The sequence below is a fragment of the Rhizorhabdus argentea genome (assembly GCF_037861105.1).
Lineage (GTDB): Bacteria > Pseudomonadota > Alphaproteobacteria > Sphingomonadales > Sphingomonadaceae > Rhizorhabdus > Rhizorhabdus argentea.
On record NZ_JBANFK010000004.1, the window covers coordinates 56244 to 167190 of the forward strand.

The following is a 110947-nucleotide window of genomic DNA, read 5'->3' on the forward strand; positions in this document are numbered from 1 at the left end:
GTCAGCCTCGTGCCGTGGACCTTCTGGTCGGTGAGTCGCTTCAGGTAGCGGGCGAGCCGCGGTCCGGTCGTGAAGGCGCGGTCGCTCTCGATGGTGCTGTCGGTCTCGCGCAGCCGCCGCGCCATTTCGCGCAGCAGGCGGATCGCTACCTTGGGGTGGCGTTCTATGAAGCCTTCGAAGGCGGTGCGCGACAGGCGGAAGAAGCGGCCCGCCCACATCGCCGTCGCCGAAGCAGTGCGGGGCTGTCCGTCGAGCACCGCGATTTCACCGATCACGGTCCCAGCTTCGGCATAATCCAGGATGATCTCGCGGCCGTTTGGCGTGACCATCGAAATCCGCACCACGCCGTCGAGCACGATCACCAGCGAGGTGCCCTCGTCGCCCTGGCGCAATATCTCGTCATTGGCGCGGGTCACGTGGACGCTGCCCACGCCGAGCAGATCGGCGAGCTGGGCGTCATCGCATTCGGCGAACACGCTGCCCGGGGGCAGGTGCGCGGCAAGCTCGGCTGGCGTCATCGAATGTCCCCCCGGTCGGATCCCCATCCGCCGGCGCGCATAAAGTGCCTACTTTCACGGCTGTTGGCAAGCAATGGGCTCAGGCCGGGGATCGGGGTTGCCAATCCGGCGCCGCGAGCTCGAAGCCGGCGAAGTCGAACCCCGGCGCCACGATGCAGCTCAGCAGCGCCCAGCCATCTTGTGTCTCGGCGGCCTGCCACCAGCCGGCTGGCACCAGCGCCTGCGGCCGCTCGCCCGTCGCGACGTCGGAGCCGACCCGGATCGTCTCGATCGGCCCCGCTTCGCCGGACGCGATGCGCAGCTCGATCGCAGCGCCGGCGTGGAACAGCCACAGTTCGGCCGCGTCGACCCGGTGCCAGTGCGAACGCTGGCCCGCTTCGAGCAGGAAATAGATGGCGGTGGCATGGCCGCGCCCCTCGCCGCCGGCCGTCTCGCGCCATGTTTCGCGATACCAGCCACCCTCGGGATGGCGAGCGAGGCCAAGCGTCGCGATCAGCGCCTGCGGATCCATCAGAACAGACCGCCGCCGACGATCAGCCGGACGATCCCGACCACCAGCACGAAGCTGTTGAGCCGCCGTCCGCTGTTGTGCTCGGACACCATGCCCAAGCCGGCACCCATCAACGCCAGCGGCACCACCGCCCAGTTAATCCAGCCGAGGAACGGAAAGAAGCCGAGGATCGCGCCGCCGAGCGCGATGAAGCCGATGATCAGCGAGACGAGATTGAACATGGCGTCGAGCATCGCCGATGACGGTCAGGATTGCAACGGCTGTACTGCTAATATAATACAGTGCCAAGATCGTCGCGGAGGAAGACAGGATGCGCAAGGCCATGACGGTGCTGACGGTGCTGGCGGTGCCGATGCTGCTCCTGGCTGGCTGCGAACCGAAAGTCGGCAAGGACGCCGAGGGTTCGACCAGGTCCGACACCAAGGGCGACGTCGCGATTTCGCAGCCAGACGCGGCGCAGGGCGTGTCGATCGCGATCCCCGGTCTCGACGGCCGAATGAAGATCCCGGGGCTGTCGCTGAGCGGCGACGACATGGATATAGACGGGATAAAGCCTTACCCGGGAACGAAGCTGAACAGCCTCAACGTCACGGCGCGCGAGAGCGCCGGCGGCGGGGTCGTCGAGATGCGCTTCACCAGCCCCGCGGCGCCCGATGTCGTTGCCGCTTATTATGTCAAAGCGGCGCGCGCGAGCGGATTTACCGGAGTCGGCGTCGCCAGCGCGGGCGGCAAGGCGACGCTGACTGCGACGAAGCCGGGCGGCGATGCCGTGACGATCGAGATGGCACCGGGCGGGCGCGGCACCGCCGGGCGAATCCTTGTAAAGGGCTAACCACCCTGCCTCTCGGCGTCTGGCGCGACAGCATGGCAACCCGCCACTGGCGCCCAATCGCCCTTGGGGCTAAAGGGCCGCCATGCCCCCGCTTTTTCTCGTCATGCTCGGCGGCGCCATCGGCGCAGGCTTTCGCTACCATATCGGCACGGTCGCGCTCAGGAATCTGGGCCCCGGCTTCCCGTTCGGCACCTGGCTGGTCAACCTGCTGGGCGGATTGCTGATGGGCGTGCTCGCCGGGGTGATCGCGCGCACGCCGATCGAGGGTGAGCCGCTGCGGCTGTTCCTCGGCGTCGGCGTGCTCGGCGGTTTCACCACCTTTTCGGCGTTCAGCCTGGAGACTTTCGACATGCTGTCGCGCGGCGAATATGTCATGGCGAGCGCCTATGCGGTGTCGTCGGTCGCGGGATCGGTGCTGATGCTGTTCTTCGGCCTCGGTCTCGGGCGGGCGCTGGCATGAGCGAATCTCCGGCCACCGGCGCCACCCAGGCCGAGATGCGCCAGTTCGTCGTCGCCGACGATGACGACGGCATCCGGCTCGACCGCTGGTTCAAGCGGCACATGCCCGACACCAGCTTCAACATCGTGTCGCGCTGGGCACGCACCGGCCAGCTGCGCGTCAACGGCAAGCGCGCCGCGCCCGGCGACCGGCTCGAGGCTGGGCAGATGATCCGCCTGCCCCCGCCCGAAGTGGCGGCAGCCGCCACCACCGCCGCCAAGGCGCCGCGCCCCCGAACGCCGCGCGAGCCGCTGTCGGCCGAGGAGACCGAGCTGGTCCGCAGCTTCGTGATCCATCAGGACCGCCAGGCAATCGTCATCAACAAGCCTCCGGGCCTTGCCACACAGGGCGGCACCAAGACCGAACATCATGTCGACCGGCTGCTCGACGGGCTTCAGTTCGAGGCGGAAAATCGCCCCAAGCTGGTCCACCGGCTCGACAAGGACACGTCCGGCGTGCTGCTGCTCGCGCGCACCTCGCGTGCGGCGGCGCATTTCGCCAAGGCGTTCAGCAGCCGCACCGCGCGCAAGGTCTATTGGGCGATCGTCACCGGCGTGCCCTCGATCACCGACGGTATGGTCGAGCTGCCGATCGGCAAGCAGCCCGGCACCGGCGGCGAGAAGATGCATGTCGACGAGAAGGAAGGCAGTCCCGCGCGGACCCGCTATCGGGTGATCGAGCGTGCCGGCAACCGCGCCTGCTGGGTCGAACTGCAGCCCTATACGGGGCGCACCCACCAGCTGCGCGTCCACATGGCCGCGATCGGCCATCCGATCGTCGGCGACGGCAAATATGGCGGGGCAGAAGCGTTCCTGTCGGGCACGATCAGCCGCAAGATGCACCTCCATGCACGAAGGCTGAAAGTCGATCATCCCGATGGTGGGGTCGTCGACGTCGTTGCCGAGCTTCCCGAGCATTTCGCGGAGACAATGCGCAATCTCGGCTTCGAAGAGAGCAAGGGCAACGCCTTGCCGGTCGACGACGTCAAATTCTCCGAAACACCCGAAGGCAAGCGGCGCGCGGTCGCCCACAAGGCCAAGGACGCCCGCAAGGCCCGGCGCGGCGAGCGGCGCGGTCGGAACCGCGAGTGAGCGCAGGCACTGCCAACCGGCTGGCTATCTTCGATTGCGACGGTACGCTGGTCGACAGCCAGGCGAATATCTGTCGCGCGATGATCGACGCCTTCGGCGCCGAGCAGCTGGACCCGCCAGCCCATGGAGCGATCCGGCGGGTTGTCGGCCTGAGCCTGACCGAGGCGATGCGCGCACTGCTGCCGGAGGGCGAGCCAGCGCTCCATGCCCGGCTCGGCGACACGTACAAGCGTGTTTTCCAGTCGCTGCGCGGCGCCGGCCAGGTCGATGAGCCGCTGTTTCCCGGCATCGTCGAGCTGCTCCAGGCCCTCGAGGCCGATGGCTGGCTGCTTGCCGTCGCCACCGGCAAATCGGATCGCGGCCTTCGGCACTGCCTCGATATCCATGGCATAGCGGACATGTTCGTGTCGTTGCAGACCGCCGACCGGCATCCCTCGAAGCCGCACCCGTCGATGATCGTCGAGGCGATGGCCGATGCCGGTGCGCTGCCGCAAACAAGTGCGATGATCGGGGATACCAGCTTCGACATCGGCATGGCAGTCGCCGCCGGCTGCACGGCGGTCGGCGTCTCCTGGGGCTATCACATGACTGCGGAGCTGTTCGAGGAGGGCGCGCATTTTGTCGCGGACAGTCCCGGCCAGCTTCCTGACATCCTCCGACGGGCGATGGTGGCGAAAGCGTGAAGCGTTTCTACAAGACAGTGTCGGTCGAGCCGGTTGCCGGCGGCGGCGCGATCCGGCTCGACGGTCGAGCCGTCAAGACCCCGGCCCGCCTCGAACTCGTGCTGCCCACTCCTGCGCTCGCGGGCGCGGTCGCCGCCGAATGGGAGGCGCAGGGCGAGACGATCGATCCGCGATCGATGCCGCTCACCGGCCTCGCCAACGCTGCGATCGACCAGATCGCGCCCGATCCCGCCGCCTTCGCGCAGATGCTCGCCGTCTATGCCGAGACGGACCTGCTCTGCTATCGGGCGGAGAGCCCGGCCGAACTGGTGGGGCATCAGGCCGAACGCTGGGACCCGCTGATCGACTGGGCGCAGCAGCGCTACGATATCGAGCTCGAGATCGTCCATGGGATCATCCACTGCGCCCAGCCCGATGAAACCGTTGCCCGATTAAGCGCGGCGATCCGTGGCTATGGACATTTCCAGCTGGCTGGGCTGCAGCAGCTGATCACCATATCGGGTTCGCTGGTGATTGCGCTGGCGCTGGCCGAGGGCGAGATCGATGGCCGCGCGGCGTTCGACGCTGCGCACCTCGACGAGCTGTGGCAGGTCGAGCAATGGGGCGAGGATGAACTCGCCACGCAGGCGCGCGAGGCACGCTCCGCCGATTTCAGGGCGGCGGCGCGATTTCTGGGGCTATTGGTGTAACGTCGCCCGGGTCGACTCTGCCTCAGCTCTGAATTCCGCCTCGGGGCAAGAACCAGCGCGCGATGATCAGCCCAGCTACGGACAAGCCGATGAAATCGCTCAGGAACAGATAGGTCCAGTAGCCGAAGCCGAAATGGTTGAAGATCGGCTGGCCGATTTCGGTGTAGAGCGTGCCGGCCAAGGCGAACAATATGGCCACCTGCGCCCGGCTGAAGAAGTCCGTCACCCGCGACCCGATCGCCCCCAAAGCGAGCGCGATGATCAGGCCGGTGACGATCGCGAGCAGGAAGCCGGTCAGCAGCGCCCCCGAGTCCACCACTGGAAAGCCGGAGGTGTTGAAATGCACCATCGCGATCGGCCCGCGCGCATAGAGCAGGTCGCCGGCGGCGGTGCCGGTGGCGGGAACGAGATAGGTGCCGGTGCCGCTGGTCGTCAGCGTCTCCGCCAGCGCCTGCTGGAGCGCTGCCGATTGCGGCTCGCCGAGACGCCGGAAGGCCAGCAGGCTCAGCGGCGTTCCCCAGAACAGGAACCCCACCAGGTAGAGCGCGATTCCGGCAACGACGCCGCCGATCAAGGTCTTGGCCATCAACGGCCCTCCTCTCCGTACCAAATCAGGCGGACGCTAGGCCGAACTTCGTTGCACGCAAGTTATGGTGCGGTGGGGCGTTGCGTGGACCGGTCCGCATTCGCAAAGAGGCCCGCTGAAGCGGGCGGGTCAGCCTGCCGGCGTCGTCAGCTTGCGGATAAAGCCGATCAGACCGGTCTGGCGGCTGCGCTTGAGGCGTTCCGCTTCCAGGATGTCCTTCACCTCGGCGAAGCAGCGCTCGATGTCGTCGTTGATCAGGACATAGTCGTAGCCGTCCCAATGGCTGATCTCGGCGGCGGCGCGCTGCATTCGGCCGGTGATCACCTCCTCGCTGTCGGTCGCGCGGCGGCGCAGCCGATCCTCGAGTTCTTCCATCGACGGTGGCAGGATGAACACGCGGACCACGTCGCCGCCGCAGGTCTGGTAGAGTTGCTGCGCGCCCTGCCAGTCGATGTCGAACAGCACGTCCAGCCCGGCCGCGAGCATCTCTTCGATCGGCTGCCTGGGGCTGCCATAGCGGTGGTTGAAGACATGTGCCCATTCGAGGAACTCGTGGTTCGATGCCATCTCGCGGAAATGCTCGAGGTCGACGAAATGATAATCGACACCCTCGATCTCGCCGGGGCGCATCGGGCGCGTCGTCGCCGATACCGACATCTTCAGGTGGTCGTCGGATGCGAGCAGCCGGCGGGCGATGGTGGATTTGCCCGCCCCGGAAGGCGAAGAGAGAACGAACAGCACGCCACGGCGCTTGAGCGAAAGATGGGCCATGGCGGCACTTGCATCGGACAGGGCGTCCGCGTCAATGCGCGATCGTATCGCCCCCGGCGGCTCATTCGTGCGAAGAGCTGCTCCCGGCGCCCCGGTCTGCCTTGCGGCGGTCCATCGCCTTCTTCGCGACCCAGGCACCGCCGATCAGTAGGCCGATCGGTCCCGCACGGCGGATCAGGCCGGCGCCGGCAGCACCGAGCACTGCGCCCTTGAGACCGCCCCGGCCATCGCGGCGGTCGATCTCGCGGCCGACCAGGGCACCCAATATCTTGCCGATCATGTCAAACTCTCCTGTCGGATGTGACGGAAAAAGCGCGTGGCGCCGGGCGAAGTTCCCCGGAGTCACCGCCCGACCATATGCTCCGGCCGTACGATCCGATCGAAGGTCGCTTCGTCGACGAGACCCAGCGCCAGGCCCGATTCCTTCAGGGTCAGGCCCTGTGCATGCGCATGTTTGGCGATCTTGGCAGCATTGTCATAGCCGATCTCGGGTGCCAGCGCCGTCACCAGCATCAGCGATCGGCCGACCAGATCCGCGATCCGCTGCCGGTCGGGTTCGAGGCCGGCCAGCGCGCGCAGCGTGAAGCTCTCCATGCCGGTCGACAGCAAGGCGATCGAGCGGAGCACCGCCGCGCCGATCAGCGGCTTGAACACGTTGAGCTCGAGGTGGCCCTGGAGCCCGCCGATCGTCACCGCCTGGTGGTTGCCGATCACCTGCGCGGCTACCATCGTCAGCATTTCGGCCTGGGTGGGATTGACCTTGCCCGGCATGATCGAGCTGCCGGGCTCGTTCTCGGGCAGGATCAGCTCGCCGATACCCGCGCGCGGACCCGAGCCCAGCAGGCGGATGTCGTTGGCAATCTTGCCCAGCGCTACGGCGAGCGTCCCCAGCGTGGCGGACAGGTGGACGAGCGCATCGTTGGAGGCGAGCGCCTCGAACTTGTTCGGCGCGGTGACGAAGGGCAGGCCGGTCAGCCGGGCGATTTCGGCGGCGATCTCCTCTGCGAAGCCGGGGGCTGTGTTCAGCCCGGTGCCGACCGCCGTGCCGCCTTGCGCGAGCTTCATCATCCCGCCGGCGACCGCGCCTTCTAGTCGCTTGCGACAGGCGATCAGCTGGGCGGCATAGCCCGAGAACTCCTGGCCGAGCGTCAGCGGCGTCGCGTCCTGCAAATGGGTGCGGCCGATCTTGACGATGTCGTCCCATGCCGCGGTCTTGCCGAGCAGATCCGCGAGCATCGCGTCGAGTGCAGGATAGAGACGCTGATGGACGGCAAGCGCGGCCGCGACATGTAGCGCGGTCGGGAAGCTGTCGTTCGACGACTGGCCCATGTTGACATGATCGTTGGGATGGACCGGGCTCTTGCCGCCGCGGGCGCCGGCCAGCAGCTCGTTGGCGCGGCCGGCAATCACCTCGTTGACGTTCATGTTCGACTGGGTGCCCGAGCCGGTCTGCCAGATCACCAGCGGGAACTGGTCGTCGAGCTTGCCGGCGACGATTTCGCCAGCCGCCCGCTCGATCGCGTCGGCGAGCCTGGAGTCGAGGCCGTGCCGGCGATTTACGCTCGCCGCCGCCTGCTTCACGATCGCCAACGCATGGACGATCCCGACCGGCATCCGCTCCTCCGGGCCGAACGGGAAATTCTCGACCGAACGCTGGGTCTGCGCGCCCCAATAGGCGGAGGCGGGGACCTCGATCTGTCCAAAGCTGTCGGTCTCGGTGCGGGTGTCGGGCATGACGCGATCCTTTCGGCAGGTGCGCCGAAGATGGGACGGCAGGGCGACATCGCCAACCCTCTCATTCTCCCGACAGAAGGAGGTCTGAAGTGAGCCGGGTAGTCCGACCACGTCGCCCCAGCGCAGGCTGGGGCCCATGTCTCTCATATCAGGAGATGGCATCTGAGAAGGAGACAGACATGGATGCCAGCCTTCGCTGGCATGACGACTAGTGTTTAGACAAGCACGAACACCGGCAAGGCGAGCATTAGGAAGATCAGAAAGGCCGCGATAGGCAGGCCAATTGCCAAACTCATTTTCTTGAACATTGCTGCCATCGGACTGAGCAACCAGCCGATCAGAAGCAACGGCGCGCCCGCGAAGAGGCTGGCCAGATACCAGTATTTTAATGCCTCACCGAATCTACCGTTCGGCCAATGGGCAAAACCATAGCCGAGCGGCGTGAGCCACCAACTCAGCGCCAAAGGAACGAAGACCAGTCCCTCGACAAGCCAGAGAGCTGCGAAACGGCCCACATCCCAATTTTCAGGGTTGGGGCGCGTGGCTACTTCTTTCGGGTGAAGTCGATCGACACCACGTTCGACCCGTCCTCGATCGGCGCCGCGGGTTCGGCCGGAGCGTCGTTTCCGGCCGAGCTGTGGCCGGTGTCCTCGCCGTCATCGTCGATCTGCGCCTGGAATTGCAGCGCGAAATTGACCGCGGGATCGACGAACCCTGTCACCGCCGCGAAGGGGATGATCAACTTGGCCGGCACCTGGTTGAACGACAGGCCAACCTCGAAGCCGTCGGGTTTCACCTTCAGGTCCCAGTAGCGATTCTGGATGACGATGGTCATCTCGTCAGGGAATCGCTCGACGAGGTGCTTCGGGATGTCGACCCCTGCGCCCTGCGTCTTGAAGGTGATGTAGAAATGATGTTCGCCGGGCAGGCCGCCGGCGCTTTCGACCTCGCCCAGCACGCGGCCGACCACGGCGCGGAGTGCCTCCTGGACGATCTCGTCATAGGGAATCAGGCTGTCGGGCGCTTGGTCGCTCATGGCGCTGTGGTGAACGCTGAGTCCGGCCCGGTCAAGTCGGCGTTGCAGCGTCGCGCAACCTCGCTATAGCGGCGCCGTCCGGTGTGGAGGATTTGCCACACCGGCTTCGAGCCAGCTTCAGGGGTGGGCCATGCGGACCGCATCGATCACGCGCAAGACCAGCGAGACCGATATTTCGGTCGAGATGAATCTCGACGGCAGCGGCGCCTATACGGTGTCCACCGGCATTGGATTCCTCGACCATATGCTCGAGCAGCTGTCGCGCCATTCGCTGATCGACCTGACGGTGAAGATCGCCGGCGACCTCCATATCGACCAGCACCACACCACCGAGGACAGCGGCATCGCGATCGGCGAGGCGCTGGCCAAGGCGCTCGCCGACAAGCGCGGCATCACGCGCTACGGCCACGCCTATGCGCCGATGGACGAGACGCTGACCCGGGTCGCACTGGACATTTCGGGACGCCCCTATCTGGTGTGGAAGGTGGCGCTGTCGGGTCCGAAGCTCGGCGAATGGGACACCGAACTGATCGAGCACTGGTTCCACAGCTTCGCGCAGGCGGCCGGAATCACGCTCCATGTCGAGAATATCTATGGCGCGAACATGCACCATATCGTCGAGAGCTGCTTCAAGGGCCTCGCTCGCGCGCTGCGAGTCGCGACCGAGATCGATCCGCGCAAGGCGGACGCGATTCCCTCGACCAAGGGAACGCTCGGTAGCGCATGACCGGCATGCGCTCCGAGACAATCGCGCTCATCGATTATGGCGCCGGTAATCTGAGGTCGGTCGATAACGCGCTGCGGGCGGCGGGGGGCAATCCCACCGTTACCGCCGATCCCGATCTCGTCGCCTCGGCCGATCGTATCGTGCTGCCCGGCGTTGGCGCCTTTGCGTCCTGCATGGCCGGGCTGGCCGCCATCTCCGGCATGGTCGAGGCGATGGACCGTGCGGTGCATGGCCGCGGCGCACCGTTCCTCGGCGTCTGCGTGGGCATGCAGCTGCTGGCCGATGCCGGGCACGAACATGGTCGCACGCCGGGACTCGGCTGGATTGGCGGCGATGTGCGGATGATGACGCCCGGCGCAGCCTACAAGGTGCCGCACATGGGCTGGAACGATGTCGTGCCGACTCGCGATGACGCGCTGCTCGTGCCCGGCGAGGCCTATTATCTGCACAGCTTCGTGTTCGATGTGACCGACCCCGCCGACCGGTTGGCCACCAGCGATCATGGCGGCGCGATCACCGCGGCGGTCGGCCGCGGTAACGTCCTCGGCGTGCAGTTCCATCCCGAGAAGAGCCAGGCCTATGGGCTGCGGTTCCTTGGGCGGTTCCTGGAGTGGCGGCCGTGACTCTATCATCCGTCATCCCGGCGGAGGCCGGGATCTCGGGCGTCTCTTGCGGCGACCTCGTCTCCTCATCTCCTGAGATCCCGGCCTCCGCCGGGATGACGGAACAAGAGGTTTTATAGTGTGACCATCACCGTTTTCCCCGCGATCGATCTCAAGGGCGGCCAGGTCGTCCGTCTCGCCGAGGGCGATATGGCGCGTGCGACCGTCTATGGCGACGATCCCGCCGATCAGGCGCGGCGCTTCGCCGAGGCGGGCGCCGACTGGCTCCATGTCGTCGATCTCGACGGGGCGTTCGCCGGCAAGGCGGTGAATGCCGGCGCGGTCGAGGCGATCCTCAAGGCGTTTCCCGGCAAGGTGCAGCTGGGCGGCGGCATCCGCGATCGCGCCGGCATCGATCGCTGGCTCGGCCTCGGCGTCGAGCGGGTGATCATCGGCACCGCGGCGCTCGAAAATCCCGACCTGGTGAAGGCCGCCGCTAGGGACCTGCCCGGCCGCATCGTCGTCGGCGTTGATGCGCGCGACGGCTTCGTCGCCACCCATGGCTGGGCGGATATCTCTACGGTGAGCATCACCGACCTCGCCGACCGATTCGCCGATGCCGGCGTTGCGGCGCTGCTGTTCACCGATGTCGGCCGCGACGGGCTGCTGAAGGGCTGCAATGTCGAGGCGACGGTGGCGCTGGCGCGGCATGCGACGATTCCGGTGATCGCTAGCGGCGGGGTCGCCGACATCGGCGACATCCATGCGCTCGCCAAGCATGACGGCGACGGCATTGAAGGCGTGATCACCGGCCGGGCGCTCTATGACGGGCGGCTCGATCTCGCCGAGGCGCTGGCGGTGGCGCGCGCATGACCGTTCGGGTCCGCGTCATTCCCTGTCTCGATGTGGCGGGCGGACGCGTGGTCAAGGGCGTCAACTTCGTCGACCTCGCCGATGCCGGCGATCCGGTCGAGCAGGCCAAGGTCTATGACGCCGCCGGCGCGGACGAGCTTTGTTTCCTCGATATCACCGCCAGTCATGAGGGGCGCGGCACCATCCTCGACGTCGTCGCGCGCACCGCCTCGGTCTGCTTCATGCCGCTGACCGTCGGCGGCGGGGTGCGCACGCCGGAGGATGCGCGCGCGCTGCTGCTCGCGGGCGCCGACAAGGTCGCGGTGAACTCGGCCGCAGTGGCGCGGCCCGAGCTCTGCGCCGACATGGCCAACCGCTTCGGCGCGCAGTGCGTGGTCGGCGCAGTCGATGCGCGCAATGTCGGCCCCGGCAAGTGGGAAATCTACACCCATGGCGGCCGCAAGCCGACCGGGATCGATGCCGTGGCGCACGCCAGGCGGCTGGCCGAACTCGGCGCGGGCGAGATATTGCTGACCTCGATGGACCGCGACGGCACCCGCGATGGCTATGATCTCGCGCTGACTCGCGCGGTTGCCGATGCGGTGTCGGTGCCGGTGATCGCCAGCGGCGGCGTCGGCAATCTCGACCACCTCGTCGACGGCGTGGTGCGCGGCGGCGCCAGTGCGGTGCTGGCGGCGTCGATCTTCCACTTCGGCCAGCACAGCGTCGCCGAGGCGCATGCGGCGCTCAAGGCGGCGGGGCTCCCGGTCCGGGCGTAAGCTTGGCCTCCACCACCTCTGCGAATGTGAGGTGGGCGTGGGTCGCCGATCCTACTTCATCAGCACCAGTTCCTCGGCCATCGATGGATGCAGCGCGACGGTGTCGTCGAACTGCGCCTTGGTGAGCTTGGCCTTCACCGCGATCGCCGCCGCCTGCAGGATTTCTGGCGCGTCGGGGCTGATCATGTGGATGCCCAGCACGACATCGTTCTCCGGATGCACCACCAGCTTGTAGAGCGCGCGTTCGTTGCGGCCGGCCAGCACGTTGCGCATCGGCCGGAAGTCCGACGTGTAGATCTTCGGGTCGCCATATTGCTCGCGCGCCTGACGCTCGGTGAGGCCGACGCCCGCCATCGGCGGGTTGCTGAACACCGCGCTCGGGATCATCCGATAGTCCACGCGGTGTGGCTTGTTGCCGAACAACGTGTCGGCGAAGGCCTGGCCTTCGCGGATCGCGACCGGGGTCAGCTGGACACGGTTGGTGACATCGCCGATCGCATAGATCGACGGCACGCTCGAGCGGTTATCCTCGTCGACCACGATCGCGCCCTTGTCGTCGATCTCGACGCCGGCGACCTCGAGCCCCAGGCCATCGATCTTGGGGCTGCGGCCGATCGCGAACAGCAGCAGATCGGTGTCGCACCTCTCATGGTCCTTGAAGTGGACGCAGAGCGAGCCGTCATCCTTCTTCTCGATCTTCTCGAACGAGGCGTTGAAGATGAACTCGATGCCCTTGTGGGTCGAAATCTGGAACAACCGGTCGCGAATCTGCTCGTCATAGCCGCGCAGGATCTGGTCCGAGCGGTTGACCACCGTCACCTTCGAGCCGAGCGCGTGGAAGATGCCGGCGAACTCGTTGGCGATATAGCCCGCGCCGGCAATCACCACTCGCTTGGGCAGTTCGTCGATATAGAAGACCTCGTTGGAGCTGATGCCGTGCTCGGCACCCGGCACCTTCGGCACCACCGGCCATGCCCCGGTGGCGACCAGGATGAACTTCGCCGTGATCTTTCGCCCGCTCGCGAGGGTGATTTCGTTGGCGCCGGACACCGTGGCGCGCTCATGGAAGATCTCGACCGCATTGTTCGTCAGGGTGTTCGTATAAAGCCCCTCGATCCGGTCGACATCGGCATTGACGTTGTCGCGCAGTGTCTTCCAGTCGAAGCGGATATCGCCCAGCTGCCAGCCATAGCGTGCGGCGTCCTGCAGGTCCTCGGCGAAGTGCGATCCATAGACGAGCATCTTCTTGGGCACGCAGCCACGGATCACGCAGGTGCCGCCGATACGGTGTTCCTCGGCCACGGCCACCCGTGCACCATGGGCCGCCGCAACACGCGAGGCGCGCACGCCCCCCGAACCGGCGCCGATGACGAACAGGTCATAGTCATATTCGGCCATCCGGGATCATCCTTTGCGAAACTGTTGTGCGCGATATGGCAAGGGCGGCGGCCCTTCGCAAACCGATCGTGGTGATCAGTGTGATCGAGCCACCGCTCGGTTCGACGCCTGCGCACCGGCGGCGGCATCGACGCGGATCCTTGCCTGCGGCTGCGCCGCGCCCCTATCTGGCGGTCTCAGTCAGGGAGAGGCCGCATGCCAGCGCAGATCACACTCGACCACTTCGTGATCAAATCGAGCGATTATGACGTGTCGGACGATTTCTACCGGCGCGTTCTCGGCGTCGAGGTGATCGTCCCGATCCCGGCCTTCCGCTTCTATCGGCTGGGTGCGGTGCAGATCAACGTTCATGGCCCCGACACGCCGATTGATCCGCATCTCCTCGCCACCATCCCCGTGGCGGCTGGCAACAGCGACATGGCGTTCGAGTGGCATGGCCCGGTGGAGGACGCGCTCGCCCATCTCGAGGCTTGCGGGGTCGAGAGCCATAGCGGGATCGTCGACACCTTTGGCCGACGCGGCCGGGCGAAGAGCGTCTATTTCCGCGATCCCGACGGTTCGCTGCTCGAGTTCATCACCTATCCCGAGGGCGACAACGACCTCCCGATGAGCCTGCCTCGGCAGCCGGACGGGGCGTAACGGACGCAGCGCGCGCGAACGCCTATCCCAGCGCCCGGCCGATCAGCGCCCTGGTCGAGGCGTCGAAGCGTGCTGTGCCCTCGCTCTCGATCGAGCGGGCGATTTCCTTGCCGAGCTCGACCCCGAACTGATCGAACGGGTTGATTTCCATCAGCACCGCGTTGGCAAAGGTGCGGTGCTCGTAGAAGGCGAGCAGCGCGCCGAGCCGCGCCGGATCGATGCGGTCGAGCAGGATCGTCGTCGACGGCCGGTCCCCGGCATAGGCGCGCGCCGGATCGTCATTGGGCTTGCCCGCCATCAGCGCCGCTCCCTGCGCGAAGCAGTTGATCAGCAGCGCACGATGATGCCCGTCGTCGAGGACATGATCGGGTTCGATCGCGGCGACGAACTCGACCGGCACCAGCCTCGTGCCCTGGTGGAGTAGCTGGAACACCGCGTGCTGCGCATCGGTGCCCACCCCGCCCCAGGTGATCGCCGCCGTCGGCCCGTCCACCGCCGAGCCGTCGGCCTTCACGCTCTTGCCGTTCGATTCCATTTCGAGCTGCTGGAGATAAGAAGGTAGCAGCCGCAGCCGCTCGTCATAGGCGAATATGGCGCGGGTCTCGGCATTGCGGATGCGCGAATAATATTGATCGACGAAGGCGGCGAGCAGCGGGAGGTTGCGCTCGGGCGGCGACAGGCGGAAATGGCGGTCCATCGCCGCCGCGCCCTCGAGCAGATTCTCGAAAGCGTCCCAGCCGAGGCCGAGCGCCGCCGGAAAGCCGATCGACGACCATAAGGAATAGCGTCCTCCGACGCTTTCCGAGAAGGGCAGGATCCGGGTTTCGTCGACGCCCCACTCTACGGCCTTTTCGGGCGCAGCGGTCAGCGCGACGACGCGCGAATAGGGATCCTCGACATTGGCCTCCTCCATCCAGCCGAGCACGCTGCGCGCGTTCATCATCGTCTCGGTGGTGGTGAAGGTCTTCGACGCGACGACCAGCAGCGTCGCGTCGGGATCGAAGCGCTTGAACACCTCGTCGAGCGCCGCCCCGTCGACGTTGGAGACCACTGCCACCTCATAGCGGTCGGCGTCGCGGCCGAGTGCGTCGACCAGCATGTGGGGGCCCAGCGCCGATCCGCCGATCCCGACATGGAGGATATGGCGGATCGGCCCGAGCACCTCGGCCTCGATCGCGTCGATCATCGCCCGCATCCGCGCCTGGAAGCCGTGGGCGCGCGCGACGCTGTCGGGTGCACCCTGGCCGCGCTCAGCAGGATGCTCGGCGGCGCGGCCTTCGGTGACGTTGACGGGCTCGCCCGCGAACAGCGCGTTGCGCTTGCCGGCGAAGTCGCAGGCTTCCGCCAGCGCGACGAAGCGCTCGATCAGCGGCGCAGAAAGGTGCGTCTTGGAGAAATCGAACAGGATGCCCGACTCGTCGATCGCTAGCCGCGAGAGTCGGTCAGGTTCGGCGGTGAAGAGCTCTGAAAGCGTCGCGCGGGGGAGCCCGGCGATCGCGCTCCAGGCAGCTTTTGCATCGGTCATGTACGATCTCCGTGGTGCAAAATGCGATAAATGGCAGATTTTGGTCTTAAGGGGGCGTCTTGGTTACCAGTTATTCATGATTTCAGGCCATGCCTTTCGGCGAAAGAGCAGCCTAATGCTACCACCAAGATGCCGAGAGGGTGCCGCAAGCGAGGTCGAACTGGGGGACCACGATGCAGGACGACATATTACGCTTGGCTTATGAGGTCTCGCGGATCACCGAAGAGAAGGTCGATCGCATCGACCGCGTCATGAAGCAGACCGGCATGCTGGCCATCAATGCCCGGCTCGAAGCGGCCCGGGCAGGCGAAGCCGGCCGCGCCTTTTCGGTCGTCGCCCAGGAGCTCGGCGCACTCGCCGCCTCGATCTCGGGGATTGGCGGCGAACTGCGTTCGGCGATCGCCTCCAACATCGCCTCGCTGCGCACGGCCGGCAGCCAGATGCTCGTCGATTTCAAGGGGACGAGGCACACCGATCTGGCGCGTTCGGCGGTCGAGATCATCGACCGAAATCTCTATGAGCGCTCCTGCGACGTGCGTTGGTGGGCCACCGACAGTTCGGTCACCGATGTGCTCGAAGCGCCCTCGAGCGCCAATGCCGACCATGCCACAGAGCGGCTTGCGACGATCCTGCGCTCCTATACCGTCTATCTCGATCTCTGGATCGCCGACAGCCACGGCCGCGTGATCGCCACCGGCCGCCCCGATCGCTACCCTGGGGCCATCGGCCAGAATGTCGCCAGGGAAGACTGGTTCCGCGCCGCAATGGACACCCAGAGCGGTGACGACTTCCGGGTCTGCGATATCTCGGTCAACCCCACTTTGGGCGGCGCCCAGGTCGCGACCTACTCGACCGCAGTGCGCGCCGGCGGCCGCACCCGCGGTAATCCGATCGGCGCGCTCGGCATCTTCTTCGACTGGGCGCCGCAGGCCTCGGCGATCCTCGAAGGCATCGGCCTGTCGCCGGCCGAGCGCGCGACATCGCGGCTGATGCTGCTCGATTCCGGTCACCGGATCATCGCATCGTCGGACGGCCAGGGGATCTGCACCGATCGTTACCCGCTGCAAACCGACAAGCGCGACAGCGGCTATTATCAGCGCGACGGCAAGCTGATCGCCTTTGCGCTGACCCCGGGCTACGAAACCTATCGCGGGCTCGGCTGGCTGGGCTGCATCGAAAGCCAGATGCTCGAGGAATAGGGGATCATCCGGGCTTTCGGGCGATGTCGCAGGCTCAACTGGCGCTAAGCTCGCCTTATCGCTAAAGCGGCGGCCATGCGCCCTCCCAGAACCCCAGGCGGCCGGCCTCCCGGCCGATCGACCACCGGCAAGCCGACCGGCATCAACACGCCCGGCAAGACCACGCCGCCGCCCAAGCTCGGTCGCCGCCAGGCGCGCGGGCTGGCACGCCCGGTCAAGCCATCGGTCCCGCACCCCGCCCGCGCCGATGCGCGGCCGGGCCAGGAGCCGCAGCGCATCGCCAAGCTGCTCGCGCGGGCCGGCGTCGCCTCCCGTCGCGAGATCGAGCGGATGATCGAGGATCGCCGCGTTGCGATCGACGGTGTGGCGATCGAGACCCCGGCGACGCTGCTGAAATCGCTGAAGGGCGTCACCGTCGACGGAAAGCCGGTCGCAGCGCCCGAGCCGACGCGGCTGTTCCTCTATTACAAGCCGCAGGGGTTGCTCACCACCGAACGGGACCCGGCCGGCCGGCCGACGATCTACGACAAGCTGCCCAAGGATTTGCCCCGGGTGATGCCGGTGGGGCGACTCGATCTGAATACCGAGGGGCTGCTGCTGCTGACGACCGACGGCGAGTTCAAGCGCCAGCTCGAACTGCCGAGCACCGGGGTCACCCGCGTCTACCGCGCGCGCTCCTATGGCAATGTTACCCAGGCCCAGCTCGAGGAACTGATCGAAGGCGTCGAGATCGAAGGCGTCCGCTACGGCTCGATCGATGCGAATATCGAGCGGCGCACTGGCGCCAATGTCTGGATCGAGATGAAGCTCAGCGAGGGCAAGAACCGCGAAGTGCGGCGGGTGCTCGAACATCTCGGGCTCCAGGTTTCGCGGCTGATCCGCATCGCCTATGGCGCATTCGAGCTGGGCGACCTCCAGCCCGGCGAGGTCGGCGAGATATTGCAGCACCAACTGGTCGCTTTCCGCAAGACGCTCAAGTCAGTGCGCGGACCGAAGAAGCCGAGCTCGGCCGAGTGAAGCCGGTTCGTCCTCTCCTCGCCGTCATGCTGAACTTGTTTCAGCATCCACCGTGCGTCCCGGGAGCGCTCCCGAGTGGAAAAGTGGATCCTGAAACGAGTTCAGGATGACGACAAGGCAAAAGCGGTGCGCATAATCGCCGGCATCTGGCGCGGCCGCACGTTGATCGCACCTGCCGGAGACGCCACCCGCCCCACCGCCGATCGCACCCGCGAGGCGCTGTTCTCGATGCTGACCAGCCGGCTCGGCAGCTTCGAAGGCCTGAAAGTCGCCGATGTCTGTGCGGGTACTGGCGCGCTTGGCCTCGAGGCGCTGTCGCGCGGGGCGGCGCACTGTACTTTCGTGGAGCGCGAACGCGGCGCGATCGAGGCGCTGCGCGCGAACATCGCCAAGCTCGGCGCCGCGGCCGAGGTCCGGGCGATCGCGGCGGAGGGTTTCGGCAGCGGCCCGTTCGATCTGGTGCTGATCGACCCGCCTTATGGCACAGGGCTGGGGCAGAAGATCCTACCGAACATCGGTTTGGCGCCAGGTGGCTGGGCCAGCATCGAGACCGCGAAGAACGAGGCGATCGAAGTGCCGGGCTTCACCGTCGAGGCGGAGCGCGTCCATGGCAAGGCGCGGATAACGCTGCTGACGCGCGAGCGCTGAACCTCAGCTGCGGCGCAACACTACCGAGAGATTGTTCGCGGGCATGTCAACGACGCTGTCGAGCACCAGCCCTTGCCCGGAGGCCAACGCGACGACGGTTTCCAGATCGCGCAGCCCCCAGCGCGGATCGCGCGCCTTGAGGCTGGCATCGAATGCCTCGTTGCTCGGCGCCGTCGGCATCCCTGCGCGACGATAAGGGCCATAAAGATACAGCGGCGCCCCCGGTGCCAGCAGCCGGGCGGCACCCGCCATCAAGCCGACCGTCGCTTCCCATGGGCTGATATGGATCATGTTGATGCATAGCATCGCATCGGCGGCCGTGATCGGCCATTCTGGCGCTGCGGCGTCGAGCAGCAGCGGCGGGCGCACATTGCCAAGCTTTGCCGCCTCCGCCCAGGCGCGGATCGAGCCGAGCGCGGCCGGATCGGGATCGCTCGGCCGCCAAATCAGGTCAGGCAGCGCACGGGCGAAGTGGATGGCATGCTCGCCGGTGCCGCTCGCGACCTCCAGCACGGTGCCGCTTGCCGGCAGGATGCTGCGCAAAAGCTCGAGGATCGGCTCGCGATTGCGTTCTGTGGCGGGGGCGTGGCGGCGGGTTTCGATCATTGCTCAACCCTGTACGTCATTCCGGCGAGAGCTGGAACCTCACTTGCTCTCGTCAGAGGAACCAACGGAAGTGAGATCCCAGCTTTCGCTGGGATGACGCGAGAGGGGAGCTTCACTCCGCCGCCTCGGGTAGCTCGGTGTCCTTCCACACCAGCACCGGCTTCCGCGCCGCCGCCGTCTCGTCGAGCCGCCGCCGCGGTGCCAGCGCCGGCGCGGCCTTCAGCGCGGCGTCGCCGGCGCGGGCGCGTTCCGCCACCGAGCGCAACGCGCCGATGAACTGGTCGAGCGTCGCCTTGCCCTCGGTTTCGGTGGGCTCGATCAGCATCGCGCCATGGACCACGAGCGGGAAATACATCGTCATCGGGTGGAAGCCCTCGTCGATCAGGCCCTTGGCGATGTCGAGCGTGGTGAAGCCCGCCGCAAGCCCTGCGTCGCTGAACAGCGCCTCGTGCATGCACGGGCCGCTGGCGGCGAACGGCGCGTCGAGTACGTCCTCCAGGCTGCGCAGCACATAATTGGCATTGAGCACAGCATCCTCTGCGACCTGGCGCAGGCCGTCGGCGCCGTGGCTGAGGATATAGGAGAGCGCCCGGGTGAACATGCCCATCTGGCCGTGGAAGGCGGCCATGCGCCCGAAGCTCGACGCATGATGCTCGCCGGCAGTCTCCTCCTCGACGAGAACATAGCGATCACCCTGCCGGTCGACGAACGGCAGCGGCGCGAACGGCGCCAGTGCGGCCGAGAACACCACTGGGCCCGAGCCCGGCCCGCCGCCACCGTGCGGGGTCGAGAAGGTCTTGTGGAGGTTGATGTGCATCGCATCGATGCCGAGGTCGCCCGGCCGCACCCGCCCGACGATCGCGTTGAAATTGGCGCCGTCGCAATAGACCAGGCCGCCGGCGGCGTGGACCGCGTCCGAAATAGCCTTCATGTCGCGCTCGAACAGGCCGCAGGTGTTGGGGTTGGTAATCATCACGCCGGCGACGTCGGGTCCAAGCCGGGCCTTGAGCGCATCGAGGTCGACGCGGCCCTCGGCGGTCGCCGGGATATTCTCGACCCGATAGTTGCAGAAGGCCGCCGTCGCGGGATTGGTGCCGTGCGCCGATTCGGGGACGAGGATCACCGAGCGGGCGTCGCCGCGCGCTTCCTGCGCGGCGCGGATCGCCAGCAGCCCGCACAGCTCGCCATGCGCGCCGGCCTTCGGCGCCATCGCGACGGCGGCCATGCCGGTCAGCGTCTTCAGCCATTCGGCCAGTTCATGGATCACCGCCAGCGCGCCCTGCACCGTGTCGACCGGCGCGAGCGGGTGGATGTCGGCGAAGCCGGGCATCCGCGCGACCTTCTCGTTGAGGCGCGGATTATGCTTCATCGTGCAGCTGCCGAGCGGGAACAGGCCGAGGTCGATGGCGTAATTCTGGCGGCTGAGCCTGGTATAATGGCGCACCGCCTCGGGCTCGGGCAGGCCGGGCAGGCCGATCGGCCGGTTGCGCTCCAGCCCGCCGAGCCGGCTCGCGACCTTCGGCGGCTCGGGCAGGTCGACGCCGGTGCGGGCGTAATTGTCCTGCTCGAAGATCAGCTTTTCCTCAAGCATCAGCGCGCGGTTGCCGGTGAAGGTCGGCGGCGCTGAAGCCGATGCGGTATTTTCAGGGCGCGTGACGCGGCCTTCGCTGTTCATGCTCATGCCGCCAACTCCGCTTCGAGGGCCTGGGCCAGATTTTCGACATCTTCCACGCTGCTGGTCTCGGTCACCGCGACGACGAGGCCGTTCGCGAGTGCCGGCGCGTCGGGGTAGAGCCGGCCGAGCGAGACGCCGCCCAATATCCCTCTGTCGGCGAGCGCGCGAACCACCGGGCGCGACTCCGTTGGCAGCTTGAGCGTGAACTCGTTGAAGAAGGCGCCGTTGACCAGCTCGACGCCGGGCAGCTTCGCCAGCCGGTCGGCGGCCGCAACTGCGCTGGCATGGTTCAGCGCGGCGAGGTTGCGCAGCCCGGTCTCGCCGAGCAGCGTCATGTGCGCCGAGAAGGCCAGTGCGCACAGCCCGGCATTGGTGCAGATGTTGGAGGTGGCCTTTTCGCGGCGGATATGCTGCTCGCGGGTCGACAGGGTCAGCACGAATCCGCGCTGTCCGTCGGCATCCTGGGTGACGCCGGCGAGGCGCCCCGGCATCTGGCGGACATATTTCTCCGCGCAGGCGAACAGGCCGACATAAGGGCCGCCGAAGTTGAGCCCGACGCCGATCGACTGGCCTTCGCCGACGACGATGTCTGCGCCCATCTCGCCGGGCGAGCGGATCGCGCCGAGCGACACCGGCTCGGTCACCACCGCGATCAGCAGCGCGCCCTTTTCATGGGCCCGTGCCGCCAGTTCGGAGAGGTCGGCGACATGGCCGAGAATGTTCGGGTTCTGGACGACGACGCAGCTGGTGTCGCTGTCGATCGCGTCGAGCAGGCGCGCCATATCGTCGCCGGGCGCGCCGGCGGTCAGTTCGGGCAGCGCGAGGTCGAGGCTGTCGCCGGTGAAGCGCGCCATCGTCCTGGCCAGCGAGACATAATGCGGATGCAGCCCGGCCGAGAGGATCGCCTTGCCCCGCCGGGTGACGCGCCGGGCCATGGTGATCGCCTCCCAGCAGGCGGTCGAGCCGTCGTACATCGACGCATTGGCCACGTCGCAGCCGAGCAGGCGGGCGACCTGGGTCTGGAACTCGAACAGCGCCTGCAGCGTCCCCTGCGCGATCTCCGGCTGATAGGGGGTATAGCTGGTCAGGAACTCGCCGCGCTGGATCAGGTGATCGACGCTGGCGGGAATGTGATGCCGGTAGGCGCCGCAGCCGAGGAAGAAAGGCGCGTCGCCGGCCGAGAGGTTCTGCTTCGCAAGTCGCGACATATGTCGTTCGACCGCGAGTTCGGACGCGTGCGGGGCAAGGCCCGCGATCGGTCCGGCCAGTCGCGCCGCGGCGGGGACGTCAACGAACAGTTCGTCGATCGACGAGGCGCCGATTGTGGCGAGCATCGCGCTGCGATCGGCGTCAGTGAGGGGAAGGTAGCGCATCGACCAAATCTCCCCCCTCCCTTTCAAGGGAGGGGCAGGGGGTGGGGTGGCGAAACCGAGGGCTCGATGCCCTCGGTGTAGCTTTTGCGAAGAAGTCGGAAGGCTCGCTACGCTCGCCACCCACCCCTACACCCCTCCCTTGAAAGGGAGGGCGAAAGAATATCAGAGGCTCTCGCAGAAGGCCTTGTACCCGGCTGCGTCCATCAGGCCCTCCAGCTCGGACGGGTCGGCCAGCGTGAGCTTGAAGAACCAGCCGCCGGTTTCGGGTGCGCTGTTGACTAATGCGGGCTCCTCTTCGAGCGCGGCGTTGATCTCGCTCACCGTGCCGGTCACCGGCGCGAACACGTCCGACGCGGCCTTGACCGATTCGACAACCGCCGCCTCGCCGCCCTTGGCGACGTTGGCGCCGAGTGCCGGCAGCTCGACGAAGACGATGTCGCCCAGTTGCGCCTGCGCATAGTCGGTGATTCCGACGGTCGCGGTGCCATCCTTGACCGAAATCCATTCATGCTCGTCGGTGTAGAAGGTCGTCATGGGTCTCAGCTCCCTTGGCGGACATAATGATGTGGAACGAAAGGCATCGGCGCGACTACGGCATCGAGCCGCTTGCCGCGCACTTCGATCTGGAGCGGGCGGTCCAGCACCGCGCTGTCGGCGGCGACATAGCCCATCGCGATGGGCACCTGCAGCGATGGGCTGAACCCGCCCGACGTGACGGTGCCGACCTCGACATCCCCATCGAAGATCGACGCACCCTCGCGAGCGGGCAGGCGGCCGGTCAGGACCATGCCGATCCGCTTGCGTGGCGGGCCCTCGGCGAGATGGCGGCAGACGACGGTCGCACCCGGGAAGCCGCCTTCGGCGCGGCGGCGCTTCGGCACCGCGAAGCCAAGGCCCGCCATCGCCGGATCGGTGGTGGTGTCCAGATCATGGCCGTAGAGCGGAAGCCCGGCCTCGAGCCGCAGCGAATCGCGGGCGCCGAGGCCGATCGGTTTGACCTCGGGTTGCGCGGCGATCAGCGACGCGATCGTTGCGGCATCGTCGGCCGGGATCGAAATCTCGAAACCGTCCTCCCCGGTATAGCCGGACCGGCTGATCCAGACGGGCACCTCGGCGATTTCGAAGGCGCCGGCGGTCATGAACACCAGCGCCTCGACATCGGGACAGAGCCGCGCCAGCGCATCCACCGCCTTCGGCCCCTGAAGGGCCAGCAGCGCATGGTCGTCGAGATGGTTGAGGATCAGTTCCTCGGGCAGATATTCGTGGAGATGGGCGATGTCGTCGGCCTTGGTGGCGCCGTTGACGACGAGATAGAAGTCGCCGGCGCGGCGCGTCACCATCAGATCGTCGAGAATGCCGCCCTTTTCGTCGAGCAGCAGCGAATACCGCGTCCGGTCCACGCCAAGATTGACGATATCCCCGGGCAGCAGCTTTTCAAGCGCGACATCGGCACCGTCGCCGCTGATCAACAGCTGGCCCATGTGCGACACGTCGAACAGGCCGGCTGATTCGCGGGTCCACAGGTGCTCAGCGATGATGCCGTCATACTGGATCGGCATCTGATAGCCGGCGAACGGCACCATCCTGGCGTCGCGAGCGCGATGCCAATGGTCGAGCGGCAGGGTCTGGATGATCTCTTCGGGCTCTTCGTCGCTCACACTCTTGCCTCCGTGACGGTCAATGACGCCGGGCGCAATCCACCCGCCGGTCATTGCCCCCTCTGTCACGGAACCTGAGAGCATTCGCACGAGCCGTCCACATCGTGGCGACGGCCGGGCTTACCCCTTCGGTGGGATGGTCGGCGACATCTGGTTTCCCAGAGGCCAGCCATCCGCTTTCCAGAGTGTCGATCCTGTCCACGCGGTCCGTTGACCTGAGAGATTCCGGGGCGGTTGCTCCTTCGGCGGCCTCGGGATCGCTCCCGCGGCACTCTCCCGCGTGGTCAGCACCGGTTGCCCGGCGACGACCCGCACGGCTTGGCGTGGCCGTCCGCTCAAGTCAACGGTGGATGTAGCGGTGCAGCGAAACGGTACGACTGATGAATCGCCCGGCACGACGCGGGCCGTCTGGACCACTAGCTTCGTCATCCCAGCGAAAGCTGGGATCCCAGTTTCTTCATTCGGCACGCTTCAAAGGCAAGGAGATCCCAACTTTCGCTGGGATGACCATTGGACGCCGAGAGAGTCACCGCGAGGCGTTGTATGCCAGCTGGCTCTCCGAGAGCTGGAAGCCGACGAGCAGCTCGAAATTGGCGTTGTTGACTGCCTCGCGCACGGCGGGCTCGTTCATAGGGTCGAGCGCCGCGTCGGCGTCGCCGGCCTTGCGCTTGCGGTTGATCCGCTGGAGGATCTCGGGCGGCAGCGTCGCCGCCGAGCGGGAGACCATCGCGGTCGCCGAAGCATGGGCGCTGCCGCGCAGCTGGCCTTCCGGGAAGCTGATCGTGACTTCGCCGACTTGCTTCGATTCGAGCTGCGTGCCGGCGCGCAGCACCGTCGCGAACCAGGGCAGGGTGATGGTGCGGGAGGGCCCGGCAGTCGCGCGGCGGGCCTGGACGTCAAAGCTGGCGGTCACCTGGATCTGCGCGCCATTGCCGCCTTCGTTGCAGCTGGCCCGGAGATTGGCGATATTGGCGCTGACGTCAATCGCGTTGACGCTGCGATCGGCTGGCGGATCAAACAGGGTGATGTCGCCCGTATAGGTCGCAATCGCGGCCGCCGGGCAGGCCGAGCGCGCGATCTTGAAGCCGCCACGTTCGTCGAACTCCGCATCCGTCTTACAGCCCGCAAGCGTCAGCGCGGCGAGGAGGATCGCGGTCGTTTTCGAAAACTGCACTACGGGGCATCCTTCATCATGGTCCGGAGTGGTGCGCACGCCCGGTAGGTCTCGCGATCATAGGAACCGGCTTTCGCACAGGCAAGCAATCGCTTAAGGGCGGCGCATGACGACCACCGACCGGCCACCCCTCGATCTGCTGATCGCAGCGCCGCGCGGCTTCTGCGCCGGGGTGGACCGGGCGATCCGCATCGTCGAGCTGACGATCGAAAAATATGGCGCGCCGGTCTATGTGCGTCACGAGATCGTCCACAACAAATATGTCGTCGACGACCTGAAGGCAAAGGGAGCGATCTTCGTCGAGGAGCTCGACGAGGTGCCGGATGACGCGCCGGTGGTGTTCTCTGCGCATGGCGTGCCGAAGGCCGTCCCGGCAAGGGCGAGCGAGCGGGGCCTGAACTTCCTCGACGCCACCTGTCCGCTGGTTTCCAAGGTGCACCGCCAAGCCGAGCGGCTGGTCAAGAACGGCCACCATATCTTCTTCATCGGCCATAAGGGCCACCCGGAGGTGATCGGCACCTTCGGTCAGGTACCCGACGGCGTGATGACCCTCGTGGAGACCGCCGAGGATGCGGCAACCGTCACGCCGCCTGCCGGCCAGCCCCTCGCCTTTCTGAGCCAGACCACGCTCTCGGTCGATGACACGATCGAGATCATCGGGGTACTGCGGGAGCGTTTTCCCCAGATCGCGGCGCCGCTTTCAGAGGACATCTGCTATGCGACCTCGAACCGCCAGGCGGCGGTGAAGGCGATCGCGGCCAAGTGCGACGCCATGCTGGTGATCGGCGCGCCCAACAGCTCGAATTCGATGAGGCTGGTCGAGGTCGCGACCCGCAACGGCGTCAAGGCGCGGCTGATCCAGCGCGCCGCGGAGATCGACTTCAGCTGGCTTGAGGGCGTCCGCACCCTCGGCATCACCGCAGGAGCTTCGGCGCCGGAGATTCTCGTGCGGGAACTCGTCGACACGCTGGCGACCCGCTTCACTATCCATGAGCGCGAGGTGGAATCGGTGACCGAGGATATGTTGTTCAAGCTCCCCAGGACGTTGGTTGCCTGATGGCGGTCTATACTCAGGTCTCCAGCGAGGAGATGAGCGCCTTCCTCCACCGTTACGACCATGGCGCGCTGATATCGGCCAAGGGCATCGCCGAGGGCGTCGAGAACAGCAACTACCTGATCGAGACGACCGTCGGCCGCTACATCCTGACGCTCTACGAGAAGCGGGTGAATGTCGACGACCTGCCCTTCTTCGGGGCGTTGACCGATCACCTCGCCGCCAAGGGGCTCAACATCCCGCGGATGTTGCGCGACCGGCGCGGCGAGCAGCTCCAGACGCTGGCAGGCCGCCCCGCCTGCCTGATCGAGTTCCTGAGCGGCGTGTCGGTTACCCATCCCACGCCGGCGCAGGCACGGGCGGCGGGCCGCGCGCTGGGCGACATGCACCGCGCGCTCGCGGATTTCCGGCAGACGCGACCGAACAGCCTCGATCTCGCCGGGTGGCAGGCGCTGGCTGCCCGCTGCGGCGCCGATCTCGATCGCGTCCACGACGGCCTTGGCGCACGAGTGACGCGCGAACTGTCCTGGCTCGACGCTCACTGGCCGCGGCACCTGCCGACGTCGGTGGTCCATGCCGATCTCTTTCCCGACAACGTCCTGATGCTGGGCGACGAGGTGAGCGGCGTCATCGATTTCTACTTCGCCTGCACCGACATCCGCGCGTGGGATGTCGCGGTCACCCATGCCGCCTGGTGTTTCGAGAATGACGGCACCGGCTATCACGCCGATCTCGGCCGTGCGCTGATCGCGGGATATGACAAGCAGTTCGGCCTGTCGACCGAAGAGCGGCTCGCTTTCCCGGCGCTGGCGCGCGGCGCCTGTCTGCGTTTCCTGCTGACCCGCGCCTGGGACTGGCTCAACACCCCCGCCGACGCGATGGTGACGCGCAAGGACCCGCTGGCTTTCCTGCGTCGCCTGGATTTCTATGCAGAAGCCGATCCGGAAACGCTGGTGACCGTTTGACCGAGCATCCCCTCGAACTTCCGCTGGTCGAGATCGCGACCGACGGCGCGTGCAAGGGCAATCCCGGGCCGGGCGGCTGGGGTGCGCTGATGCGCTTCGGCGGCACCGAGAAGGAGTTGTCCGGTAGCGAGAACCCGTCGACCAACAACCGCATGGAGCTGATGGCGGCGATCCGCGCGCTCGAGGCGCTCAAGAAGCCGTGCCGCGTGAAGTTGTCGACCGACAGCCGCTATGTGATGGACGGCCTCACCAAGTGGATACATGGCTGGCGCAAGAATGGCTGGAAGACCGCCGACCGCAAGCCGGTGAAGAATGCCGAGCTGTGGCAGCGGCTGCTCGATGCTGCGGCTCCGCACAAGATCGAGTGGTTGTGGGTGAAAGGTCATGCCGGTCATCCCGACAATGAGCGCGCCGACAAGCTGGCGAGCGACGCGGCGCTGCGGTTTTAGCGGCAGCGCATCCGCCCTCGACTCCGGCTCAGCCCCTCGTCCCGCGCATGAAATCGGGTTCGACGATATTGTCGATCGCCTGTGCGATCGGCGCCGGCACGGCCCCGACTTCCTGGTGAAGCAGCGTAGCGAGTGCGCGCGACTGGGCGAGCAGTTCGTCCAGCACCGCCGGCTCGCATTCATGGCGCAGGCACTGGCGGCTGATCGCGGTCAGCAGGCGCGAGAGGCTGAAGCTGCCGAAGCTGTCGAGCAGGGTGCGTAACGCCTCGGCCTCGGCCGCGGCGAGCTCCCAGGCCCTGGCGCGAACCGCGGCGGCGATGCGCTGCGGTCGATCGCCGATGTCGAACAGCAGCATCTTGATGAGTATTGCGATGTCCTCATGGCCACCCTGCTCGATCAGCAGGTTGAGGCGCCCGCGGTCGAACTGGTCGCCGCCGGTTTGGGCCTGCGCGCGCTTGCTCCGGCGCATCTTCCCGATCATGTCGAGCAACTGGCCCGAGACGATCGGCTTGGGTAGAAAGCTGTCGACGCCGGCCTCGAAATAGACGCGCCGCCGCTCCGGCAGCGAATCGGCGCTGATCGCCAGAATCGGCGTGTTGCAGGCGGGGGCGTCGAGCGCGCGGATGGCGCGGGTGGCGGCCAGGCCGTCGAGCTCCGGCATCTGCATGTCCATCAGGACCAGGTCGAACGGCTGGGCGGCGATGGCCCCGAGCGCCTTGCGGCCGTCCTCCACAGCGACGATATGATGGCCTTCGCGACTCAGCAGCCCGGCCATCAGGCGGCGGTTGATCGGGTTGTCCTCAGCCAGCAGGATATGCATCGGGCCGGCTGGCACATTTTCCGGGACCGCATCGCCGTCGGCTTTTTTGAACGGCAGTTCCACCGAGAAGGTCGTGCCCCGGCCGGTATCGCTCGACACCGCGATCGAGCCGCCCATCGCCTCGGCCAGCTGCTGGCTGATGGCGAGGCCGAGGCCGGTGCCGCCCTGTAGCCGCAACCGCGCCGCATCGACCTGTTCGCCGCGCGAGAAGATCCGGCCGAGCGCGTCATGGCCGATGCCGCGGCCGCTATCACGCACGATGATCATCCAATAGTCGCCCTGCTCCCCCGAGCGGGTGGGGGACAGGGCGACCGAGACGCTGCCATTTTCGGTGAACTTGATCGCGTTGCCCACCAGGTTCGACAGCAATTGCTGCAACCGCGCCGAATCGCCGCGCACCATCACCGGCTCGCCGTCGAGGCCGTGGGCATCGAGCGCCAGCCCCTTGGTCGCCGCGGTGCCATTGTACAGGTTGATCGTCGTGCGAATCGCCGCCTTCAGGTCGAAATTGATGCTCTCGATGACGACCCGACCGGATTCCACGCGGGAGTAGTCGATCATGTCGTCGACCACGCTCATCACCGTGCAGCCGGCCTCGCTCAGCCCTTGAAGCAGCGCGCGCCGCTGTTCGCCGGGCGGATCGCGCCGCAGCGAATCGATCAATGTGAGCAGCCCGTTCATCGGCGTCCGGATCTCGTGGCTCATCACCGCGAGCAGCTCGGCCTTGGCCCGCTCCGCCGCGCGCGCCTGGTCGCGCGCGGCGATCAACGCGCGCTCTGCTTCGACTTCCGCGGTGATCTCGCGGATGATGCCGAACAGCCTGTTCGGGCCATCGCGCTGCCCGGCGACTTCGACGTGGATGAGCTTGCCATCGGGACGAACGAGGCGGAACCGCGTCGGCGGCAACTCCCCGGTCCGGACCGCTTCTGCGACTGCCAGGTCGGCCCTCCCAAGCTCATCGGGGTGGTACAGGTTGCGCATGAATTCATAGGTCAGGGGGGCATCGTTCGGGAGGCCGAGGATCCGGTACAGCCGGGGGGACCAGACATGCCGGTTGGCCCCGTAGTCGGCCTGCCAGATGCCGAGCCCCGCAAGCGACTCCGCGAGGGCCAGCAGACGATCGGCCTCGGCTCTGTCATCCAACGGAATCGGCTCGCCCCCTTTTTGCCGAGCGGTTAACCTCCCGCCCAGGCTGATCTTTTAGGGCCAGATCGGGCCTGAGGGAAAGCGATAGATGTAAACTTTGGTTAACTGTGGACCTGGCCGGTCGGCGAACGCAGGTTCATGCATCGGGCCGCGTCGCCACATAGACGGCGCAGGCGACCAGCGCCGACGCTACGATGACCGCCAGCCACCATATCGGCCGCACCGTGAACAGCATCACCGCATAGCCGCCGGCCATGCTCGTGATCGCGACGATCTTCGCCTTGCGCGGGATGGCGCCCCGCTCGCGCCAGCGGCGAATCGAGGCGCCGAACCAGCGATGATCGAGCAGCCACGCTTCGAAGCGGGGGCTAGAATGGCTGAAACAGCCGGCCGCCAGGATTAGAAAGATCGTCGTGGGCATCACCGGCAGCAGCAACCCGATGAAGCCGAGCGCGACCATCGCCCATCCCAGCGCGAACCAGCCCCAACGCTTGACGGGGCCATGCATGCCTCGACCGCCCCGCCCTAGAACCGGTCGTTCGGCACGAACGGCTTCGGCCGGCGTTGCTGTTGCTGCGAAGCCATCGCTATGGCCCCTAAAGCGCGCCGTGGCAGTGCTTGTACTTGCGGCCCGATCCGCACGGGCAGGGCGAGTTGCGACCGAGATTGGCGGCGACTTCCGGCGGGATCAGGAAATCGTCGCCGGCGACGCCCAATGCGGCCTGCGGTGCGCGCGCGGTGATCAGGCCCAGCATGCCGGCGTCGCGATCGGCCGAATCATCGTCGCCGGTGAACGGATCGAGGTGGCTGGTGATGAAGTCAGGCATTGGCGGCAGTTCGGCAAAATCCTGCGGCGCCGACTCGAAGCGCACCGTTGCGAGGATGCGGGTCACTTCCTCGCGGATGGCGAACAGCATTCGCTCGAACAGCGCGAAAGCTTCCGACTTATACTCGTTGATCGGCGTCTTCTGCGCATAGGCGCGCAGGTGGATCACCTGACGCAGCGCGTCGAGCGTCGCGAGATGCTCCTTCCAGTGATGGTCGAGGGTCTGCAGCAGCACGCTCTTCTCGACGCCATGCCAGTTCTGCTCGTCGATCAGTTCGCGCTGGGCAGCGATCACCGCGTCGGCCTCGGCCAGCACCCGCTCGGCGAGCTTTTCGGGATCGATGCCGTCCTCGGCCACCCATTCGTCGAACGGCGGCTCGATGCCCAGCGTCTCGGCGGCACGCACCTTCAGCAACTCCACGTTCCACTGTTCGGGATAGGAGTGGGGCGGGCAGGCTTCACCGACGATCACGTTGGCTGTATCGGCGCGCATGTCGGATACGACCTCGTCGACCGTGTCGGCATCCATGATGTCGGCGCGCTGCTCGTAGATCACCTTGCGCTGGTCGTTCATCACGTCGTCATATTCGACGACCTGTTTGCGGATGTCGTAGTTGCGCGCCTCGACCTTCTTCTGCGCCGTCTCGATCGCCTTGGATATCCAGGGCGAAACGATCGCCTCGCCATCGGCGAGGTTCTTGTTCATCATCCGTGCGAACATCGTCTGCGGGCCGAAGATGCGCAGCAGGTCGTCGTCGAGCGACAAGTAGAAGCGGCTGAGGCCGGGATCGCCCTGGCGGCCCGAACGGCCGCGCAGCTGGTTATCGATGCGGCGGCTCTCATGGCGCTCGGTGCCGAGCACGAACAGGCCGCCGGCGGCGAGCACGGCTTCCTTCTCGGCGATGATCTCCCCCTTGATGCGCTCCGCCGCGGCATCGAATTCGGGCGTGCCGATCTCGAGGTCGGGATGCTCGTCCAGCATGCGGAACTCGGGGTTGCCGCCGAGCTGGATGTCGGTGCCGCGGCCGGCCATGTTGGTGGCGATGGTGATCGCCCGCAGCCGCCCCGCCTGCGCCACGATATGCGCTTCCTGCTCGTGATAGCGCGCGTTCAGCACCTTGTGCTCGACGCCCTCGCGGGTCAGGAACTCGGATAGCAGCTCGGATTTCTCGATCGACACAGTGCCGACCAGCACCGGCTGGCCGCGCTCCTTGGCCTCGCGGATCGTCTGGGTGATCGCGGCGAACTTGTCCTGCATGTTCTTGTAGAACTCGTCGTCCTGATCGATCCGCTTGACCGGCAGGTTGGTCGGGATGGTGACGACGTTCATCTTGTAGATCTGGTAGAATTCCGGCGCTTCGGTCGCCGCCGTGCCGGTCATGCCGCCGAGCTTGGGGTACATGCGAAAATAATTCTGGAAGGTGATCGAGGCGAGCGTCTGGTTCTCGGGCTCGATCTGGACACCCTCCTTGGCCTCGACCGCCTGATGCAGGCCGTCCGACCAGCGCCGCCCGTCCATCATCCGGCCGGTGAACTCGTCGATGATGACGACCTTGCCGTCCTTGACGATATAATCGATGTCGGCCTTGAACACGATGTTCGCCTTCATCGCCTGGTTCAGGTGATGGACGACCTGGGTGTTCTCGAAATCATAGAGGTTGGCGCCCTCGAGCAGCCCGGCATCCTCGAGCAGCCGCTCGATCCGCTCGGTGCCGTCCTCGGTCAGCACCACCGAGCGCGCCTTTTCGTCGAGTTCGTAGTCAACCGGCATGACCTGCTGCACGATCGCGTTGACCTGCTTGTACAGCTCGGACTTGTCGTCGGTCGGGCCGGAGATGATCAGCGGCGTACGCGCTTCGTCGATCAGCACCGAATCGACTTCGTCCACCACGGCGAACTTGAACGGGCGCTGCACCATCGAGCTACGCTCGTACTTCATGTTGTCGCGCAGATAGTCGAAGCCGAACTCGTTGTTGGTGCCGTAGGTGATGTCGCAGGCATAGGCATCGCGGCGCTGATGATCGCTCAGGTTCGGGACGATCACGCCGACGGTCAGGCCCAGGAAGCGATAGACCCGGCCCATCCACTCGGCGTCGCGACTGGCGAGATAGTCGTTGACGGTGACGACATGCACGCCCTCGCCGGGCAGGGCGTTGAGATAAACCGCGAGCGTTGCGACCAGTGTCTTGCCTTCGCCGGTCCGCATCTCGGCGATCTCGCCGCGATGCAGGACGATGCCGCCGATCATCTGGACGTCATAGTGCCGCTGGCCGAGCACGCGCCGGGCGGCTTCGCGGACCGTCGCGAAGGCCTCCGGAAGCAGCGAATCGAGCGCCTGGCCTTCGTCGAGGCGCTTGCGAAAGACCGTGGTCTGGCCCGCCAGTTCCTCGTCGCTCATTGCCTCCAGCGTCGGCTCGAAGCTCGCAATGCGCTGGATGATCGGGCGCAACGACTTCACATAGCGGTCGTTCGACGACCCGAAGATGGCTTTGGCGAGGCCGCCGAGCATGGGCATTCCTTGAAACATGGGCGCGCGGGCGGCGTTTCGGCCACCTCGCGATCGTGCGGGTGCAGATAGGTGTCGGGGCCGACTACGTCAATTCGCCGCCCTAACGATGATGTGCCATACACGTTCCAGGTCAGGAACGGCTTTCGTCCGATATTTCAAAGTTTGACCCTCCTCCCTATAGAAGCCGCACTTCCGGAGTATCCCATGACCGAAATTTCGCCGCTTGCCCCCGCCGCCTTTCCCGCGCTGCCCCCGATCGCCGGCGTGCGCGCGGCCGTGACGCGAGCGGGGTACAAGGCGTGGGAGCGGGCCGACCTGACCTATATCGCCCTGGCCGAGGACAGCGTCGTCGCCGGCGTCACGACCAAGAGCAAATGTCCGTCGCCCGAGGTCGAATGGTGCCGTGCCGCGTTGCCGCTGGGCCGGGCGCGGGCGCTCGTGGTGAATGCCGGCAACTCGAACGCCTTCACCGGCAGTCGTGGCCGGGCGGCGGTCGAGGCGATCACCGCGCGGGTCGCGGGCGCGATCGGCTGCAAACCTTCGGACGTCTATGTCGCCTCGACCGGGGTGATCGGTGTGCCGCTGCCGATCGACAAGGCCGAGGCTGGAATCGACGCGGTACTGACTGCGCCGGAGGCAAGGTGGAAACAGGCCGCCGAAGCGATCATGACCACCGACACCTTTGCCAAGGCCGCGACCGCATCGGCGATGATCGGCGGCACGCGGGTCGATCTGGTGGGGATCATCAAGGGTTCGGGGATGATCGCGCCGGATATGGCGACGATGCTCGGCTTCGTCTTCACCGATGCCGCGATCGCGGCGCCGCTGCTTCAGGCGATGCTCGACCAGGCGAATGGCCGGAGCTTCTCCTGCATCACCGTCGATGGCGACACTTCCACCAGCGATACTGTGCTCGCTTTCGCGACCGGTGCGGCGGGGAACGCCCCGCTGGAGTCGATCGAGGATGCCGGCGCCGATGCCTTCCAGGCGGCGCTCACCGATGTCTGCCTCCAGCTCGCGCATCTGGTGGTGCGCGACGGCGAGGGCGCGTCGAAGTTCATCGCCATCACCGTCGAAGGCGCCGAGAGCGACGCCAGCGCGCACCGCATCGCCCTATCGATCGCCAACTCGCCGCTGGTGAAGACAGCGATCGCCGGCGAGGACGCCAATTGGGGCCGCGTGGTGATGGCTGTCGGCAAGGCGGGCGAGCCGGCCGAGCGCGACAAGCTGTCGATCCGCTTCGGCGCCACCCAGGTGGCGAGTGGAGGGCTGGCAGTCGAAGGTTATGACGAGGCGCCGGTCGCGGCGCACCTCAAGGGCCGCGAAATCGATATCGGCGTGGACCTCGGCATCGGCCATGGCCGCGCAACGGTTTGGACATGCGACCTCACCCATGGCTATATCTCGATTAACGCGGACTATCGGAGCTGAGTGCATCAGCTCCATATCCACGTCATTCCAGCGAAGGCTGGAATCTCTCTTCTTCCGTGTCTCGGGACGAAGGCAGGGAGATCCCAGCTTTCGCTGGGATGACGATAGGGCACAGACGGAGTCGACATGTCGCTGATCATCTGGGGCCGCCTCAACTCGCACAACGTCAAGAAGGTGGCGTGGGCGGCCGACGAGATCGGCATGCGGCATGTCCGCCACGATATCGGCGGCAGCTTCGGCTATACCGACGCCTATCTGGCGATGAACCCGAACCGGCTGGTGCCGACGATCGAGGATGACGGCTTCGTGCTGTGGGAATCGAACGCGATCCTGCGCTATCTTGCGAGCAAATATGCCTCGGAGCTCTGGCCGTCCCACCTGGAGGAGCGCGCATCTGCGGACCGCTGGATGGACTGGCAGTTCGGCTATGCCGATGCGCAGCGCGCCGCTTTCCTGAACATGGTCCGCTACGCACCCGCCGACCGCGATCCGGCGGCGATTGCCGCGTCGGCCAGGAAGTGCGGGGAGATGATGACGATCCTCGACGCGGCACTGGCGCAAAAGCCCTGGCTGACCGGCGACGATTTCGGAATCGGCGACATCCCGATGGGGGTCTATGCCCACACCTGGTATGCGATCGACATCGAGCGGCCCGACTGTCCGCATGTCGCAGACTGGTATGCGCGGCTGAAGGCGCGGCCCGGCTATGCGGCCAACGTCATGATCCCGCTGAGCTGATGCACAGCCTCTACCAGCCCGTCCTCGATCTGATGCGGACGGTGGCGCGCGACATCATGATGCCGCGCTTCCGCAAGCTGTCGACCGATGACTATGCGGAGAAGACGCCCGGCGATTTCGTGACGATCGTCGATCGCGAATCGGAAGCGCTGCTGAGCGAGGCGCTTGCGCGGCTGCTGCCGGGCGCGCGGATCATCGGGGAGGAGGCTGTTGCCGCCGATCCCTCGATTGTCGACCAGGTCGGCGAGGGCATCGCGTGGATCATCGACCCGCTCGACGGCACCAACAATTTCACCGAGGGCAAGCCGCCCTTCGCGATCATGATTGGGCTGGCGATCGACGGCGCGCGCGAAGCGGGATGGATTCTCGATCCGATCGGGGGGCGGGTCTGCCATGCGGTGCGCGGCGGCGGCTGCTTCATCGACGGCGTCGCGGTCCGGGCGCGCCGCTCGGACGGTGCCCTGCCGAAAGCGGCCATCGCCACCTATTTCATGCCGGAAGACCGTCAGGCGGACGTTCGTCGCCGTGCCGAGGGCCGGATCGAGATCGTCGACATCCCGCGCTGCGCCGGCGAGCAATATCCCCGGCTGATCCTGGGCCAGAACGACATCGCGCTGTTCGAGCGCACCCAGGTCTGGGATCATGCGCCAGGCGCGCTGATGCTGGAGGAAGCCGGCGGCAGGATCGCGCGCAACGATGGCACGGACTACCGGCTCGACGTGCCGGGGCGAGGCGCGATCGCTGCGAGCACGCCTGAAATGTGGGCTCTGGCGAAGGCCGTGCTGTTCGATTGAGGCCTTGTTGGCCCTCTCCCGCAAGCGGGAGAGGGGTAGCGGAGCTTACAGTTCGCTTTCGAGCCAGCCCTTGAGCTGGCTCTTGGGCGCAGCGCCGACCTTCGTCGCGGCCGGCTGGCCGTTCTTGAACAGGATCATCGTCGGGATGCCGCGCACGCCGTACTTGCCGGGGGCATCGGGATTTTCGTCGATGTTGATCTTGGCGATGGTGACCTTCTCGCCCAGTTCGTCCGAGATTTCTTCGAGAGCGGGGCCGATCATCTTGCACGGGCCGCACCATTCCGCCCAGAAATCGACGAGCACGGGGCCTTCCGCGGAGATGACGTCGCTATGGAAGGACGAATCGGTGATGGCTTTTGTCGGCATGGAAAGCTCCTTGAGGTTGATCAGGATGTAGGGCGGCTGGGGGTTGGGCTCAACGGCCTGTCCCCTGCTTTTGCTCCTCGGGCCTAAAGCCCGGCTTGTGCACCTGCAGCAGGGCTTCGGGCAGCTGGATGAGGGTCGGGCCGGCCGTGTACAGCAGCGCCGCCTCCACCGGCCGGCCAGGAAAGATCACGCCCAGCGCCGCCGCATAGGCTGCCATCTGGCGGATATGGTGCAGCGGGGCTGTGGCCAGATCGGCGGGTGCGCGGCGGCCGGTCTTGAAGTCGATGACGAGGATGCGGTCCTCGGCCACCAGCAGCCGGTCGACCGTGCCGGCAATGACTTCGCCATCGACCACCGCGGCGATCGGCGCTTCGGCCAGCGCTTCGGGAGAGAAGATCGCCGCGAAACGCGGGTCGGCGATCACCCGGCAGGCGTCGCTAGCGAGCTGGCGGGCATAGCCAGGGTCGTCGACGCCCGCCGAGCCCAGCAGCCAGCGTTCCGCTACGGCGCCCCGATCTGGCGGTGCGATCCCCGGTAGCCGCTCGAACAGGGCATGGAGCAGCGTGCCGCGCCGTGCCGCCTCGCGCAGCGCCGCCGATGGTGGGGGATCGGCGATGTCGTCGGTGCCGATCGAGGATGGCGCCAGCGGCCGGGGCGGACGCGCCTCAATCGGAGCGGGCGTCCGCAGCCAGACCGGTTCGGCCAGCCGCGGCGCTTCGCTGCGCGAGCGGGCGGCGGCGGCCGTGCCCGGCTTCACCATGCCGTGATAATGGCGCGCGCTGGTCCACAGCCCGTCGTCGACGGGATCGCAGCCGAGGCCGGCCATCGCCTGGTCGACCGCCTGATACCAGCTGGCGGCGGGCGGCACTCCTTTCGCGCGGATGCCGAGCGCGCCGCCGATCACCAGATGCTCCTGGGCGCGCGTCAGGGCGACATAGAGCAGCCGCCAATGCTCCTGCCGTTCCCGAACCCTGAGCTGTTCGGCATCTTCGCGCAGCGCCTCGACCATCTCGTGCCGGCGCGGGCGCAGGATCGGCACCGGCAGCGATCCCTCGTCCAGCGCCCAGTCGAGCCGCCGCTCGGGGCTGAGATCCGGATCGGCAGTGGCGTCGGCCAGGATGACGAGCGGGGCTTCGAGTCCCTTGGAGCCATGCACCGTCATCACCCGCACGGCATCGAGCGGGGCGGAAGGGTCACGGATGATCTCGACGTCGCCACGGTCGAACCAGTCGAGGAAGCGCTGCAGGCTGGCGGTGGCGGTGCCCTCGAACTGGAGCGCGGCGCCGAGCAGTTCCTCGATCGGATCGCGCGCCTCGGCGCCCAAGCGGCGCAGCAGCTTGCGTCGGCCGTCGAGCGGCCCGGTGAGCAGATGCTCGAGGAAGCGATAGGGCGTGGTGAAGTCGGCGCGGCCAAGGATGTCGTCGAGAGCCGCGATGGTATCGCCATCGCCCGATGCGCGCACCGTATCGATCAGCGCGCGCCTGCGGCGGAAGGCGACGCGGTAGAGCTGCTCCTGATCCCAGCCGAACAGCGGCGACACCAGCAGGGCGGCGAGGCTCAGATCATCCTCGCGCTGAACGGCGAAGCGCATCGCCGCGAGCAGATCCTTGACGCCGAGGGGCGCGGTCAGCCGCAGCCGGTCGACGCCGGCGACCGGCACCTTCTCGGCATGGAGCCGCGCGACGATCAGCGAGGCGAGGTCCGCGCGGCGGCGCACCAGGATCAGGATATCCTCGGGCCGGATCGGCCGCTTCTTGCTCGCGAGCCACAGCCGGTCGTCGATCCACTGCTTCACCTGCTTGGCGAGACGGGTGGCATAGGCGCGGGTCGCGCTGTCGGCGAACCCCTCCTCGCCTTCGTCGTCGATCGCCTCGTCATGCGCTAACGGTCGCCACAGCGTGACGCGGCCGGGGATGTGGTGATGCGCGGCATGGCGCTCGGCCGGGGTGAACAGGCCCATCGTCTCATGGCCCAGATCGGTGACGAGCTGGTCGACCAATTCGAGCACCGCGGGCGCGGAGCGGAAGCTCCGGTCGAGCGACAGGTCGAGAAATTCGCGCTCGGCGTGGAGCGCCTTCAAGGCGAACTGGAGCCGGGCCCGCTCGAACTCGCGGGGGTCGGTGCCCTGGAAGCCGAAGATCGCCTGCTTGAAGTCACCGACGGTGAAGATGGTGCGCAGCGCCTGCCCGCGCGCGCCCGCCCCGGCAAAGAACTCCTCCGCGAGCCGGTCGACGATCGCCCACTGCGCGGCATTGGTGTCCTGCGCCTCGTCGACAAGGATGTGGTCGGTGGTCTGGTCGAGCTTGAAGCGCACCCAGTCGCCCATGCCGGGCGTGTCGAGCAGGCGCACGGCGGCGCGGATCAGGTCGTCGAAGTCGACGAGGCCAGCGGTGCGCTTCGCGTGGGCATAGGCGGCGGCATAGGCCTGGCCGGCGCGCAGGCCCGCGGCGATCGTCGCGGCGAGCGCGGCGCGGATGCGCAGCGACAGCAGGGCGCCGACCTGTTCGGCGAGCCTGCCGCAATGATCCACATACAGCGGCTCGGCGTCGATCAGCTTCTGCGAATATTTGCGTGGCTCCCCCGATTTGGTCAGCGCGACGCCGATAAGCTCGTCGAGCATAGCGGCGCGCGCCTTGGGCGCGGCGGCGAGGAATGCGGCGACGATATCGGCATGGTCGAGCCCGCTCTTGGTGCCCCAGGCGCCGTTCGCGGTGGCGATCGCCTGCAGGCAATCGAGATCGAGTTCGGCGCAGCCCTTCTCGATCGCCTCCTCGACATCGCCGAGCGGCGCGCCGAGTGCGTGGCGTAGCCGCGGCTCGATCGTCTCGCGCGTGCCGAGCCCGGCCAGCGCGTCGGGCGCGCGGGCGCAATCGAGCAGATAGGCTTCGACCCCGGCCTCGCCGAGGCGGAGGCTCAGCGCCTGGACGTCGCGGATCAGCGGCAGATCGCCGCCTCGGGTGGCAACCTCGAGCATGTCGGCGAGGGTGCGGCGCGCCAACGCCGCCTCCTCGCGCCCTTCGATCGGCCGGAAGCCGGGGGTGAGCCCGGCCTCGGCCGGGAAGCCGGCGAGCAGTGTCTGACAGAAGGCGTGGATTGTCTGGATGCGCAGGCCGCCGCCGGGCGCGTCGAGCACGCGCGCGAACAATCGGCGCGCGCGCCTGAGGGCCTCCACGTCGCTGTCCTCACCCAGCCGCGTCAGATCCTGCGCCAGCTTGCGGTCATCCTTCAGGCCGGCCCAATGGGCGAGGCGCCGGTGGATGCGCTCGGCCATTTCGGCGGCGCCGGCCTTGGTGAAGGTCAGGCACAGGATCGATTCGGGCGCAGCGCCGCCGAGCAGCAGCCGCAGCACTCGCGCGGTCAGCACATGGGTCTTGCCGGTGCCCGCCGACGCCGACAACCAGACGAGCTCGCGGGGATTGGAGGCGTCGCGCTGCTGCGGCTGGAGCGGATCGAGCGGTTTCAGGCGCGCGCTCATGCTGCCGCTCCTTCGCCTTGGCCTGCATCGGCGTCGCGGCCATACCATTCGTCGAGCCGCATCAGCTGGTCATAATCGGCATAGGGCGCATATTCGGGTGCGATCTTGGCGGTGAAGGGATCGCTGCCGGTCAGCCACCGCTCGACCGCCTGCCGCAATATCGCTTCGGCATGGGCGATGAAATTCTCAGGGGGAATGCCGTTCTTGCCACCGGCTGGGCTGCGGATCTGGCCGAAGGCATCCTTGTCCTTGGCGAGCGACCAATATTCGAAGGTCAGCGGATCGCCCTGCACATCGTCGAAGCCGCCGCGCGCGGCGATCAGCCCGAGCAGGCCGAGCTGCATCGCATAGCCGGCCTGGACTTGCGCGGCGCTGGGCGGCTTGCCGGTCTTGTAGTCGACGATCGCAAGCGTGCCGTCGGCGAGGCGGTCGATCCGATCCACCTTGCCCTTCAGGGTGATGCCGGCAAGCTTGGTTTCGCCATCGATCTCGGCCGCGACCGGCTTGCGGCCGGCGAGCGCAGCCTCGTCCATCTGCGCCGCAACCCAGCGCAGCGCTTCCATCAGCCGCGGTTCCCACAGCGCCCGCATCACCGGGTGGGCGGCCATGTCGGCGAGCATCGCCTCGGCACGCGGCAGCAGCTTGGCGGGATCGCAGCCGTCCTGCTTCATCCAGGCTTCGAACACCGCATGGACCGCGGTGCCGCGCCAGGCCGGGGTGGGATCGGCGTCGACCGCGTCGAGCGGGCGCAGCCTGAGCATCGCATCGGCATAGAAGGCGAAGGGATCGGCCTGCAGCCGATCAAGCTTGGTGACGGCGATGACGGTCGGGCGGTCCGCGACCGGCGGCGTCGGGGCGGGGCGTTTGTACCAGAGCCGGTCGGCCGGGCGGTCGAGCGCCGCCGCCCAGTTCGGCAGGCGATGCTCGCGGGTCATCCCGCCGGTCATCGCTTCGAGCCGCAGCCAGAAGCGCGAGGCTATGGTGGGCGCGCGGGCATCGCGCCGCGCGCGGGTGACGATCACCTCGGGCGCGCCGAGCGCCATTGCGAAGTCGTGCGCCGACAGACCGATCCGCCGCTCCAGGCCGCTCAGGCCCAGCTCGGCGCGGATGCGCGGGGCGAGCCAGGGGTCCGGGCTCGGCAGCGTCGGCCATATGCCTTCGTTGAGCCCGCCGAGGACCATCAGGTCGGCATGCTGGAGCCGCGCTTCGAGCAGGCCCCAGATCGACAGCCGCGGATGCCCCCCCTGCGGCGGGCGTACCGCGATGGCGTCCATCATGAGCCGTAACGTCGGCGCGAGGCTGGCGGGTTCGAAGCCGGCCGGGCCGAGCGGGGCCGCGGCCTCGAGATCGGCAATGAGATCGGCAGCGGCGCGGCCGTCGGGGCCGGACCAGCCGGCGTCGCCGGAGAGGGTGGTGACGGCTTCGCGGACGGCGGCGAGTAAAGCCGCGAAAGCCCGTTCGTCCCGAGCGAAGTCGAGGGACGCTTGCCTGGTGGCGTGTGTCTCGACTTCGCTCGACACGAACGGAAACGAGAACGCCGCTTCCAGCGGCTCCAGCAGCGCCTTGGCCTCGCTCCACCAACTTTGCGCCGGCGCCCGCACGCGTGCCGAATATCGGTCGCCATCAGCAAGAAATCGCGCGATCCCCGTCAGGCCACCGGGCGGGCGCGGACCACGCAGCGCCATGTCGAGCTTGCGCACTCCGTCCAGCCAAGCACCGCGAGTGTCGCCGCGTTTCACCAGGGGATGCTTGAGCAGGGCGAGCAGCGGCACCGGCGCAAAGCCCTCGGCCGCAGCCTCGGCAATCGCCAGCAGCAGCGTTCCGGCCGGGGTCAGCGATAGCGGCGTGCCGGCGCTGTCGTCGGCGACGATCCCCCAGCGCGCCAGATGCGCCGCGACCCGCCGCGCCAGCACACGATCGGGGGTGACGAGTGCCGCTGTCCGGCCAGGGACCTCGATCGCCTCGCGCAGCGCCAGCGCTATCGTCTGGGCTTCCTCTGACGGGTTGGCGAGCTCGATCGCGCGCACGCCGGTCAGCCGCCGCTCGGCGGGCGGCAGCCTATGCCATTTGTCGGTAAAGGCGGCGGGGGCCATCGCGTTAGCGATCGCTTTCGCCCGGATTGCGCGCGCGTCGCGCCCGCCGCCCCAGCGCCAGGTTTCGACCTCGTCGAGGCCGACATCCATCTGGTCGAGCAGCAGCTTCAGCGCATATTGCGGATGGCTTTCGATCGGCCGCGGCGGACGCGATCCATCATCGCCGCTCTTATGGGGGCCGAGCGCGTCCCATTCCTCGCGCGGCGAGATTGTGTCGACGCCGGGCAGCACCACCATGCCCTGCGGCAGCCGCGCGACGACGCCGAGCAGCCTGGCCACGGCGGGGGTCGTGCTGCTGATGCCGGCGGCGATCACCGGGCCGGGCGGCGGGGTCGCGCGCCAGTTGCGGGCGACGCGGTCGAGCAGGCGGTTGCGGCGCTCGGCAAGGTCGATCCGGCCACGCGCCTGCAGCTCCTGGGGCCAGCGCGTCAGGATCGCATCGAGCATGTCGAGCGAGCGCTGCCAATGCTCGGACAGGTCGGGCAGATCTGCGAGATCGCGCAGCTTCGATGGCGGCACCTGTTCGATCAGCAGTTGGTCGAGGGTGCGGCCGAGCTCGCCCGCCAGCCGGATCGCCTCGCCGCCGTCGATCGGATCGCCGGCCGCGGCGCGCGCTTCGCTGGTCAGCCGCGCGAGGATCATCTGCCGTTCGAGCGGATCGATCGCCGGCGGGACGGGGTCGGCGTCCTCCGTGCCGAGCGGATCGAGCAGGCCGCCGAGCCGTTCGTCGAACTCGGGATCGCCGATGGCGACCAGCCGTGGCAGCAGCAGCCCGCCCTCGGCCCGGCGCACGAAGGCATCGCTGATCGCACGGGCGGCGCGGTTGTTCGGCACCAGGATCGCAGCGCGGGCGAGGCCAAGCGGATCCGGGCCATAGCGCGCGATCAGCCCACCCGCGAGCGCGTCTGCGAAGGCGCGATGCGCGGGGATGGTGAAGACGGTGGGGGTAGTCATCGGCTCGGCCAGTCTACCCGATCGTCGGTGCAGCGAAAGGGGCAGCGTGGCGCCATGACATAAACCTCATGCCAGCGCAGGCTGGCATCTCGGGCGGCTCCAGCCGGTACGTCGTCTCGCGATCTACTGAGATGCCAGCCTGCGCTGGCATGACGAGGAAGTAGAAGGATCAGCCGAAACCCAGCATCGCCTCGGTCTTGCCGATCGCGGGCGGGGTGCCGACGTCGAACCACAGGCCCTGGTGCGACACGCCGTAAGCCCGGCCGGCGGCGATGGCGCGGTCCCACAGCAGGTTGAAGGAGAAGGGGCCCTCCGGCAGGTCGGCGAACAGCCGCTTCGAGACGAGCTGCACTCCGGTGAACACGAAGGGCGCCACCCTGGCGGCGCGCCGTCGGCTGATGCGACCGGCCGGGTCCATGTGGAAATCGCCGAGCCCGCTATGGCAGTTGGCCCGCGCCAGCGGCACCAGCAGCAGCAGCGCATCCATCTCCGCGTCGTCCCAGCGGTCGGCGAGCAGCCGGATCGCATCGACCGGGCCGTCGATCCACAGATTGTCGCTGTTGGCGATGAGGAAGCGTTCGTCGGCGATCAGCGGCAGCGCCTTGGCCACGCCGCCGCCGGTTTCCAGCAGCAGGCCGCGCTCGTCGGAAACCTGGATGTCCAGGTCGCCCGCCTTCCGCCTGAGGTGCGCTTCGAGCGCATCGGCGAGATAGTGGACATTGACCACGACCCGGGGAATCCCGGCGCTGCGCAGCCGATCGAGGACATGGTCGAGCAGCGGCTTGCCGGCGACCTCGACGAGCGGCTTGGGCCGCGTCGCCGTGAGTGGGCGCATTCGCTTGCCGAGCCCCGCGGCGAGCACCATCGCGGTGCCGATCGGCGGCTGGACCGGATTGGGACGCAAAGACATCGGCTTGGCGAAGCTCACGCCGCGAACCCTTCCCAGTGCGCCGCCCGCGCCGACGGCGGGACATGGACGTCGAACCAGGCCTTGACCGGCGCGAGCGCGGGATGCGCCAGGTCACGCTCCAGATAGGCCCAGACACGCGGCTGGAAAGCAAGGTAGCGCGGCTTGCCGTCGCGCTTCCACAACCGCGTGAAAATGCCGAGGATCTTGGCGTTGCGCTGGGCACCGAGCAGCGCATAGGCCGCGTCGTCGAAGGAGCGGCGGGCGGCATAGCGCGCGATCATCGCTGCCTCAAGCGCGGGCGAAACGTCGCGGCGCGCATCCTGGAGCAGCGACACGAGGTCGTAGGCGGCGTGGCCGGCGAGCGCGTCCTGGAAATCGAGCAGGCCGAGGCTGCCATCGCTGAGCAGCATGATATTCTCGGCATGATAATCGCGCAGCACGGTGATCGACCGGTCGGCGGCGATCGGCGCGAGCGCGGCGTCCCAGGCGACTCGATAAGCGTCCGCGTCGCCATCGAGCCCGACGGCGGGCATATACCATTCGGGGAACAGCCCCGCCTCGCGCTGGTACACCGTCATGTCATAGGGCGGCAGATCACCGGGGCCGGCGGCGTGTAGATCGGCTAGCAGATCGATCGCCTGCGCGTAGATCGGCGTCTCCGCGGCGGGATCGCCCTCGATCACCTCCTTCATCCGGGCGTCGCCGAAATCCTCGAGCAGGATCAGCCCCCGGCCGAGATCCTCGGCGAGGATGCGTGGCGCGCGAAATCCGATCCGGTCGAGGTGGCGTGCCACGGCGAGAAACGGGCGGCTGTCCTCATGTTCGGGCGGTGCGTCCATCAGCACCGCGCTCTGCCCGTCGCGTTCGACGCGGAAATAGCGGCGGAAGCTGGCGTCGCCGGCCAGCGGCAGGATCGCAGCGCCATGCCAGCCGGCATCGTCGAGGAAGGCGGGGGCATGCGGGGGCGGAATCATCGGGGCGGCCATCGGCCTTCCCATGCCGCCGGCACGTGCCAAGTCAAGCGGCGTGCATCCTCGCCGCCAGGACCTTCGGCGCGTTCGAAGTGCAGGCGCAAGGCTTCGGGCCACAGCCTCGCGCCCATCCGTTCGGGCCACTCGATCAGCAGCGCGCTGTCGGCAAGAGCCTCGTCGAGGCCGAGTTCCTCAATCTCCCCGGCGTCGTCGATGCGGTAGAGATCGACATGCCACAGCGGCAGGATGAGATCGGGTGGGGCATAGGGAATGACGATCGGGAAGCTGGGGCTGGGCACTTCGCCCGCGAAGCCGAGCGCCTGGAGCAGCCCGCGGGCGAAGGTCGTCTTGCCGGTGCCGAGATCGCCATTGAGCGCGACCACGTCGCCCACCCGCAGCACAGCGGCCAGCGCAGCGCCGGCGGCGACGGTTTCTGCAGGGCCGGTCAGGCGCATGAGCTAGTCCGTCATCCCGGCGGAGGCCGGGATCTCCATCGTGGTTCGCGACATCAACTCCGTCCTGGACGACCGAAACCCCGGCCTGCGCCGGAGTGACGGGCAGAGGGAAGCTCGAGACATCCTATAGGACCATCTCGCCGTGGCGGCGCGGCAGGTGGATGGTCACGGTCGTCCCGCGGCCCGGCTCGCTCTCGAGCGCGATCGAGCCGCCATGCGCCTCGACCAGCTGGCGGGTGAGCGGCAGGCCGATGCCGATCAGCTGCGTGCCCTCCTCGTTATTCGCGTCGATGCGAGGATAGCTGTCGAACACCTTGGCTCGCTGGGCGGCATCCATGCCGTGACCGGTGTCGGAAACCGTCCAGATGATCATGTCATCGTCGCCATGGACCCGGATCGTGACGCGGCCGTTGGGCGGCGTATAGCTGATCGCATTGTTGAGCAGGTGATCCGCGATCTGGCGCAGGCGGCGCGGATCGCCGCGCATCAGGCCGAGCTCGGGTTCGATATCGACCAGCAGCGACACCGGCTTCGCCTTGGCGGCGCTGCTCGCCGATGTGACCGCTTCGTTCAGCAGCACGCCGACATCGACATGCTCCTCCGAGAGCGGGAGATTGCCGGAAGCGCCCTGGGTGAGATCCAGCACGTCCTCGACCAGCGATCCGAGCCGGCCGACCGACGACAGGATCGCTTTGACATATTCGCCTGCCACCGGCGGCAAGTCGCCCGCATAACCGGCGTCCAGAAGCTCGGCGAAACCGGCGATCGAGGTCAGCGGCACGCGCAGCTCGTAGCTCATATTGGCGACGAAGGCGGTCTTGAGCTTGTCGGCTTCCTCGAGCGCATCGGCGCGGCCGCGCAGCGCCTCCTCGATCCCGCGTGAAGCCGTGATGTCGAGCAGCGTGAACAGCGCGTTGCCATCCGGCAGCGGCACCACCGCGAAATCGAAATAGCGGCCGTCGGCGAGCGCCATCCGCCCGGTGCGGGCCTGGCGGTCTACGGTGGCGATGCGGACGAGGTCACGCAGCAGCTGCGCGCGTGACGGCTCCGCGAGCTTGGCCGCTACCAGCTCGACCATCGCGTCGACGCGCAGATTTTGCGCGAGATCGGCTTCGGACAGGCCCCAGATGTCGCGGAAGCTCTGATTCCAGATGTGCAACCGCCCATCCGACGCGAACACGCCAATCGCCTCGAACAGATTGTCGAAGGTCGCGGTACGCACGCGCAGCAGCGTGTCGCGGGCGCTCGATAGCTGGACCTGCTCGGTGCGATCCTCGAAGAACAGCAGCAGCCCGCCATTGGGCAGCGGCTGCGCGACGACGCGCAGATGCTGGCCGCCGGGCAGCATCCACGTCTCCTCGATCGCGTCGACGGCATTGAACCAGCCGCGCCGCTCGGTCTTCCAGCCGGGAAAGTCGCGCGCTTCGGGTAGCCGCTGGGTCTCGCGCATCCGTTCGAGCACGCGATCGAACTCTGGGCGGTCGGCGAGCCATTCCGGGCTCAGCGAGAAAAACTGCAGGAAGGGTTGGTTGTAGAAGAGCAGGCTGCGATCGGGGGCGAACTGGGCGACGCCCGCCGACAGCCGGTCGAACAGCTCGCGCTGAGCCTCCTGGAAGCGGCCGAGCTCGCCGCGGGTCTGCTCGAGATCCTGGATGTCGAAGGCATAGCCGGCGACGCCATGCTCGCCCATCGGCACGTCCACGATCCGCATCGTCCGCCGCTGACCGGAGAGCGTGACCGGCACGACATGGGTCTTGACGCGGCCGCTGTCGCGTGCGGCGAGCGCAGTCGCGCGCGGCGCGCGGCCCTCTGCGGCATCGATCAGCTCTATGCCGCGGGTGACGACTTCCTCGGCACTGGCGCCCTCGACTGCCGCGACATAGGCCGAGTTGACCAGCGCCAGCTTGAGGTCGGGCCCGCGGTGCCACATCGGGAAAGGTGCCGCCTCGATCAGCGCCAGGCAGCTGTCGAGCGCATCGCTGATCGCCGTGGCTTCGGCCGAGAGGCGGGTGATGGCGCCTTCGCTCTCGCTGTTGTCGAACAGCCAGACGATCACGCCATCGCCGATCGGCGGCGTCGCCGGCCGACCGCGCGCGAGCAGCACCCGATCTGTGCCGGCGAGGTGCAGCGCTCGTTCGAATGGCCGCCCGGCCTGGATTGCCGCGGCGACGTCGGCGGCAAGCCCTTCCGCATCGACCACAGAGATGCCGCCGCCACCGATCTCCGGGCTACCCGCCAAGTCGTTGACGGTAGCGGGCTGCCGGGCGAGGCCGAGCCAATGGGCCAACCGGGCATCGCCGGCGACGCGGCCGTCGAGCGCAATCCTGAAAGGCACCGCCGGGGCGCTGGCGAGGAGGGCCGCCTGACGCTCGATTTCGCGGGCGCGCGCCTTGGCGACAGCGTCACGCCGCAGCCCCATGAGGATTGCTGCGACCGCGGCCGCGACCCACAGCGCGACGATGATCGCGAGCATCAGTGCGGCGACCGGGTCGAGCTGGATCATCTGCTGCATGGCGACGCTTCTAAGGTCGGCATTGGCGTGCTGCAATGGTAACGGATGCAGCCGAAACATTGCCACCGTCGTCCCCGCGTCCGCGGGAATGACGGTGGTGTGGATCATGGCTTAATAGCGGTAATGGTCCGGCTTGAACGGGCCTTCGGTGCTGACGCCGATATAGCCGGCCTGCTTGGGGGTGAGCTTCGTCAGCTTGACGCCGAGCTTCTCGAGGTGGAGCGCAGCCACCTTTTCGTCGAGATGCTTGGGCAGCACGTAAACCTGGTTGCTGTAGCTCTCCCCGCGGGTCCACAGCTCGATCTGGGCGAGCGTCTGGTTGGTGAAGCTCGCCGACATCACGAACGACGGGTGGCCCGTCGCGCAGCCCAGGTTCACCAGTCGCCCCTTGGCGAGGATGATGATCTGCTTGCCGTCGGGGAAGGTCACCAGGTCGGTGCCGGGCTTGACCTCGTTCCAGCTATAGTTGCTGAGCGCAGCTATCTGGATCTCGCTGTCGAAATGGCCGATGTTGCAGACGATCGACATCGGCTTCATCGCCGCCATGTGCTCGGCAGTGATCACGTCGGCATTGCCGGTGGCGGTGACGAAGATGTCGGCGCGGGTCACGGCCTCTTCCATCGTCACGACCTCGAAGCCCTCCATCGCCGCTTGCAGCGCGCAGATCGGATCGACTTCGGTGACCATCACGCGGGCGCCGCCGTTGCGCAGCGACTGGGCAGATCCCTTGCCGACATCGCCGAAGCCGGCGACGCAGGCGACCTTGCCGGCCAGCATCACGTCGGTGGCGCGGCGGATCGCGTCGACCAGCGACTCCTTGCAGCCATAGAGATTGTCGAACTTCGACTTGGTGACGCTGTCGTTGACGTTGATCGCGGGGAAGGGCAGCTCGCCTTTTTTGGCGATCTCATACAAGCGGTGGACGCCGGTGGTGGTCTCTTCGGACACGCCCTTCAGATTCTTGACGGTCTCGGTCAGATAGCCGGGGCGGCGGGCGATGAACGCCTTGAGCGCTCGGTGGAATTCGACTTCCTCGTCATTTTCCGGCTCGCCCAGCGTCGCGCCGGCTTCCAGCTTGGCGCCCCACAGCGCGAACATGGTGGCGTCACCGCCGTCGTCGAGGATGATGTTGGCGGTCTCGTCGCCCCAATCGAAGATCGAACCGACATAGTCCCAATAGTCGGCCAGGCTCTCGCCCTTGATCGCGAACACCGGCACACCCGTCGCGGCGATCGCGGCCGCGGCGTGGTCCTGGGTCGAGAAGATGTTGCAGGTCGCCCAGCGCACCTGCGCGCCGAGCGCCGTCAGCGTCTCGATCAGCACCGCGGTCTGGATCGTCATGTGCAGCGAACCGGTGATACGCGCGCCCTTCAGCGGCTGCGACGGGCCGAACTCGGCGCGCAGCGCCATCAGGCCGGGCATCTCGGTTTCGGCGATGTTGATCTCCGCGCGGCCGAATTCGGCGAGGCTCAGATCGGCGATGACATAGTCGTTGAATTCAGTCGCAACGGCGGTGGCCACCTTGCTTCTCCTTGGGGCTGGGGCAGCCGGAGTCACCGGCGGCGATGCCCGCGGCCTTAGCGGCAGGGGGGCTGGAATGCAAATATAAAGATATCTTTATATCCGATATCTCCCGAGGTGGATTACACCGCTTTGCGAGAAAACATCGTCATCCCGGCCCTTCGACTGCCTGCAAGGCAGGCGCTCAGGATGTGTGTCGCGCCGGCCTCATGAGATCCCAGCTTCCGCCGGGATGACGAAAACGGGGCGGGAGAGCCTTGGTCTAGCGCCCCAGCTCGGCCATCGTCTCGTGGCCGCAGATCCCGCCGGGCAGCACCGGGCTCAGCCCCTGGTGGGCAGCGATCATCTCGAGGCCTTCGCCGGAGTTGGCCATCAGCGCGCCTTCTGCCGCAACGCTGCGCGCGCCCTCGCATGTGTCGGCATTGGTGCGGCCCGCGCCATAGGCATTGGCGAGCGAGGTGACGAAGCGGTCATAGGCGGTCTGGCCATAGACCGGCCCGGCTGTACCGATGAAGAAGGCCTTGAGCCGGTCGTTGGCGGCGGCGATCGCCACCCGGTTGCCGCGCACGAAAGCGTTGTAATCCGTCGAGATGTCGACGCCCGCTGCCTGGCAGCGCAGCGTTTCGACCATCAGGAAGGTCTGGAGGTCGCGGACATGCGCGGCGCTGACATGCTCCGCTGACCAGCAGCCGGCCGTGGCCGGCGACACCGCGGCCAGCGCGGCGATTGCCGTGCACAAGATATTTCGCATAGGAGAACGCCTCGCCTTGGCACTGGCCGCCCCCATCGAGCCGCCACCGCCTCAGCAAAGTGCGCGATATTCATTCCTTGAAGGTTAATAGCCTTGGTGAAAGGCAAGAAGAACGCATTGTGAATCAATACGTTACCGGAACGAAGCGCTGGATGTGGACCTTTCTACGCCTGGCCGCTGGTGGAGGCGAGCAGGCGCGGGTCGATGCCTGCGCTGCGCATCGCCAGCTCCCATCGGCGAGGCGCGTCGTTCTCGAACAACAGCTCGTCGTCTCCCGGAGTCGCCAGCCAGCCATGGCGCCGCATCTCCTGGTCAAGCTGACCCTCCCCCCAGCCGGCATAGCCGAGCGCGACCAGCCAGCGCTTCGGCCCCCGTCCCTCGCTGATCGCGCGCAGGACGTCGAGCGTGGAGGTCAGACCCCAGCGCTCGTCGACGCGGAGGGTGTCGCCGCCCGCCCAGTCGGTGCTGTGGAGGACGAAGCCGCGTTGCGGCTCGACCGGTCCGCCGATATGGATCGCACAATCGGGCGCGGCGCCGGGTGGAATGTCGAGCTGGGCGAGCAGCTTGTGCAGGGTGATGCCTGGCAGCAGATGGCCAACGCCGACGCCCAGCGCGCCCTGCTCGTCATGGGCGCACATCGCTATCACCGCCCTGGCGAAACGCGGATCGCTGATGCCCGGCATGGCGAGCAGATATTGTCCGCTGAGAGAGGCTGGCGCATCCATCGCCAACTTTTATAGTCCCGTCGATGACGACGCAATCGGGGGAACACAGGGGCGCGCCAAACCGAGCCGTCATGACGGTGGTGATCCCGGCCTATGGGGTTGGCCCGATGCTCGGGGACGCGCTCGATTCGGTGATTGCGCAGGACCGCGCCGATTGGCAGGCGATCGTGGTCGACGATGGCGACGTGCGGGTGGCGGAGCATATCGCGCGCTATCTCGCCGATCCGAGGATCCGCTTCCTCCAGACCGAAAATGGCGGGCTGCCGACGGCGCGCAACCGCGCGATCGCCGCGGCGGACACGCCCTATGTCGCGCTGCTCGACGGCGACGATGTGCTTGAGCCCGATTTCGTCTCGTCGATGATCGCGGCGATCGAGGTCTCGCCGCGGATCGGCTTTGCGACAGGCGACGCCGTCTTCTTCGGCGCGGACCGGGCGGGCGAGCGTTTCTCGGCCTATTGTCCGCAGATCGCGCCCGCCACGCTGGAACGGGTCATCCGTCGCGAGTTCAACGTGTTCGGCCTGACCGCGATGCGCCGCGAGGCGATACTCGGCATCGGCGGCTTCGATGCCGGCCTCAAATCCTCCGAGGATCTCGACGCCTGGATCCGGCTGCTCGCGGCCGGCTGGGATCTAGCCCATGTGCCCCGCCCGCTCGCCCGCTACCGTCGGCGCGCGGGGCAGATGTCTGGCAATACCACGGTCATGCTGCGCACTGCCCATGCGGTAATGGACAAGGCGCGGAAACATCTCGCCGGGCGGCCGGAAGCGGCTGCGGCGGACGAGATGTGCGCGCGGATCGAGAAGGACATGGCGATCGAGGATGCCTTCCAGCGCGTCGCCGCAGGCAAGGTGCGCGCCGGCGTCGCCGACCTGATCCGCCTCGGCGTCGGTACCCGCAGCCCGCGCTGGCGCAAGGCGCTTTGGCTGATGCGGATGGCGCCCTTTCTGGCGCCCTGGTTGATGCGGCTGCGCGAGCGCGTATAGCTCGCATGGATGAGCGGTTGGTGGAATTAATCCAAAAACTGCAACATGATGCGATTACCCGCACCTGGGAAAGACACGAGGACCACATATGACGATCACCGTCGGAGACCGAATTCCCACCGCCAGCTTCAGGAAGATGACCGCCGAAGGGCCTGTCGAGATCACCGGTGATGCGCTGTTCGGCGGGCGTACGGTGGTGCTGTTCTCGGTGCCGGGCGCCTTCACGCCGACCTGCTCGGCGCGCCATCTGCCGGGCTTCATCGACAAGGCCGAGGCCATATTGGCCAAGGGTGTCGACGAGATCGTCTGCACCGCGGTCAACGATGTCTTCGTGATGGATGCGTGGGGCAAGGCTGCCGGTGCGGGAAGCAAGGTGGCGATGCTGGCCGACGGCAATGGCGAGTTCGTCAAGGCGCTGGGCCTGACCATGGATGGAACCGCCGCCGGCATGGGCCTGCGCGGGCAGAGATTCTCGATGATCGTCAGGGACGGCGTCGTCACGACCCTTAATGTGGAGGCCCCGCGCGACTATGACGTGAGCAGCGCCGAGCATATGCTGGGGCAGCTCTGATCCCTCTGCCGCACGGAAGGACACCTGTTGCCATCTGCCCAGAGCCTGGCCATCGTCGAACAGCTCGATGCGATTTACCACCAATCGGTTTCCTGCCTTCGCGCGGCGCTGAATCTGTACATCCGGAGCGGCGCGCGGCCCGATCCGGCGCTGCGCGGTAATGGCGCCTTCGCCTATCCTGAGATAAGGCTGCGCTATGACGGCCTGCGGGACCCAGGCCCGCTCGGCCGCGCTTACGGGCGGCTCCAAGCGGCCGGCGATTATGCGATCGCCGTCACCCAGCCCTCGTTGTTCGCTCACTATCTCGCTCAGCAGATCGACCTGCTGATCGACGATTATGGCGTCAGCGTCGAGGCCGGCATCAGCACCACCGAGATACCCTATAACTATGTGCTCGATGCCGGCGACGATCTCGACCTGACCGGTGCCTCGCCGGTCGAGCTGGCGCGGATCTTTCCTTCGACCGAGCTCGCGCAGATCGGCGACGAACTCGCCGACGGCCTGTGGGTCCATGACGGCGACAGCCCGCGCCCGCTCGCGCTGTTCGATGCTCCGCGGGTCGATTTCAGCCTCGCCAGGCTCCGCCATTACACCGGCACGCCGCCAAGCCACGTTCAGGACTATATCCTGTTCACCAACTATCACCGCTATGTCGACGAGTTCGTCCACTGGGCGATCGACCAGCTCGATGGCGACAGCCGCTATACTCTGCTGAGCGGCGCGGGCGGCGTCGAGATTCGCTCCGGCGACCCGGATCCCCGCGCGGCCATCGCCGACAGCGCGTGGCGGCGGCACCAGATGCCGGCCTATCATCTGGTCGCGCCCGATCGGTCGGGGATCACCCTGGTCAACATCGGCGTCGGCCCTTCCAACGCGAAGACGATCACCGATCATCTTGCGGTGATGCGGCCGGCGGCCTGGCTGATGATCGGCCATTGCGGCGGGCTGCGCCCCAGCCAGCGCATCGGAGACTATGTGCTGGCCCATGCCTATTTGCGTGACGACCATGTCCTCGACAGCGTGTTGCCGCCCGAAATCCCGATTCCCGCCATCGCGGAGGTGCAGCAGGCGCTGACCCATGCCGCCGAGATCGTCTCCGGAGAGAGCCGCGAGCAGCTCAAGCTCAGGATGCGAACCGGTACGGTGGTGACCTCGGACGATCGTAACTGGGAACTGCGCTACACCGCCTCGGCGCTGCGCTTCAGCCAGAGCCGGGCGGTGGCGATCGATATGGAATCGGCGACTCTTGCGGCGCAGGGCTATCGCTTCCGCGTTCCCTACGGGACACTGCTATGCGTTTCCGACAAGCCGATCCATGGCGAGATCAAGCTGCCGGGCCAGGCCAACCGCTTCTACGAACGCGCCATTGCCGAGCATCTCCAGATCGGCATAGCGGCCGTCGACCAGCTGCGCGGCGAGGGCGCGCGCCTGCACAGCCGCAAATTGCGCGCGTTCAACGAGCCGCCTTTCCGGTGAAGTCCCGCTAGACCGCCTCGTCTAAATCCTCGGCGCTCGTCACGCGATCGCGGCCGTCGAGCTTGGACCGATACAGCGCCCGGTCGGCCCGTGCGAGGAGGGCGGCGAGCGAGATGTCTCCGGGACGCAGGCCGGTGACGCCGAAGCTCGCGGTCATGGTGATCCTGGCGGGGCCGTCGACCGGCATCGCGGCAATGTCGCGGCGGATCCGCTCGACGACGTCCAGGGCGTTCTGGGCGCGGGTGTTGACGAGCAGCAGCGCGAACTCCTCGCCGCCGATCCGGCCGATCACGTCGCCGCGGCGGATGAGGCGCTCGAGCCTGGTCGCAAAATGACGCAGCGCGCGATCACCGGTATTATGGCCGTGGCGGTCGTTGATCGCCTTGAAGCTGTCGATGTCGGCGACCACCACCGCGAGAGGCTGGCGCTGGCGCTGGGCGTTGCGGATCGCCCGTTCGGCCGCATCCTCGAACCCGCGACGATTGTAGATGCCGGTCAGTATGTCCGAGGTGGCCAGCTGCCGCATATTCTCCGCCAGGTCCGCCGCCACCAGGAACACCGCGAAGATGCCGACGCCGATGAAGGCCAGAGGATAGAGCAGCATCAGCAGGGTGCGGACGAACATCAGGCCTCCGCCATGTGCGGTGGCGCCTTCGCCAAGCGCGACCCCACCGGCTGCGAAGTCTATCGCGGCGAACAGGACCAGCATCATCGCGACTGAACGCTCGGGCGGCGGAGCCGCCTTCAACGAGCGCGCGACATTGGCGGCGCTGATCACCAGCATCGCCCCGCCGAAGAACAGCCACGTCGCCTCGCACACGCCGCGGTGCTGAACGGTGAACGTCATCCCGGAGATCAGCATCGCTGCTGCGCATGCGGCGAGCAGCAGCAGCGGCAGATTCGCGCGCTCGCGCGCCCGTGCGATGAAGCCGACCGCGATCAGCGCATTCGAGAGGCAGCTCAGGCCGGCAACGAGCGCGAACAGCAGCGCGTCATGGTCGGCATAGAGGCGCATCAGCAGGTTCGAGAACAATTCGCCGGTGGCGACGGAAAATGCGATAGCCCAGATCAAGGCATGGCGCGGCCTGCCGAAGCTGTGCCACGCGATCAGCATCACCGCCGCGAGCATCGCGGCAATGAAGGTCAACGCAATGATGTGGACCATCGCTGCCGTCATCGGATCCCAAACACAACAAAGCCGGACGGCAAAGGCAAAACATACCTTCGACGGTCGACGCTATTCGATGTCGATGGATTGCCGCACTGCGGCAGGCAGTTACAAAAGGCAATAGTCATGGCGAGTGCTATGTACCGTTTTCGGTCGTTTGCGCCATTTTGGAGTCATCGAACGATGATTTTAGTGTTTCGCTACTGCAGCAGGCAGCCGTTTCTTGGCCGGTTCGAGTCCTTTGCCTCCGGGGCTGGGCCGCGGCCGAATCATTGCAGCCGCGGCCTCTTGCTTACCAGCCGCAGCGCTGTCCCTTGTTCTGCGCATTGAGCCATCCGATCAGAGGTTTGAAATAGGCAATCATTGCCGAGCCGTCGATCTGACGGCTGCCGGTGAACGCCTCGAGCGCGTCGGGCCAGGGCTTCGATGCGCCCATGGCCAGCATCGCGTTGAGTTTTTTGCCTACCTGCTTGTCGCCGTAGAAGGAACAGCGGTGCAGCGGCCCCTTCCAGCCGGCCTGGTCGCATGCCGCCTTGTAGAATTGGAACTGCAGGAGGCGGGCGAGGAAGTAACGCGCATAGGGAGTGTTGCCCGGGATATGATATTTGGCGCCTGGATCGAACGCGTCGGCATCGCGCGCCACGGGCGGCGTGATCCCCTGATATTGCAGGCGCAGATCGGTCCACGCCTTTTCATAATTCGCCGGCTGGATGGCGCCGCTGAACACGCCCCAACGCCATTTGTCCATCAGCAGCCCGAACGGAAGAAACGCCACCTTGTCCATCGCCTGGCGCAGCAGCAGGCCGATGTCCTTGTCGGTGCCGGGTACCTTGGCAGGATCGAGCAGCCCGATCTTGACCAGATAATCTGGCGTTATCGACAGCGCGACAAAGTCCCCGATCGCTTCGTGAAAGCCGTCATTGGCGCCATTGAGATAGAGATAGGGCTGTTTGTTGTAGGCGCGCTGATAATAATTGTGACCGAGTTCGTGGTGGATGGTGACGAAATCGTCGGATACCACCTTGGTGCACATCTTGATCCGCAGATCGTCCTTGTTGTCGATATCCCAGGCCGAGGCGTGGCAGACGACTTCGCGGTCGCGCGGCTTGGTGATCTGCGAGCGCTTCCAGAAGGTGTCGGGCAGCGGCGCAAAACCCAGCGACGAATAGAAGCCCTCGCCCGCCTGAACCATCTTCACCGGATCATATTTCTTCGCGATCAGCAGATCGCCGATGTCATATCCTATGTCGCCGGCGCCCTTGGGGGCGACGACATCATAGATGTTGCCCCATTCCTGCGCCCACATATTGCCGAGCAGGTCTGCGCGAATCGGTCCGGTCTTCGCCTGGACGGCATCTCCATATTTCGCGTTGAGCCGGGCGCGGGTGTAGCAGTGGAGCGCGTCGTACAGCGGTTTCACCTGGACCCACAGCCTGTCCATCATCTTCGCGAAGTCGTCCGCCGGCATGTCGTAGCCCGCGCGCCACATCGCGCCCAGATCCTTGTAACCGAGCTCGACCGCACCCTTGTTGGCGATCTCGACCAGTTGGACATAGTCGCCCTTCATCGGCCGGCCGACATTGTCGTGCCAGCTGACCCACATCTCCTTGAGTTCCGCAGGGTTGCGGTTCGTGCCCATCTCGGCCTCGATATCCGAACCGTTGATTTGCTGGCCGCGCAGCGTGCCCCGGCCCTTGCCATAGGCGGACTGGAGCCGCGTCGCGATGTCGTTGAGCTCGCGGGCCGCGCCGGGCGCGTCGGGCGCGGGCAGGGTGATGCCCTGCTTCAGCATGTCGAGCTTGCGGCGCGTATCGTAGCTCAGCCGCTGGACTCCATCGAACCGCGCCGCACCCTTGGCGAGGCGCACCTGCATCTCGGTCAGGTCTGCGCCCACCTTCGCGTTCACCGCATCGGTATCGTCGGTGATATAGGTGGCGTTGATCCAGGAGACCTGCGCCGAGAAGATGCTGTAGTCGCCAAGCTCCTTTTCGGCAGCCGCAACGAAAGCGTCGGCCTCGGCCGCGGTGGCCGGAGCAGCAAGCGGCGGGGCCTGTTGCGAACTCTGGGCGGAGGCAGGGGCGGTCGCCAGCAAGATGGCGAGGGCAAGCGCGGACGACACCGCCTTGATTGCAGATTTCATCGAAAGGTTCCTTGGCGAAGCTGTTGCGCTGACAGCATTGTCACCAGGGAGCTCGTGTGGGTCAAGCGTGTGCTATACGGATAATACGCTAGCGAAACCAGTCCACCATGGCGTCGCCGAACTGCGGCAGCGTTACCACGCTCATATGATTGCCCGGCACCTCGACCAACGCGGCATTAGGCAGCGCATCGGCCAGCGCCCGTGCCGAGCCATTGTCGTGGTCCTCGGCGCCGGTCAGGACGAGGATCGGCAGCTCGAACTCGGTCAGTGCCGCGCGCGGGATCGCAGGAAAATGGTCGAGCAGCAGGAGCAGCGCCCGGGAATCGCCGCCTGTGGTCTTGAGGAAGGCTTCGGCCATCCATTCGGATGAGAATTTCTGGTGAGTGCCGACGCCTTCGAGCACGCTGCGGAAGAACTCCACCCGGCTGCCGAGATCGAGCAGCCCCTCGAGCCCCATGCCCGCAAGCATCGCCTTGCCGGGCCGGGCGCCGCGCAGCAGCATCCGCGCGGTGGTGCGCGCGCCGAGCGAGTAGCCGCCGAGATCATAGCCGCCGGGCGCGAGCCCCAGCTGTTCGATCAGCGCCAGATTATCGTTGGCAAGGATGTCATGGCGGTAGCCGCCGCCGTCGTGTGGCTTCGCGCTTTCGCCATGCGCGCGCAGATCCGGCATGATCACCCGCCGCCCCTGCGCGGCCAGTTTGGCGGCATGGCCATAGCGTATCCAGTTGGTGGCGGCGTTCGAGAACAGCCCGTGGATCAGGATGAGCGGCCGCGCATCGGCCGCCCCCATCTCGTGCCATGCCATCGCCGCGCCGTCGGCGCCCGCGAAGCTGTGGGTGGTGGTCTTGGTGGGGGAGTTTGCCAACGGCTTCATCCAGCGGTCCACGATCGCCGCATTGTCCCCGGTGCGGTAGCGCGGCAGATCGCGCGTGTCGATCCACGCATCGAGCAGCGCCTCCGCGCCGCTATGATGTGAAGCCGCGGATAAGCCGTGCCCCATGCGCTCAGTGGCAATGAGACCGCGACGCTGCCGATCAGCGCCGTTTGAATAGACGGAAGTTTTGCGGATGCCTATGTCACTTTCCCGTCACCCCAGCCTTTGCTGGAATGACGGGAGAAGGTTGAGGTGCGGCGGCAAGCCGGAAGATTCACCCCTTCTTCAGGTGACGCCGACCGAGCAGTTCGGCGATCTGCACCGCGTTGAGCGCGGCGCCCTTGCGCAGGTTGTCGGAGACGCACCACAGCACCAGGCCATTCTCCACCGTCGGGTCCTCGCGGACGCGGCTGACGAAGGTGGCGAAGTCGCCGACGCACTCGACCGGGGTGACGTATCCGCCGTCCTCCCGCTTGTCGACGAGCATCACGCCGGGCGCCTCGCGCAGGATCTTCTGCGCGTCCTGTGCCGACAACTCGTTTTCGAACTCGATGTTGATCGCTTCCGAATGGCCGACGAACACGGGCACGCGGACGCAGGTGGCGACGACCTTGACCTTGGGGTCCATGATCTTCTTGGTCTCGACGACCATCTTCCACTCTTCCTTGGTGAAACCGTCGTCGAGGAAGCTGTCGATGTGCGGGATCACGTTGAACGCGATCTGCTTGGTGAACTTCTTCGGCGTCGCGGGATCACCGACGAAGATGTTGCGGCTCTGCTCGAACAGCTCGTCCATGCCTTCCTTGCCGGCGCCCGACACCGACTGGTAGGTCGACACGACAACGCGCTTGATCTTCGCGGCGTCGTGCAGCGGCTTGAGCGCCACCACCATCTGCGCGGTCGAGCAGTTCGGATTGGCGATGATGTTGCGCGCCTTGTAGCCGTCGATCGCCTCCGGGTTCACCTCGGGCACGATCAGCGGTACGTCCGGGTCCATCCGGTAGAGCGAGCTGTTGTCGATCACGGTGCAGCCTGCTGCGGCCGCCTTGGGCGCATAGATCTTGGTGGCGGTCGAGCCGATTGCGAACAGCGCGATATCCCAGCCGGTAAAATCGAAATGCTCGATATTCTGGACCTTGAGCATCTGGCCGGTCTCGCCGAATTCGATCTGATCGCCCTGCGACCGCGCCGAGGCGACCGCGGCGATCTCGTCGATCGGAAACTCGCGCTCGGCCAGGATGTTCAACATTTCGCGGCCCACATTGCCGGTGGCACCCGCGACGACGACACGATAGCCCATGGTCTTGCTTTCCTTGTATATGTGTCATCCCAGCGAAAGCTGGGATCTCAGGAGCCTCATGAGACCCCAGCTTTCGCTGGGGTGACGTTCATTTCTCTGTTCGATGGACAAACAAACGGCCGGTCTCCCTGGGGAGCCGGCCGTCTGCGAGGTTTGGGTTGGTTGCCTGGTCGATCAGGCTTCCTGGGCCTCGGCGGCCGGTTTATTGTCGCGGCGCTCCGCAATTCGCGCCGATTTACCGGTGCGGCCACGCAGATAATAGAGCTTCGCACGCCGTACGACGCCCTTGCGGACGACTTCGATCGAATCGACGTTCGGCGAATAGAGCGGGAACACGCGCTCGACGCCCTCGCCAAAGGAAATCTTGCGCACGGTGAACGAGCTGCCCATGCCCCTGTTCGAGCGCGCGATGCACACGCCCTCGTAATTCTGGACGCGGGTGCGCTCGCCTTCGACGACCTTCACGCCGACGCGGAGCGTATCACCGGGACGGAAATCGGGAATCGACTTCGATTCCTTGAACTTGGCAATCTGCTCGGCTTCGAGCGTCTGGATGAGGTTCATGGCTCATCGCTCCTTCTTCTGTTGCCGCGCGCCAGAGGGAGACTTGACCCGAGCACCCTCATGGCGCTCCCAAAGGTCCGGCCTCCTTAGCCTTGTATCGGTCTCGGCCATGGATTTTCGCCATGCCTCGATCCTCGCATGATCCCCAGATCGCAGCACCTCGGGGATCGTGCGCCCTTCCCACTCAGCAGGTCGGGTATAATGCGGATATTCGAGCAGCCCCGTTTCGAAGCTCTCGTCATCCCCGCTATCGGGGGCGCCCATTACGCCGGGAAGCAGCCGAATGCAAGCATCGAGCAGCACCATCGCGCCCATCTCGCCGCCCGACAATATATAGTCGCCGATAGAGACCGGCTCGATGGCGCGCGCCTCGAACAGCCGCTCGTCGATTCCCTCGAACCGGCCGCAGAGAATCGTGACGCCGGGGCCGGCCGCGATCTCGCGGACGCGCGCCTGAGTCAGCGGCGCGCCGCGCGGCGTCATCGCCAGCACCGGCGCCTGTGGCTGGCGCACGAGCGCATCATCGACGGCGCGCGCGAGGATGTCCGCCCGCATCACCATCCCCGCGCCGCCGCCCGCCGGCGTGTCGTCGACCGAGCGGTGCCTGTCGGTGGTGAAGTCGCGGATCTGCACAGGATCGCACGCCCATTTCCCCTCGGCGAGGGCGCGGCCAGCGAGCGAGATGCTGAGCGGTCCGGGGAACATCTCGGGGTAGAGGGTTAGGATGGTGGCGGCGAAAGTCATGCGGGCAAGGTCCAGTTCTCGACCTGCAGGCCGTGAATGTCGGCGAAATCCCTTACGTTCGCTGTCACGAGCGTAAGGCCGAGCGCCAGAGCATGCGCTGCGATGAGGCGATCGTAACGCGCTCTTTTGAAAGGCAGGCCGGCGTAGATATCGGCAGCAGCGCGGTCGAAAGCCAAAGGTGGCACAACTCCGAACAGTTTTGCCGCTGCTCGACGCTTCACTTCGTCTGGGGAAGGGATGCCACGGATCACCTCGGCGTAGCTGATCATCGAGGTGACAACACTACCTTGGTCGCATTGTCCAAGACGCGCCGCGCACGGCCCGGTCGCGTCTGCGAGGACGTAGATGCAGATATCGGAGTCGAGCAGAAAGTGAGGGTCAGCCACGTGGCAGCAGCTTTCCCTCCCAATCGAGTTCTCGCTCTTCGAACGCGCGTTCTTCAGGTGAGAAAGGTTTGAAATCGGGGATCGATCCTGCGATCCCGGTCAAATCGATCTTGCGGGGCTTCTCGTCCACCGGCCGCAGCGTGAACTCACCGTGTTCCTCGCGTACGATCATCTCGGTGCCTTCCTTCAAGCCAAGTGCCTTCGGCAAGCGCAGCGCCACCGAATTGCCCGATTTGAAAATCTTGGCGCGATATTCCTCGCTCATCACTGCCCCCGTATATACAGGATGTATATACAATACACGGCCTGGCTACAAGACGCGTCGCGCCACGATATCCGTGCAGACCGCCAGCAACGCGCCAGCCACGAGCAGCATCGCCAGCATCACGCCCCAGCCGCCGATCATCAAGGCGTCGCGCGTCATCAGCAGCGCGCCGAACAGGATCGCGGGCGGTAGCACCACCTGCGCCGTGGCGGCGGCGAAGCGGACTTGGAGCGGCAGGCCCCGCTTGCGGGTACGGACGACGCCATAGGCGATGATCGTCAAATAGACTGCGGCGATGGTCAGGAAGATCGTGGTGGCATTCATTCGACGAACTCCGGGTCGATCAGCAGGCGATCGGGCTCGATCGTCACGGCTTTGGCCACCGGCACCATGAAGCGCTTGCCATCGGGCTTCTCGATTTCGAGCACGTCACCCGCGCCGAAATCGTCGATCAGTACGGCCGTCCCGACCGGCTCGCCATCGGCAAGGCAGGGCAGGCCGATCAGATCGATATGATAATATTCGCCCTCGCCGAGCGGCGGCAGCGCCGAGCGCGGCACGCAGAGTTCGGTACCCCGCAGCGCCTCGGCGGCGTTGCGATCGGTGATCTCCGCGAAGCGCGCAACGGCGCCCGCCCCGGCCGGACGGAGTGAGGTGAGCGTGAAGGTTCGTCCGCCACCCGAGAGCTTCGGATAGGCCTTGAGATCCTCGCTGAGGAGCTTGAGACGCACCTCGCCTGAGATGCCGTGCGCGCCGATGATGGCGGCGACGGTGATCGCGCGGTCGCTCACGCCAGCTTCCTTTCTACCGTCGTTTCGGCGGAGGCCGGAATCTCAATAGAGCTCGCGACGTCCGTTCCGTCCCTGACGATCGAGGCCCCGGCCTCCGCCGGGGTGACGGATGGAGGCCGGCGTCACCCATTCCAACCCCTCCCTGGGAAGGGAGGGGCTAAAACAATCAAGCCTCTGCAGGCGCTTCGTCGGCAGGAGCCTCCTCGGCGGCAGCTTCCTCGACGACCGGTGCCGGAGCAGCAGCGGCCTCGGCAGCGGCGTCGAGCTTCGCCTGGCGCTCTTCGGCGCGCTCCTTGGCCTTGTCGCCGGGAACGCCCTTGTTCGGGTTGCTGCGGGCGGCGCGTTCCTTGACGCCGGCGGCATCGAAGAAGCGGGCGACGCGATCGGTGGGCTGCGCGCCGACCGACAGCCAATGCTTGGCACGCTCGGTGTCGAGCACGACGCGGTTGGCGTCATCCTTGGCGAGCAGCGGGTTGTACGACCCGATCTTCTCGATGAAGGCGCCATCGCGCGGGCTGCGCGAATTGGCGACGACGATGCGATAATAAGGGCGCTTCTTGGCGCCGCCACGGGCGAGACGGATCGATACGGACATTAGGAACTTCCTTTCTGGTATTCGGTCTAAGTGCTTATTTCTTCTTCATGAAATTCTGGAAACCGGGGGGCAGGCCCTGGGGATTGCCGGGCAGCCCGGGAAGACCGCCGCCGCCCGCCATCGGGGGCATGCCGCCGCCACCGCCGAGCAGGCCGCCCAGGCCGCCGCCCCCGCCGCCGCCGAGCAGCGCGCCGAGGCCCTTGAGGCCGCCCATCTTCTTCATCTTCTTCATCATCGTCGACATCTCCTGGTGCATCTTCAGGAGCTTGTTGACGTCCTGCACGGTGGTGCCGGAGCCCTTGGCGACGCGGATCTTGCGCTTGGCGTTGAGCAGTTCCGGTCTCGTGCGTTCCTTGGGCGTCATCGATCCGATGATCGCGTCCATCCGCACCAGCACCTTGTCGTCGGCCGCGCCGGAGGCCATCGCCTGCTTGACCTGCTTGATGCCGGGCAGCATCGCGGCGAGGCCCGAAAGCCCCCCCATACGCGACATCTGGCGCAGCTGGTTGCGCAGGTCGTTCATGTCGAACAGGCCCTTGGCCATCCGGGCGGCCATCGCCTCGGCCTCTTCGACCTTGATGGTCTCGGCGGCGCGCTCGACCAGGCTGACCACATCGCCCATGCCGAGGATGCGGCCGGCGACGCGGCTCGGCTGGAACAGCTCGATGCCGTCGAGCTTCTCGCCGGTGCCGACGAATTTGATCGGCTTGCCGGTGACGGCGCGCATCGACAGCGCGGCGCCGCCGCGCGCGTCGCCGTCCATCCGGGTCAGGACCACGCCGGTCAACGGTACCTGCTCGGAGAAGCTGCGGGCGACGTTGACCGCGTCCTGGCCGGTCAGCGCGTCAACGACGAGCAGGATTTCCTCAGGGTCGGCAACGCCGGCGACCGCCTTCATTTCCTCCATCAGCGCCTGGTCGACATGGAGCCGGCCGGCGGTGTCGAGGATCAGGACGTCATAGCCCTGGAGCTTGGCCGACTGGAGCGCGCGCCGCGCGATATCGACAGGCTGCTGGCCCTGGACGATCGGCAAGGTGGTGACCGCGGTCTGGGTGCCGAGGATCGCGAGCTGCTCCTGCGCGGCCGGGCGATTGACGTCGAGCGACGCCATCATGACCTTCTTGCGGCCCTTTTCGGTAAGCCGCTTCGCGATCTTCGCAGTCGTCGTCGTCTTGCCCGAGCCCTGCAGGCCGACCATCATGATGATCGCCGGGGGGCTGACGTCGACGTTGAGGTCCGACGCTTCCGAACCCAGCATCTCGACCAGCGCATCATGGACGATCTTGACGACCTGCTGGCCCGGCGTGACCGAGCGCAGTACATTCTGGCCGACCGCCTGTTCGGTGACCTTGTCGACGAACTCGCGGACCACGGGAAGCGCGACATCGGCCTCGAGCAGCGCGATGCGGACCTCGCGCATCGCCTCGCGCACATCCGATTCGGAAAGCGCGCCGCGACCGCGCAAGCGGTCGAAGACCCCTCCCAGCCGTTCGCTCAGACTTTCGAACATCGGTTCACTCCTCTGCGCCGAAGCGCCGAAATTGCTGCCTTACAGGTGCAAAACGCAAACAACGCCGGCGGGCGAAACCTCGCCGGCCAGCGTGCATCCGTGGACGCGTCCAATGCTTTGCTGTCTGTAAGACGGGCGGGCTTTAGCGGGACGGGGCTAAGAAAGCAAGGTTTGCCGCCACCCATCCACTAACGTCATGCCAGCGTAGGCTGGCATCTCGGTCGGGGTTCGCAACGTTCGACACCGTCCCCGACGGCTGAGACCCAGCCTGCGCTGGGGTGACGAAGGAAGAGCGGGTTCGTCGATCAAAAAGAAAGGCCCGGAGCTTGCGCCCCGGGCCTCCCGTTCCGCTCGGATGGGTCGACTCCGTTCGCTTACGCCGCGAACTGGTTCATCGTGTTGTGGGCGCCGCCGGCCTTGAGGGCGGCTTCACCGGCGAAATATTCCTTGTGATCGTCGCCGATGTCGGAGCCCGACATGTTCTGGTGCTTCACGCAAGCGATGCCCTGGCGGATTTCCTGACGCTGTACGCCCTGGACGTAGCCGAGCATGCCGGCCTCGCCGAAATATTCCTTGGCGAGGTTGTCGGTCGACAGCGCTGCGGTGTGGTAGGTCGGCAGGGTGATCAGGTGGTGGAAGATGCCGGCGCGCTTCGCCGCGTCGCGCTGGAAGGTGCGGATCCGCTCATCGGCTTCGATGCCGAGATCCGTGCCGTCATAGTCGACGCTCATCAGCTTGGCGCGATCATAGGCCGACACGTCCTTGCCGGCTTCGACCCAGGCGTCGAACACCTGCTGGCGGAAGTTGAGCGTCCAGTTGAACGAAGGCGAGTTGTTGTAGACCAGCTTGGCGTTCGGGATGACCTCGCGGATCTTGTCCACCATCGAGGCGATCTGCTCGATGTGCGGCTTCTCGGTCTCGATCCACAGCAGATCGGCGCCATGCTGGAGCGAGGTGATGCAATCGAGCACGCAACGGTCGGCACCCGTGCCTTCGCGGAACTGATAGAGATTCGACGGCAGGCGCTTCGGCTTCATCAGCTTGCCGCCGCGGTTGATCACCACGTCGCCGTTGATGCTGTTGAGGTCGGTGACCTCCTCGCAGTCGAGGAAGGCGTTATACTGGTCGCCGAGATCGCCCGGCTCCTTGCTGTAGGCGATCTGCTTGGTGAGCCCGGCGCCCAGCGAGTCGGTGCGGGTGACGATGATGCCATCCTCGACGCCGAGTTCGAGGAAGGCGTAGCGGCAGGCGCGGACCTTGGCGAGGAAGTCCTCGTGCGGCACGGTGACCTTGCCGTCCTGATGGCCGCACTGCTTCTCGTCGGACACCTGATTCTCGATCTGCAGCGCGCAGGCGCCGGCCTCGATCATCTTCTTGGCGAGCAGATAGGTCGCCTCGGCGTTGCCGAAGCCGGCATCGATATCGGCGATGATCGGCACGACATGCGTCTCGTAATTCTCGACGGCGTGGAGCAGGCGCTGCTCCTCGACCTGGTTGCCGGTCTCGCGGGCCTTGTCGATCTCGCGGAACATCATGCCGAGCTCGCGGGCATCGGCCTGGCGCAAGAAGGTGTAGAGCTCCTCGATCAGCGCCGGAACGCTGGTCTTCTCATGCATCGACTGGTCGGGCAGCGGCCCGAAATCGGAACGCAGAGCGGCGACCATCCAGCCCGAGAGATACAGATAGCGGCGCTTGGTGGTGCCGAAATGCTTCTTGATCGAGATCATCTTCTGCTGGCCGATGAAGCCATGCCAGCAACCCAGCGACTGGGTATAATTTGCGGGATCGGCGTCATAGGCAGCCATGTCGCGGCGCATGATCGCGGCGGTGTAGCGCGCGATGTCGAGCCCGGTCTGGAAGCGGTTCTGCAGCCGCATGCGAGCGACCGACTCGGCGTCGATGCCGTCCCAGGTGCCGTTATAGCTGCGGATCAGCTGCTGTGTCTGACTGATCTGGTCTTGGTAGGTCATCGCGGTTCCCTCATGCGTTTGTTGTAAGCGTCAGACACCTGAAACCCGGCAATGTCAGCAGCTGGGTGCCCAAAAATGAGGTGGTCGCGTCAGGGCGTTCTCCGCTGTGAATGAAAACTTGTAAACATCTTACACCGCACTTGGCGGAGACTTCTGCGTTGCCGCGCGTTCGAACGGACCTTCAACGCAGGAGAATTTCCATGGCCGATCTTTCGCGCATCCAGGAGCATATGGAGGTCATTGGCGCCGATGGCGTGCACGTCGGCACCGTCGACCATGTCGACGGTGCCCGGATCAAGCTCACCAAGGCGGACAGCGGCCAGGGCGGCCATCGCGGTCATAATCATTATGTCCCGGGTGGCCTGGTCGCCGAGGTCGAGGGAGGCAGGGTTCGGCTGACCGCCAATGCCGATGTCGCCGTCATGTTCGAGGAGGAAGCCTGAACGTGCGCGGCGATCGCCCTTCGGGAGCCCGGCGGCTATCACGTTAAACTATTGTCAATCTCGCCCGACTAGGCTGCGTCTTCGCTAGAAACCGGAGACGACATGGAAGGCAGGACGAGCAAGGAGGGCACGCAAGCGAGCCCGCCGGGGGATCGTCGCGACCTGCTGGCCGCCGGGGTGAGCGTCGCTGCGACCTTGCTCGTGATCGCCTCCGGCTGGTCGGTCGTCGCATCGGTCTATCGTTCGCTGCGTGGCGGCCTGTCGGTTTCCGACAACATCCTGGTATCGGTGTTGCTGCTCAATGTCGCGCTGACCGTGCTAGGCTGGCGGCGTTACCGCGTGCTCAAGCACGAAGTCGCGTTGCGCCGTGCCGCGGAGGCGCACGCTAGCGAGCTTGCCACCAGCGATCCGCTCACTGGCCTGCTCAACCGGCGCGCGCTGAGTGAAAGCGGCGCACGGATGATGGAGGCCACGCTGAAGCGCGAGCGGTCCGTGGCGATGCTGATGGTCGACCTCGATCATTTCAAGGCGATCAACGACCTGCACGGCCATATGGCCGGCGACCAGCTGCTGCGCGCGGCTGCCGAGGCGATGACGGCGCCGCTTCCGCCGCACGCCATCGCCGCGCGGTTGGGCGGCGATGAGTTCGCCTGCGCCTTTCCATTCGATCCGAGCCTGCCTGCGACCGTCGATAGCATTGCCGACGCGATCCTCGCCCGCATGGCCGAACCGTTCATGGTCGGCGGCGTCGAGGCGCGGATCGGAGCGTCCGTGGGCATAGCCCGCACCGAGGCCGGCTGCCGCACCATCGATACGCTGATGCGGCGATCGGATATCGCGCTCTACGCGGCCAAGCGCAGCGGACGGAACCGCCGCGCCTGGTTCGATGCCAGCATGGAACGCGAGCTCGAGCTGCGAAACCAGATCGAGCTCGGGCTGCGCGCCGGCATTCCAACCGGCCAGATCGTGCCGTGGTTCGAGCAACAGGTCGATCTCGCCACCGGCGCGCTGATAGGATTCGAGCTGCTCGCCCGCTGGGAGCATCCCGAACATGGGCTGATCGAGCCATCGGTTTTCATCCCCATCGCCGAGGAGTCAGGGCTGATCGGCGAACTCTCGATGTCGTTGATCCGCAGCGCGCTCGAGGAGGCGCGACATTGGCACCCGACCCTCTTGCTCGGGGTCAATATCAGCCCGGCGCAGATGCGCGATCCCTGGCTTGCACAGAAGATCGTCAAGCTGCTCATCGAGATGAACTTTCCCGCCGAGCGGCTCGAAATCGAGATCACCGAGGCGGCGCTGCTGGAAAATCTGGGCTTCGCCAGTTCGATCATCGGCAGCCTCAAGAACCAGGGCATCCGGGTCGCGCTCGACGATTTCGGAACCGGCTATTCCAGCCTCACCCACCTGCGTGCCTTGCCGCTCGATCGGATCAAGATCGATCGCAGCTTCGTGACGCGGATGGCCCGAGACGCCGAGGCGGCGGCGCTGGTGCGGATGATCGTCTCGCTGGCAGACAGTCTGGGCATCGCCGCAATGGCCGAGGGCATCGAAACCGGCGAGATCCACATGATGCTGATCGGCCTGGGCTGCACCACCGGCCAGGGCTGGCACTTCGGCCGCGCCATCCCGGCCCGCGCCACTCGCGCCCTGCTCGCCGAGCGCGGACTTCTGATCGCGGCAAGCCCCAGCGCGGTTGCCGGTGAAGTGGTGTCAATGCGTCAGGGTCGCAAGCGGCTGGCATCTTGAGTCTCGCCTTATGGACTTGCCCTCCGCTAATCCCTAAATCGCGCGGCGATGATGGTCCGCTTTCACAAGATGCATGGTCTCGGCAATGATTTCGTCGTGATCGATGCGCGCGAGCGTCCGGTGGAGATCACCGAGGCGCGCGCGCGCGCGCTCGCCGACCGGCGGACCGGGGTTGGTTGCGACCAGCTGATCCTGCTCGAGCCGTCGACGATAGCCGATGCGCGGATGCGGATTTTTAACGCCGATGGCGGCGAGGTCGAGGCGTGCGGCAATGCCACACGCTGTGTGGTCAGCTTGCTTGGCGGCAGCGCGACCCTCGAGACGCTCGGCGGCCTGCTCGGTGGCCGCAGCGAGGGCGAGACGGTGTCGGTCGAGCTGGAGGCGCCGCGGTTCGACTGGGACGCTATCCCATTGGCCTATGCTATGGATACGCGGGCGATGCCGGTCGCCTGGGAGGATCTGACCGCGCCGATGGCGGCCAATGTCGGCAATCCGCACGTGATCTTCTTGGTTCCCGAATGCGATGCGGTCGAGCTCGGCCGGCTCGGCCCGCTGATCGAAACCGACCCGTTGTTCCCGGCGAGGGTCAACGTCAATGTGGCGACGGTCGACGACCGGACGAACATCCGCCTGCGGGTGTGGGAGCGCGGCGTCGGTCTCACCGACGCGTGCGGCACCGGCGCCTGCGCGACGGCGGTGTCGGCGATCCGCGCGGGTCTCGTCGATGCGCCGGTGAAGGTGACGCTGCCCGGCGGGCCGCTGGTGATCGACTGGACGCCCGGCGGCAGGATCACCATGTCAGGCCCGGCCACCCATGTGTTCACCGCGGAAGTCGAGTTGAGCGCCTTCGGATGAGCGGCCCCGAGCTGATCACGCTGGGCTGCCGGCTCAACATAGCCGAGAGCGAGACGATGCGGGCGCTGGCGGCCGACGCCGACGACCTGATCATCGTCAACAGCTGTGCGGTGACGGCGGAGGCGGTCAAGCAGGCGCGCAAGGCGATCCGCCAGGCGGCACGGCGCCGGCCCGAGGCGCGGATCGTCGTCACCGGCTGCGCCGCCCAGATCGAGCCGGCCAGCTTCGCGGCGATGCCCGAAGTGGCGCGGGTGATCGGCAATGCCGACAAGGGCCGCGCCGACCTGTTCGGCTTCGAACGCGCGGATGCCGCCGATATCCATGTTTCCGACATCATGGCGCTGCGCGAGACCACGCCGCACATGGCATCCGCCTTCACCGGCCATGCCCGGGCCTTCGTCGAGGTCCAGAATGGCTGCGACCATCGCTGCACCTTCTGCGTGATTCCCTACGGCCGCGGCAACAGCCGCTCGGTGCCGGCCGGCATCGTCGTCGATCGGATCAGGGTGCTGGTCGAGCAGGGCCACGAAGAAGTGGTGCTGACCGGCGTCGACCTCACCAGCTACGGCCCCGACCTGCCCGGTGCGCCGACGCTGGGGATGCTGGTCGAGCGGATCCTGGCGCATGTGCCGGATCTCCGTCGGCTGCGCCTCTCGTCGCTCGACTCGATCGAGATCGACGACCGGCTGTTCGCGCTGGTGACCGGCGAGGCGCGGATCATGCCGCACCTGCATCTCTCGCTGCAGGCCGGCGACGACATGATCCTCAAGCGGATGAAGCGCCGGCACAGTCGCGCGCAGGCGGTCGCGATGGTCGAGCGGCTGAAGGCGGCGCGACCCGACATCGCCATCGGTGCCGACCTGATTGCCGGCTTCCCCACCGAAGACGATGCGATGGCGGCGAATACCGCGGCGCTGATCGACGATTGCGACATCGTGTTCGGCCATATCTTCCCCTATTCGCCGCGCAGCGGGACGCCGGCCGCACGGATGCCCCAGCTCGATCGCGCGACGATCCGGCGCAGGGCGGCCCGCTTGCGCGAACGGGCGCAGGCGCGCCAGGCGGCTTGGCTCACCACCCTGGTCGGCAGTGAGCAGGCGGTGCTGGCCGAGCGCGGCGGCGCCGGTCACGCGGCCAATTTCGCGCGGGTGCGTTTCGAAGGCGAGGTGCCCGAACCGGGGCGCATCGTCTCCACCATCATCACCGGCATCGATGCCGATGGCCTCAAGGGAAGATCCGCAGGCATGGCCGCATGAGCGACAAGCGCTGGCACGAGAAACTGTTGGGCGGCTTCCTCAAGACCTCCGACCGCCTGGGCGAGAACCTGACCGGCCTGTTCGGCAAGGCCGCGCTGGACGCAGCCACGCTCGACGAAATCGAGGAGGCGCTGATCGCCTCGGACCTGGGCCCGGTCACCTCCCGCCGCATCCGCGACCGGCTCGCCGGCGAGATGTTCGAGAAGGGGCTGGACGAGCGCGCCCTGCGCGAGATCGTCGCGCAGGAGATCGAGAAGGTGCTGGCGCCGGTCGCGAGGCCACTGGAGATCGAAGCATTCCCGCGGCCGCAGGTGATCCTGGTCATCGGCGTCAACGGATCCGGCAAGACCACCACGATCGCCAAGCTTGCCCACTGGCTCAAGGAACAGGACTATGCGGTGATGCTGGTCGCGGGGGACACCTTCCGCGCCGCCGCGATCGGCCAGCTCAAGGTCTGGGCCGAGCGGGTCGACGTGCCGATCATCACCGGCAGCGAGGGCGGCGATGCCGCCGGCCTCGTGTTCGAGGGCGTCAAGCAGGGTACCGAGAAGGGCATCGACGTGCTGATCGTCGACACCGCCGGTCGCCTGCAGAACAAGACTGGCCTGATGGACGAGCTTGCCAAGATCAGGCGGGTGCTAGGGCGATTGAACCCAGCGGCGCCGCACGACGTTCTGCTCGTACTCGATGCGACCACCGGCCAGAACGGGCTGAGCCAGATCGAGATATTCAAGGAGACGGCGGGCGTGACCGGCCTGATCATGACCAAGCTCGACGGCACTGCGCGCGGCGGCGTGCTGGTCGCTGCCGCGGAGCGCTATGGCATGCCGGTCCACGCGATCGGGCTGGGCGAAGGGGTTGACGATCTCAAGCCGTTCGACCCGGCGGAAGTGGCGCGCGCGATCGCGGGCCTGGAGAGGATCGGCAAGTGATGGGCGACATGGCTTTGAATAAATCCGAACCCGGCGCGGGCATGCGGCTGGCGATCGACCTGGGGCCGCTGCTCGTCTATCTGCTGGCCTTTTGGCTCAGCAAGGACGTCATGGCGTCGACCGGTGTCTTCATGGGCGCCACGCTGATCGCAGTAGTCGCCTCCTGGGCAATCTACCGCAAGGTATCGGCGTTGCTGCTGTTCTCGGGCGTGATGGTATTGGGGTTCGGCGGGCTTACCCTGTGGCTGCACGATCCGAAATTCATCCAGATGAAGCCCACCGCTTATTATCTGCTGGTTGCCGCCATCCTGGCGTTCGGGCTGTTCACCGGACGGCCGACCATCAAGACGGTGCTCGGCCACGCCTATCCCGGCCTTACCGACCTCGGCTGGAGCAAGCTCACCCGGAACTGGGCGCTGTTCTTCGTCGCGATGGCGATCGCCAATGAAGTGGTCTGGCGCTCGACCAGCATGTCCTTCTGGCTCGGCTATAAATTATGGGGCGCGATGCCCGCCACGCTGTTGTTCGCGCTCGCCAATGTGCCAATGCTGATGAAGCATGGCCTCAACGCCGAAAAGGCCGAGGACGTCGCGCTGCCGCCGCAGGGCTAAGCATCTTCCTCTGATCGAGGATTTTAGCGCGCAATTTTACCTGTCTGTCATCGCTCTGTCACGCCCGGCTTACCTCGCATTTACTATCGTGACCTAGATCGGCCCGCGAGGAGCCGATGATGATCCATGCCACTGCGATGAGACCAAGCCCTTTGCAGGATGGGGTCCTTTGCGATGCCCTGGAGACCGAGGCGATTGCGGCGAGCGCCGGCCTGCGAGAGGTGATCGCGCTGTTCCGGGCGAGGCCCGAACTGGAAGCTTTGCCGGTGGTCGATGCGGAAGGCCGGCCCATCGGGGCCGTGCTCGAACGCGATATCCGCAAGCTGCTGCTCAACCCGTTCGGCCATGCTCTCCTGCAGAATGACACGCTATATTGTCGGATGGACGAGTTCGTCAGCATGGTGCCCATGGCGGAGATCGACGCGGGCCTTGCGCATTTCTTCCTGCTGATCTCGGAAGGCAACGGTCATGATGCTCTGATCGTCACCGACGGCGGACGCTTCAAGGGCGCGGTCGGCGGGCGCAAGCTGCTGCGCATGGCAGCTGATCGAGAGGCGATGACCGCGGCGCAGCAGCAGGCGCGGCTGCACATGATCGCCGGTGCATCGGCGGCAATGCGGGCCGAAGCGTCGCTGCTGTCGCATGAGATCGCCGGCGCCTCGGACAAGCTGCAATGCGCCGCACGCGACATGAGCGGGCGGGCCGGCGATGCGGGCGACAAGGGCCTTTCGGTGATGGCCGCGGCGGCGCAGGCGGCCGACAATGTCGGGGAGATCGCCGCGCAGGGCCATCATCTCGCACGCGAACTCGATGCGCTTGGCGGCGAGGTCGCGGAGGCGCGCACCTCGACGGCGCGGGTCGGCCAGTTGATAGAGGATGGCGGCCAGCGCGCCCGGCAGCTCAGTGACGCCGCCAGCGAGATCGGAGAGGTGGTCGGCGCGATCGACCGCATCGCGCGAAGGATCAACCTGCTCGCGCTCAACGCGACGATCGAAGCGGCGCGCGCCGGCGATGCCGGCCGCGGCTTCGCGATCGTTGCCGCCGAGGTCAAGGCGCTTGCCCGACAAACTTCCACCGCGGCGCAGCAGGTCGCCGATCGGATCATGAGCGTGCGCAACGGCGTCGGCAGCGTTGCCGCTGGCCAGGTGGGAATCGAGTCGGCGGTGGCGGCGCTTGTCGGTCTTGCCTCGACTATCGACGAAGCGGTGATGCGCAACGCCGCTGCCACGCAGCTGATCAGCGCTGGCGTTCGCGACGCGGCTGCGGCCAACGACCATATCCGCCTGCAGGCCGCTGATATAAGCGCGACGGCCAACAACGTGGCGACCGGCTCGGAGGCGGTGATCGGCATCGCCCGCTCGCTGACTACGGGCGCGGATCGCCTCCAGCAGCGGCTCGACCGGTTTCTGGAGGAGATCGGGCGGGCTTGAAGCCTTCGCTGCGAAGCGCGACGGCGAGATTACGCCGCCATCTGATCACCGCGCCGCACGGCGTCGCCCTCGACATTCTGCGAGACGAAATCCCAATTGATCAGCTGCCCCAGCACGGCTTCGGCAAATTTCGGCCGCTCGTTGCGATAGTCGATATAATAAGCGTGCTCCCACACATCGAGCGTCAGCAATGGCTTGATGCCGTCCTGGCCGAGCGGGGTGTCGCCGTCGTGGAGTGAGGTTATCTTCAGCGCATCGCCGGCCAGCACCAGCCACGCCCAGCCGCTGCCGAAATGGCCGGCCGCCTCGTCCGCCAGCTTCTCGATCATGGTCTCGTGCGACCCGAAGCTGGCATCGATCAGTTTGGCCAGGGTAGCCGATGGCCTGGTTGCGCCGGCGGGCGCGAGGCATTGCCAGAAGAAGTCGTGGTTCCAGATCTGGCCCGCATTATTGGCCAGCGACTTGTCCCCGCTGCCCTTGGCGAGCGCGATCACCTCGACCAGCGACTTTCCGCGGAGGCCCTTCTCGTCGATCCAGCCATTGACCTTGTCGACATAGGCCTTGTGGTGCTTGCCATGATGATAGTCGAAGCTCTCGGCGGACAGCAGCGGTTCGAGCGCCGTCTTGTCGAACGGCAGCGGGGGAAGCGTGAACGCCATATTGAAACTCCTCGGTCGTGATGGGGATGGAGCCACAACGGGCGCCGGGCCGCGCAGGTCCCGGCCTTCGAGAAATTTCGTCGGATTTCCGGGCCGCAGCACCGATCTTTATCATAACATGTGACAAACGAACTCGGGATTCCTACAGTACGCGCCGAAGCGATCCGCAGGCCAAGGGAGCGGACGCAACCGCAGGGGAACGCCATGGACAAGTTTTTCGCTAATCTACATCTGGTGCTCGTCGCCGGACTCGTCGCCGCAGTCGCTCTGATCGCCTATATCCACCCCGACCAGACGCTGCTCGTTAACTATGTGCTGCGCTGGCTGCACGTCTTCTTCGGCATCACCTGGATCGGCCTGCTCTACTATTTCAACTTCGTGCAGATCCCGACGATGCCGTCGGTACCGGCCGAACTGAAGCCCGGTGTCTCCAAATATATCGCGCCCAAGGCACTGTTCTTCTTCCGCTGGGGCGCGGCGTTCACGGTGCTGACCGGCCTCTCGGTTGCATATGTCACCGGCTATCTGGTCGAAGCGCTGACGCTACAGCCCGACTATCGGCTGATCGGCATCGGCATGTGGCTGGCGCTGATCATGGCGTTCAACGTCTGGTTCCTGATCTGGCCGGCGCAGAAGAAGGCACTCGGCCTGGTCGAGGCCGATGCCGACACCAAGGCGAAGGCAGCGAAGACCGCGATGATCTTCTCGCGCACCAACACGCTGCTGTCGATCCCGATGCTCTATGCGATGACCAACGCCAATCTCGGCTGATCGTCCGCGCAGCATTGCAGGAAGAAGGGCCGGGGGTGCGAACCTCCGGCCCTTTCTCTTGACGTCATCGCGGCGGCGGCCGGGATCTCGATCGTGGAGACGGAGTTCAGGTCGCGAACGGGTTGCAGTCTGGAACCTCTACCGAGATCTCGACCGCCGCCGCATCCAGATCCGCTTCGCCCAGCGCGCCGCCTGACTCAGCGGCCCGGGAAGGCTGTCGAGCGGACCCGGCGGGGAGATGTCGGTGCGCGACGGGCGCTGGTGGCCGAGCTGCGGCCGGGCCAGCCAGGTGGTCAGGTCGGGGCGACTGGCCCGGAACCAGCTATAGGCGCCGTCGACATGCATCGGACCGCCCTCGGCGCTGCCGGGCGAGCGTTTCAGCATCGCCTCGAGATAGGACACAAGTCCTTCTATCGCGCTACGGCCGAAACCGATGAGGTGAGTGGTCCTTAGCGGCATGGCGCAATCGGCGAGCAGCAAGGGCGTCGCCAGCGGATCGGCGCCGCCCAGCCCCTCGGGCAAGTGGTAGCCGCCATAGAATATATCGCACCCCAGCTGATCGAGCATGTCGAGTGCGGGAGGCAGCAGCGCCTCGAGGCCGGCAGCGAAGTCGCAGTCGTCCTCTGCGATCAGGATCGCGTGGCAGCCGAGATCCCGCGCTTCGCGCAGCATGGCGAGATGGCTCTGGAAGCAGCCCCGCGCACCGGCATTGGGGAAGCCGCCGGCATCGCGCGGCCGGATCGCCTCGAACAACCTGACTCGCGGATCCTGCAGCGAGGTACCGATCCGCTCGAGTTCGCCGGCCATCTCGCGGCGCCGATCGGCGCGATCGGGCAGGTTGAGGATATAGAGCCGGTCGAAGCTGGCGAAGAGCCGGTCGGCGGCGGTCATCCGGACCGGTCGAGCAGGTCGTGGCGGCGCAACGCGTGGCGCAGCTGATCATAGCTGAGCTTGAGCGCGAGCGCGGTCGCGCGCTGGTTGAAGCGGCAGCGCTTGAGGGCCGCCTCGAGCAGCGCCTTCTCGTGCATCAGCACCGCCGCGCGGAAGTCGTCACAGTCGTGCAGCGCTGCGGGAGCCGGGCCGGCTGGGGGGGCAGCAGCAGGCACTGCGACGCCGGTTTCTGGCGCCCGCTCGCCGCGATCTGTCCTGGCCGGCCGCCACGGGCTGTCGAACGGATCGAACTGGATCGCATCGACGGGATGTTCGGAATCGTCCCAGCGATATACCGCGCGCTCGACGACGTTGCGAAGCTCGCGGACATTGCCCGGCCAGTCAAAGTCGGCCAGCGCCTGGGCGGCGGCGGGGCCGAAGCCCGGCCAGTGCGGCCAGCCGAGTTCCGACGCCATCCGTCGGCCGAAATGATCGGCGAGCACCGGCACGTCGCCCTCGCGGGCGCGTAGCGGCGGCAGGGTCACCACCTCGAACGACAGCCGGTCGAGCAGGTCGGCGCGGAAGCGGCCCTTGTCGACGAGTTCGGGCAGATGCTCGTTGGTCGCCGCCACGATGCGCACGTCGACCCGGATCGGCCGCGAGGATCCGATGCGCGTCACCTCGCCATATTCAGTCGCGCGCAGCAGCCGTTCTTGCGCGCCCATCGACAGCGTCGCCAGCTCGTCGAGGAACAGCGTGCCGCCATCGGCCTCTTCGAAGCGGCCCTGCCGCGCCTTGGTCGCGCCGGTGAAGGCGCCCGACTCATGGCCGAACAGTTCGGCCTCGATCAGGGTTTCGGGAAGCGCGGCGCAGTTCATCGTCACCAGCGGCCCCGCCCAGCGCGGCGACAGCCGGTGCAGGCGTTCGGCGACCAGCTCCTTGCCGGTACCCCGCTCGCCGACCACCAGCACCGGCCGGTTGAGCCCGGCGGCGCGGCTCGCCCGCTCGACCGAATCGAGAAAGGCATAGGACTGGCCGATGAATTGCGCTTCGCGTTCCACGGCCGAGAGTTGGCAAAACTTCCCAAGACTTGGCAATGACAAAATCGCGCAGCAGGGTGCGCGCATGCCGGAAATCCAGCTATTTCGCCGTTTTTGGAATTGGCACGGTCCCTGCAACACGACTGCCTGCAACACGACTGGCAACGCCGCCCCGCCATACCGAGCGTAACCAAGGAGCTTGAAATGGGAATCTTCTCCCGCACCCGAGACATCATCGCCGCCAATGTCACCGACATGCTCGACAAGGCCGAGGACCCCGCGAAGATGATCCGCATGATCATCCTCGAGATGGAAGAGACGCTCGTGGAGGTCCGCGCCTCGGCGGCTCGTAACATCGCCGACCAGAAGGAATTGCGCCGGCAGATCGGCAAGCTCGATACCGTCCAGGCCAACTGGCTGGAAAAGGCCGAGCTCGCACTGTCGAAGGACCGCGAGGATCTCGCCAAGGCGGCGTTGACCGAAAAGCAGAAGGCCGCAGACCTGGCCGACCAGCTGAACGATGAAGTCGCCCTGCTCGACGAATCGCTCAAGGCGTCGGAAGGCGACATCGCCAAGCTGCAGGGCAAGTTGCGCGAGGCGCGGGCGCGCCAGAACAGCATCGTCACCCGCCTGGAATCGGCGAACAACCGCGCCAAGATGCGCGAGATCTATGCCGGCCCGAAGATCGACGACGCATTCTCGCGCTTCGAACTGCTCGAGCGCCGGGTCGACTATGCCGAGGGCCGCGCCGATGCGGCCGGGATGGGCGCTGCGCCCAAGACCCTCGACGAGGAAATCGCCGAGCTGCGGTCGAGCGACAAGGTCGACGCCGAACTCGCCGCGCTGAAGGCGAAGGCTGCAGGCAAGGGGGTATGATCCGATGGACAGCGATATCATCATCGCGCCGCTCGTCGTCGGAATCCTGTTCATCGGCTTGCCCTGGCTGATCCTTCATTATGTGACCCAGTGGAAGAAGAATGGCGGCCTGACGGTCGAGGACGAGCGCCTGCTCGACAACATGCACGACATGGCGCGTCGACTCGACGAGCGGCTGGGCACGCTGGAGCGGATCCTGGACAGCCAGGATCCGAACTGGCGGCCCAGACAGGCCACCGAGCGCAGCCATGATGACGACTGGCGCCGCGACAACTGATCGCTGGCCGCCGCAGACAGACAGGAAGGGAAGTTCGCAATGTCCGCTCGCCGTACCAAATTCTACCTCGACAAGCGCAACAGCAAATGGCTGGGCGTCTGCTCTGGGCTCGCCGACTATACCGGCTTGGACGTAACGCTGATCAGGGTCGGGACGGTTATCCTCACCTTCATGACCTTCCCATGGGTGCTCGTCGGCTATCTGGTGGTCAACTGGCTGGCCAACGACAAGCCCCGCGAATTCTACGACAGCAGCCGCGAGGACACCAAGTTCTGGCAGACGGTGCGGGCCCGGCCCGGCGCCTCGGTCCGCGATGTCCGCGCCCGCTTCCGCGACATCGACCGCCGCATCGCCGATATCGAGACGCATGTGACCAGCCATAATTCGGCGCTGGCCCGCGAGATCGACGCCCTGCGCTGAGCGGGGCACGACTCGCCCTCTCATGTCATTGATCGAAGCAACGATGCCGTTCGTCGAAAGGCCGGCCTACATCGGTGTAAATAATGATCGCCTCCAGCTTTGGGAATCGCACGCCATGTCCGCCGAAACTCTCTTCCCCTTCGCGGTGCTCATTTTGGTCCTGCTGGCGATTCTGGCCAGCGTTGCCAAGAAGTGGCTGGCAATGAAGGAAAAGCAGATCGGCGCGATGTCTGCCGACACCGCCGAGAAGGCCGCGCAATATGCGGCCAAGACCGAGCGGCTCGAACAGCGGGTTGCGGTGCTCGAACGTATCCTGACCGATCGCTCGACTGTGTTGGCCGACGAGATCGACCGGCTGCGCGACCAACCGATCAACTGACCTCCTGTTTCGGAGAGCCGAGATGAACCCGTTCGAAATGGTTGTGCTGATCGTCGCGATAACCGCGATCGCCAGTATCTACCGCGCCAGATATGGCATGATCCGCCGCGACAAGGGCGAAGATTTCGTCCGCCCCGACAGCGGCGACAATGATCGCCTCCGTGAGGAACTGCGCATGCTCAAGGAGCGGGTCGCGGTGCTTGAGCGGATCGCCACCGAAAACGACCGCGGCCTGACGCTCGATCGCGAGATCGAAGCGCTCCGCCACCGCGACTGAAAAGGAAGAGGAGCAGGACCATGCAGGACCCGATCTTCTGGTTGACGATCAGCGGCGCAGGCTTGGTCGGCCTCGTCATCCTCGCCTGGACCGCACTGAGCGGCTGGCGCGGCTGGCTCGACCTGCAGCGATTGAAGCTCGAAGGCCGTCAACATGCCCCGACGCCGGGCGCGCCATCGCCGGCAGGCCGAATCGAACTGGCCGATCTGAAGGAACGCGTCCGCAAGCTTGAGGCGATCGCAGCGGGCGTGGATTTGTAAATGTCGTGGCAAACGCCCGAGATTCCGGCGGAGGCCCGAATCTCGGCTGAGGTTCGCGACCTCAACTTCGTCCTCGGCGATCCAGACCCCGGCCTCCGCCGGGGTGACGGGGAAGAGAAAATGCATTAGGCGCTCGCGCCATGACTGAGCCTGCGCGTTTCTCGGATATCGTCGACGAATATGAGTTCCTCGACAAGGACGATCGCTACCGCCTGCTGATCGATCTCGGCAAGGCGCTGGAGCCGATGCCCGATGCGCTCAAGACAGATGCGACGCTGGTGCGCGGTTGTTCGGCGGCGGTGTGGGTTTATCCGACCGTCCGCGAAGACGGCACGCTGCATTTCCTGGCCGATAGCAATGCCGCGATCACCAAGGGGATCATCGCGCTGGTGCTGCTGACCGTGCAGGACAAGCCCGCCGCCGAAATCCGCAGCGCCGATGTCGCCGCCGCGCTCGAGCCATTCGACTTGCGCAACCAGCTCAGTTCAAACCGAACCCAGGGGATCCCCAACATGATCGCGCTGATCAAGTCGACGGCGGAGCGCTACGCATGAACCGCAGGGTAGCAGTCGCGCTGATGGCGGCGGCCGTGGCGATGCAGGCCTGCGCGGCTGAGCCGGCACCCGCGCCCGCACAGGCCTTCGAAACCGGCAAGCTCACTATCGCCGGCCAAGCCTTCGCGCCGGCGGAGGTCCTCGATGCGCGCGCGCTGCCGGACATCAACAAGAAGGTCGGCATCCTGCTGACGCTGACGCCGCCCGCGGCCCAGCGGCTGGGCGAGATCACGGCGGCGCTGGTCGGCAAGCCGATGCTGGTCGCGCTGGACGGCAAGGCACTCGGCGGCGAGCTGATCCGCAAACCGCTGACCGACGGCACCATCGAGATCCCCGGCCGCTGGAACCTCACCGACGCCGAGGTGATCGCGCGGCGAATCTCCGGCAAGGACCCGCTGCCTGACGATCTGGGCGGGGAGTAAAACGCACCCTTTTTGCTCGACCGGCGTTGTTCACGTTCCATGCAGCACGCCCCACTAGAGCAGCTCGATACCGTCGATTCCGGCCCCGGCATCAGCCGCATCCGGCGCGGCAGCGGGTGGCGGTTCATTGGTCCCGACGGCTCGACAGTCCGCGATGTCGAGACGCGCATGCGGATATTGTCGCTGGGCATCCCGCCGGCGTGGCGCAAGGTGTGGATCAACCCTGATCCGCTGGCGCCGGTTCAGGCGACCGGGTTCGATGCGGCGGGGCGCAAGCAATATCGCTATCACGGCACATGGCGAGAGCAGCGCGACGAGGAGAAATTCGCCGGGCTGCCGGCCTTTGCCGCGCACCTGCCGCGGCTGCGCAGGGTGGTGCGCAAGGCGCTCGAGAGCGACGACCCGTGGGAACGCGCCCGCGCCGCGGCGGTACGGCTGCTCGACGGCTTCGCGATCCGGGTAGGTTCGGCCGATTCGGCGGCGCGCGGCAGCTACGGTGCGACGACGCTGCTCAATCGCCATGCCCGGATCACGGGCGACGAGATCCAGCTGAGCTTCTACGGCAAGCACGGCATCCGCGCCGAACTATCGGGCCGCGACGCGGCGCTCGCCGCGGCGCTTGCCGAACTGAAGAGCGGGGGCGCGGGGCAGCTGTTCTCGATGCGCTCCGGCCTGCGCGTGCGGGCTGCCGATATCAACGAATGGATCTGCGAACTGACCGAGGGCACCGGCACCGCCAAGACCTTCCGGACCTGGCGCGCCTGCGCGGTCGCGGCCGGGATGCTGTCGCGGGGCCGACGGACGTCGGTGAAGACGATGCTCGACGAGGTGGCGCGCCAGCTCGGCAATACCCCAGCGGTGTGCCGCAAATCCTATGTCGCGCCGGCGTTCATCGAGATGGCCAAAGCCGGGCGCTGGATCGAAACGGTGCCGCGCGAGCCGCGGGCGCTGCGCCCCAACGAGCGCGCAAGCCTCGCCGTGCTGACTGGCCAGCTGTGAGCGGCAGGCTCAGTGCACCTGGGCGACATTGTCGATAGCGAGTTCCAGCTCGCCGAGTGTGCACGGCTTGTGCAGCACGGTGTCCTTCACGCCGACGGGCACGATATGCGCCAGCCCACTGAAGTAGATCACCGGCAGATCAGGCTGTGTGCGGCGCGCCATCGCGGCGAGTTCTTGTCCGTCTGGTCCGCCCGGCATGTGAATGTCCGTGACCAGCAGGTCGATGCCGCCGTCGCCGATCGCCTGGGCGGCCCGGTGTCCGCCGGCCGCCTCGATCACGTCATGGCCCAGATCACGTAGCAGATCGGCCGTCACGGCGAGCACCAGGCCGTCGTCGTCCACACACAAGATCCGCAATGATAGTCTCCTTTCCGGGACCGCATAGATGACCCTTTATCCCCGGACCGCCTCAGGGATCTTACTGACAGTCATGTCACAGATTTAGGTGGGCAGAAAGACTGAGACTGCAAACTCGTCAACGCGGTCGGCGTTCCTCGGCGCGGCGCAGGATTTCGAACGCGGCCTGCACCGCCTGGAAACGCACCGCCGCCGCGGCGTCGTTCGGCTTCACGTCCGGGTGGTTGGCCTTGGCGAGCCGGCGCCACGATGCCTTGATATCATCGAAGCTGGCATCGACCTCCAGCTCCAGCGTTTCGAACGCGCGCAGTTCGTCGCGGCTCCAGCGGCCGTCGCCCGGACCGGCCCAGCTATAATGGGCTTGTTCGGCATAGCCGGCCGAGGTGCGCCGCTCGTCCGATTCCCGTTGGGCGGCTTCCTCGGCGGACAGGCCGGCGAAATAGTCCCAGTTGCGGTTATATTCGGCGGCATGTTCCTCGCAGAAATACCAGCGCTCGGGGCTGTTCGGCGATTTCGGGGCGGGGCGGTCGCCGGGCTTGTCGCAGTGATGCCGGTCGCACAGCCGCACCTTGGTCGCGCCGCGCTCACCGCCATAGCCACGCCAGCGGGGAAAGCCCCAGTCATTCGAACGAGAGGAAGAACGCGCCATAGCCGGCCGTTGTAACCAATTTGGACTGAACCGGCCATGGCCGATTCGCAGGTCCTGCGGAAACGCGACCGGAAAATTATTTCGGTATCCGTAACGCGACATTTACCGCACCTGGGCTAGGTCGATTCGGGTGAGCGGCGGCTGTCATGCCGATCACGGGTCCGGTTGTGTTCGGGGTATGTTGCGTATGGCTTATGGAACTCTGCAGGAGGCTGCGCGTCCGCGCGCGGCCGAGATGATTGGCGCGCTGCTCGGTGACGAAGGCGGCAGGAGCCACCCCTATATAGCGTGTAATATCTTCGCCCGGGGCCGCGAGGCCGCGCGCGATCTGGCCGATGCGGTGCACTTCATCGCCGATCTTCACGGCCGCCATCCCGGCATGATCGACCTCGCCCGCGAGAAGCCGACGAGCGAGGGCGTCCGCGCCTGGCTCGATGCCGCGGCCGAAGGATTCGCCGCCGAGCGGGCCTATCTGATGCGCACCGTGGTCGCGGCCGGGCCGATCCCCAGCACGCCGGGCCATGCCGAATGCGAGGCAGCGGTCGCGGGGCAGCGCCACGCGCTGGAAATGCTCGGCCGCTCCGATCGCAATGGCTGCGCCCTGGGTGCGGCGCTGGCGCTGGTGCTCGACTGGCGCGCCGCACGCGGCGTGATCGACGCGGCCGCCCAGCGCTTCGGCGTCACCCTGACCCCGCCGGCGCTTCCCTCGGCGCGCCAGACCCTGGCGATTATCGAAGATGCCGGTTCCCCGGCTGTCGAGCGCGCGATCCTGTTCGGCGCGCAGCAGCTGCTGGTCCAGCAGCGCGGGCTGTGGGACCTGCTCGAGGCGAGGGCGGAGGCGCGCGTCGGGCTGTGATTCCCTGACCTGCTCCCTTCTAGAAAGGGAGGGCGGCTGCCCATGCAGATGTTCGAAGAGAAGCGGGAACTCTCCTCCGGGATGTCGTCTTCCCGGACTTGATCCGGGACCCCGCTTTCTCTTTCGTCGGCCGTTTGCGCGCAGGCCAAAGGCAGCGGGATCGCGGATCAAGTCCGCGATGACGAGATTTAAGCCCAGAGCCGAATGCGATCGCCCTCCTTCTAAGGAGAGGGAGGATTTCATGGTCTTGCCCGCCGCGCCGCAGCATATTATCGCCCGACGCAGGACCAAACGGGAGACAGCGGCGTGCGCTTCGACGGGACCAGCAACTATATCGCGACCGCCGACCTCAAGGTGGCGGTCAACGCGGCGGTCACGCTGCGGCGGCCGCTGCTGGTGAAGGGCGAGCCCGGCACCGGCAAGACCGTGCTCGCGCACGAGATCGCCGCCGCGGCCGGCGCGCCGCTGATCCAGTGGCACATCAAGTCGACCACCAAGGCGCACCAGGGCCTCTACGAATATGACGCGGTCGCCCGGCTGCGTGACGGCCAGCTCGGCGACGAGCGGGTCCACGACATCAGGAACTACATCAAGCGCGGCAAGCTGTGGGACGCCTTCACCGCGCCCGAGCTGCCGGTGCTGCTGATCGACGAGATCGACAAGGCCGACATCGAGTTCCCGAACGACCTCCTCCAGGAGCTCGATCGCATGTCGTTCGACGTGTACGAGACCGGCGAGACGATCGCGGCCAAGGAGCGGCCGATCGTCGTCATCACCAGCAACAACGAGAAGGAGCTGCCCGACGCCTTCCTGCGCCGCTGCTTCTTCCACTATATCAAATTCCCCGAGCGCGAGACGATGCAGGCGATCGTCGACGTCCACTTCCCCGGCATCCAGAAGATGCTGGTGAGCAAGGCAATGGACATCTTCTACGAGATCCGCGAGGTCCCCGGGCTGAAGAAGAAGCCGTCGACCAGCGAGTTGCTCGACTGGCTCAAGCTGCTGCTGGCCGAGGACATGCCGCTCGAGGTGCTGCAGTCGCGCGACCCGAGAAAGGCGATTCCCCCGCTGCACGGCGCGCTGCTCAAGAACGAGCAGGACATCATGCTGTTCGAACGGCTGGCGTTTCTGGCGCGCCGTCAGGGGAACTGAGGGCGCGCGCCCTTCTGAAACCTTGCAGGGCAGACGTCCCGCAGGTGCCATCGCACCCACGCTATTCCACTCCACTCCGTCATTCCCGCGAAAAGCGGGAATCCACGGAAAGGGTGCGCTCCAAGGACCATGTTCCGCCGTCCATGGATTCCCGCCTTCGCGGGAATGACGGTGGGGTAGGAGGGGTCATCCCACCTGCTCCACGCTCAGCGTTCCCGCCGGGAGCGGCCCGATCGCCTCGCGCGCCGGCGTCGATCCGTCGAGCCACCCCGCCCAGGCGGCGCGCGGCAGCAGCGCGACCTGGCGGCTGTGATAGGGGGCGATATCGGGGCCGGGCTCGCAGGTCAGCATCGTGAAGGCCTCGCCGACGCCGGGGTCGCGCTTCCATAGCCCTGCGATGCAGAGCAAGGGCTCGCCTTTCCAGCGGAACAACCATTTGTCCTTGCGCTTCCGGGTCGGATCGGCGGGCGCGGTGAACTCGTAGAAGCCGTCGGCCGGGATCAGGCAGCGGCCCTGCGAAGCGCTGTTGCGGAACTCGCGGCCCTCGCCGCGATAATTATAGACGGGCTTGCCCGAAGGCCCCGGCCAGCTCCAGCGGCGCGTGATCAGCTCGGCCTGGGGAGGCGCGCCCGCCGCGGCGCGGACGATGATGCTCGGATCGGTGATCCGCACGCTGTCGAGCGGCTGGAGATTGGGTCGGGACTCGGGAAAGCCGAGCGTGATCGCCGCCTGTTGCATGGCGACGACCAGCAGGTCGAGGTCGAACTTGCGGGAATATTCGTTGCACATCGGGCGAGGGTGGCGAAGCCATCGCGGCGATGCAAGCGGGCCAGCCCATGGCGATTCCGCGCCTAGATGCGACTCATTCGCAGCTTTTTCCGGGTGCATGGGGTTGTCTGCTCGTTTTTTTGTTTTTTCGTCGCGGCGCGGATTTCGGGGCGGGTGCGAGGCGCCGGCACGGCTCGGCTGTGCGGCGGGGCCGGCCGCTAAGGGTGGCCGAATGGCAGGCGGGAGAGGGCTGCACGGGCGCTCGCTTCGTCAAGGATCGATCAGGCTAGCAATCCGGCCTCGGACATGCAAGAACATATAGGCAACACCGCCGCAAGCGCGACGCGCCCGGCGGTTCTTGGTGGGGAGGGCATCATGGGGCTTTTTGATCGGCTGACCGGCGGCAGGAAGAAGCGCGCCCTTGCGGGCGGGCTGTTGCTCCGCGTGCAGGAACCCTATCTGCGGTTTCACAACGAGCTGATCTGCGATGTCGCCGCGCCCGAATATGGCGTCGCCTTCGAGGATGCGTGGATGCGGTTCATCCGCTGCCGGCTGGATACGCCATTGGCGCTCAACGATCTGCCCGCCGGGGATCTCGACATGCTCGGGCGCGTGGCCGCGCGCCAATCCGCCGCGGTTCGGGAGAGTTTCGACGAGATCAGGGCGGCGATGGAGCTGGTGCTGTGCAACTGGCCCTATCGCGGCCTGGTGCGGGATTGCGCCAAACATTGTCTCGGGAGGCTGCGCCGCTGGGACGAGCTCGGCGATCCGGTGTCGGATGACGAGCCGCTGTACCGCACCTTGCTGTTCTTCGACATCGACATGGCCTGCAGCGACATATGCGGAGAGCTGGGAAAGATCGCCGCATAGTGAAGCGGAGAAGCTGCGCCGACATTGCCGTCGAGCAGTCGCTAAGTCCCTGCCTTTTCGTCGTCCCAGCGGAGGCTGGGATCCCGATTCTTCTGTTCGTCGCTCGGCCGTTCACGTGGCTCGTGAAGGCAGCGGGATCCCGCATCACGTGCGGGATGACGAGGTGAGAGGAGAAAAGGGCTCCTCATCTCTCCCGCTCGCCCGCTGCAAGCTTGCCTCGCAGAGAGAATGCTGCACCGCACACTAAAAAACAGTGCCGAGCTGCGCATCACGGAACAATGGGGTTCACGATCAGGTTCTTCGGCGGGCTGGAGTTCAACGTGAAGAATCCTTTTCTGTCGGTGCTGAAGGCGCAGCGATTTTCCCGACGGGGGGGCCCGCTGTCTGCCGCGCTCGCCCTTCAACAGATGTTGCTGCCGGCGTCCAAGCCTAAGCGGAAGCGCGCGGCGGCCAAGCCCAGGCCGGTCGGCGGGGCTCGATCGCCCGGCGCAGGTGCGCCGGGTCGGCCCGCTCGGCCCGCGCCCGGCACATTCATTGCAGGCCGATATCAAAGCGATCACGGAACGATCGCCTATAAACTCTACACGCCCAGCGGGTCCGCGCATCGCCGGATGCCGCTCGTCGTGATGCTGCATGGCTGCACGCAGTCGGCAGCGGATTTCGCAGCCGGAACCGGAATGAATGCGCTCGCCGATGAATTGGGATTTCTCGTTCTCTACCCCGAACAGTCCGCTTCGAAGAACCTGAATCGCTGCTGGAACTGGCATCAGCCCAGGAATCAAAAGCGGGGCGGCGGCGAGCCCGCCGCGATCGCCGCGCTCACGCTTCATGCGATCGCCGCCTGCCGCGCCAATCCAAGGCGCGTCTACATCGCCGGCATTTCGGCTGGCGGCACGACCGCCGCCATCACCGGGGCGGCCTATCCGGAAATCTATGCGGCCGTCGGCGTTCATTCGGGGGTGGCAAGCGGGAATGTCAGCACGCTCTCCGGCGCGCTTTCGGCGATGCGCAACGGCGGCATAGGGTCGCCGACCGCCAAGACCGCTCGGCCTCGACCCACGATCATTTTCCACGGCGATCGGGACAAGGTCGTCCACCCCGATAATGCGCGCGGCTTCCGGGGCGTCGTCGCGCCGTCGAAGGCGGGTCCGCTCGTCGGGCAGGTGCGGCAAGGAACATCGGCGGGCGGGCGGGAATTTACGCGCACGCTGTACCGGACCTCGGCCGGCGAGGTGTTGTTCGAAGACTGGACCTTGCATGGGGGCGGCCATGCCTGGTCCGGCGGCAAGCCGGCAGGATCGTACACCGACCCGGCGGGCCCGGATGCATCGCGCGAGATGATCCGCTTTTTCCTTGCACGCCGGCGAGCAATCGGCCGCGGCGGGTGATGCGTTCGGCGGTACGCTGAAATCATCAGCTTCGTGCTGGTGGAGTGGTTGCATGGGGCGGGAAGGGGGGCGGGATCCCGCATCAGGTGCGGGATGACGGATGGGGAGGAGGAAGCCGTCCTCTTGCTGTTTCGCGTGATAGAGATGGTTTGATGGGGGAGCGGTGGGCGTCGTTTGACACAGCCATTTCGCGTCTTCATCAATGCTCCAAATATTGCACCGAGAAACATAGGAGAAGGATATGACAGGCATTTCACCGGCCGTCGCACTCATGTTGCTCGGTTCAATCGGAGCTCAAGTTCTGGGCATATTCCTGTTGCCCATGACGCGCGGGTTGACGCAACCGCTCCCTACCCTGGCAGCGGCAGCGGCCTTTTTGCTCGGGATAGGGCTAATGGCTCGAATTGCACATGCGGGAGTCGGCCTGAGCTCCTTGATGCCGATCCTTGCTGCAACGATCCCGCTAGCCGCTATCGCCGTGGGCATCCTGGCCTATGGTGAGGCTGCATCCTTGGCCAAAGTCGCAACATTGGTGACGGCCTGTTTACTGGTCGGCGTGGCGAGCACCCTCTGACCGGCGGCCGCCGCGTTGCTTCCAGCTCAGGCGCGGCTCCCCAAATTCAGCTTCCCACTTTCTTTCTTTTCGAGCTCCATCCGCAGCGCGTTGCCGCCCGAAGCCGTCGCTATGGCCATATCGCCAATCTCCGAGACGGAGAGGTGCGGCATGGCCGGTTGCGGCGTCACGCGCGGGCGGGGGATATGGATCGGCGATGGATGCGGTTCTGGTATCTGTCCCGACCCTCAGTTGCCGTCCGCGTCGACCATGAACCACATCGGCTTGCCGCGCGATTGGGGTTCCCACCCGGCGAGCAGGGCGGCGCGGACGCCGCGCGCGACGATGGCGTCATTGATCTGGAGCCGACCCCGCTGCAGGCCCTTCAGCAGGCGTTTGGGCGGTGGGAATTCGAGCAGGGCGCCGCGCTGCATGTCCTTCTGCAGCAGCGCGACGGTCATGCCCTGCCAACCTTCGGACTCGCTCCACTGCGGCTCGCGCCGGAGTTCCCATTCATAGTGGAGTCCGTCGACGGCGACGACACCGGCAAGCCTGTTCGTGTTGAGCATGGCGGGGGCTTAGCATGGTTATGGGCGCCAGGCATCCAATCTCGGACAGCCGCGCGCGAGGTGATACCTTCTGCGGCGTGCGGTGCGCGTTACCAGCTACCGCCGCTCGCCGCGATCGCTTCGAGCAGGGCGCGCTTGCTCGCGGTGCGGCGCGTGCCGGGGTTGCGGGGCGCTTCCACGCCCGGCATCGCCGCCCGCCGCGTGGCAAGGCGGCGCGCGAAATCGGCCAGGGTTTCGACTGGCGGCTCAGCCCTCGTGGAGGATGTCGATCCCATATTCGCCTGCCGTTTCCTCGCGGATGCGTCGATCCAGATAGCTGCGATCGATGCGTTCGGAGAGCTTATACAGCGTCCGTGCCTGTTCGAGCAAATCGCGGGCGGTGCCCGAGGCATATTGGCCCATCCGGTCGGCGATCAGATCCTCGATCGAGATGACCGCGAAGTGCTTTCCGTCGCCGGCGTCGAGCAGCCGGACACGGCTGCGATCGGCATTGCCATCGAGGAGCCGGTCGCTGACGATTTCAAAACCGAGTTTGAGCGCAGGATGAACCCAGCCGCGCGTTGCCATGCCTGGCCCGGACGGGCGAACGAAGCCATTGGATTGCAGGATTTCTTCGAATGCCTCCTGCCGCGCAGTCACCAGATCGAAATCTCCGGTGACGATCGCACTGCCCGAATAGAGTTCGACGGCCGCCCCGCCGACGAGGATCGGTGCCGACAGGCCAGCCTTCCGCATTGCATCGCTGACTTCGGCGAACAGACGGAGCGCGGCTTCGAAGGCGGGGCGATACATGAGCGCCCTTATGCCCTGAGCGGATCGGGTGGGCTAGCCGGCTGCTGGTTGGCAGGGGCGGCGACGTGGAGATAAGTAGACTGTCACCGTAATTGCTGGTGGAACTGGTGCATGGGGCGGGAGAGGGGCGGAAGATGAGTAAACTGGCGCCCTGCTAATTATGTTCTTGAAATGTTCCGAACTTCTATATACCGAAATAAAAACTGCGAGTCGTATGCACGCAGCCTTCGACAGCGGCTATCCCATCACGCGCCCTGCTCGTCAGTGCGAAATACGTATTGACGGCTGACTCGAACTTCGATTCATGGCCGTAAGGGGATCGACTATGACAGTCTGCGTGGCCGTGAAGGTGTACGATTGTATCGTCTTCGCCGCCGATTCAGCCTCCTCCCTCGTAGGTCAAGAACCGGGCGGATCTGCCGCTGTCATCAATGTCTGGCAGCACGGTAACAAAGTCTTCAATCTTCATAAAAAGTTGCCAATCGTCGCAATGACATGCGGCATGGGACACATGGGCCCCGCATCGATAAGCACACTGGCTAAAGATCTGCGGCGCTGCCTGATGAAGGACGAGGCGCTTAAGCTTGACCTAGAAAACTACACAATAGCTGAGGTCGTCGAGAAGGCGCATGGCTTCTGGCGTGATCGCTACACGGCCATCGATCCGGCACCGCAGCCGCCGCACAGCTTCGAATTTTGGATCGGAGGAATCGGGTCGGATGGTCTGCGAAACGAGATCTGGAAGATATGGATCGCCGATAACGTCGTGCACGATCCGATCCTCCTGGCGCCGCAAGATCAGGATGATGGCGTCTTTTGGTCCGGCCAGCCGATGGCGATCAACCGCCTGCTACTCGGCTTCGACAACAATTTGACCGACATGCTGCATGAACTCGGCATGAATGAGGACCAAAAGGCTGAATTTATTTCGCAGCTTCAGGCACGATCGGCGACACCGCTGGTTCATGCGGCGATGCCTATTCAGGATGCTATAAATCTCGCCGACTTTTTGGTCGATCTGACCAAGCGCTATTTCGCTTTCCTACCGGGGGCAGACATCGTTGGCGGTAGCACGGATGTTGCCACGGTAACTAAGCATGAAGGATTTCGCTGGATAAAACGAAAGCACTATTACGGCAGCGAGTTTAACCCTAAGGAGACCGGCCATGTCTAACCGTCGGGGCCAGCCAATGCACACTACGCCAGGTGGCAAGTCCCCCAATGATTCCATGCCCAGCTATCGATATCAGTCGAGCCAAACCGGCTTCGGCTGCGTCAGCAGCAAGTCGGTTCGCCAGGAAGGCGACACTCAGGCGTTGCGCGACATCGGCCGCGCTCTAAATATCGGCTGAGCAGCCCCAGGGGTCACTTTTTCGGCTCACCGTTCACGTCAGCGGCGGTGGATCGCAGTCCACCCCAAGAGCGCCGATCTTATTCTGCGCAGCGTCTCCGAAGCGCCAAGACACCGTGATCTCCAAAGCCGCTCGAATGCGCGCCGCGGATCAGTCGTCGCTGTCGGCGACAGTTTTCCAGTGGCCATCATCGTCCATCGCGTCGGACAACCGACTCATCACCAAGATCATCTCGCACAGCTGCACGCCGTCGACTGGTCGCGCGTGCATCGTCGGCCGCCGGAGCGCTACCAAGCGTTCCATATCAATTCGGAACTGTATCCTGTTGCGGAACACGTCCTCGAACACCTCGCGCCAATTGGCGCGGTTCGTGACGATCGTCAGCAAATCGCCGAGATCGAGATAGGATAGCTTGGGCAACTCGACTTCGCCCGCCTTGAGCGCGGCGGCTCGAACCCCCTTCATCTTCTCGGCCATCTTCGGATCGATCCGCGCCTTGAACCAGTCGGGCCCGACCACCGTTTCGAACCGGTCAGCGAGATAGACGCGCATCTCCTCCTCGAACACCGCCAGCGCGCGATAGGCATCATTGCGGCTCTCGGAAGACCGGATCGCCATGGTCACACCGCCAAAGGAGATCGTCGCGACCGTGCCTTCATCATCGACCGCGCCGCCCAGCAGGCCGCTGGAGACGACGACCTCGACCAACGCCGGCGGCTTGATCTCGATCAGGCCGGGATCGACATCGGCCTTCCGATAGAGTCGCTGGCGCTCGGAGATATCCTCATCGAAGCTGATCGGAAGACCGGGGTAGGCCCGCCAATCCCCCAACAGCCCATGCCACGCGCTGTCGAAGGCGAGGCTCGCCGATCCGACCGTTCCGCGCAAACCGGCGAGCACCGACATTTTGATCTCGGTACCATGCAGTTCTGCGAGTTGGCTGGCGGTCATGCCGATCCGGCTCTGCTCGATGATCTCGCGAAAGGCCGCGCCTGCCCCGATCGTCTCGCGCGCTGTCCGAAGCATTGCCTCGACTTCGGCGGAGAAATCGATCGGCTGCTGATAGGACTTGATGATCTCCGCTAGACCGGCGTCTGCAATAGTCGACTGCCAGCGCAGCGCCTGGTCGATCGACAATCCAACCCGATTATACTCCTCGATCACCGGCCCCAGCAGGGCCTGTTGCTCAGCGTAGGCGCGCATCATCGCCGCCGTTCCGCCAAACGGCTCGGCCGCCTCGCGAAGGTTACACTGCGCGTCGATCGTAGCCTTGACGAACTCTTGATCGACGAAGGACATCGGCGGCTGGGTCAGCCGGACGAGCCGCTGGATATCCTCATAGCGGGCTATGTCGGCGCTGAACGATGCCAGATTGTTCAGATCGAAACCGGATGCCTGGACCATCCCGCGACTATAGCGGCATGGCTCGACCTTGCCCAGCGATCCGATACGATTTGCTTTCGCTTACCGGCTTATCGCACCCCAGCTTCCGCGACGATTCCGGACGGCATGCCGCTATTCAGCGGCCTCGGCGCTACGGGCACCGGGCTTCAGCAGTGGCTTCAGATACTGTCCCGTATAACTCCGCTCCGCCTTTGCCACCTGCTCCGGCGTCCCCTCGGCGACAATCTCGCCCCCGCGCACGCCGCCTTCCGGCCCCAGGTCGATCACCCAGTCGGCGGTCTTGATCACCTCGAGGTTGTGCTCGATCACCACCACCGTGTTGCCCTGCTCGACCAGCGCGTGGAGCACTTCGAGCAGCTTGCGGACGTCCTCGAAATGCAGGCCGGTGGTCGGTTCGTCGAGGATGTAGAGGGTGTTGCCGGTCGCGCGGCGGGATAGTTCCTTGGCGAGCTTCACGCGCTGGGCCTCGCCGCCCGATAGCGTCGTCGCCTGCTGGCCGACCTTGACGTAACCGAGGCCGACTTCGGCCAGCATCGCCATCTTGTCGCGGATCGGGGGGACGGCCTTGAAGAACTCGACCGCGTCCTCGACGGTCATGTCGAGGACGTCGGCGATGCTCTTGTCCTTGAACTTTACCTCCAGCGTCTCGCGGTTGTAGCGCTTGCCGTGGCAGACGTCGCAGGTGACGTAGACGTCGGGCAGGAAGTGCATCTCGATCTTGAGCAGGCCGTCGCCGGTGCAGGCCTCGCAGCGGCCGCCCTTGACGTTGAAGCTGAAGCGGCCCGGCTTGTAGCCGCGCGCCTGGCTTTCGGGGAGGCCGGCGAACCAGTCGCGGATGTTGGTGAAGGCGCCGGTATAGGTCGCCGGGTTCGAGCGCGGGGTGCGGCCGATCGGCGACTGATCGATGTCGATCACCTTGTCGCAATATTCGAAGCCGGTGACCTTGTCGTGCGCGCCCGCGATCACCCGCGCGCCGTTGAGCGAGCGCGCGGCGGCGGCGTAGAGCGTGTCGACGGTGAAGCTCGACTTGCCCGATCCCGAGACGCCGGTAATGCAGGTGAACGTCCCCAGCGGGATCGACGCGGTGACGTTCTTGAGGTTGTTGGCGCGCGCGCCGTGGACGGTGACCTTCTTGCCATTGCCCTTGCGGCGCTTCTTCGGGACGTCGACCATGCGGCGGCCCGAGAGATAGTCGCCGGTCAGGCTGCCCTCATGGGCGAGGATGTCGTCGAGCGTGCCCTGCGCGACCACCTCGCCGCCATGGACGCCGGCGCCGGGGCCCATATCGAGGATATAGTCGGCGGTGCGGATCGCGTCCTCGTCATGCTCGACGACGATCACGGTGTTGCCGAGATCGCGCAGCCGGCGGAGGGTGACGAGCAGCCGGTCGTTGTCGCGCTGGTGCAGGCCGATCGAGGGTTCGTCGAGGACGTAGAGCACGCCCGACAGCCCCGAACCGATCTGGCTGGCGAGGCGGATGCGCTGGCTCTCGCCGCCCGACAGCGTGCCGCTGGTGCGATCGAGGTTGAGATAGTCGAGCCCGACATTGTCGAGGAAGCCGAGCCGCTCGACGATCTCCTTGAGGATGCGCTCGGCGATCGCGTTCTGCTGCGTGTTGAGGTGCTTCGGCATGTCGCGGAAGAATTTGAGCGCGGGGCCGACCGCGCGGCGGGTGGACATGCTGATGTCCTCGCCGGCGATCTTGACTGCCAGCGCCTCGGGCTTGAGCCGGGCGCCGCCGCACACCTCGCAATGCGCCGAGGACTGGTATTTGCTGAGCTCCTCGCGCATCCACGCGCTCTCGGTCGAGAGCATGCGGCGTTCGAGATTGTGGATCACGCCCTCGAACGGCTTCTGCACGTCATAGCTCTTGCGGCCGTCGATGAAGGTGAGGGTGATGACCCGCCCCCTGGTGCCGTGCAGGATGACCTCGCGGACCTCCTCGGGCAGGTCGTGCCACGGCGTATCGAGCTTGAAGTCATAGGCGCGCGCGACCGAGCTGAGCACCTGCATATAATAGGGGCTGGGCGGGTTGGACTTGGCCCAGGGCACGACCGCGCCCTGCTTGATCGACAGCGCCTCGTTCGGGACGACCAGCTGCGGATCGAAATAGAGCTTCTCGCCGAGGCCGTCGCAGGCGGGGCAGGCGCCCTGCGGCGCGTTGAACGAGAACAGCCGCGGCTCGATCTCGGCGATGGTGAAGCCCGAGACCGGGCAGGCGAATTTCTCGGAGAAGGTGATGCGGTTCGGCGGGATGCCGGCGTTTTTCATCTTCCCCCCCTCCCTTTCAAGGGAGGGGCTGGGGGTGGGTGAGTCTTTCTCTCCAGCCAGCGTCTCGGCATATTGGAACTTGGCCGACATCTCGCGCAGGGATGCCGAGCCTTCGCGCGCGTCACCCACCCCCGGCCCCTCCCTTGAAAGGGAGGGGGAGGTAGCCTCCGCCACCGTGGTATCGACCAGGTCCGCATAGGCCAGCCCGTCGGCGAGCCGCAGCGCCGTCTCCAGGCTCTGCGCCAGCCGGGTCTCGATGCCTTCGCGGATCACCAGGCGGTCGACCACCACCTCGATGTCGTGCTTGTATTTCTTGTCGAGCGCCGGGGCCTCGTCGATCTCATAGGTCTCGCCGTCGATGCGCACCCGGCTGAAGCCGGTGCGCTGCCATTCGGCGAGCTCCTTGCGATATTCGCCCTTGCGGCCGCGCACCACGGGGGCGAGCAGCAGGAAGCGGGTGCCCTCGCGCAGCTGCATCAGCCGGTCGACCATCTGGCTGACCGTCTGCGCGGCGATCGGCAGGCCGGTGGCCGGCGAATAGGGGACGCCGACGCGCGCCCACAGCAGGCGCATATAGTCGTAGATCTCGGTGACGGTCGCGACCGTCGAGCGCGGATTGCGGCTGGTGGTCTTCTGCTCGATCGAGATGGCGGGGCTGAGGCCCTCGATATGATCGACATCGGGCTTCTGCATCAGTTCCAGAAACTGGCGGGCATAGGCCGAGAGGCTCTCGACATAGCGGCGCTGACCCTCGGCATAGATGGTGTCGAAGGCGAGGCTCGACTTGCCCGAGCCCGACAGGCCGGTGATGACGATCAGCTTCTCGCGCGGGAGATCGACGTCGACGCCCTTGAGGTTATGTTCGCGCGCACCGCGCACGCTTATGTGAGTCAGCATCGCGCAAGCGCTCGCTTCGATATGTGGGTCAGCATCAGCATTTTGTTCCAGATTTGTTCGCGGTGCGCAAGGCGCGAGTCGCTGCCCTGCCCCCAATCTGGTGGGTGGACCAACATATCTCAACCCCGCGAGCGCCGGCATCCGGAAAAGCTGGATTTACGCGGCACGCCCTGCAATCCTGCGGCGGTGCGGCATTACGCCCCGGGCGGGGCAGGGCGATCGGGAGCGATATGGATCCGGAGAAGAAGAAGGAGATCGTCAAGACCGCGATCATCGTCGTGATCTTCATGATCCTCGGGCTGGCGGCGGTCGATTATATGATCGGCGATCCGATGCAGTCGGGATCGAAGCCCGAGCTGGGCTATTAGGGAGATGCGAGAAATCCGGCGCAGTTGGAAGCAGCGTCGCCCCAGCCTCCGCCGGACGACGTCGGCAGTGTCAGTCCTCCACCCCGTCGAGCGCCGCCGCCAGCTCGTCGAGCCAGAGCCTGGCGTTGCCATCCGAGGGTGCGCGCCAGTCGCCGCGCGGGGATAGCGCGCCGCCGCCCGACACCTTGGGGCCATTGGGCATCGCCGACCGCTTGAACTGGCTGATCGTGAAGAAGCGGAACAGGAAATTCTCGAGCCAGCGGCGGATCGTCGCGAGATCGTAGCGGTTGCGCAGTTCCACCGGAAAGCCCGCCGGCCACAGCCCGGACTCCGAATCCTTCCACGCATGCCACGCCAGGAAGGCGATCTTAGACGGTTTCAGCCCGAGCCGGATGACATGGTGGAGGAAGAAGTCATTGAGCTCATAAGGCCCGACCTTCGATTCGGTGCTCTGGATCGCGCCGCTGGCATCCGCCGGGATCAGTTCGGGCGAAATCTCGGTGCCGAGGATCGAGGTCAGGATCGCATCCGTCGCGGCGTCGAACTGATCGGTCTGCACGCACCAGCGGATCAGATATTGCATCAGCGTCTTGGGCACGCCGGAATTGACGCCATAATGGCTCATCTGGTCGCCGACGCCATAGGTGCACCATCCGAGCGCAAGCTCGCTCAGGTCGCCGGTGCCGATCACGAAGCCGCCATGCTGGTTCGCCAGGCGGAACAGATAATCGGTCCGCAAGCCGGCCTGAACATTCTCGAAGGCGATGTCGTAGACCGGCTCGCCCCTGGCGAAGGGGTGGTCCATGTCCGCCAGCATCTGCCGGGCGGCCGGGCGGATGTCGATCTCGGCCGCGGTGATGCCGAGCGCCCGCATCAGCGCCCAGGCATTGGACTTGGTCGCGTCGCCGGTCGCGAAGCCGGGCATGGTATAACCGAGGATCGCCGTACGCGGCAGGCCGAGGCGGTCGCATGCCTTGGCCGCGACGATCAGCGCGTGGGTCGAGTCGAGCCCGCCCGAGACGCCGATCACCATCGTGCTGCCCGAAGTGGAGGTGAAGCGCTTGGCCAGCCCCTCGACCTGGATGTTGAACGCCTCGTAGCAGTCGGCGTCGAGCTGCAGCGGATCGGCGGGCACGAACGGGAAGCGGGCCACCTGCCGCTTGAGCCCGATATCCGCGAAGCTCGGCTGGTGGGTGAAGGCGACGCGGCGAAAGCGCGTCTCGGGATGGCCGCTGGCGGTGGCGCAGTCGTTGAACGTCCCCATCCGCAGCCGCTCGAGGCGCAGGCGGGACACGTCCACATCGGCCATGATCAACTCCGGATCGTCGCCGAAGCGGCTTGATTCGGCCAGCATCACCCCCATTTCGTGGATCATCGCCTGGCCGTCCCAGGCCAGGTCGGTGGTGCTCTCGCCGGGCCCGCTGGCCGAGTAGCAATAGGCGGCGATGGCGCGCATCGATTGCGACGCGGCGAGCACTGCCCGGTCGCGGGCCTTGCCGATGATGATGTTCGAGGCCGACAGGTTGCACAGGATCAGCGCCCCGGCCATCGCCCCCTGGGTGGATGGCGGCAGCGGCGCCCAATAATCCTCGCAGATCTCGACATGGAAGACGAAGTCGGCGAGGTCGTCGGCGGCGAAGATCAGGTCGGGGCCGAAGGGCACGGTCCGGCCGCACAGGGCGATGTCGAGGCCGTGCAGCCCATAGCCCGGCGCGAACCAGCGCTTCTCGTAATATTCGCGGTAATTGGGCAGGAAGCTCTTGGGCACCACCCCCAGGATCCGCCCGCGCGAGACCACCACCGCGCAGTTATACAGCCGGCCGTTGCGCCGGATCGGCGCGCCGACCAGCAGCACCGGCGCCAGATCGGCGCTGGCCGCGATGATCCCGGCAAGTTCGGCCTCGACCCGGTCGAGCAGCGCATCCTGGAGATGGAGATCGTCGATCGCATAGGAAGACAGAGCGAGTTCCGGCAGGACCAGCAGGTCGACCCCTTCGCCATCCGCCTGCCGCGCCAGCGCAATGATCCCGGCCGCATTGGCGGCGACGTCGCCCGCGCTCGCCAACGGAGTGCCGGCCCCGAGACGCACCAGGCCATGGCTGTGGATCGAACGGAAGGAAACGGCACCGGACATCGAGGCTCTCGCAAACTAAGTAGCCTTGCCCATAGAGGAACGAGGCGGCGAGCGCCAACGGTAGGCATCAGGTCGGTCTGAACGTCATGCCGGCGGAGGCCGGCATCTCAGGCGGCACGGACGGACTGAAGGTCGCGAAGCTCGAACGAGATTCCGGCCTCCGCCGGACTGACGTACTTCATGGAAAGGCGCGGATTACTCGGCCGCGTTGATGCGGTTGCGGCCGTCCTGCTTGGCCTTGTACAGCGCGGCGTCGGCGCGCTTGAGGATCGAGCCCGGGGAATCCTTGGCGTCGAGCGTGGCAACCCCGCCGGAGAAGCTCAGCCTCCCCAACGACTGACCGGTGTGCGTGACCTTGAGCTCGCGCGCGGCGATCGCGGCGCGGACCTTGTCGAGGATCGCCATCGACTGGGCGGCGGCGCCGCGCTCGAACACCATCACGAATTCCTCGCCGCCATAACGCGCGACGAAGATGTCGCCATTGGCCGAGCGGCCGAGCGACGATCCGACGAACTTGATCACCTCGTCGCCGATCTGGTGGCCATGGGTGTCGTTGAAGATCTTGAAGTGGTCGATGTCGCAGATCGCCAGCGCCAGCGGCGAATCGGCGCGCCGGGCGTTTTCGAAGGCGCTGCGCAGATGATGGTCGAGCGCGCGCCGGTTCGGCAGGCCGGTGAGCGGATCGCTGTTCGCCTTGTGATGCGCAACGGCCAGGTCCTTGCGCATCGCGCTCATCTGCATCTCGGTACGGCGCAGATCCTCTTCGGCGGCCTGCGCCTTGTCGATCATAGAGCGGGTCAACTCGACCAGCGTTTCCACCGACACGACCGGGGACTTGCTCTTCACCAGCCCAGCCGCCTCGTTCTCGAGCGCAACCCCATAGTCGCGGGCGTCGTCGCCCGAGCGGGCGAGGATGGCCGACATCTGCTCCAGATAGCCCTGCGCATCGACGGCGATGCGCGAGAGTTCGTCGGTCGACAGCCCCGAGTCGAGCTTGGCCGAGATCGCCGCAGTGACGGCTTCGCTGAGGTTGCCGTCCTTGGCGATGGCGCGGTCGATCATCGCGTTGAGCTCGCCGTCGCGGCCCGACAGATAGCGATGGCACAGGTCGAAATTGGCCGGAGACGGCTCGAGCCCATGATCGAACAGCAACTTGCCGATCATGTCGTACAGCCTGCGCCATTCATCGCGTTCTGCTGATTTCGCGGCTATTCGTTCTTCGCGCACCGTCACACCCCTAATCTCAGTGCGTGGAGATATCGTGAGATTCGATACATCCGGTTAATGCACACGTGTTTCTACGCAGTCAGGGGCGCCAGCGGCCGGTCTCCATCCACGCCAGCAGCGGCTTGAGCGGCAGGATCCATATGACGCCCGCGACGATGTAGATTGCCGCCTGCACGAGCATATGCTGCTGCCCGATCCATGGCGAAGCGCTTGCCACGATCACCGCCCAGACGAATATGATGAGCAAGATCAAAAAGATGCCGAACGGCTTGCGCCAGCTGGGTTGGGTCATCGCTGCTCGCCTTTGCCGATCGTGCCTGCTTCGGTGACGACGGCGTCCAGCCGTACGTCCCAAGGATCGCACGCTATGACCGGAACGCGCTGGATCGACCAGCCGAAACCGATCTTCGCCGCGACAGGCCGTTCGGCGAAGGCGCGATCGTAAAAGCCCGCGCCCTGGCCGAGTCGCGCCAGGGTCGAGTCGAAACCGAGCAGCGGGGTGACGATGACGTCCGGGATGAGTTCGGGCGTATCGCCGAGCGGCTGCTGCAGCCCGCGCCAGCCGGTTTCGAGCGGGTTGCCTGGCGCCCATGAGAGAAAGCGCATGGCTTGGTGGCGGCCTGCCACATGTGGCAGCGCGACGGCGATGCCCCGTGCCGCGGCGGCAGTGATCGCGGGGCCGCAGCCGAGTTCGCCGCCCAAGCCATGATAGAAGGCGACGCACCTGGCCTTTTCTATGAGCGGCATGAGATTCGCCGCGGCGCGTGCCTCGAGCCGTGCGCGCTGCTCGCCTGTGAGGTCGAGCACGAATCCGTCGCGCGCAGCGCGCAATTCGGCCCGCTGCGCCGGCTTGGACAGCTCAATCATCGGGCCGGCTCGCTCCATGGGGTGGCGGGACCGCCATGGTCGTTTCTGGAATATCCTCTGACGCCGAAAGCATCAGGTGGGAGCCATATGCATCGGACCAGGGTCCGGACAGAGACAGCCCCCATAGGAATTGAATCGCCTCAGGGATGTTCGCGCAGCTCGTGCCGGGCAGTACCCGCCACACCCTATGTAGGACGCGGGACGGCGGAGCTCAAGGTCATGGATGTTAATCCCCTCCTTTCAACGGAAAGGCGCTCAGATTTGGCTTCAGGCTTGCAAAATTCTCGTCATCGCGGACTTGATCCGCGATCCCGCTGCCTTTGCCCGGCCGACGAAAGAAAAAAGCGAGATCCCGGATCAAGTCCGGGAAGACGATGTTCCGGAATAGAGCGCCCTCTTCTCTCCGGGCTTTTCCATATGCGGTAGCGCGTCTCCGGAAAGGAGGGACGGCTATTGCTACTCCCCCGGCCGCTCGAGCTGCGACGCCAGCCGTTCGACCCGCTCGGCGATCCGTTCGATCGCCACCGCATAAGCGGGATCGGGTTCGACATCGGCCGGCGGCTCATTGCGCGCAACCGCCGCTGCGCCCCGCAGATCGTTGAGCTCGTCAGCGATCAGGAGCGCGGAAAGCAGCAGCGTCCGGGTCTCCGTCATCTCGCCGAGCGCGCCGGTGATCTCCTCGGCCTTGAGGTCGACCATCCGGACCAGTGCGCGAAGATGATCCTCCTCGCCATCACGGCAGCTCAGCTTGTAGCGGCGTCCGGAGACCGTGACCTCGACATCGGCCATCAGTTCGCTCCCAGCATCCGGTCGATCCGCTCGATCGCCGATTCGGTTGCCTCGCGCAGCGTACGGTGGCGCTCGGCAAGGCGGAACAGCGCCTCGCTCTCGTCATGCCCGAAGGGCTGCGCCGAAGAGAGCGATGGCGCAGCGGCCTCGATTCCCGCCTCGACGCGGGCAAGCGCGCGTTCGAGGCGGCCAAGGGCAAGGATGAGACGGCGGTCAGTCATGGATTTGGAGGAATAGCAGCCTCGTTACGGCCCGCAAGCGCGGCGTTGTGATCGGTCAGCTCACCCGGAGGCTTTGCTGAAACCGACCCTGGAGTTGACGATAGCGTCTCAGCACGACAAAGGGTCCGCGCGAGCAGCAAATCCGCCTGTTCGTCGATCCCGCCGGTCTGCAGAAGGTTATTTCATGACGATTGCATCGAAGCAGCTCGCCAATGCCATTCGCGCGCTGTCGATGGATGCCGTGCAGGCTGCGAACTCGGGGCATCCGGGCATGCCGATGGGTATGGCCGACGTCGCCACCGAACTGTTCACCAAGCACCTGAAGTTCGATCCGTCGCAGCCCAAATGGGCCGACCGCGATCGCTTCGTGCTGTCGGCCGGTCATGGCTCGATGCTGATCTACTCGTTGCTGCACCTGACCGGCTATGCGCGGCCGACGATGGAGGATATCGCCAATTTCCGCCAGTTGAACAGCCCGTGCGCAGGGCATCCCGAGAATTTCGAACTGTCGGGAGTCGAGGCGACCACGGGCCCGCTCGGCTCGGGCCTCGCCACCGCAGTCGGCATGGCGATCGCCGAGCGGCACCTGAATGCCGTGTTCGGCGACGAGCTTGTCGATCACCGCACCTGGGTGGTGGCCGGCGATGGCTGCCTGATGGAAGGCATCAATCATGAGGCGATCGGACTCGCGGGGCATCTGAAGCTTGGCCGCATGATCGTGCTGTGGGACGACAACCGAATCACCATCGACGGTGCCGTTTCGCTCAGCTCGTCGGAAGACGTTCTCGCCCGCTATGCCGCGACCGGCTGGCACACCGTCAGCTGCGACGGCCATGATCCGGATAGCATCAACGCCGCGCTCGAGGCAGCCAAGTTCGATCCGCGCCCGTCGATCGTCCGCTGCACGACGATCATCGGCTATGGCGCGCCGAACAAGCAGGGCACCTCGGCTACCCATGGCGCAGCGCTCGGCACCGACGAAGTCGCCGCCACACGCGCCGAGCTCGGCTGGAGCGCTGAGCCGTTCGTCATTCCCGAGGACATCAGGGCCGCCTGGCTCGAAGCCGGCCAACGCGGCGCCGCGGCGCGCAGCGGCTGGGAAGCACGGCTCGTCGCCTCGAACAACCGCGCCGAGTTCGAGCGCCGCATCGCCGGCAAGCTGCCCGAGAATTTCTCGCTCCAGCCCTATCTCCAGGACCTGATCGCCAACCCCCAGAAGGTGGCGACCCGGAAGGCGTCGGAGATGGTGCTGGCGCCGATCAACCAGCAGCTGCCCGAGACGATCGGCGGCTCGGCCGACCTGACCGGATCGAACAACACCAAGACCAAGGGCCAGGAACCGCTGACCGCGAGCGACTATGCCGGCCGCTACGTCTATTATGGCATCCGCGAGTTCGGCATGGCCTGCGCCATGAACGGCATGGCGCTGCACGGCGGCGTCATTCCCTATGGCGGCACCTTCCTGGTCTTCTCCGATTATTGCCGCGGCGCGATCCGGCTGTCGGCGCTCCAGCAGCAGCGTGTCGTCTATGTCATGACCCATGATTCGATCGGCCTGGGCGAGGACGGCCCGACCCACCAGCCGATCGAGCATCTGATGAGTCTGCGTGTGATGCCGAACCTGGACGTCTATCGGCCGTGCGACGTGATCGAAACCGCCGAGTGCTGGGCGCTGAGCCTCGAAAAGGCCGATGGCCCATCGCTGCTCGCCTTGTCGCGCGAAGGATTGCCCCAGCTGCGCACCGACATCAGCGAGAATTTTTCGGCCAGGGGCGCTTATCGCCTGAAGGCCGCGGAGGCCCCGCGCAAGGCAGTGCTGATCGCCAGCGGCTCCGAAGTGGAGATAGCGCTGGCGACCGCGAAGAAGCTTGAGGAAGCCGGCCATGGCGCCGATGTCGTCTCGATGCCGAGCTGGGAGCGCTTCGACGCCCAGCCCGAAAGCTACCGCGACGAGATCCTGCCCGACGGCGTTCTGCTGGTGTCGATCGAAGCCGGAACAACCATCGGGTGGGAGCGCTATGTCGGCCGCAAGGGCCTGCGCTTCGGCCTCGACAGCTTCGGCGCGTCGGCGCCGGTGAAGGCGCTCTACGATCATTTCGGCCTGACGGCCGACAAGCTCGCTCCGCAGATCCTCGGGGCGCTCGCAAACTAAGAAGGAGTATTTTGGCATGGCGGTAAAGGTTGCGATCAACGGGTTCGGGCGCATCGGGCGCAATGTCGCGCGCGCCATTCTCGAACGGACGGATCATGATCTCGAGCTGGTCTCGATCAACGATCTCGCCGATGCAAAAGCGAACGCCCTGCTGTTCAAGCGTGACTCGGTTCATGGCGCCTTCAGCGGTTCCGTCGAAGTCGACGGCAATGACCTGATCATCAACGGCAAGCGCATCCACGTGACCGCCGAGCGCGACCCGGCCAAGCTGCCGCACGCTGAGCAGGGCGTCGACATCGCGCTCGAGTGCACCGGCTTCTTCACCAATCGCAAGGGCGGCCAGGCGCATATCGATGCAGGCGCCAAGCGCGTCCTGATCTCGGCGCCCGGCAAGGAGGTCGACCTGACCGTCGTGTTCGGCGTCAACCATGACAAGCTGACCGCCGATCACATCATCGTCTCGAACGCCTCCTGCACCACCAACTGCCTCGCGCCTTTCGCCAAGGTGTTGAACGATGCGATCGGCATCGAGCGCGGCCTGATGACCACGATCCACGCCTATACCAACGACCAGAAGATCCTCGATCAGATCCATGAGGATCCGCGCCGCGCCCGCGCCGCCGCGATGTCGATGATCCCGACCACCACCGGCGCCGCGCGCGCGGTCGGCGAGGTGCTGCCCGAGCTCAAGGGCAAGCTCGACGGCTCGGCGATCCGGGTCCCGACCCCGAACGTGTCGGTCGTCGACCTGACCTTCACGCCGAAGCGCGACACCACCCGGGAAGAGGTCAACGCGCTGCTCAAGGCGGCGGCGGCTGACGGCCCGCTCAAGGGCGTGCTCGGCTATACCGACGAGCCGCTGGTTTCGATCGACTTCAATCACGACGCGCATTCGTCGACGATCGACAGCCTCGAGACAGCGGTGATCGACGGCAAGCTCGTCCGCGTGCTGAGCTGGTACGACAATGAGTGGGGCTTCTCGAACCGCATGGTCGACACCGCCGGCGCGATCGCCAAACTGCTGTAAGTGGACCTGAGCGCTTTTGCCGTCATGCCAGCGAAGGCTGGCATCTCAGGAGATGAAGGGGCGCCTTCACCTCACGAGACTCCAGCTTTCGCTGGAGTGACGGCGACCGGATGGAATCGGCGCTGATGACAGGCCGGCTGATCGGCATCGCCCGCAAGGATCGTCCGCGCGGCGAGATGGAGACGCTCGATCATGTGGCGGTCGGCGTCGACACCGGAATCGCCGGCGATTTTCGCGGCGCGATGCGGGCCGGCAAGATCAACCGGCGGCAGGTCACGATCATGGCCGCCGAGGACTGGACGGCGGCACTGACCGAGCTGGGCCAGCCGGTATCCTGGGAACAGCGGCGCGCCAACCTGCTGGTGGAGGGCATCGAGCTGCCGCGCGAGCCGGGCACGCTGCTGCGGATCGGCGCGGTGCTGGTCGAGATCACCGGCGAGTGTGATCCGTGCCGACGGATGGATGATGTCGCCGACGGGCTGCTGCTCGCACTGATGCCGGAGTGGCGCGGCGGGCGCACCGCGCGGGTGATCGAGGGCGGCGACATCGCGCTGGGCGACAGGGTTTCGCGCTTTGCCGCAATCGAACATATCAATGATGGGACGGTACAATGGCTTTCAGGACGCTCGACGACATAGGCGATGTGCGCGGCAAGCGCGTGCTGGTCCGCGAGGACCTGAACGTACCGATGGAGGACGGCCGCGTCACCGACGACACCCGCCTTCGCTCGGCCGCCCCCACCGTCGCCGAACTGGCGGACAAGGGCGCGATCGTGCTGGTGCTCGCCCATTTCGGCCGGCCCAAGGGCGAGCGTAATCCGGATATGAGCCTGGCGCTCGTTACCAACGCCTTCCGCGCCGTCCTCGGCCGCGACGTGCGCTTCATCGGCGACTGCTGCGGCGAACAGGCCGAGGCGGCGGTCGCCCAGCTTGAACCCGGCACCATTGCACTGCTCGAGAACACCCGTTTTCACAAGGGCGAGGAAAAGAACGATCCCGAGCTCGCCACGGCGATGGCGAAGCTCGGCGACCTCTATGTCAACGACGCCTTCTCGGCTGCGCACCGCGCCCATGTCTCTACCGAGGCGGTGGCCCATCTGCTGCCGGCCTATGCCGGCCGCTCGATGCAGGCCGAGCTCGAGGCGCTCGAAAAGGCGCTCGGCAATCCCGAGCACCCGGTCGCGGCGGTGGTCGGCGGCGCCAAGGTGTCGACCAAGCTGGACGTTCTCAAGCATCTCGTCGCGCGGGTCGATCACCTGATCATCGGCGGCGGCATGGCCAACACCTTCCTGGCAGCGCGCGGCGTCGATGTCGGCAAGTCGCTGTGCGAGCATGACCTGAAGGACACTGTGCTCGAGATCCTCGAGGCCGCCGACAAGGCCGACTGCACCGTCCACCTGCCCTATGACGTGGTGGTGGCGAAGGAGTTCAAGGCGAACCCGCCGACCCGCACGGTCAATGTCCACGAGGTCGCCCCGGACGAGATGATCCTCGATGTCGGCCCGGCCGCGGTCGAAGCGCTCGGTGATGCGCTGAAGACGTGCAAAACCCTGGTGTGGAACGGCCCGATGGGCGCGTTCGAGATCCCCCCGTTCGACACTGCGACGGTCGCGCTCGCCAGGACGGCGGCGGCGCTGACCAAGGGTGGATCGCTGGTGTCGGTAGCGGGCGGCGGCGATACCGTCGCGGCGCTCAACCATGCTGGCGTGGCACAGGATTTCAGCTTCGTGTCGACGGCGGGCGGCGCCTTCCTCGAATGGATGGAAGGCCGCGAATTGCCGGGAGTGAAAGCGCTCGAACGCTGAACACTGGGCAGGAGAGATGAACGGCGCCGGGGGGCGCATCACCAGGGAAACAGGAGTTTTACGCATATGATCGATCAGGACATGATGAAGAAGATCGCCGCCGGCCAGGGTTTCATCGCGGCGCTCGACCAGAGCGGCGGTTCGACGCCCAAGGCACTCAAGGGCTATGGCATCGAGGAGGGCGCCTGGTCGGGTGAAGAGGAAATGTACGGCCTGATCCACCAGATGCGCGCCCGCATCATCACCTCGCCCGCCTTTACCGGCGACAAGGTGATCGGCGCGATCCTGTTCGAGCGGACGATGGACGGACAGGCCGGCGGCAAGCCGGTGCCGCAGGCGCTGATCGAGCGCGGCGTCGTCCCCTTCATCAAGATCGACAAGGGACTCGAGGACGAGAAGAACGGCGTCCAGCTGATGAAGCCGATGCCCGAGCTCGACGCGCTGCTCAGCCGCTCCAGGAAGCTCGGCGTGTTCGGCACCAAGGAGCGCTCGGTCATCAACCTCGCCAACCGCGAGGGCATCGCCGCGATCGTCAAGCAGCAGTTCGAGATCGGCCGGCAGGTGCTCGCCGCCGGGCTGATGCCGATGCTCGAGCCCGAACAGAACATCAAGAGCCCGGAGCGCGCCGAGGCCGACCAGATCCTGCTGGAAGAGCTGCTCAAGGCGCTCGACGCGCTGCCGGGCGACGACAAGGTGATGCTGAAGCTGTCGCTGCCGGCCAAGCCCGGCCTGTTCGATCCGCTGGTCGACCATCCCCGCGTGCTGCGCGTCGTCGCGCTGTCGGGCGGCTATGCGCGTCCCGAAGCCTGTCGGGAGCTTGCCAAGAACCGCGGCATCATCGCCAGCTTCAGCCGCGCGCTGCTCGAGGACCTGCGCCACCAGATGACCGACGCGGAGTTCGATGCGTCGCTCGGCGGCGCGATCGACGAGATTTATACTGCGTCGACGAAGAAGGCCGGCTGAGGCTCTCAGCGACCGAAGCAAGCCCCAACATCCGTCATTCTCGCGAAAGCGGGAATCCACGGAAGCGGCCGCTCAATGATTGAATGCTCCGCCGTCCATGGATTCCCGCTTTCGCGGGAATGACGGCGGAGCATTAAAGATCCGATCCGCTGCGGTGATGTCAAACGGTGATTCCGTTCACCAGCGCCATCAACGCCAGCGCATCCGCGATGGCATGTGCATCGATGTCGTTGTTGAAATAGGCCCACACGGCACAGCCTTTGGCCTCCTGCGCACGCATCCAGCCGGCCCAGTCCTCCAGGGCGGCCGCATCATAGCGCCCGACATATTTGCCGCCCGTCCCGTGGAAGCGCACATAAGCGAGCTTGCCCGATACCCAGCGCTGCGTCTCCAGCCCCGGAAAGTCGTGCACGCAAAAGCCCGCGCCCGCCGCATCGAGCAGCGCCAATATCTCTTCGGTCATCCAGCTCCGATCGCGAAACTCGAAGACGTGCGAGAGATCGCGCGGCAGCAGCGCGAGGAATTCCGCCAGCCGATCGGCATTAGCGTGCCAGCGCGGCGGCAGCTGGTAGAGAATCGGACCCAGCGCATGCCCGAGATGACGGGCATGATCGACAAAGCGCGCGGCCGATTCGCCGGCATCCTTGAGCTTGCGCATGTGGGTGATGAAGCGGGGCGCCTTGACCGCATAGCAGAAGCCGGGCGGCGCCGCGTCGGCCCAGGCGGCGAAGGTTTCGGGCTTGGGCAGCCGGTAGAAGCTGTTGTTGATCTCGACCGTGTCGAACTGCGCGGCATAATGCGCATACCAGCGCTTGGCCGGCAGACCCTCGGGATAGAAGCGGCCGCGCCAGTGGCGATAGTTCCAGCCAGAACAGCCGATCCGGATCATGTGGCGGTCAACGCAGATATTAGTCTAGAGGGCTCGCATGAACGATGATTTCGATGACGACAGCGAGTCCCTCTCGCTCGATCCCCATTTCGCCGACCGCTTCGAGCGCGACGAGCGCCGCGGTGCGTGCAGGCTCTACCTGATCTCGCCGCCCGCGATCGACGCGGTCTTCGCCGAGACGCTGGCCGCCACGCTCGATGCAGGCCCGGTGGCCGCATTCCAGCTGCGCCTCAAGGGCATCGACGATCACCGCATCGCCGAACTCGCCGGCCCGCTCCAGGCGGTCTGCGCGGCGCGCGAGGTGGCGTTCATCGTCAACGACTCGATCGGCCTCGCGAAGCGGCTCGGCGCCGATGGCGTCCATCTCGGCCAGGACGACGGCGATCCGCGCGAAGCGCGGCAGGTGCTGGGCCCCGATGCGCAGATCGGCGTCACCTGCCATGACAGCCGCCATCTCGCGATGGAGGCCGGTGAGGCGGGGGCCGACTATGTCGCCTTCGGCGCCTTCTATCCCACGACCACCAAGGAAACCGAGCACCGGCCGGAACTCTCGATCCTGGGCTGGTGGGCGACGCTGTTCGAGCTGCCCTGCGTCGCCATTGGCGGCATTACCCCCGACAACGCTCCACCGCTGATCGCGGCGGGGGCCGACTTCCTGGCGGTGTCGGGTGCGGTATGGAACGATCCGGACGGACCGGCGGCGGCGGTGAAAAGGTTCGCCGCGCTGGAGGGGATGGGGTGATATCTTGCCCCTCCCTCCGAGGGAGGGGCTTATCTTTTGCTTATCCCAGCTTTCCGAACTCCGCCTCGAAGCCGACTTTGTCGTCATTTTCCAGATAGCGCGCCTGGTCGATCCAGCGGTCGCGGAAGATGCGGCCCTTGAAGGCGCCGAGCCGGGCATCGACCTCGGCCGCCTGGGCGGGGTCGAGGTCTGCGAGCTGGGCATAGTTGCGGATGCCGATGCCGTTCAGCACCGCTTGGGCTTTCGGCCCCAGCCCCTTGATCCGGGTGAGGTCGTCGGCCGGCAGATCGGGATGGGCATCGATGCCGATCATCTGCCCCGAGATGTCGAGCACCGCGGCGGCGGCACTGTCGGTGAGCCCATGACCTTCGGTCCTCGGCGCCGGGGTCGCAGGCGCCGCACGTTGTAGCGGCGGGCTTTCCGACAGCGACACGCGCTGGGTTGGCTTGCGAACCAGCAGGAACAGCCCGACGACGGCGAGGATCGCGACGATGGCGGCGATGATGAGGGTGGTGTTCGACATTCCCCGTCCTTCTTACTCTGATCTTCTTATCCAATGCAGGAATGCTTCAAGCGTTCCGCTGCCGTGCCAATTCCCGCCAGCCGATGTCGCGTCGGCAGAATCCGCTCGGGAAATCGAGCGCATCGACCGCAGCATAGGCCATATCGCGTGCCTCGCCGATATCCTTGCCCAGCGCAGTGATGTTGAGCACCCGCCCCCCATTGGCGACGAGCCCCGCCGGCCCCTCGGCCGTGCCGGCATGGAAGACCTTGGCCCCCTTGGCCTCGGCCTCGACGATGTTGCGGATCGCGCCACCCTTGGCCGGCGTGCCTGGATAGCCCTTCGCCGCCATCACCACGGTCAGCGCGCTGTTGCGCGAGAGGCTGGGCCGGGGCAGTTCCGCCAGCCGGCCCTCGGCCACGGCGAGCATCAGCGTGATCAGGTCGTCTTCGAGACGCAGCATCAGCACCTGGCACTCCGGATCACCGAAGCGCGCGTTATATTCGATCAGCTTCGGGCCGCTCTCGGTCAGCATCAGCCCTGCATAGAGCACGCCTGAATAGGGCGTCCCCATCGCCGCCATTGCGCGCACGGTAGGCTCGACGATCTCCCGCATGGCCTGCGCCTCGAGTTCCGGCGTCAGCACCGGCGCCGGGCTATAGGCGCCCATGCCCCCGGTGTTGGGTCCGACATCGCCGTCGCCGACGCGTTTGTGATCCTGCGCCGAGCCGAACGGCACCACCGCGGTGCCATCGGTCAGCGCGAAGAAGCTCGCCTCCTCGCCGGTGAGAAACTCCTCGACCACCACCTCCGCGCCGGCAATCCCGAAGCTGCCGCCGAACATGTCGTCGATCGCTTCCTCGGCCTGGTGGCGGCTCTCGGCGATCACCACGCCCTTGCCCGCAGCAAGCCCATCGGCCTTGATCACCACCGGCAGGCCAAAGCTGTCGAGCGCCGACTTGGCCGAGCCGGCGTTGTTGAAGCGGCCATAGGCTGCCGTCGGGATATGCTCGCGCCGGCACAGATCCTTGGTGAAGCCCTTCGAACCCTCCAGTTGGGCTGCCGCCTTGCTGGGCCCGAACGTCAATATGCCATTCTCGCGGAGCAGGTCGGCGAGCCCGGCGACCAGCGGCGCCTCCGGCCCGATCACCACCAGCCCGACATTCTCGTCACGCGCAAACGCCAGCACCGAATCGATATGGGTCGGATCAAGATCGACGCACTCGGCACACTGGGCTATGCCGGGATTGCCGGGCGCGGCGTAGAGCTTGGTAAGGCGTTCGGATTGCGCGAGCTTCCATGCCAGCGCATGTTCGCGGCCACCCGATCCCAGCAGCAGGACGATCATGAACGAACTTCTCCCCGGTGAGGCCCCAAGCGACGGGCCCCGCCTGTTAGCCGAGGAGCAGCCGGGCGACAACGCACCCGCGCTCAGCGTCTCCGAATTATCCGGAGCACTCAAGCGGCAGGTCGAGGATGCCTTCGGCCATGTCCGCGTGCGCGGCGAGATTTCAGGATTCAAGCGGCACAGCTCGGGCCATTGCTACCTGTCGCTCAAGGACGAGCGCGCCTGCATCGACGGGGTGATCTGGAAGGGTCAGGCCGCGGCGATGCGCTTCCGCCCCGAGGACGGTATCGAGGTGATCGCGACCGGCAAGCTGACCACCTATCCCGGCCGCTCCAAATATCAGATCGTGATCGACCGGATGGAGCTCGCCGGCCAGGGCGCGCTGATGGCGCTGCTCGACCAGCGCCGCCGCATGCTCGCCGCCGAGGGCCTGTTCAGCGACGAGCGCAAGCGGTCGCTGCCGTTCATGCCGCGGGTGATCGGGGTAGTGACCTCCCCCACCGGCGCGGTGATCCGCGACATCCTCCACCGGCTCGAGGACCGTTGCCCCACCCATGTCATCCTCTGGCCGGTCGCGGTTCAGGGCGAAACCGCGGCGCATCAGATCGCCTGCGCGGTGCGCGGCTTCGGGGCGCTGGGCGAACTCGGCCCGGTTCCCCGCCCCGACCTTCTGATCGTCGGACGCGGCGGCGGCTCGATCGAGGATCTCTGGGCGTTCAACGAGGAAGAGGTGGTTCGCGCAATCGCCGAATCGCCGATCCCGGTGATCTCCGCGGTCGGGCATGAGACCGACACCACCCTCGCCGACTTCGCCGCCGACCGGCGCGCGCCGACCCCCACCGCCGCCGCCGAGATGGCGGTGCCGGTGCGCGCCGACCTGGCCCACCATGTTCGCGAACTGGGCGCGCGCGCCGAGCGGCTGGCGCTGCGTTACCGCGAGCGGGCCGCCGAGCGCTTCGCGGCGGTGGCCGATCGCTTTCCCGCGCTCGACAGCCTGTTCGCGGGCCAGCAACAGCGGCTCGACGACATCGCCGACCGGCTGCCGCGCGCGCTGGACCGGCGCCTTGCCGTGGCGCGCGGTGATCTGGCTCATGCCGCCGGGGCATTGCGGCCGGCGCTGCTCGACCGCAAGATCGAGCGCGCGCAGGAAAGGCTGGAGTCGGTCCGGCTCAGCGATCGGCCGATCAAAGCGAAGCTCTCCGAGGCCCATGCCACGCTCGACCGGCTGTGGCGGATCGCCGAGCAGCTCCATCCCGACAAGCCGCTCAAGCGCGGCTATGTCCGCGTCGAGAAACGCGGTGGCGGCGTGCTGACCGAGGCTGAAGCGGC

General features: G+C 66.2%; 117 protein-coding genes and 2 riboswitches (2 of these 119 only partly in view). Of the genes, 54 read left to right on the forward strand and 63 right to left on the reverse strand.

Translation table 11 applies throughout. The annotated features are described in order from the left end of the window. From AAC645_RS04715 to AAC645_RS04725, 3 genes are all read right to left on the reverse strand, one after another. Positions 1–518 carry the 5' portion of a Crp/Fnr family transcriptional regulator gene (locus AAC645_RS04715; RefSeq protein ID WP_340314232.1) on the reverse strand. 169 nt of this gene lie to the left of the window's left edge, so only the first 518 of its 687 coding nucleotides appear in the window; it begins with the start codon at positions 516–518; its stop codon lies off the left edge, out of view. Positions 519–597: 79 nt separating this feature from the next. Further along, positions 598–1029, reverse strand: a complete 432-nt coding sequence (locus tag AAC645_RS04720; RefSeq protein WP_340314234.1) for a cupin domain-containing protein — start codon at positions 1027–1029, stop codon at positions 598–600. Then, positions 1029–1250 (reverse strand): hypothetical protein, encoded by a 222-nt coding sequence (locus AAC645_RS04725; protein ID WP_340314235.1) that lies wholly within the window; start codon positions 1248–1250, stop codon positions 1029–1031. The genes AAC645_RS04720 and AAC645_RS04725 overlap by 1 nt, the downstream gene beginning before the upstream one ends. A gap of 89 nt (positions 1251–1339) precedes the next feature. Here AAC645_RS04725 and AAC645_RS04730 point away from each other — a divergent pair, with 89 nt between their 5' ends. From AAC645_RS04730 to AAC645_RS04750, 5 genes are all read left to right on the forward strand, one after another. After that, entirely contained in the window at positions 1340–1861 is a 522-nt protein-coding gene (locus AAC645_RS04730) for a hypothetical protein (RefSeq protein WP_340314238.1), read from the forward strand. 82 nt (positions 1862–1943) lie between these two features. Next, positions 1944–2321: a fluoride efflux transporter CrcB gene (gene crcB / locus AAC645_RS04735; protein ID WP_340314239.1), complete on the forward strand. Its 378-nt coding sequence runs from the start codon at positions 1944–1946 to the stop codon at positions 2319–2321. After that, on the forward strand, positions 2318–3451 hold the full coding sequence (locus tag AAC645_RS04740; protein ID WP_340314240.1) for an RluA family pseudouridine synthase: 1134 nt from the start codon (positions 2318–2320) through the stop codon (positions 3449–3451). Before crcB ends, AAC645_RS04740 begins: the two co-directional genes overlap by 4 nt. Beyond that, the gene (locus AAC645_RS04745) at positions 3448–4134 is read left to right on the forward strand and encodes an HAD hydrolase-like protein (RefSeq protein ID WP_340314241.1); all 687 of its coding nucleotides are present in this window, start codon (positions 3448–3450) and stop codon (positions 4132–4134) included. The genes AAC645_RS04740 and AAC645_RS04745 overlap by 4 nt, the downstream gene beginning before the upstream one ends. Then, positions 4131–4823, forward strand: coding sequence for an ATP12 family chaperone protein (locus tag AAC645_RS04750; RefSeq protein WP_340314242.1), 693 nt, complete (start codon positions 4131–4133; stop codon positions 4821–4823). Before AAC645_RS04745 ends, AAC645_RS04750 begins: the two co-directional genes overlap by 4 nt. A 22-nt stretch (positions 4824–4845) precedes the next feature. Here AAC645_RS04750 and AAC645_RS04755 read toward each other — a convergent pair whose 3' ends face one another. The 6 genes from AAC645_RS04755 to AAC645_RS04780 all read right to left on the reverse strand — a co-directional run bounded on the left by AAC645_RS04755 (position 4846) and on the right by AAC645_RS04780 (position 8950). After that, a complete protein-coding gene (locus AAC645_RS04755; protein ID WP_340314243.1) occupies positions 4846–5409 on the reverse strand; it encodes a hypothetical protein in 564 nt (187 codons plus the stop codon). Positions 5410–5538: 129 nt separating this feature from the next. Then, positions 5539–6180 (reverse strand): guanylate kinase, encoded by a 642-nt coding sequence (gene gmk, locus AAC645_RS04760; protein ID WP_340314245.1) that lies wholly within the window; start codon positions 6178–6180, stop codon positions 5539–5541. Positions 6181–6241: 61 nt separating this feature from the next. Then, positions 6242–6460, reverse strand: coding sequence for a hypothetical protein (locus AAC645_RS04765; protein ID WP_340314246.1), 219 nt, complete (start codon positions 6458–6460; stop codon positions 6242–6244). Positions 6461–6522: 62 nt separating this feature from the next. After that, positions 6523–7914: a class II fumarate hydratase gene (fumC, locus tag AAC645_RS04770; protein ID WP_340314247.1), complete on the reverse strand. Its 1392-nt coding sequence runs from the start codon at positions 7912–7914 to the stop codon at positions 6523–6525. A gap of 215 nt (positions 7915–8129) precedes the next feature. After that, entirely contained in the window at positions 8130–8429 is a 300-nt protein-coding gene (locus AAC645_RS04775) for a hypothetical protein (protein ID WP_340314249.1), read from the reverse strand. Positions 8430–8458: 29 nt separating this feature from the next. Beyond that, entirely contained in the window at positions 8459–8950 is a 492-nt protein-coding gene (locus tag AAC645_RS04780) for an SspB family protein (protein WP_340314250.1), read from the reverse strand. A 130-nt stretch (positions 8951–9080) separates the two neighbouring features. Between AAC645_RS04780 and hisB the strand changes: the two genes are divergently transcribed. From hisB to hisF, 4 genes are all read left to right on the forward strand, one after another. After that, positions 9081–9677 (forward strand): imidazoleglycerol-phosphate dehydratase HisB, encoded by a 597-nt coding sequence (gene hisB / locus AAC645_RS04785; RefSeq protein WP_340314251.1) that lies wholly within the window; start codon positions 9081–9083, stop codon positions 9675–9677. Positions 9678–9682: 5 nt separating this feature from the next. Beyond that, positions 9683–10300, forward strand: a complete 618-nt coding sequence (gene hisH, locus AAC645_RS04790; protein ID WP_340314560.1) for an imidazole glycerol phosphate synthase subunit HisH — start codon at positions 9683–9685, stop codon at positions 10298–10300. 120 nt (positions 10301–10420) lie between these two features. Next, a complete protein-coding gene (gene hisA, locus AAC645_RS04795) occupies positions 10421–11152 on the forward strand; it encodes a 1-(5-phosphoribosyl)-5-[(5-phosphoribosylamino)methylideneamino]imidazole-4-carboxamide isomerase (RefSeq protein WP_340314252.1) in 732 nt (243 codons plus the stop codon). Continuing rightward, positions 11149–11910: an imidazole glycerol phosphate synthase subunit HisF gene (gene hisF, locus AAC645_RS04800; protein ID WP_340314254.1), complete on the forward strand. Its 762-nt coding sequence runs from the start codon at positions 11149–11151 to the stop codon at positions 11908–11910. The genes hisA and hisF overlap by 4 nt, the downstream gene beginning before the upstream one ends. A gap of 51 nt (positions 11911–11961) precedes the next feature. Here hisF and gorA read toward each other — a convergent pair whose 3' ends face one another. Beyond that, a complete protein-coding gene (gene gorA, locus AAC645_RS04805) occupies positions 11962–13308 on the reverse strand; it encodes a glutathione-disulfide reductase (RefSeq protein WP_340314256.1) in 1347 nt (448 codons plus the stop codon). 195 nt (positions 13309–13503) lie between these two features. On the opposite strand from gorA, the gene AAC645_RS04810 reads away from it, so the two are divergent. Continuing rightward, a complete protein-coding gene (locus AAC645_RS04810) occupies positions 13504–13947 on the forward strand; it encodes a VOC family protein (protein ID WP_340314258.1) in 444 nt (147 codons plus the stop codon). A 22-nt stretch (positions 13948–13969) separates the two neighbouring features. Here the strand turns inward: AAC645_RS04810 and pgi are convergent, their stop codons facing one another. Next, complete coding sequence (pgi, locus tag AAC645_RS04815; RefSeq protein WP_340314260.1) at positions 13970–15472, reverse strand: glucose-6-phosphate isomerase; 1503 nt, start codon at positions 15470–15472, stop codon at positions 13970–13972. Positions 15473–15645: 173 nt separating this feature from the next. Here pgi and AAC645_RS04820 point away from each other — a divergent pair, with 173 nt between their 5' ends. The 3 genes from AAC645_RS04820 to rsmD all read left to right on the forward strand — a co-directional run bounded on the left by AAC645_RS04820 (position 15646) and on the right by rsmD (position 18336). Further along, positions 15646–16671, forward strand: a complete 1026-nt coding sequence (locus AAC645_RS04820) for a cache domain-containing protein (RefSeq protein ID WP_340314263.1) — start codon at positions 15646–15648, stop codon at positions 16669–16671. 75 nt (positions 16672–16746) lie between these two features. Continuing rightward, complete coding sequence (locus AAC645_RS04825; RefSeq protein ID WP_340314265.1) at positions 16747–17688, forward strand: pseudouridine synthase; 942 nt, start codon at positions 16747–16749, stop codon at positions 17686–17688. Positions 17689–17814: 126 nt separating this feature from the next. Next, positions 17815–18336: a 16S rRNA (guanine(966)-N(2))-methyltransferase RsmD gene (gene rsmD, locus AAC645_RS04830; RefSeq protein WP_340314562.1), complete on the forward strand. Its 522-nt coding sequence runs from the start codon at positions 17815–17817 to the stop codon at positions 18334–18336. A 3-nt stretch (positions 18337–18339) separates the two neighbouring features. On the opposite strand, the gene AAC645_RS04835 is transcribed toward rsmD, so the two are convergent. The 6 genes from AAC645_RS04835 to AAC645_RS04860 all read right to left on the reverse strand — a co-directional run bounded on the left by AAC645_RS04835 (position 18340) and on the right by AAC645_RS04860 (position 24822). Next, a complete protein-coding gene (locus tag AAC645_RS04835) occupies positions 18340–18942 on the reverse strand; it encodes a DUF938 domain-containing protein (RefSeq protein WP_340314267.1) in 603 nt (200 codons plus the stop codon). 112 nt (positions 18943–19054) lie between these two features. Beyond that, positions 19055–20623: an aminomethyl-transferring glycine dehydrogenase subunit GcvPB gene (gene gcvPB, locus AAC645_RS04840; RefSeq protein WP_340314269.1), complete on the reverse strand. Its 1569-nt coding sequence runs from the start codon at positions 20621–20623 to the stop codon at positions 19055–19057. Beyond that, complete coding sequence (gene gcvPA, locus AAC645_RS04845; RefSeq protein ID WP_340314271.1) at positions 20620–21990, reverse strand: aminomethyl-transferring glycine dehydrogenase subunit GcvPA; 1371 nt, start codon at positions 21988–21990, stop codon at positions 20620–20622. The genes gcvPB and gcvPA overlap by 4 nt, the downstream gene beginning before the upstream one ends. Positions 21991–22152: 162 nt before the next feature. Beyond that, a complete protein-coding gene (gcvH, locus tag AAC645_RS04850; protein ID WP_340314273.1) occupies positions 22153–22524 on the reverse strand; it encodes a glycine cleavage system protein GcvH in 372 nt (123 codons plus the stop codon). A 5-nt stretch (positions 22525–22529) separates the two neighbouring features. Then, a complete protein-coding gene (gene gcvT, locus AAC645_RS04855; RefSeq protein ID WP_422785796.1) occupies positions 22530–23702 on the reverse strand; it encodes a glycine cleavage system aminomethyltransferase GcvT in 1173 nt (390 codons plus the stop codon). Next, positions 23701–23839: riboswitch (glycine riboswitch) on the reverse strand. Its footprint overlaps the gene before it by 2 nt. 2 nt (positions 23840–23841) lie before the next feature. Further along, positions 23842–23937: riboswitch (glycine riboswitch) on the reverse strand. A gap of 237 nt (positions 23938–24174) precedes the next feature. After that, a complete protein-coding gene (locus tag AAC645_RS04860; RefSeq protein WP_340314277.1) occupies positions 24175–24822 on the reverse strand; it encodes a hypothetical protein in 648 nt (215 codons plus the stop codon). Positions 24823–24928: 106 nt separating this feature from the next. On the opposite strand from AAC645_RS04860, the gene ispH reads away from it, so the two are divergent. The 3 genes from ispH to rnhA are packed head-to-tail and all read left to right on the forward strand — an operon-like array spanning position 24929 to position 27290. After that, the gene (gene ispH / locus AAC645_RS04865) at positions 24929–25879 is read left to right on the forward strand and encodes a 4-hydroxy-3-methylbut-2-enyl diphosphate reductase (protein WP_340314279.1); all 951 of its coding nucleotides are present in this window, start codon (positions 24929–24931) and stop codon (positions 25877–25879) included. After that, a complete protein-coding gene (gene thrB, locus AAC645_RS04870; protein WP_340314280.1) occupies positions 25879–26841 on the forward strand; it encodes a homoserine kinase in 963 nt (320 codons plus the stop codon). Before ispH ends, thrB begins: the two co-directional genes overlap by 1 nt. Further along, positions 26838–27290: a ribonuclease HI gene (gene rnhA / locus AAC645_RS04875; RefSeq protein ID WP_340314281.1), complete on the forward strand. Its 453-nt coding sequence runs from the start codon at positions 26838–26840 to the stop codon at positions 27288–27290. The genes thrB and rnhA overlap by 4 nt, the downstream gene beginning before the upstream one ends. A 28-nt stretch (positions 27291–27318) precedes the next feature. On the opposite strand, the gene AAC645_RS04880 is transcribed toward rnhA, so the two are convergent. From AAC645_RS04880 to secA, 3 genes are all read right to left on the reverse strand, one after another. Continuing rightward, the gene (locus tag AAC645_RS04880; protein ID WP_340314283.1) at positions 27319–29253 is read right to left on the reverse strand and encodes a PAS domain-containing hybrid sensor histidine kinase/response regulator; all 1935 of its coding nucleotides are present in this window, start codon (positions 29251–29253) and stop codon (positions 27319–27321) included. 139 nt (positions 29254–29392) lie between these two features. Then, positions 29393–29764, reverse strand: a complete 372-nt coding sequence (locus tag AAC645_RS04885; RefSeq protein WP_340314284.1) for a YbaN family protein — start codon at positions 29762–29764, stop codon at positions 29393–29395. A gap of 88 nt (positions 29765–29852) precedes the next feature. Continuing rightward, positions 29853–32591 (reverse strand): preprotein translocase subunit SecA, encoded by a 2739-nt coding sequence (secA, locus tag AAC645_RS04890; RefSeq protein ID WP_340314285.1) that lies wholly within the window; start codon positions 32589–32591, stop codon positions 29853–29855. 204 nt (positions 32592–32795) lie between these two features. Here secA and argJ point away from each other — a divergent pair, with 204 nt between their 5' ends. From argJ to AAC645_RS04905, 3 genes are all read left to right on the forward strand, one after another. Beyond that, on the forward strand, positions 32796–34022 hold the full coding sequence (gene argJ, locus AAC645_RS04895; RefSeq protein WP_340314286.1) for a bifunctional glutamate N-acetyltransferase/amino-acid acetyltransferase ArgJ: 1227 nt from the start codon (positions 32796–32798) through the stop codon (positions 34020–34022). Positions 34023–34148: 126 nt separating this feature from the next. Beyond that, on the forward strand, positions 34149–34760 hold the full coding sequence (locus AAC645_RS04900; protein ID WP_340314287.1) for a glutathione S-transferase family protein: 612 nt from the start codon (positions 34149–34151) through the stop codon (positions 34758–34760). Beyond that, positions 34760–35554, forward strand: coding sequence for an inositol monophosphatase family protein (locus tag AAC645_RS04905; protein ID WP_340314288.1), 795 nt, complete (start codon positions 34760–34762; stop codon positions 35552–35554). The genes AAC645_RS04900 and AAC645_RS04905 overlap by 1 nt, the downstream gene beginning before the upstream one ends. Before the next feature lie 45 nt (positions 35555–35599). On the opposite strand, the gene trxA is transcribed toward AAC645_RS04905, so the two are convergent. The 10 genes from trxA to AAC645_RS04955 form a co-directional block, all read right to left on the reverse strand. Beyond that, complete coding sequence (gene trxA, locus AAC645_RS04910; RefSeq protein ID WP_340314289.1) at positions 35600–35920, reverse strand: thioredoxin TrxA; 321 nt, start codon at positions 35918–35920, stop codon at positions 35600–35602. 49 nt (positions 35921–35969) lie between these two features. Then, on the reverse strand, positions 35970–39395 hold the full coding sequence (gene addA, locus AAC645_RS04915; RefSeq protein WP_340314291.1) for a double-strand break repair helicase AddA: 3426 nt from the start codon (positions 39393–39395) through the stop codon (positions 35970–35972). Further along, entirely contained in the window at positions 39392–42442 is a 3051-nt protein-coding gene (addB, locus tag AAC645_RS04920) for a double-strand break repair protein AddB (protein ID WP_340314294.1), read from the reverse strand. Before addB ends, addA begins: the two co-directional genes overlap by 4 nt. A gap of 169 nt (positions 42443–42611) precedes the next feature. Continuing rightward, positions 42612–43352: a nucleotidyltransferase family protein gene (locus AAC645_RS04925; RefSeq protein ID WP_340314563.1), complete on the reverse strand. Its 741-nt coding sequence runs from the start codon at positions 43350–43352 to the stop codon at positions 42612–42614. Between the two features lie 14 nt (positions 43353–43366). Continuing rightward, positions 43367–44338: an aminoglycoside phosphotransferase family protein gene (locus AAC645_RS04930; RefSeq protein WP_340314295.1), complete on the reverse strand. Its 972-nt coding sequence runs from the start codon at positions 44336–44338 to the stop codon at positions 43367–43369. Beyond that, positions 44323–44778, reverse strand: coding sequence for a tRNA (adenosine(37)-N6)-threonylcarbamoyltransferase complex ATPase subunit type 1 TsaE (tsaE, locus tag AAC645_RS04935; protein ID WP_340314296.1), 456 nt, complete (start codon positions 44776–44778; stop codon positions 44323–44325). The genes AAC645_RS04930 and tsaE overlap by 16 nt, the downstream gene beginning before the upstream one ends. 124 nt (positions 44779–44902) lie before the next feature. Further along, a complete protein-coding gene (locus tag AAC645_RS04940) occupies positions 44903–47290 on the reverse strand; it encodes a sensor histidine kinase (RefSeq protein WP_340314564.1) in 2388 nt (795 codons plus the stop codon). Positions 47291–47401: 111 nt separating this feature from the next. Further along, positions 47402–48811, reverse strand: coding sequence for an adenosylhomocysteinase (ahcY, locus tag AAC645_RS04945; protein ID WP_340314298.1), 1410 nt, complete (start codon positions 48809–48811; stop codon positions 47402–47404). A 262-nt stretch (positions 48812–49073) separates the two neighbouring features. Further along, positions 49074–49562, reverse strand: coding sequence for a hypothetical protein (locus AAC645_RS04950; RefSeq protein WP_340314299.1), 489 nt, complete (start codon positions 49560–49562; stop codon positions 49074–49076). 164 nt (positions 49563–49726) lie between these two features. Next, on the reverse strand, positions 49727–50287 hold the full coding sequence (locus AAC645_RS04955) for a YqgE/AlgH family protein (RefSeq protein WP_340314300.1): 561 nt from the start codon (positions 50285–50287) through the stop codon (positions 49727–49729). A gap of 71 nt (positions 50288–50358) precedes the next feature. On the opposite strand from AAC645_RS04955, the gene AAC645_RS04960 reads away from it, so the two are divergent. From AAC645_RS04960 to AAC645_RS04970, 3 genes are all read left to right on the forward strand, one after another. Further along, complete coding sequence (locus AAC645_RS04960) at positions 50359–51273, forward strand: glycosyltransferase family A protein (protein WP_340314301.1); 915 nt, start codon at positions 50359–50361, stop codon at positions 51271–51273. Positions 51274–51361: 88 nt separating this feature from the next. Continuing rightward, positions 51362–51844, forward strand: coding sequence for a peroxiredoxin (locus AAC645_RS04965; protein ID WP_340314303.1), 483 nt, complete (start codon positions 51362–51364; stop codon positions 51842–51844). 27 nt (positions 51845–51871) lie between these two features. Beyond that, on the forward strand, positions 51872–53320 hold the full coding sequence (locus tag AAC645_RS04970; RefSeq protein ID WP_340314305.1) for an AMP nucleosidase: 1449 nt from the start codon (positions 51872–51874) through the stop codon (positions 53318–53320). Positions 53321–53327: 7 nt separating this feature from the next. Here the strand turns inward: AAC645_RS04970 and AAC645_RS04975 are convergent, their stop codons facing one another. The 13 genes from AAC645_RS04975 to AAC645_RS05035 form a co-directional block, all read right to left on the reverse strand. Next, entirely contained in the window at positions 53328–54485 is a 1158-nt protein-coding gene (locus AAC645_RS04975; RefSeq protein WP_340314307.1) for a GGDEF domain-containing protein, read from the reverse strand. A gap of 295 nt (positions 54486–54780) precedes the next feature. Continuing rightward, complete coding sequence (locus AAC645_RS04980; protein WP_340314308.1) at positions 54781–56628, reverse strand: M2 family metallopeptidase; 1848 nt, start codon at positions 56626–56628, stop codon at positions 54781–54783. Positions 56629–56716: 88 nt separating this feature from the next. Next, positions 56717–57493, reverse strand: coding sequence for an alpha/beta fold hydrolase (locus AAC645_RS04985; protein ID WP_340314565.1), 777 nt, complete (start codon positions 57491–57493; stop codon positions 56717–56719). A gap of 283 nt (positions 57494–57776) precedes the next feature. Beyond that, positions 57777–58802 (reverse strand): aspartate-semialdehyde dehydrogenase, encoded by a 1026-nt coding sequence (locus AAC645_RS04990; protein WP_340314309.1) that lies wholly within the window; start codon positions 58800–58802, stop codon positions 57777–57779. Between the two features lie 174 nt (positions 58803–58976). Further along, positions 58977–59366 (reverse strand): 50S ribosomal protein L19, encoded by a 390-nt coding sequence (gene rplS, locus AAC645_RS04995; protein ID WP_340314310.1) that lies wholly within the window; start codon positions 59364–59366, stop codon positions 58977–58979. Positions 59367–59369: 3 nt separating this feature from the next. After that, positions 59370–60110, reverse strand: a complete 741-nt coding sequence (trmD, locus tag AAC645_RS05000) for a tRNA (guanosine(37)-N1)-methyltransferase TrmD (RefSeq protein ID WP_340314311.1) — start codon at positions 60108–60110, stop codon at positions 59370–59372. Then, positions 60107–60496 (reverse strand): type II toxin-antitoxin system VapC family toxin, encoded by a 390-nt coding sequence (locus AAC645_RS05005; RefSeq protein WP_340314312.1) that lies wholly within the window; start codon positions 60494–60496, stop codon positions 60107–60109. The genes trmD and AAC645_RS05005 overlap by 4 nt, the downstream gene beginning before the upstream one ends. Beyond that, the gene (locus tag AAC645_RS05010; RefSeq protein ID WP_340314313.1) at positions 60489–60761 is read right to left on the reverse strand and encodes an AbrB/MazE/SpoVT family DNA-binding domain-containing protein; all 273 of its coding nucleotides are present in this window, start codon (positions 60759–60761) and stop codon (positions 60489–60491) included. The genes AAC645_RS05005 and AAC645_RS05010 overlap by 8 nt, the downstream gene beginning before the upstream one ends. A gap of 45 nt (positions 60762–60806) precedes the next feature. Continuing rightward, positions 60807–61085, reverse strand: a complete 279-nt coding sequence (locus tag AAC645_RS05015) for a hypothetical protein (protein WP_340314314.1) — start codon at positions 61083–61085, stop codon at positions 60807–60809. Continuing rightward, positions 61082–61552: a ribosome maturation factor RimM gene (gene rimM / locus AAC645_RS05020; protein WP_340314315.1), complete on the reverse strand. Its 471-nt coding sequence runs from the start codon at positions 61550–61552 to the stop codon at positions 61082–61084. Before rimM ends, AAC645_RS05015 begins: the two co-directional genes overlap by 4 nt. Before the next feature lie 166 nt (positions 61553–61718). Further along, positions 61719–62147: a 30S ribosomal protein S16 gene (rpsP, locus tag AAC645_RS05025; protein ID WP_340314316.1), complete on the reverse strand. Its 429-nt coding sequence runs from the start codon at positions 62145–62147 to the stop codon at positions 61719–61721. Positions 62148–62181: 34 nt separating this feature from the next. Next, positions 62182–63657, reverse strand: coding sequence for a signal recognition particle protein (gene ffh / locus AAC645_RS05030; RefSeq protein WP_340314317.1), 1476 nt, complete (start codon positions 63655–63657; stop codon positions 62182–62184). A gap of 374 nt (positions 63658–64031) precedes the next feature. Further along, positions 64032–65627 carry an isocitrate lyase gene (locus AAC645_RS05035; RefSeq protein WP_340314318.1) on the reverse strand — a complete coding sequence of 532 codons (1596 nt, stop codon included), beginning with the start codon at positions 65625–65627 and terminating at the stop codon, positions 64032–64034. A 200-nt stretch (positions 65628–65827) separates the two neighbouring features. On the opposite strand from AAC645_RS05035, the gene AAC645_RS05040 reads away from it, so the two are divergent. From AAC645_RS05040 to AAC645_RS05070, 7 genes are all read left to right on the forward strand, one after another. After that, positions 65828–66070 (forward strand): DUF2171 domain-containing protein, encoded by a 243-nt coding sequence (locus AAC645_RS05040; protein WP_340314319.1) that lies wholly within the window; start codon positions 65828–65830, stop codon positions 66068–66070. A gap of 102 nt (positions 66071–66172) precedes the next feature. Further along, complete coding sequence (locus tag AAC645_RS05045) at positions 66173–67819, forward strand: putative bifunctional diguanylate cyclase/phosphodiesterase (RefSeq protein ID WP_340314321.1); 1647 nt, start codon at positions 66173–66175, stop codon at positions 67817–67819. A gap of 48 nt (positions 67820–67867) precedes the next feature. After that, positions 67868–68674: a diaminopimelate epimerase gene (dapF, locus tag AAC645_RS05050; protein WP_340314323.1), complete on the forward strand. Its 807-nt coding sequence runs from the start codon at positions 67868–67870 to the stop codon at positions 68672–68674. Further along, on the forward strand, positions 68671–69930 hold the full coding sequence (mtaB, locus tag AAC645_RS05055) for a tRNA (N(6)-L-threonylcarbamoyladenosine(37)-C(2))-methylthiotransferase MtaB (RefSeq protein ID WP_340314324.1): 1260 nt from the start codon (positions 68671–68673) through the stop codon (positions 69928–69930). The genes dapF and mtaB overlap by 4 nt, the downstream gene beginning before the upstream one ends. Further along, a complete protein-coding gene (gene ftsY, locus AAC645_RS05060) occupies positions 69927–70862 on the forward strand; it encodes a signal recognition particle-docking protein FtsY (RefSeq protein WP_340314325.1) in 936 nt (311 codons plus the stop codon). The genes mtaB and ftsY overlap by 4 nt, the downstream gene beginning before the upstream one ends. Positions 70863–70870: 8 nt before the next feature. Next, a complete protein-coding gene (locus tag AAC645_RS05065) occupies positions 70871–71473 on the forward strand; it encodes a septation protein A (RefSeq protein WP_340314326.1) in 603 nt (200 codons plus the stop codon). Between the two features lie 119 nt (positions 71474–71592). Further along, positions 71593–72903: a methyl-accepting chemotaxis protein gene (locus AAC645_RS05070; protein WP_340314327.1), complete on the forward strand. Its 1311-nt coding sequence runs from the start codon at positions 71593–71595 to the stop codon at positions 72901–72903. Between the two features lie 29 nt (positions 72904–72932). Here AAC645_RS05070 and AAC645_RS05075 read toward each other — a convergent pair whose 3' ends face one another. Beyond that, entirely contained in the window at positions 72933–73562 is a 630-nt protein-coding gene (locus AAC645_RS05075; RefSeq protein ID WP_340314328.1) for a superoxide dismutase, read from the reverse strand. Positions 73563–73766: 204 nt separating this feature from the next. Between AAC645_RS05075 and AAC645_RS05080 the strand changes: the two genes are divergently transcribed. After that, on the forward strand, positions 73767–74333 hold the full coding sequence (locus tag AAC645_RS05080; protein ID WP_340314329.1) for a urate hydroxylase PuuD: 567 nt from the start codon (positions 73767–73769) through the stop codon (positions 74331–74333). A 138-nt stretch (positions 74334–74471) separates the two neighbouring features. Here the strand turns inward: AAC645_RS05080 and AAC645_RS05085 are convergent, their stop codons facing one another. Next, complete coding sequence (locus AAC645_RS05085; protein ID WP_340314331.1) at positions 74472–75224, reverse strand: glycosyltransferase family 25 protein; 753 nt, start codon at positions 75222–75224, stop codon at positions 74472–74474. Next, on the reverse strand, positions 75221–76264 hold the full coding sequence (gene pspF, locus AAC645_RS05090; RefSeq protein ID WP_340314333.1) for a phage shock protein operon transcriptional activator: 1044 nt from the start codon (positions 76262–76264) through the stop codon (positions 75221–75223). Before pspF ends, AAC645_RS05085 begins: the two co-directional genes overlap by 4 nt. A 183-nt stretch (positions 76265–76447) precedes the next feature. On the opposite strand from pspF, the gene pspA reads away from it, so the two are divergent. The 9 genes from pspA to AAC645_RS05135 all read left to right on the forward strand — a co-directional run bounded on the left by pspA (position 76448) and on the right by AAC645_RS05135 (position 80707). Further along, a complete protein-coding gene (pspA, locus tag AAC645_RS05095; protein WP_340314334.1) occupies positions 76448–77119 on the forward strand; it encodes a phage shock protein PspA in 672 nt (223 codons plus the stop codon). A gap of 4 nt (positions 77120–77123) precedes the next feature. Further along, positions 77124–77396 (forward strand): envelope stress response membrane protein PspB, encoded by a 273-nt coding sequence (gene pspB / locus AAC645_RS05100; RefSeq protein ID WP_340314336.1) that lies wholly within the window; start codon positions 77124–77126, stop codon positions 77394–77396. A 39-nt stretch (positions 77397–77435) separates the two neighbouring features. Further along, positions 77436–77816, forward strand: a complete 381-nt coding sequence (gene pspC, locus AAC645_RS05105; RefSeq protein ID WP_340314337.1) for an envelope stress response membrane protein PspC — start codon at positions 77436–77438, stop codon at positions 77814–77816. 115 nt (positions 77817–77931) lie between these two features. Continuing rightward, a complete protein-coding gene (locus AAC645_RS05110; RefSeq protein WP_340314338.1) occupies positions 77932–78195 on the forward strand; it encodes a hypothetical protein in 264 nt (87 codons plus the stop codon). Positions 78196–78217: 22 nt separating this feature from the next. Next, the gene (locus AAC645_RS05115) at positions 78218–78472 is read left to right on the forward strand and encodes a hypothetical protein (protein WP_340314339.1); all 255 of its coding nucleotides are present in this window, start codon (positions 78218–78220) and stop codon (positions 78470–78472) included. A gap of 20 nt (positions 78473–78492) precedes the next feature. After that, a complete protein-coding gene (locus tag AAC645_RS05120) occupies positions 78493–78732 on the forward strand; it encodes a hypothetical protein (protein WP_340314341.1) in 240 nt (79 codons plus the stop codon). 140 nt (positions 78733–78872) lie between these two features. Further along, the gene (locus AAC645_RS05125; RefSeq protein WP_340314342.1) at positions 78873–79286 is read left to right on the forward strand and encodes a SufE family protein; all 414 of its coding nucleotides are present in this window, start codon (positions 78873–78875) and stop codon (positions 79284–79286) included. Further along, entirely contained in the window at positions 79283–79708 is a 426-nt protein-coding gene (locus AAC645_RS05130) for a SecDF P1 head subdomain-containing protein (protein ID WP_340314343.1), read from the forward strand. Before AAC645_RS05125 ends, AAC645_RS05130 begins: the two co-directional genes overlap by 4 nt. A 39-nt stretch (positions 79709–79747) precedes the next feature. After that, the gene (locus AAC645_RS05135; protein ID WP_340314344.1) at positions 79748–80707 is read left to right on the forward strand and encodes a DNA topoisomerase IB; all 960 of its coding nucleotides are present in this window, start codon (positions 79748–79750) and stop codon (positions 80705–80707) included. Between the two features lie 9 nt (positions 80708–80716). On the opposite strand, the gene AAC645_RS05140 is transcribed toward AAC645_RS05135, so the two are convergent. Continuing rightward, positions 80717–81064, reverse strand: coding sequence for a response regulator (locus AAC645_RS05140; RefSeq protein ID WP_340314346.1), 348 nt, complete (start codon positions 81062–81064; stop codon positions 80717–80719). A gap of 118 nt (positions 81065–81182) precedes the next feature. Further along, complete coding sequence (locus AAC645_RS05145; protein ID WP_340314348.1) at positions 81183–81713, reverse strand: J domain-containing protein; 531 nt, start codon at positions 81711–81713, stop codon at positions 81183–81185. Between the two features lie 187 nt (positions 81714–81900). On the opposite strand from AAC645_RS05145, the gene AAC645_RS05150 reads away from it, so the two are divergent. After that, positions 81901–82569: a DUF6975 family protein gene (locus AAC645_RS05150; protein WP_340314349.1), complete on the forward strand. Its 669-nt coding sequence runs from the start codon at positions 81901–81903 to the stop codon at positions 82567–82569. A gap of 306 nt (positions 82570–82875) precedes the next feature. Continuing rightward, the gene (locus AAC645_RS05155) at positions 82876–83721 is read left to right on the forward strand and encodes an AAA family ATPase (RefSeq protein ID WP_340314350.1); all 846 of its coding nucleotides are present in this window, start codon (positions 82876–82878) and stop codon (positions 83719–83721) included. A gap of 186 nt (positions 83722–83907) precedes the next feature. On the opposite strand, the gene AAC645_RS05160 is transcribed toward AAC645_RS05155, so the two are convergent. After that, on the reverse strand, positions 83908–84510 hold the full coding sequence (locus AAC645_RS05160) for an SOS response-associated peptidase (RefSeq protein ID WP_340314351.1): 603 nt from the start codon (positions 84508–84510) through the stop codon (positions 83908–83910). A gap of 354 nt (positions 84511–84864) precedes the next feature. On the opposite strand from AAC645_RS05160, the gene AAC645_RS05165 reads away from it, so the two are divergent. The 3 genes from AAC645_RS05165 to AAC645_RS05175 all read left to right on the forward strand — a co-directional run bounded on the left by AAC645_RS05165 (position 84865) and on the right by AAC645_RS05175 (position 87321). Further along, positions 84865–85359 carry a hypothetical protein gene (locus tag AAC645_RS05165; protein ID WP_340314352.1) on the forward strand — a complete coding sequence of 165 codons (495 nt, stop codon included), beginning with the start codon at positions 84865–84867 and terminating at the stop codon, positions 85357–85359. A gap of 320 nt (positions 85360–85679) precedes the next feature. Further along, positions 85680–86747 (forward strand): extracellular catalytic domain type 1 short-chain-length polyhydroxyalkanoate depolymerase, encoded by a 1068-nt coding sequence (locus AAC645_RS05170; protein ID WP_340314353.1) that lies wholly within the window; start codon positions 85680–85682, stop codon positions 86745–86747. Between the two features lie 241 nt (positions 86748–86988). Then, on the forward strand, positions 86989–87321 hold the full coding sequence (locus tag AAC645_RS05175) for a hypothetical protein (RefSeq protein ID WP_340314354.1): 333 nt from the start codon (positions 86989–86991) through the stop codon (positions 87319–87321). 227 nt (positions 87322–87548) lie between these two features. Here the strand turns inward: AAC645_RS05175 and AAC645_RS05180 are convergent, their stop codons facing one another. The 3 genes from AAC645_RS05180 to AAC645_RS05190 form a co-directional block, all read right to left on the reverse strand. Beyond that, positions 87549–87869, reverse strand: coding sequence for a hypothetical protein (locus tag AAC645_RS05180; protein WP_340314355.1), 321 nt, complete (start codon positions 87867–87869; stop codon positions 87549–87551). Positions 87870–87958: 89 nt separating this feature from the next. After that, entirely contained in the window at positions 87959–88144 is a 186-nt protein-coding gene (locus tag AAC645_RS05185; RefSeq protein WP_340314357.1) for a hypothetical protein, read from the reverse strand. Further along, entirely contained in the window at positions 88116–88661 is a 546-nt protein-coding gene (locus tag AAC645_RS05190; protein ID WP_340314359.1) for a hypothetical protein, read from the reverse strand. The genes AAC645_RS05185 and AAC645_RS05190 overlap by 29 nt, the downstream gene beginning before the upstream one ends. A gap of 337 nt (positions 88662–88998) precedes the next feature. On the opposite strand from AAC645_RS05190, the gene AAC645_RS05195 reads away from it, so the two are divergent. Together AAC645_RS05195 and AAC645_RS05200 are read left to right on the forward strand one after the other, a co-directional pair. Next, positions 88999–89835: a hypothetical protein gene (locus AAC645_RS05195; RefSeq protein WP_340314360.1), complete on the forward strand. Its 837-nt coding sequence runs from the start codon at positions 88999–89001 to the stop codon at positions 89833–89835. Continuing rightward, positions 89828–90013: a hypothetical protein gene (locus tag AAC645_RS05200; protein WP_340314361.1), complete on the forward strand. Its 186-nt coding sequence runs from the start codon at positions 89828–89830 to the stop codon at positions 90011–90013. Before AAC645_RS05195 ends, AAC645_RS05200 begins: the two co-directional genes overlap by 8 nt. 150 nt (positions 90014–90163) lie before the next feature. Here AAC645_RS05200 and AAC645_RS05205 read toward each other — a convergent pair whose 3' ends face one another. Then, a complete protein-coding gene (locus AAC645_RS05205; protein WP_340314362.1) occupies positions 90164–91417 on the reverse strand; it encodes a hypothetical protein in 1254 nt (417 codons plus the stop codon). A 111-nt stretch (positions 91418–91528) separates the two neighbouring features. Further along, the gene (uvrA, locus tag AAC645_RS05210) at positions 91529–94585 is read right to left on the reverse strand and encodes an excinuclease ABC subunit UvrA (protein WP_340314364.1); all 3057 of its coding nucleotides are present in this window, start codon (positions 94583–94585) and stop codon (positions 91529–91531) included. Between the two features lie 230 nt (positions 94586–94815). Between uvrA and AAC645_RS05215 the strand changes: the two genes are divergently transcribed. Further along, entirely contained in the window at positions 94816–94953 is a 138-nt protein-coding gene (locus tag AAC645_RS05215; RefSeq protein WP_340314365.1) for a hypothetical protein, read from the forward strand. Positions 94954–95023: 70 nt separating this feature from the next. Here AAC645_RS05215 and AAC645_RS05220 read toward each other — a convergent pair whose 3' ends face one another. The 6 genes from AAC645_RS05220 to AAC645_RS05245 form a co-directional block, all read right to left on the reverse strand. Further along, entirely contained in the window at positions 95024–97087 is a 2064-nt protein-coding gene (locus AAC645_RS05220; RefSeq protein WP_340314366.1) for an NAD(+) synthase, read from the reverse strand. Positions 97088–97282: 195 nt separating this feature from the next. After that, entirely contained in the window at positions 97283–98251 is a 969-nt protein-coding gene (locus AAC645_RS05225; RefSeq protein ID WP_340314367.1) for a GGDEF domain-containing protein, read from the reverse strand. 142 nt (positions 98252–98393) lie between these two features. Further along, a complete protein-coding gene (locus AAC645_RS05230; protein WP_340314368.1) occupies positions 98394–98606 on the reverse strand; it encodes a DUF2842 domain-containing protein in 213 nt (70 codons plus the stop codon). Beyond that, entirely contained in the window at positions 98603–99181 is a 579-nt protein-coding gene (locus AAC645_RS05235) for a 5-formyltetrahydrofolate cyclo-ligase (RefSeq protein ID WP_340314369.1), read from the reverse strand. The genes AAC645_RS05230 and AAC645_RS05235 overlap by 4 nt, the downstream gene beginning before the upstream one ends. A gap of 456 nt (positions 99182–99637) precedes the next feature. Continuing rightward, positions 99638–99970: a cell division protein ZapA gene (locus AAC645_RS05240; protein ID WP_340314370.1), complete on the reverse strand. Its 333-nt coding sequence runs from the start codon at positions 99968–99970 to the stop codon at positions 99638–99640. Next, the gene (locus AAC645_RS05245; RefSeq protein ID WP_340314371.1) at positions 99970–100191 is read right to left on the reverse strand and encodes a hypothetical protein; all 222 of its coding nucleotides are present in this window, start codon (positions 100189–100191) and stop codon (positions 99970–99972) included. The genes AAC645_RS05240 and AAC645_RS05245 overlap by 1 nt, the downstream gene beginning before the upstream one ends. Positions 100192–100375: 184 nt before the next feature. Between AAC645_RS05245 and tkt the strand changes: the two genes are divergently transcribed. The 5 genes from tkt to AAC645_RS05270 all read left to right on the forward strand — a co-directional run bounded on the left by tkt (position 100376) and on the right by AAC645_RS05270 (position 106137). Then, positions 100376–102343, forward strand: a complete 1968-nt coding sequence (tkt, locus tag AAC645_RS05250; protein ID WP_340314373.1) for a transketolase — start codon at positions 100376–100378, stop codon at positions 102341–102343. 16 nt (positions 102344–102359) lie between these two features. Then, complete coding sequence (gene gap / locus AAC645_RS05255) at positions 102360–103370, forward strand: type I glyceraldehyde-3-phosphate dehydrogenase (RefSeq protein WP_340314374.1); 1011 nt, start codon at positions 102360–102362, stop codon at positions 103368–103370. Positions 103371–103495: 125 nt separating this feature from the next. Then, on the forward strand, positions 103496–104008 hold the full coding sequence (locus AAC645_RS05260) for an MOSC domain-containing protein (RefSeq protein WP_340314376.1): 513 nt from the start codon (positions 103496–103498) through the stop codon (positions 104006–104008). After that, positions 103981–105174: a phosphoglycerate kinase gene (locus AAC645_RS05265; protein ID WP_340314377.1), complete on the forward strand. Its 1194-nt coding sequence runs from the start codon at positions 103981–103983 to the stop codon at positions 105172–105174. The genes AAC645_RS05260 and AAC645_RS05265 overlap by 28 nt, the downstream gene beginning before the upstream one ends. Before the next feature lie 66 nt (positions 105175–105240). Further along, the gene (locus tag AAC645_RS05270; protein WP_340314378.1) at positions 105241–106137 is read left to right on the forward strand and encodes a fructose bisphosphate aldolase; all 897 of its coding nucleotides are present in this window, start codon (positions 105241–105243) and stop codon (positions 106135–106137) included. Positions 106138–106297: 160 nt separating this feature from the next. On the opposite strand, the gene AAC645_RS05275 is transcribed toward AAC645_RS05270, so the two are convergent. Beyond that, positions 106298–107026 carry a DUF72 domain-containing protein gene (locus tag AAC645_RS05275; RefSeq protein WP_340314380.1) on the reverse strand — a complete coding sequence of 243 codons (729 nt, stop codon included), beginning with the start codon at positions 107024–107026 and terminating at the stop codon, positions 106298–106300. Between the two features lie 37 nt (positions 107027–107063). Between AAC645_RS05275 and thiE the strand changes: the two genes are divergently transcribed. Further along, entirely contained in the window at positions 107064–107768 is a 705-nt protein-coding gene (thiE, locus tag AAC645_RS05280) for a thiamine phosphate synthase (protein WP_340314381.1), read from the forward strand. A 40-nt stretch (positions 107769–107808) separates the two neighbouring features. Here the strand turns inward: thiE and AAC645_RS05285 are convergent, their stop codons facing one another. Together AAC645_RS05285 and purD are read right to left on the reverse strand one after the other, a co-directional pair. After that, positions 107809–108291 carry a hypothetical protein gene (locus tag AAC645_RS05285; RefSeq protein ID WP_340314383.1) on the reverse strand — a complete coding sequence of 161 codons (483 nt, stop codon included), beginning with the start codon at positions 108289–108291 and terminating at the stop codon, positions 107809–107811. Positions 108292–108337: 46 nt separating this feature from the next. After that, complete coding sequence (purD, locus tag AAC645_RS05290) at positions 108338–109618, reverse strand: phosphoribosylamine--glycine ligase (RefSeq protein ID WP_340314384.1); 1281 nt, start codon at positions 109616–109618, stop codon at positions 108338–108340. Between purD and xseA the strand changes: the two genes are divergently transcribed. Beyond that, positions 109617–110947 carry the 5' portion of an exodeoxyribonuclease VII large subunit gene (gene xseA / locus AAC645_RS05295; RefSeq protein ID WP_340314385.1) on the forward strand. The gene runs 136 nt beyond the window's last position, so only the first 1331 of its 1467 coding nucleotides appear in the window; its start codon is at positions 109617–109619; its stop codon lies off the right edge, out of view. The two genes, purD and xseA, sit on opposite strands and share 2 nt — an antisense overlap.

Coding starts and splice junctions, on each gene's coding strand:
- AAC645_RS04720 (WP_340314234.1), bottom strand. CDS start 1,029: ATGGATCCGCAGGCGCTGATCGCGACGCTTGGCCTCGCTCGCCATCCC.
- AAC645_RS04725 (WP_340314235.1), bottom strand. CDS start 1,250: ATGTTCAATCTCGTCTCGCTGATCATCGGCTTCATCGCGCTCGGCGGC.
- AAC645_RS04730 (WP_340314238.1), top strand. CDS start 1,340: ATGCGCAAGGCCATGACGGTGCTGACGGTGCTGGCGGTGCCGATGCTG.
- crcB (WP_340314239.1), top strand. CDS start 1,944: ATGCCCCCGCTTTTTCTCGTCATGCTCGGCGGCGCCATCGGCGCAGGC.
- AAC645_RS04740 (WP_340314240.1), top strand. CDS start 2,318: ATGAGCGAATCTCCGGCCACCGGCGCCACCCAGGCCGAGATGCGCCAG.
- AAC645_RS04755 (WP_340314243.1), bottom strand. CDS start 5,409: ATGGCCAAGACCTTGATCGGCGGCGTCGTTGCCGGAATCGCGCTCTAC.
- gmk (WP_340314245.1), bottom strand. CDS start 6,180: ATGGCCCATCTTTCGCTCAAGCGCCGTGGCGTGCTGTTCGTTCTCTCT.
- AAC645_RS04765 (WP_340314246.1), bottom strand. CDS start 6,460: ATGATCGGCAAGATATTGGGTGCCCTGGTCGGCCGCGAGATCGACCGC.
- fumC (WP_340314247.1), bottom strand. CDS start 7,914: ATGCCCGACACCCGCACCGAGACCGACAGCTTTGGACAGATCGAGGTC.
- AAC645_RS04780 (WP_340314250.1), bottom strand. CDS start 8,950: ATGAGCGACCAAGCGCCCGACAGCCTGATTCCCTATGACGAGATCGTC.
- hisB (WP_340314251.1), top strand. CDS start 9,081: ATGCGGACCGCATCGATCACGCGCAAGACCAGCGAGACCGATATTTCG.
- hisH (WP_340314560.1), top strand. CDS start 9,683: ATGCGCTCCGAGACAATCGCGCTCATCGATTATGGCGCCGGTAATCTG.
- hisF (WP_340314254.1), top strand. CDS start 11,149: ATGACCGTTCGGGTCCGCGTCATTCCCTGTCTCGATGTGGCGGGCGGA.
- gorA (WP_340314256.1), bottom strand. CDS start 13,308: ATGGCCGAATATGACTATGACCTGTTCGTCATCGGCGCCGGTTCGGGG.
- AAC645_RS04810 (WP_340314258.1), top strand. CDS start 13,504: ATGCCAGCGCAGATCACACTCGACCACTTCGTGATCAAATCGAGCGAT.
- pgi (WP_340314260.1), bottom strand. CDS start 15,472: ATGACCGATGCAAAAGCTGCCTGGAGCGCGATCGCCGGGCTCCCCCGC.
- AAC645_RS04820 (WP_340314263.1), top strand. CDS start 15,646: ATGCAGGACGACATATTACGCTTGGCTTATGAGGTCTCGCGGATCACC.
- AAC645_RS04825 (WP_340314265.1), top strand. CDS start 16,747: ATGCGCCCTCCCAGAACCCCAGGCGGCCGGCCTCCCGGCCGATCGACC.
- AAC645_RS04835 (WP_340314267.1), bottom strand. CDS start 18,942: ATGATCGAAACCCGCCGCCACGCCCCCGCCACAGAACGCAATCGCGAG.
- gcvPB (WP_340314269.1), bottom strand. CDS start 20,623: ATGAGCATGAACAGCGAAGGCCGCGTCACGCGCCCTGAAAATACCGCA.
- gcvPA (WP_340314271.1), bottom strand. CDS start 21,990: ATGCGCTACCTTCCCCTCACTGACGCCGATCGCAGCGCGATGCTCGCC.
- gcvH (WP_340314273.1), bottom strand. CDS start 22,524: ATGACGACCTTCTACACCGACGAGCATGAATGGATTTCGGTCAAGGAT.
- gcvT (WP_422785796.1), bottom strand. CDS start 23,702: ATGACCGGCGGGTGGATTGCGCCCGGCGTCATTGACCGTCACGGAGGC.
- ispH (WP_340314279.1), top strand. CDS start 24,929: ATGACGACCACCGACCGGCCACCCCTCGATCTGCTGATCGCAGCGCCG.
- thrB (WP_340314280.1), top strand. CDS start 25,879: ATGGCGGTCTATACTCAGGTCTCCAGCGAGGAGATGAGCGCCTTCCTC.
- AAC645_RS04885 (WP_340314284.1), bottom strand. CDS start 29,764: ATGCATGGCCCCGTCAAGCGTTGGGGCTGGTTCGCGCTGGGATGGGCG.
- secA (WP_340314285.1), bottom strand. CDS start 32,591: ATGCTCGGCGGCCTCGCCAAAGCCATCTTCGGGTCGTCGAACGACCGC.
- argJ (WP_340314286.1), top strand. CDS start 32,796: ATGACCGAAATTTCGCCGCTTGCCCCCGCCGCCTTTCCCGCGCTGCCC.
- AAC645_RS04900 (WP_340314287.1), top strand. CDS start 34,149: ATGTCGCTGATCATCTGGGGCCGCCTCAACTCGCACAACGTCAAGAAG.
- AAC645_RS04905 (WP_340314288.1), top strand. CDS start 34,760: ATGCACAGCCTCTACCAGCCCGTCCTCGATCTGATGCGGACGGTGGCG.
- trxA (WP_340314289.1), bottom strand. CDS start 35,920: ATGCCGACAAAAGCCATCACCGATTCGTCCTTCCATAGCGACGTCATC.
- addA (WP_340314291.1), bottom strand. CDS start 39,395: ATGAGCGCGCGCCTGAAACCGCTCGATCCGCTCCAGCCGCAGCAGCGC.
- addB (WP_340314294.1), bottom strand. CDS start 42,442: ATGACTACCCCCACCGTCTTCACCATCCCCGCGCATCGCGCCTTCGCA.
- AAC645_RS04925 (WP_340314563.1), bottom strand. CDS start 43,352: ATGTCTTTGCGTCCCAATCCGGTCCAGCCGCCGATCGGCACCGCGATG.
- AAC645_RS04930 (WP_340314295.1), bottom strand. CDS start 44,338: ATGGCCGCCCCGATGATTCCGCCCCCGCATGCCCCCGCCTTCCTCGAC.
- tsaE (WP_340314296.1), bottom strand. CDS start 44,778: ATGCGCCTGACCGGCCCTGCAGAAACCGTCGCCGCCGGCGCTGCGCTG.
- AAC645_RS04940 (WP_340314564.1), bottom strand. CDS start 47,290: ATGCAGCAGATGATCCAGCTCGACCCGGTCGCCGCACTGATGCTCGCG.
- AAC645_RS04950 (WP_340314299.1), bottom strand. CDS start 49,562: ATGCGAAATATCTTGTGCACGGCAATCGCCGCGCTGGCCGCGGTGTCG.
- AAC645_RS04955 (WP_340314300.1), bottom strand. CDS start 50,287: ATGGATGCGCCAGCCTCTCTCAGCGGACAATATCTGCTCGCCATGCCG.
- AAC645_RS04960 (WP_340314301.1), top strand. CDS start 50,359: ATGACGGTGGTGATCCCGGCCTATGGGGTTGGCCCGATGCTCGGGGAC.
- AAC645_RS04965 (WP_340314303.1), top strand. CDS start 51,362: ATGACGATCACCGTCGGAGACCGAATTCCCACCGCCAGCTTCAGGAAG.
- AAC645_RS04975 (WP_340314307.1), bottom strand. CDS start 54,485: ATGGTCCACATCATTGCGTTGACCTTCATTGCCGCGATGCTCGCGGCG.
- AAC645_RS04980 (WP_340314308.1), bottom strand. CDS start 56,628: ATGAAATCTGCAATCAAGGCGGTGTCGTCCGCGCTTGCCCTCGCCATC.
- AAC645_RS04990 (WP_340314309.1), bottom strand. CDS start 58,802: ATGGGCTATCGTGTCGTCGTCGCGGGTGCCACCGGCAATGTGGGCCGC.
- rplS (WP_340314310.1), bottom strand. CDS start 59,366: ATGAACCTCATCCAGACGCTCGAAGCCGAGCAGATTGCCAAGTTCAAG.
- trmD (WP_340314311.1), bottom strand. CDS start 60,110: ATGACTTTCGCCGCCACCATCCTAACCCTCTACCCCGAGATGTTCCCC.
- AAC645_RS05010 (WP_340314313.1), bottom strand. CDS start 60,761: ATGAGCGAGGAATATCGCGCCAAGATTTTCAAATCGGGCAATTCGGTG.
- AAC645_RS05015 (WP_340314314.1), bottom strand. CDS start 61,085: ATGAATGCCACCACGATCTTCCTGACCATCGCCGCAGTCTATTTGACG.
- rpsP (WP_340314316.1), bottom strand. CDS start 62,147: ATGTCCGTATCGATCCGTCTCGCCCGTGGCGGCGCCAAGAAGCGCCCT.
- ffh (WP_340314317.1), bottom strand. CDS start 63,657: ATGTTCGAAAGTCTGAGCGAACGGCTGGGAGGGGTCTTCGACCGCTTG.
- AAC645_RS05035 (WP_340314318.1), bottom strand. CDS start 65,627: ATGACCTACCAAGACCAGATCAGTCAGACACAGCAGCTGATCCGCAGC.
- AAC645_RS05040 (WP_340314319.1), top strand. CDS start 65,828: ATGGCCGATCTTTCGCGCATCCAGGAGCATATGGAGGTCATTGGCGCC.
- AAC645_RS05045 (WP_340314321.1), top strand. CDS start 66,173: ATGGAAGGCAGGACGAGCAAGGAGGGCACGCAAGCGAGCCCGCCGGGG.
- dapF (WP_340314323.1), top strand. CDS start 67,868: ATGATGGTCCGCTTTCACAAGATGCATGGTCTCGGCAATGATTTCGTC.
- mtaB (WP_340314324.1), top strand. CDS start 68,671: ATGAGCGGCCCCGAGCTGATCACGCTGGGCTGCCGGCTCAACATAGCC.
- ftsY (WP_340314325.1), top strand. CDS start 69,927: ATGAGCGACAAGCGCTGGCACGAGAAACTGTTGGGCGGCTTCCTCAAG.
- AAC645_RS05065 (WP_340314326.1), top strand. CDS start 70,871: ATGGCTTTGAATAAATCCGAACCCGGCGCGGGCATGCGGCTGGCGATC.
- AAC645_RS05070 (WP_340314327.1), top strand. CDS start 71,593: ATGATCCATGCCACTGCGATGAGACCAAGCCCTTTGCAGGATGGGGTC.
- AAC645_RS05075 (WP_340314328.1), bottom strand. CDS start 73,562: ATGGCGTTCACGCTTCCCCCGCTGCCGTTCGACAAGACGGCGCTCGAA.
- AAC645_RS05080 (WP_340314329.1), top strand. CDS start 73,767: ATGGACAAGTTTTTCGCTAATCTACATCTGGTGCTCGTCGCCGGACTC.
- AAC645_RS05085 (WP_340314331.1), bottom strand. CDS start 75,224: ATGACCGCCGCCGACCGGCTCTTCGCCAGCTTCGACCGGCTCTATATC.
- pspA (WP_340314334.1), top strand. CDS start 76,448: ATGGGAATCTTCTCCCGCACCCGAGACATCATCGCCGCCAATGTCACC.
- pspB (WP_340314336.1), top strand. CDS start 77,124: ATGGACAGCGATATCATCATCGCGCCGCTCGTCGTCGGAATCCTGTTC.
- pspC (WP_340314337.1), top strand. CDS start 77,436: ATGTCCGCTCGCCGTACCAAATTCTACCTCGACAAGCGCAACAGCAAA.
- AAC645_RS05110 (WP_340314338.1), top strand. CDS start 77,932: ATGTCCGCCGAAACTCTCTTCCCCTTCGCGGTGCTCATTTTGGTCCTG.
- AAC645_RS05115 (WP_340314339.1), top strand. CDS start 78,218: ATGAACCCGTTCGAAATGGTTGTGCTGATCGTCGCGATAACCGCGATC.
- AAC645_RS05120 (WP_340314341.1), top strand. CDS start 78,493: ATGCAGGACCCGATCTTCTGGTTGACGATCAGCGGCGCAGGCTTGGTC.
- AAC645_RS05125 (WP_340314342.1), top strand. CDS start 78,873: ATGACTGAGCCTGCGCGTTTCTCGGATATCGTCGACGAATATGAGTTC.
- AAC645_RS05130 (WP_340314343.1), top strand. CDS start 79,283: ATGAACCGCAGGGTAGCAGTCGCGCTGATGGCGGCGGCCGTGGCGATG.
- AAC645_RS05135 (WP_340314344.1), top strand. CDS start 79,748: ATGCAGCACGCCCCACTAGAGCAGCTCGATACCGTCGATTCCGGCCCC.
- AAC645_RS05145 (WP_340314348.1), bottom strand. CDS start 81,713: ATGGCGCGTTCTTCCTCTCGTTCGAATGACTGGGGCTTTCCCCGCTGG.
- AAC645_RS05150 (WP_340314349.1), top strand. CDS start 81,901: ATGGCTTATGGAACTCTGCAGGAGGCTGCGCGTCCGCGCGCGGCCGAG.
- AAC645_RS05160 (WP_340314351.1), bottom strand. CDS start 84,510: ATGTGCAACGAATATTCCCGCAAGTTCGACCTCGACCTGCTGGTCGTC.
- AAC645_RS05165 (WP_340314352.1), top strand. CDS start 84,865: ATGGGGCTTTTTGATCGGCTGACCGGCGGCAGGAAGAAGCGCGCCCTT.
- AAC645_RS05175 (WP_340314354.1), top strand. CDS start 86,989: ATGACAGGCATTTCACCGGCCGTCGCACTCATGTTGCTCGGTTCAATC.
- AAC645_RS05180 (WP_340314355.1), bottom strand. CDS start 87,869: ATGCTCAACACGAACAGGCTTGCCGGTGTCGTCGCCGTCGACGGACTC.
- AAC645_RS05185 (WP_340314357.1), bottom strand. CDS start 88,144: ATGGGATCGACATCCTCCACGAGGGCTGAGCCGCCAGTCGAAACCCTG.
- AAC645_RS05190 (WP_340314359.1), bottom strand. CDS start 88,661: ATGTATCGCCCCGCCTTCGAAGCCGCGCTCCGTCTGTTCGCCGAAGTC.
- AAC645_RS05200 (WP_340314361.1), top strand. CDS start 89,828: ATGTCTAACCGTCGGGGCCAGCCAATGCACACTACGCCAGGTGGCAAG.
- AAC645_RS05205 (WP_340314362.1), bottom strand. CDS start 91,417: ATGGTCCAGGCATCCGGTTTCGATCTGAACAATCTGGCATCGTTCAGC.
- uvrA (WP_340314364.1), bottom strand. CDS start 94,585: ATGCTGACTCACATAAGCGTGCGCGGTGCGCGCGAACATAACCTCAAG.
- AAC645_RS05215 (WP_340314365.1), top strand. CDS start 94,816: ATGGATCCGGAGAAGAAGAAGGAGATCGTCAAGACCGCGATCATCGTC.
- AAC645_RS05220 (WP_340314366.1), bottom strand. CDS start 97,087: ATGTCCGGTGCCGTTTCCTTCCGTTCGATCCACAGCCATGGCCTGGTG.
- AAC645_RS05225 (WP_340314367.1), bottom strand. CDS start 98,251: ATGATCGGCAAGTTGCTGTTCGATCATGGGCTCGAGCCGTCTCCGGCC.
- AAC645_RS05230 (WP_340314368.1), bottom strand. CDS start 98,606: ATGACCCAACCCAGCTGGCGCAAGCCGTTCGGCATCTTTTTGATCTTG.
- AAC645_RS05235 (WP_340314369.1), bottom strand. CDS start 99,181: ATGATTGAGCTGTCCAAGCCGGCGCAGCGGGCCGAATTGCGCGCTGCG.
- AAC645_RS05240 (WP_340314370.1), bottom strand. CDS start 99,970: ATGGCCGATGTCGAGGTCACGGTCTCCGGACGCCGCTACAAGCTGAGC.
- AAC645_RS05245 (WP_340314371.1), bottom strand. CDS start 100,191: ATGACTGACCGCCGTCTCATCCTTGCCCTTGGCCGCCTCGAACGCGCG.
- tkt (WP_340314373.1), top strand. CDS start 100,376: ATGACGATTGCATCGAAGCAGCTCGCCAATGCCATTCGCGCGCTGTCG.
- gap (WP_340314374.1), top strand. CDS start 102,360: ATGGCGGTAAAGGTTGCGATCAACGGGTTCGGGCGCATCGGGCGCAAT.
- AAC645_RS05260 (WP_340314376.1), top strand. CDS start 103,496: ATGACAGGCCGGCTGATCGGCATCGCCCGCAAGGATCGTCCGCGCGGC.
- AAC645_RS05265 (WP_340314377.1), top strand. CDS start 103,981: ATGGCTTTCAGGACGCTCGACGACATAGGCGATGTGCGCGGCAAGCGC.
- AAC645_RS05270 (WP_340314378.1), top strand. CDS start 105,241: ATGATCGATCAGGACATGATGAAGAAGATCGCCGCCGGCCAGGGTTTC.
- AAC645_RS05275 (WP_340314380.1), bottom strand. CDS start 107,026: ATGATCCGGATCGGCTGTTCTGGCTGGAACTATCGCCACTGGCGCGGC.
- thiE (WP_340314381.1), top strand. CDS start 107,064: ATGAACGATGATTTCGATGACGACAGCGAGTCCCTCTCGCTCGATCCC.
- AAC645_RS05285 (WP_340314383.1), bottom strand. CDS start 108,291: ATGTCGAACACCACCCTCATCATCGCCGCCATCGTCGCGATCCTCGCC.
- purD (WP_340314384.1), bottom strand. CDS start 109,618: ATGATCGTCCTGCTGCTGGGATCGGGTGGCCGCGAACATGCGCTGGCA.